Origin of the sequence: Streptomyces sp. NBC_01445, assembly GCF_035918235.1 — a bacterium.
Classification (GTDB): domain Bacteria; phylum Actinomycetota; class Actinomycetes; order Streptomycetales; family Streptomycetaceae; genus Streptomyces.
On record NZ_CP109485.1, the window covers coordinates 6,417,930 to 6,533,272 of the forward strand.

Genomic DNA, 115,343 nt, shown 5'->3' on the forward strand with positions numbered 1-115,343 from the left:
CACCACGATGCGGTCGGGGAAGTCGGCGTGCAGCACGGCGATGCCGTACGTGCCCTCGATCAGCCGGAGCGCCTCGCGGACCTTGTCCTCGAGCTTCTCGGCGGGGGAGCGGGCAATGAGGTGGGTGAGGACCTCGGTGTCCGTCTCGGAGAGGAAGGTGACGCCCTCGGCGGTCAGCTTCGCGCGCAGGTCGGAGGCGTTGTCGACGATGCCGTTGTGGACGACGGCGACCTTGTTGTCCGCGGACATGTGGGGGTGCGCGTTCTCGTCGGACGGTGCGCCGTGGGTGGCCCAGCGGGTGTGGGCGATGCCCGTGGTGCCCTTGAAGCGGGCGGGCACCTTGGCCTCCAGGTCGCGCACGCGGCCCTTGGCCTTCACCATTTTCAGGCCGTTGGCCTTCGGGCTGGTGATGACGACGCCCGCGGAGTCGTAGCCGCGGTACTCCAGGCGCTGCAGCCCCTCGAGCAGCAGTGGTGCCACGTCACGCTTACCGATGTAACCGACAATTCCGCACATATGTGTACTGATCCCCTCTAGCCGTAGACGATGCGCCGAAGCTGCCGCAGGGACAGCTCGGGCGGCGCGACCGCGCGGTACTTCAGGTCCGCCGAGATCCGTTCGAAGATCTCCGCGTTCACCAGGCCCTGACCCTGGAGCTCGCGGTGGCGGCGACGGACGAACACCTCGGTCGTCTCGTCGAAGTAGGCGAGCACGTCCTGGATCACCCGCAGTGCCTCGCCCCGGTTCAGGGGCGAACTGCGCGTCAGGTGATCAACAAGTTCGTCGTGCACTCGCATGATCCTGGAGGAAGAGGGGACTGTTCGCAAGAATTCTGCCCGATATCGGGCAGGAGTGCGTCATCCGGCATGGGTGCTGGGGTTCTTGGGACAGCTGTGGTCAAGGCTTGAAGGGCGCCATGCCGCTTGTTCCCGTTGCGTTCACATGCCGTATCCGGCCGGGATGAGTGACCCGAGCAACTTTTCTGGTCATGGACATTCCCCGTATGGGCGTACCCGAGCAGCTCGCAGACCGGAGCCTGGCCGAGCAGCACGAGTACCTGCGCAGCAAGTTCTCCCGCCGCACGATGATGCGCGGCGGCGCCGTCACCCTGGGCGCGATCGCGGGCGGCGCCTTCGTGCCGGGCGCCGCGAGCGCCGCCGTTCCCACCCAGACCGGGCGGACCCCCGGCCACGTACCCGCCGCCCAGAAGGTCGACGGCGCGCTCGTCGCGCCCTTCGCCCGCCACCTCGCCTACGGCACGGACGCCCGTACCGAGATGACCGTCTCCTGGCAGGTCCCGGTCGCCGTCAAGAACCCGTACATCCGCGTCGGCGTCCACCCCTGGGACCTCTCGCGGAAGATAGAAGCCGAGGTCCGGCCCCTCTACACCCCGGCCGGGGTCGGCACCGGCGCCGACCACACCCAGTACTACCTCCACGCCCAGCTGACCCGGCTGCGCCCCGGCACCACCTACTACTACGGCGTCGGCCACGACGGCTTCGACCCGGCCGCCGCGCACCTGGCCGGCACGCTCGGCACCTTCAGGACGGCGCCCTCGCACGGCGAGCCGTTCACCTTCACGGCCTTCGGCGACCAGGGCGTCAGCTACCACGCCCTGGCCAACGACAGCCTGATCCTGGCGCAGAACCCGGCGTTCCACCTGCACGCCGGAGACATCGCCTACGCCGACCCGTCGGGTTCGGGCCAGACCAGCGACACCTTCGACGCCCGCACCTGGGACCAGTTCCTCGCCCAGACGGAGTCCGTCGCCAAGCAGGTGCCGTGGATGGTCGCGTACGGCAACCACGACATGGAGGCCTGGTACGCGCCGCACGGGTACGGCAGCCAGCAGGCCCGCTTCACCCTGCCGGACAACGGCCCCGACGCGGAGAACCTGCCCGGCGTCTACTCCTTCGTGCACGGCAACACGGCGGTCATCTCGCTCGACGCCAACGACGTGTCCTGGGAGATCCCGGCCAACCTCGGCCTGTCCGGCGGCACGCAGACCTCGTGGTTCGAGCGCCGGCTGAAGAAGTTCCGCGCCGACCGCGGCATCGACTTCATCGTGGTCTTCTTCCACCACTGCGCGTACTGCACCGCCACGAGCCACGCCTCCGAGGGCGGCGTGCGCAAGGAGTGGGTGCCGCTGTTCGAGAAGTACACCGTCGACCTTGTCATCAACGGGCACAACCACGTCTACGAGCGCACCGACGTGCTCAAGGGTGACCGGGTCACCAAGGAGCTGCCGATCGGCGGCACGGCGTACCCCGAGACCGACGGCATTGTGTACGTCACCGCGGGCGCCGCGGGCCGGAGCCTGTACGCGTTCCCGGTCGACGACACGTACGAGGGGCACGAGAAGGAGATCGACCCCTTCACGTCCTTCGTCGTCCAGCCCGACGGCAGCAAGAAGGACATCACCGTCGACTGGTCGCGCGTGCGCTACACGAACTACTCGTTCCTGCGCGTCGACGTGGAGCCGGCGCCGGCGGGCCACACGGCGAAGCTGACGGTGCGGGGCCTCGCGGAGAGCGGCGAGGAGATCGACCGCTTCGTCATCGCCCGCAAGGTGCGGCGGGGCTGAGGCCACGGCAGGGCCCGCCCCTTCGGGAAGGGGCGGGCCCTGCGCCACGTCCTCCTCGGCGCCAAGCTCTTCGCCGTGCTGAACGGCCGCCGACGCGGCTGCGTGAACGGCCAGTTCGCCCCGGCACGCCATGCCGGGATTCTGGCGTCCACACGGTGAGAATTGGTCTACACCCTTGACCCGCTCATGGGGCGGACGGTACCCATGGTGACTGTTCGGCTGCACAGATGTGAAACCCCCCGCGATCCACGACCCAGTCGCTCGTCGAAGGGACCGTTTGTGAGACAGCAACAGAAGCAGCGCCGCAGGACCGCCCGGCTGTTCGGGTCGCTGCTGCTCGTCGCGGCCGCGGGGGTGTCCGCCGTCGGCGCCGCCCCGTCACCGGGTGCGGGATCCGCCGCCGCGACCCCGCTGGGCCAGATCGTGCCCGCTCCGGCCTCGGTGGCCGCGGGCGGACCGGCGTACGAGATCACCTCGAAGACGCGGATCCGCGTCGAGAAGGACTCGAAGGAGGCGCGGCGCGTCGCGGGCTATCTCGCGGACGTCCTCCGGCCCTCCACCGGCTATCGGCTGCCGGTCACGGGTGACGGCGGACGCGATGGCATCCGGCTCGAACTGAGCGGCAGAGCAAAGGACTTGGGAGCCGAGGGATACCGGCTCGTGTCCGGTCGCGGCTCCGTCACCATCACCGCCCACAAGGCCGCCGGTCTCTTCCACGGGGTGCAGACCCTGCGCCAGCAGCTGCCCGCCAAGGTGGAGAAGAGCAGCAAGCAGGCCGGTCCGTGGCTCGTCGCGGGCGGCACCATCGAGGACAGCCCCCGGTACGGCTACCGCGGCGCCATGCTCGACGTCTCCCGTCACTTCTTCGGCGTCGACAAGGTCAAGCGCTACATCGACGAACTCGCCCTGTACAAGGTCAACAAGCTGCATCTGCACCTGAGCGACGACCAGGGGTGGCGCATCGCCATCGACTCCTGGCCGAAGCTCGCCACCTACGGCGGGTCCACTCAGGTCGGCGGCGGGCAGGGCGGTTACTTCACCAAGGCCCAGTACAAGGAGATCGTCCAGTACGCCGCCTCGCGGTATCTGGAGGTCATCCCCGAGATCGACATGCCGGGCCACACGAACGCGGCGCTCGCCTCCTACGCGGAGCTGAACTGCGACGGTGTCGCGCCACCGCTCTACACCGGCACGAACGTCGGCTTCAGCTCGCTGTGCGTCAACAAGGACCGCACGTACGACTTCGTCGACGACGTGATCCGTGAGCTCGCCGCCATCACGCCCGGCAAGTACCTCCACATCGGCGGCGACGAGGCGCACTCCACCAGCCATGAGGACTACGTCACCTTCATGGACAAGGTGCAGCCGATCGTCGCCAAGTACGGGAAGACCGTGATCGGCTGGCACCAGCTGACCGGCGCCACTCCGGCGAAGGGCGCCCTCGCCCAGTACTGGGGTCTCGACGGGACCAGCGCGGCCGAGAAGGCGCAGGTCGCGGCGGCGGCGCAGAACGGGACGGGGATCGTCATGTCGCCGGCCGACCGGCTCTACCTCGACATGAAGTACAACAAGGACACCCCGCTCGGCCTCGCCTGGGCCGGGTACGTCGAGGTGCAGCGCTCGTACGACTGGAACCCGGGCAGCTACCTTCCGGGCGTGCCGGCGTCGGCCGTCCAGGGCGTCGAGGCGCCGCTGTGGTCGGAGACCCTGTCGACCTCGGCGCAGGTCGAGTACATGGCCTTCCCGAGGCTGCCGGGTGTCGCCGAACTCGGCTGGTCGCCCGAGGCCACGCACGACTGGAACACGTACAAGGTGCGGCTCGCGGCGCAGGCTCCGCGCTGGGACGCGCTCGGCATCGGCTACTACAAGTCGACGCAGGTGCCCTGGCCCGCAGGCTAGGTCACAGCAGGCAAGTGAGTGGGGCTCCAAACCCGCGACGCAGTCGCTGTGAACTGCAGCGTCTCCGGAGCCCCACTCACGTCTACGCGATCGGGTTCGGCAGTGTCCCGATCAGCTGAAGGGCCCCCGCCGGGTCCGCGAGGTCCACCATCTGCTCGTTGTTGCGCAGCTGGAGCCGGTTGAGGCAGGACAGCGTGAACTCCGGGGCGAACATGTCGTACTGCCGGAATTTGTCGGCCAGTTGGGGCGCCGACGCCTGGTAGTCGCGGACGCAGTCGGCGACCGACTGCCAGAACGTGTCCTCGTCGAGTACGCCCTCCGTGACCAGGTTCGCCGCGAGGAAACGGAAGAAGCAGTCGAAGACGTCCGTGAAGATGGACAGCAGTTTCTGGTCGTCGGGGACCTCGACCCGGAGGCGTTCGACGCCCGGCGGGAGGACCGCGTCGGGGTCCATGACCGCGATCTCCTCGGCGATGTCCTTGAAGATCGCCCGCTGGACCGTGCCGTCCTCGCCGAGCACGAGGATGACGTTCTCGCCGTGCGGCATGTACACGAGGTCGTACGCGTAGAAGCTGTGCAGCAGCGGCGTGAGGTACGACCGCAGGTAGGGACGCAGCCACTCGGCGGGCGTCAGGCCCGAGCGCTCGACGAGGGCCGCGGCGAACGAGCGGCCGTCGGCGTCGACATGGAGCAGCGACGCCATCGTGGCCAGGCGCTCGCCCTCGGCCAGGGACGCGACGGGCGACTCGCGCCACAGGGCGGCGAGCATTTTGCGGTACGGGGAGTAGCGGTCGGTCGCGGCCTCGTACTCCAGGTGCCGGTAGCCGACGGCGGCGCGCTCGCGGATGATCGTCAGGCCGGTCGCCTTGAGGACCTCGTCGTTCTCGATGAGCTGCGCGAGCCAGTCGTTGATGGCGGGCGTGGCCTCCATGTACGAGGCCGAAAGGCCGCGCATGAAGCCCATGTTGATGACGGACAGGGCCGTCTTCACGTAGTGGCGGTCCGGGTGCGAGGTGTTGAAGAACGTGCGGATCGACTGCTGGGCGAGGTACTCGTCGTCGCCCTCGCCCAGGAGCACCAGGCGGCGCTGGGCGACCTCGGCCGCGAAGGTGACCGACAGCTTGTTCCACCACTGCCAGGGGTGGACGGGGATGAGCAGGTAGTCGTCCGGGTCCAGTCCCTGGGCGGTGAGCGTGGCGGCGAACCGAGCCAGGGTCTCCTCCCCGAGCTCGGCGCGCAGGTGGGACTCGTAGTCGAGCCCGACACCGGCCGTGAACGCGGCCCGCTCCCGCGTCGCCGCCAGCCAGATCAGCCGGATCGGGCTCGCGGTCTCCGGAGCGTACGAGAGGTACTCGTGGACGCCGAAGCCGAGCCGGCCGTTGTTGGCGACGAAGCAGGGGTGGCCCTCGGTCATGCCCGTCTCGATCTCCTGGAAGGAGCCGTCGCGGGCGAGGGAGGCCGCGGTGACGGGGGTTTTGGCGAGCTTGTAGCAGGTGCCGGAGAGGGTGGAGGAGATCTCCTCCAGATAGACCGGCAGGATCGCGTCGCTCAGGCCGAGCGAGGTCTTCAGCTCGATGAAGAACTCCAGGGCGCTGAGCGGGAGTTCGGAGCCGTCGCGGTGGCGCGAGATGGAGTCCGCGGACACCTGCCAGTGGTCGAGGCGCAGGCGGCGGGCGGTGAAGCGGTACTCGGTCGCGCCGTCGTCGGAGCGCACGGCGAACGGGGCCTCCCCTGCTCGAGCGGAGCCGAGAGCTTGGGGAAGATCGTCGCCGAGGGGCTCGGGGGTGAGGAGGCGCTCGTGGGTGAACTCGGCGAGTGCCTTGCGGATGAGGAGGCGGTTGGCCTCGGCCCAGCGCTCGGGGGAGAGGTGGGTGACGGCGTCGGAGAGCGTCATACGGCGGCCACCCCCGTGGCGGCGAGGAACTGCTCGCGTGTGCAGAAGCTGAGCAGCGCCTGCTTCTCCGGCTTCTGGATGACGCGGTCGGGGACGAAGCCGACGGCCTCGTTCAGGGCGTGCACGGCCTTGTTGCGCACGTCGGGCTCGACGACGACGCGCCGGGCCGCCGGGTCGGCGAACAGGAACTCCATCACCGTGGTGATCACGGCGCGGGTGAAGCCGGGGATGCGGACGTCGCTGGGCGCCGTCAGGAAGTGCATGCCGACGTCGCCGGGCTCGGGCTCGTACAGCCCGACGAGTTCGACGTGCGCCGGGTCGTAGCGCTCCATGAGGAAGGCGGGCTCGCCGTCATGGAGGCCTATGAACGCGTCGTGGTGCTCGGCGGCGGCTATCGCCATGTACTCGCGCTCCACGTCCTGCAGTTTCGCGTCCTGCATCAGCCAGAACGCGGCCTTGGGGTCGGTGACCCAGCGGTGCAGCAGCTCGGCGTCCGCGACGGGGTCGAGGGGGCGGATGCTGAAGGTGCCGGTGGGGGAGCCGGTGGGGGTGCTCATGCGGCGAACTCCTGGAACGCGATGGTCTTCTCTACGGGGTAGTACTCGCTGCCGAGCAGCTCACGGATGATGTACGCGTTGCGGTACGCGCCCATGCCCAGGTCGGGCGAGGTGATCGAGTGCGTGTGCACGCCGGCGTTCTGGACGAACACGCCACGGCCCGTGGTGTCGACGGAGTAGTTGCGGGCGAGGTCGAAGCGGCCCCGGCTGTCCCAGTTGAGCCGGTCACGGACCGGCTCCAGGAAGGCGGGCGTCTCGTACTTGTAGCCCGTGGCCAGGATCAGGCCGTCGGTGCGCAGCTCGAAGTCCTTGCCCTGCTCCTCCTGGCGCAGGCCGAGCGTGTACGTGCCGTTCTCGTAACTCGCGCTCTGGAGCGACGAGTTGGTGAGCAGTCTGGTGGGGACGGGCCCGGCCAGGTTCTTCTGGTAGAGCAGGTCGAAGATCTCGTTGATGAGGTCGCCGTCGATGCCCTTGAAGAGGTTCTTCTGCTGGGTCTCCAGACGGTAGCGGGTCTCCTCTGGCAGCGCGTGGAAGTAGTCCACGTACTCGGGGGAGGTCATCTCCAGCGTCAGCTTCGTGTATTCGAGGGGGAAGAAGCGCGGGGAGCGGGTGACCCAGTTGAGGCGGTAGCCGTGGACGTCGATCTCGCTGAGGAGGTCGTAGTAGATCTCCGCGGCGGACTGGCCGCTGCCGACGAGGGTGATCGAGTCCTTCTGCTGGAGCTCCTGCTTGTGGTGCAGATAGCGGGAGTTGTGGATCGCGTCGCCGCCGAGGCCCCGGACGGGCTCGGGGATGTGCGGCGGAGTGCCGGTGCCGAGGACGAGGCGCGGCGCGCGGTACGTCTCGCCGCCCTCGGTGCTCACGACGTACACCTCGGCGGCCTCGTCGTACGAGACCTGCGTGACGGTCGTGCCGAAGCGGATGCTGGTGAGTTTCGCGGCGGTCCAGCGGCAGTAGTCGTTGTACTCGGTCCGCAGGGGATAGAAGTTCTCGCGGATGTAGAAGGAGTACAGCCGCCCCGATTCCTTGAGGTAGTTCAGGAAGGAGTACGGGGAGGTCGGGTCGGCGAGCGTGACCAGGTCCGACATGAACGGGGTCTGGAGGTGGGCGCCTTCGAGGAACATCCCCGAGTGCCATTCGAAGTCCGGCTTGGACTCCAGGAAGACACTGTTCAGTTCGGCTATCGGTTCGGTGAGGGCGGCCAGGCCGAGGTTGAAGGGGCCGAGGCCGATCCCGATGAAGTCGAGGGGATCAGGGGACTCAGGAAGCTTCGACAAGGTTCTCTCCCAGGTACTGCTCGGCGTGGCCGGCGATCAGATCGAGGACCGCGACGATGTCGTCGACGGTGGTCTCGGGGTTGAGCAGGGTGAACTTCAGGTAGTGGCGGCCGCCCACCTTGGTGCCCGCCACGATGGCGTCGCCGGAGGCGAACAGGGCCTTGCGGGCGTACAGGTTGGCGCGGTCGATCTCGGCGGGGTCGGTGACGCAGGCCGGGATGTGGCGGAAGACGAGGGTGGACAGCTGCGGTTCGACTACGACGTCGAACCGGGGGTCTGAGGCGAGCAGCTCCCAGGCCTTGCCCGCCAGGTCGCACACCTCGTCGAAGAGCTGCCCGACACCGTCGGCGCCCATCACGCGCAGCGTCATCCACAGCTTGAGCGCGTCGAAGCGGCGGGTCGTCTGGAGGGACTTGTCGACCTGGTTGGGGATGCGCTCGGTGACCATGCGGCGCGGGTTGAGGTAGTCGGCGTGGTACGTGGCGTGCCGCAGGGTGGCCGCGCCCCGGACCAGGACGGCGCTCGAACTCACGGGCTGGAAGAACGACTTGTGGTAGTCGACGGTGACGGAGTCGGCGCGCTCGATGCCGTCGAGGAGGTGCCGGTTCTTGACGGAGGCGAGGAGCCCGCAGCCGTACGCGGCGTCGACGTGCATCCAGGTGCCGTACTGGGCGCAGAGCTCGGCGATCTCGGGGAGCGGGTCGATGGAGCCGAAGTCGGTGGTCCCGGCGGTGGCGACGACCGCCATGGGCACGAGGCCCTCCTCGCGGCAGCGCTCCAGCTCACGCGCGAGGGCGACGGTCTGCATCCGCTTGTCGCGGTCCACGGGGATGGTGACCACGGCGTCGGGGCCGAGGCCGAGGAGCGTGGCGGACTTCTTGACGCTGAAGTGGCTGACCTCGGAGGCGAACACCCGCATTTTCGTGGGGTGTTCGGCGTTCTCGGACTTCGTCTCGTCGCGGGCGAGGAGCAGCGCCTGGAGGTTGGACTGGGAGCCGCCGGAGGTGAAGACGCCGTCGGCGGCGGGGCCGAGGCCGATGCGGCTCGTGGTCCAGTCGATGAGCTTGCGCTCGATGAGGGTGCCGCCGGCGGACTGGTCCCAGGTGTCGAGGGAGGAGTTGACCGCGGAGAGGACGGCCTCGCCGACCACGGCCGGGATGACGACCGGGCAGTTGAGGTGGGCGAGGTAGCGCGGGTGGTGGAAGTAGACGGCGTCGCGGAGGTAGACCTCTTCGAGCTCGTCCAGGGCGGCGGTCGTGTCGAGGAGGGGCGTGTCCAGGTCGACGGCGTCGATCCGGGGCGAGAGCTCGTCGACCGTGACTCCGGTGAACGGCCGGTCGGTGGTGGCGAGTTTGGCCGCCACCCGCTCGATTCCCTCGGTCACGGAACGGCGGTAGTGCTCCGCGGTCGTGTCGTTGAGCAGGTGCGAGCGCATGGACGGTCCTCCGGGTGGGGGCAGGAATGCGGGTGAGCGGGAAGACGGGCGGCATGGGAAGAGGGGCGAGGTCCCAGCACCTGACTTAGGTTAGCCTAACCTAAGTTGTGCTTGCGACCCCGCCCCTCTTCAGTGGCCGGAACCTGCTGCCGGTCAGCCCTCGGCGGCCGCCTCCTGAGCCTCGGCGACGCGCAGTCCGTCCTCGCTGAGCCCCTTGCGCCAGTAGCCCACGAACGTCACCGACCGCTTGTCGTAGGCGCGTTCGCGCACGAGGTGGCGGCGCAGCTCCTTCATCGTTCCGGACTCGCCCGCGAGCCAGGCGTACGGACTCGACGCGTCCGGCAGCTCGGCGGCGCGGATCGACTCCAGCGCGGACGGCGCTTTCTCGTCACGCACGAGCCAGGTGAGGGTGACGTCGCCCGCGGTCTCGACGGCCGGGATGTCCTCGCGGTGCGGGACCTCGAGCCAGGCGTGCGCGCGCAACCCCGGAGGCAGCCAGGCGAGGATGCCGAGGGCGGCGGGCAGAGCGGTCTCGTCGCCCCACAACAGGACGTGGTCGGCGCCCTCTTGGGGGCGGCAGCGTACGGCCGTGTTGTCGGCGACAGCCGGGCCGAGGACCGTCACGCGGTCACCGGGCTTCGCCGCCTCGGCCCAGACGCAGGCGGGACCCGCGCCGCCGGGGCCGTCGTGGTGGAGCACGAAGTCGATGTCGATTTCGCCGGGTTCACCGGGCGCGCGGCGCTGCCCGCTGACCGTGTAGGAACGCATCACGGCGCGCACGTCGTCCGGGAGTGCCCGGTACGCGGCGTGCCAGGCGCGGCCGTCGTCACCCGGCTCGGCGGCCGGCAGGACGGGGGCCTCCTGGCCCGGCTGCGGCAGGAACAGCGACAGGCTCTGGTCGCGGCCTCCGGCGTGGAAGTCCACGAGGTCGGACCCCGTGAACGTGACGCGCTGCAGCGACGGACCGAGCCGCCGCGTCCGCGCTACCTGTAGGTCGAAGAATCGGAAGGGTGCGATCGCGGGGGACTCGGTCGTCGTCATCTGTGTCAGCCGACCTTCTTCGCCTTCTCGATGGCCTCGGCGAGGTCCTCGAGGATCGGGGCGCACTTGGCGTACGAGTAGATGGGCTCGGTGACGCGCGGGATGACCTGGCCGGCCTTGACGGCGGGCAGCTTCTTCCAGGTGGCCTTGTCGAGGTCGGCGGGCTGGATGGCCGACGTCCGGTTGTCCATCATGATGATGTCCGCCGGGTGGGCGTCGATGTTCTCCCAGCTGAGGTTCTCGAACCAGCCGCCGCTGGCCTTCTTCGCCTTCTCCGTGGGCTCCACGATGTTCACGCCGAGCGACTTGAAGTACTCCAGGTCGGCGGAGAGGTTGGAGCCGGAGACGTAGAAGATGTCCTGGCTCGCGGAGCCGACGAGCACCCGGATCTCGGGGCGGGCCTTGGCGGCCTTGCGCAGGCGGGCGGCCGCGTCCTCGAAGCGCTTCTTCGCCTTGACGGTCTTCTCGGCCTTCACGTCCGCGCCGAGCGACCCGGCGAGTTCGAGCAGGCGCGCCAGCGGCTGGGTCATCTGCCGGTCGTAGACGGAGATGCCGACACTCGGGGCGAGCTTCAGGATCTTGTCCGCGGACTCCTCGGGGACGTACCAGAGGGTGCCCTTCTCGTCGAACATCGTCGAGACGAGGAGGTCGGGGGAGAGCGCCGCGTACTTCTCGATCTTGAACTCGCCCCAGGTGTTGCCGATGACCGTCAGCTTGCTGACGTCCATGTCGCCGGCCTGCACGTCGGCCTTGCCGCCCTTGGTCGTCGTCGGGCCGAAGACGCCCTTGACCTCGATGCCGTAGTCGAACAGGGCGGCGGCGACACCGGTGAACGCGACGATGTTCGCCGGGATCTTGTCGCTCTTCGCCGTCGTGCCGCGGTCGTCCTTGAAGGACCAGGGGCCGGACTTGGCGCTGCCCGACTTGGCGCCCGAGCCGCTGTCCTTGGAATCGCTGCCGCAGGCGGCGAGCGCGGCTCCGAGGCCGAGGGCGCCGCCCGCGGCGAGGATGCCGCGACGGGAAGGGGTGGTGAGACGGGCATGGGGCATGACAGTGGCTGCTTTCGTGACGAACGGGGGGGGCCGCTGGCCGGATTCTGGCTTAGGTTAACCTAACCTAAGCCGTTGTCCAGAGGGCCCCCTCGTAGTCGCCGATTCAGCCCGTCAGGCCCAGCTCCCGCGCGATCAGCATCCGCTGTACCTCGCTCGTGCCCTCGCCGATCTCGAGGATCTTCGAGTCGCGCCACATGCGGGCCACCGGGTACTCGTTCATGAAGCCGTAGCCCCCGTGGACCTGGGTCGCCTCACGCGCGTTGTCCACGGCGATCGTCGACGAGTAGAGCTTGGCGAGCGCCGCCTCCTTCTTGAACGGCTCCCCGCTCACCAGCCGCGACGCCGCGTCACGCCACGCGAGGCGGGACGTGTGCGCCTTCATCTCCATGTCGGCGATCTTGAACTGGATCGCCTGGTACGAGCCGATGTTGCGGCCGAACGCGTGCCGCTCCTTGGCGTACTTCACCGACTCGTCCACACAGCCCTGGGCCAGACCCGTCGCCAGCGCGGCGATCGCGATGCGGCCCTCGTCCAGGATCCGCAGGAACTGGGCGAATCCGCGGCCCTGTTCGCCGAGCAGGTTCGCCGCCGGGACCCGTACGTCGTCGAAGTGCAGCTCACGCGTGTCCGACGCGTTCCAGCCGACCTTCGAGTACGGCGCCGCGACCGTGAAGCCCGGCGTCCCGGACGGCACGATGATCGAGGAGATCTGCGGCTTGCCCTCGGGGGAGTGGCCGGTGACCGCCGTGACGGTGACCAGACCGGTGATGTCCGTACCGGAGTTGGTGATGAAGCACTTCGTGCCGTTGATCACCCACTCGCCGGTCGCCTCGTCGACCCTCGCCGTCGTACGCGTCGCGCCCGCGTCCGAGCCGCCGTCGGGCTCGGTCAGGCCGAACGCGCCGAGGATCTCGCCGGCGCACAGCCGCGGCAGCCACTCGGCCTTCTGCTCCTCGGTCCCGAACAAATGGAGGGGCATCGCACCGAGCGAGACGCCCGCCTCCAGCGTGATCGCCACGGACGAGTCGACGCGCGCCAGTTCCTCAAGGGCGATCCCGAGGGCCAGATAGTCGCCTCCCATCCCGCCGTACTCCTCCGGGAAGGGCAGCCCGAACAGGCCCATGCGGCCCATCTCCCGCACGATCTCGTACGGGAACTCGTGCCGCTCGTAGAAGTCGCCGATCTTCGGGGCGACGACGTCGTGCGCGAACTCCTCGACGGTGCGGCGGAGTTCTTCGTGCTCGCTGCTCAGGCGGTGGTCCATCTTGTTCACTGCTCCTGTAGGGGCTGTGCCGTTTTCACGAGGGCGCGGACGGTGCGGGACGGACTGGGCCGGCCCAGTTGTTCGGCCATCCACGCGCTGGTGGCGGTGAGACGGCCGAGGTCGACCCCGGTCTCGATACCGAGGCCCTGAAGCATCCACACGAGGTCTTCGGTGGCGAGATTTCCGGTGGCGCTCTTCGCGTACGGGCAGCCGCCGAGGCCGCCTGCGGAGGCGTCCACGGTGGTCACTCCGTGCTGGAGCGCCGCGAGGGTGTTGGACAGGGCCTGGCCGTACGTGTCGTGGAAGTGCACGCCGATCGCGTTCGTCGGCACGCCCTCCTCGTTGAGCTCGGCCAGGAGCGTCTGGACGTGGCCCGGCGTCGCGACGCCGATCGTGTCGCCGAGGCTCAGCTCGTCGCACCCCATGTCCATGAGGGCCTTGGCGACCCGGACGACCTGGTGGACCGGGACGGCGCCCTCCCAGGGGTCCCCGAAGCACATGGAGAGATAGCCGCGCACATGCGCCCGGCCCTCCTTGGCGCGGGTCACGACCGGCTCGAACATGGCGAGCGCCTCGTCCACCGTCCGGTTCAGATTGGCCTTGGCGAACGACTCCGTGGCGCTGGCGAACACGGCGACGCGGCGAGCCCCGAGCGCGAGGGCCCGGTCAAGACCCCGCTCGTTCGGCACCAGGACGGGCAGGTGCGGGCGGGGCTCGATGTCCTGGAGGAGCGGGAACAGAGCTTCCGCGTCCGCCAGCTGGGGAACCCACTTGGGGTGCACGAAGCTGGTGGCCTCGATGGTGGTCAGGCCCGCGGCCGCGAGGCGGTGCACGAACTCCGCCTTCACCTCCGTGGGAACGGTCGCCTTCTCGTTCTGCAGTCCGTCGCGCGCGCCGACCTCGTGGATCCGCACGCGCGCGGGCAGATCCTGGGAGGCCACGACCATGGGCAGGGCGGTGGGCGCGGGGGAGGCGGGGGATGAGGGGGATGCGGGGGTGCTCATGCCGTCGTCTCCTCGTGCGGTGTGACGACCGCGAGGATCTGGTCCATCGCGACGGTCGTGCCCGGTGTGACGTCCAGTTCGGCCACGGTGCCGGCGTGCGGGGCGGAGATGACGTGCTCCATCTTCATCGCCTCGACCACCAACAGGCTCTGTCCGGCGACCACTTCGTCCCCCACGGCCACCTTGACGACGGTGACCGTGCCGGGCATCGGGGCGGTGAGGGAGTCGGCGCCGGAGTGCGCGGCGCCGGTCAGCGAGGCCGCCACCGGGTCGAAGTCCTGCACGTGCCAGGCGTCGCCGTCCCGGCCCAGCCAGTCGCCGGCGCGGTGGAAGGTGTGGGTGAGGCCGTCGAGGCGGACAGTGACGCTGTCGGCGCCGACCGTGCCCGTGCCCTGCGCCCGGTGAGTGACGGGCTCAAGCCCCGCGACTCGCAGGTGGAGGTCGAGGGGTGCCGGTGCGCCTCCCAGGCGCCATCCGCTGGGGACGGAGAAGGGGTCCGTCCAGCCGTCTTCCGGAGGGGCGAGGCGTGCCGCGCGTACCGCGGCCGCCGCCTCGTACACCTCCTCCGGCACCTCCCCGGAGACCAGGCCGTCGGCCTCGCGCTCCACGAGTCCCGTGTCCAGCTCGCCCGCCACCACCGCAGGGTGCGCGAGCAGCCGCCGCAGGAACCCGGCGTTCGTCGGCACGCCCAGCGTGACCGTCTCCGCGAGGGCGGCGCGCAGCTTGCGCAGGGCGGTCGCCCGGTCCGGGCCGTACGCGATGACCTTCGACAGCATCGGGTCGTACAGGCTCCCGACCTCCGTGCCCTCGCTGAGCCCCGAGTCGGTGCGCACCCCGTCGCCCTGCGGCTCGCGCAGCGAGACGACCGTGCCGCCCGACGGCAGGAAGCCGCGCGACGGGTCCTCGGCGCAGATCCTGGCCTCGACCGCGTGCCCGGTCAGCTCGATGTCGCCCTGCGCGTACGGCAGTTGCTCACCGGCCGCGACCCGCAGCTGCCACTCCACCAGGTCGACGCCCGTGATCAGCTCCGTGACCGGGTGCTCCACCTGGAGGCGGGTGTTCATCTCCATGAAGTAGTACGAGGACGGGTCGTTGCCCGGCACGATGAACTCCACCGTGCCCGCGCCGCGGTACCCGCACGAGCGGGCCGCCTGCACCGCTGCCTCGCCCATCGCCGCGCGCGTCGCCTCGTCGAGCAGGACGCTCGGCGCCTCCTCGATGATCTTCTGGTGGCGGCGCTGGAGGGAGCACTCGCGCTCGCCCAGGTGGATCACATGCCCGTGGCCGTCGGCCAGGACCTGGATCTCGATGTGCCGGGGGCGGTCGACCCAGCGCTCCACGAGGAGCGTGTCGTCGCCGAAGGAGGCGCGGGCCTCGCGGCGGGCGGCCGCGATCTCGTCGCCGAGCAGCGACTCGTCACGGACCAGGCGCATGCCCTTGCCGCCGCCGCCCGCGGACGGCTTGAGCAGTACGGGCATGCCGATCTCCCGTGCCGCGTCGGCCAGTTGGGCGTCGGTCAGGCCGCTGCCGGACGAGCCGGGCACGACCGGGACCCCGGCCGCCTGCACGGTCTCCTTGGCGCGGATCTTGTCGCCCATGAGGGAGATCGCGTCGGCGGAGGGACCGATGAAGACGAGGCCCGCGTCGGCGCAGGCCCGTGCGAAGGCTGCGTTCTCCGCCAGGAATCCGTAGCCCGGGTGGACGGCCTGCGCGCCCGTGCGCGCCGCCGCCTCGAGGAGCCGGTCCACGCGGAGATAGCTCTCGCCCGCGGGCGGCGGCCCGATGCGGACCGCCGTGTCGGCCTCGCGCACATGGCGGGCGTCGGCGTCCGCGTCGCTGTACACGGCCACCGAGCGGATGCCGAGCGCCCGCAGCGTACGGATGACGCGGACGGCGATCTCGCCGCGGTTGGCCACAAGAACGGTGTCGAACATGCTCATGGGGTCCCTCCCCTCACATCCGGAAGACGCCGAAGCCGCCGGACTTCTCCGGCAGCGGCGCGTGGGCACAGGCGGTCAGGGCGAGGCCGAGGACCTGCCGGGTCTCCAGCGGGTCGATCACGCCGTCGTCCCAGAGCCGGGCCGTCGCGTAGTAGGCGTTCCCCTGCTCCTCGTACTGCGCGCGGATCGGTGCCTTGAAGGCGTCCTCGTCCTCGGCGGGCCACTGCTCGCCGCGCGCCTCCAGCTGGTCGCGCTTGACGGTCGCGAGGACCGAGGCGGCCTGTTCGCCGCCCATGACGGAGATCTTGGCGTTGGGCCACATCCACAGGAAGCGCGGCGAGTAGGCCCGGCCGCACATCGAGTAGTTCCCCGCCCCGTACGACCCGCCGACGACGACGGTCAGCTTCGGCACGCGGGTGCTGGCGACGGCCGTGACCATCTTGGCGCCGTGCTTGGCGATCCCGCCCGCCTCGTAGTCCCGCCCCACCATGAAGCCCGAGATGTTCTGCAGGAACACCAGCGGGATGCCGCGCTGGTCGCACAGCTCGATGAAGTGCGCGCCCTTCTGGGCGGACTCGGAGAACAGGATGCCGTTGTTCGCGACGATCCCGACCGGGTGGCCGTGGATGCGGGCGAAGCCGGTGACGAGGGTCTGCCCGAACTCCGCCTTGAACTCGGCGAACCGCGAGCCGTCCACCACACGCGCGATGACCTCCCGCACGTCGTACGGGGTGCGGGAGTCGACCGGCACCGCGCCGTACAGCCCCGCCGGGTCGACCTTCGGCTCGATCGCCGGGGTGACCGACCACGGCAGCTCGCCGCGCTCCGGGAGCGTCGAGACGATCGTCCGCACGATCCGCAGCGCGTGCGCGTCGTCCTCCGCGAGATGGTCGGTGACGCCCGAGATCCGGGAGTGCACCTCGCCGCCGCCCAGCTCCTCGGCGGTGACGACCTCGCCGGTGGCGGCCTTCACCAGGGGCGGGCCGCCCAGGAAGATCGTGCCCTGATTGCGCACGATCACGGCCTCGTCGCTCATCGCCGGGACGTACGCCCCGCCCGCCGTGCACGAGCCGAGGACCGCGGCGATCTGGGGGATGCCGGCGCCCGACATCCGCGCCTGGTTGTAGAAGATCCGCCCGAAGTGCTCGCGGTCGGGGAAGACCTCGTCCTGCATCGGCAGGAAGGCGCCGCCCGAGTCGACCAGGTAGACGCACGGCAGCCTGTTCTCCAGGGCCACCTCCTGGGCGCGCAGGTGCTTCTTCACCGTCATCGGGTAGTACGTGCCGCCCTTGACCGTCGCGTCATTGGCGACGATCACGCACGCGCGGCCGCTGACCCGCCCGATCCCGGCGATCACCCCGGCGGCCGGGGCCTGGTCCCCGTACATCCCGTCGGCCGCCAGCGGCGCCAGCTCCAGGAACGGGGAGCCCGGGTCGAGCAGTGTGTCCACGCGGTCGCGCGGCAGCAGCTTGCCGCGCGCGGTGTGCCGGGCGCGGGCCCGCTCGCCGCCGCCGAGCCGGGCCGCGGCCAGCTTGCCGCGGAGCTCGTCGGCCAGCGCCTCGTGCGCCGCCTCGTTGGCCTTCCAGGCCTCCGACGCGGGATCCGCCGCGCTCGTCAGCTCCGGTGCCTCCTGCATTGCGCAGTCCCCTCGATCGGCTCTCGCTCGGTTAGTGAGCGTTAACGCGTTTCCCTCAGGTTAACGACCGCTAACGTCGCTGTCTAGAATTACCTTCATGGCCACCAGAACCGACGCCCCCACCCGCCGCGAGCAGATTCTCAAGGAGGCCGCGCGGCTCTTCGCCGAGCGCGGGTTCCACGGAGTCGGCGTCGACGAGATAGGCGCCGCGGTCGGTATCAGCGGCCCCGGGCTCTACCGTCACTTCGCGGGCAAGGACGCGATGCTCGCCGAGCTGCTCGTCGGCATCAGCGGACGGCTCCTGACCGGCGGCAAGCGCCGGCTCGCCGAGTCCGACGGCGGCGACCCCGAGGCGCTGCTCGACTCCCTCATCGAGGGCCACATCGACTTCGCCCTCGACGACCGCCCCCTGATCACCCTGCACGACCGTGAGCTGGACCGCCTGCGCGACAGCGACCGCAAGCTGGTGCGCCAGCTCCAGCGCCAGTACGTCGAGCTGTGGGTCGAGGCGGTGCGCGAGGTCTATCCGGGCCTGGTCGAGCAGCCCGCGCGTGCCGCCGTGCACGCCGTCTTCGGCCTGCTCAACTCGACCCCGCACCTCGGCAGGTCCGGCGGACTGCCCGGCCGCGAGGCGACGGCGGGGCTGCTGCACCGCATGGCGCGCGGGGCATTCGAGGCCGCGTAGGCGCCTGTCGTCAAGTTCCCGTCGTCCGCCCGCGAGGGCGGGCCGGGCGTGACGTGCGTCTCTGGACGCTCCAGAAACTGGCGGGTAACCTAAGCTGAGCAAGCGCTTAGTCGTGCAGTGATGCCGTTTCCGAAGGAGCAGGTCGTGCGCCGTACCGTTTACAACGAGGACCACGAGGCGTTCCGGGACACCATCCGCGCCTTCATCGAGGCCGAGGTCGTGCCCGTCTACGACGAGTGGTTCGCGGCCGGGCAGGCCCCGCGCGACTTCTACTACAAGCTCGCCGAGCTCGGCGTCTTCGGTATCCGCGTGCCCGAGGAGTTCGGCGGCGCCGGCATCGACTCGTACAAGTTCGAGGCCGTGATGTACGAGGAGACCTCGCGCGCGGGCGTCCAGTTCGGCGGCTCCGGCGTGCACGTGCTGCTCGGCCTGCCGTACATCAAGATGCTCGCCACCGACGAGCAGAAGAAGCGCTTCCTGCCGAAGTTCGTCTCCGGCGAGGAGATGTGGGCCCTCGCGATGACCGAGCCGGGCACCGGCTCCGACCTCGCGGGCATGAAGACCACCGCCAAGCTCTCCGAGGACGGCACGCACTACGTCCTCAACGGCGCCAAGACCTTCATCACCGGCGGCGTCCACGCCGACAAGGTGATCGTCTGCGCCCGCACCGACGCGCCCACCGCCGAGGACCGCCGCCACGGCATCTCCCTCTTCGCGGTGGACACCAAGTCCGAGGGCTACTCGATAGGCCGCAAGCTCGACAAGCTCGGCCTGAAGACCTCCGACACCGCCGAGCTGGCGTTCGTCGACGTGAAGGTCCCCGTCGAGGACCTCCTCGGCGAGGAGAACAAGGGCTTCTACTACCTCGGCCACAACCTCGCCTCCGAGCGCTGGGGCATCGCTTTCGGCGCCTACGCGCAGGCCAAGGCCGCCGTCCGGTTCGCCAAGGAGTACGTCCAGGAGCGCGCCGTCTTCGGCAAGCCCGTCGCGTCCTTCCAGAACACCAAGTTCGAACTGGCCGCCTGCCAGGCCGAGGTGGACGCCGCCGAGGCCGTCGCCGACCGCGCCCTCGAGGCCCTCGACGCGGGCGAGCTGACCCCCGCCGAGGCCGCCAGCGCCAAGCTGTTCTGCACCGAGGTCGCGCACCGCGTCATCGACCGCTGCCTCCAGCTGCACGGCGGCTACGGCTTCATGAACGAGTACCCGATCGCGCGCCTGTACGCGGACAACCGCGTCAACCGCATCTACGGCGGCACCAGCGAGATCATGAAGACGATCATCGCGAAGGACATGGGCCTGTAACCCACCCGTCCATCCGCCTTCTGTAGAACTGGCTGTATGAATCAGGCACTGGAGTCCCTGCTCGATCTGCTCGACCTCGAGCGGATCGAGCAGGACATCTTCCGCGGGCAGTCCCGCTCCGCCGTCGTCCCCCGGGTCTTCGGCGGACAGGTGGCGGCCCAGGCGCTCGTCGCCGCCGGGCGCACCGTCCCCGGCGACCGGCACGCCCACTCGCTGCACGCGTACTTCCTCGTGGCCGGTGACCCGGGCGCGCCCATCGTCTACACCGTCGACCGGATCCGCGACGGGCGCTCCTTCACCACGCGCCGCGTCGTCGCCATCCAGCACGGGCAGCCGATCTTCCATCTCTCGGCGTCCTTCCAGACGTACGAGGACGGGCTCGAGCACCAGGCGGCCATGCCGCCCGCGCCCGACCCGGAGACGCTGCCCACCGCCGCCGAGATGCTGCCGCGCTACGCCGACGCGTTCGTCGAGCCCGGCGTCGCCGAGCGGCTCCTCGAAGCGCGCGAGGCCGTCGACCTGCGGTACGTGGACGCGCCGCCGTTCGGCAGCGTCGGCACCCCGCAGGAGCCGCGCTCGCAGGTCTGGTTCCGTACGAACGGCAAACTCGACGGCGTCATCGACGAACCGCTGCTGCACGTCTGCCTCGCCACGTACGTCTCCGACATGACGCTCCTGGACTCCGTGCTGCTCGCGCACGGGCGCGGGGGATGGGCCGTGGGCGACGTGGTCGGCGCCTCGCTCGACCACGCGATGTGGTTCCACCGGCCGTTCCGCGCGGACGAATGGCTCCTGTACGACCAGGAGTCGCCGTCGGCCTCGGGCGGGCGCGGCCTCGGCCAGGCCCGCATCTACACCCGCGACGGACAGCTCGCCATCTCCGTGATCCAGGAGGGCGTCGTCCGCGTCCCGCGCTAGGGCCTCTCGTCCGGATCAGGCCGGCGTGGTTCGCGGCGCGTGGCGATCGGACATACCGTCACCTGCATGGGCACGAGCGCTGAGCAGAGTGGGACGGCCGGGGACACGGAGGAGAACGGCGGGGGCGAGAGCGTCGCCACCGTTCTCGTCGCGGCCGCGGCCAACCTCGGGATCGCCCTCGCCAAGGCCGTCGCCGGCATCATCAGCGGGTCGAGCGCCATGCTCTCGGAGGCCGCCCACTCGGTCGCCGACACGGTCACCGAGGTGCTGCTGCTCACCGCGCTGAAGCGGAGCGAGAAGCCCGCGGACGAGGAACACCCCCTCGGCTACGGGCCCGAGCGCTACATCTGGGCCATGCTCGCCGCCGTCGCCACCTTCGTCGGCGGCGCCGTCTTCTCGATCTACGACGGCATCCACACCCTGATCGCCGGCGAGGAGCTCGGCAACCCGCTCATCTCGTACATCGTCCTCGCCCTCGCCTTCCTCCTGGAGGGCTTCTCGCTGCGTACGGGCATCAAGCAGGTCCGGGGCGAGGCCGAGCGCATGGGGGCGCCCGTGGGCCGGTATCTGCAGCGCACTCCCGACACCGCCGTCAAGGCCGTCGTCATGGAGGACTCGGCCGCCCTCGTCGGCCTGGTCCTTGCCGCGGGCGGACTGCTCGGCGGTCAGCTCACCGGCTCCGGCGTCTGGGACGCCATCGCCTCCCTGTGCATCGGCGCCCTGCTCCTGTACGTCGCCTGGGTCCTCGGACGGTCCAACGCCGAACTCCTCATCGGGCGCCCGCTGCCCAAGCCGGTCCGCCTGGAGATCCGCGAAATCCTCGCAGGCGTCGAGCACATCGAGGCCGTACTCGAACTGACCACCCTCGTCCAGGGGCCGCGCGAGGCGCTCGTCGCGGCGAAGGTCGACCTGCGCGACACCTCCACCGCCGCGCAGATCGAGTGGGCCTGCGAGGAGGCGGCCCGCCGGCTGCGCGAGCGGTTCCCGAACGTGACCCGGGTCTACCTCGACCCGACGCCCGGTTTCGCGCAGCGGCGCGAGGAGGGGCTCAACCCGTGGGGCTGAGGCCCGCCGCGTCGAGGAGATACGCCGTCATCGGGTCGTAGTGGCGCGGGCTCGTGACGTGGTCGTCGAGCGGCACCGTCACCTGAAGGGTGCCCTCCGCCTCGCCGATGAACAGCGCCGGGTCGTTGCAGTCCGCGTAACCGATGGAGTCGATCCCGCGCTGGCCCGCGCAGCCCGCCCAGCCGTGGTCGGCGACGACCAGGTTCGGCAGGGCGCGCTCCTCGCGCTCCAGGCCGTCGAGGATCCGCGCCATGGGGTCCGGGGAATGCGTGTGCCACAGCGTCGCACCGCGCTCCAGCATCGCCACGTCCGCGAACTGGAAGACCATGCCCTCGTCCGTGGAGAGGCCCTCGGGGATCACGACGATCTCGCAGCCCGCCGCGCGCAGCGCCGCGGCCGTCGCGCGGTGCACGTCGAGGAGGCCGCCCGGGTGCCCGGTCGCGAACAGGACGCGCTCCTTGCCGGCCGCCGCCTTGCGCAGCCGGGCGCCCATGCGCTCCAGGGCGTCGACCGTGAGCTGCGGGTCGATGGTGTCCTGGCCGAAGCGGTACTCGGGATCGTCGTTCACACCGCAGCGCTCCGCCATCACCGCGAGGACGTCCTGCTCGTCGGTCCAGCGGTCGCCGAGCTCCAGGCCGAGCCAGTAGTGGCGGTCGCCGTTCGCGAGCCTGCGGTAGTGGGAGAGGTTGTTGTCGCGGGGTGTGGCCACGTCGCCCGCGATGCGGGTCCGGATCAGATGGTCGACGAGCGCGGCGCGGCTGGGGGTCCCGGGTATCGGCATGCACCCCATTGTGCCGTCGGGCGCTGTGACGGGCCCCGATGTCCCGGGGGGTGGGACGGGCGTCACTCTGCGTGGCGCAGAGCGAACCACAGTTCCATGCGCACATCGGGGTCGTCCAGGTCGGTGTCCAGGAGCGTCGCGCACTTCGCGATGCGCTGACGCACGGTGTTGCGGTGGACGGCGAGCGCGGTGGCCGTACGGTCCCAACTCCCGTGCAGGGAAAGCCAGGTACGCAGCGTCTCGGTCAGCGCGGGCGTGTGGGAGATCGGGCCGAGGAGTGTCCGGGCGTGGGCCGTCGCCTCCCCGGGGTCCAGGAGCGAGGCGAGTCCCCGCGCGTCCGCGTGGTGGTGGACGAGCGGGGCATGGGTCGCCCTCGCCCGCGTCAGGGCGCGGGACGCCTGCGCGTCGGCCGCCGCCAGGTCCTCCGTGGGAGCCGCGCCGCTCACCCCCATCACCCAGCCCTCCTGGGCGATGACCTCCTGGTCCGCGGGGAGCAGGGCGCGTACGAGGGAGTCGGTGGTGTCGACCAGGGGCGTGCCGAGGGAGACGGGCGGCGGGGACGGACCGTCCGGCGCGGCGTGGACCACCCGCCAATTGCCGTCGCCGAGCAGCGCCGCGACACCGGCCGGCTCCTCGCCGAACAGGAGCCGGACCAGGGCGGCCGAGCGCGCCCCCTCGGCCGTCGTCTGGTGTTCGCCCGTGAGCAGGGAGAGGAGGACCACGGCGACCCCCGCGATCGTGTGGTCGCCGGGGTCGCGCTGCCCGACCGCCGTCCCCAGCGCGTAACCCTGGCCGCCGCCCAGCGCGTAGGCGGCCAGATGCGAGCCGCCCACCGTGTCCGCCGCCGACGTGGGCGCGGGGAAGAGGCGCGTCTCGCCGGGGCGCACGATCCGCATCAGCTGGACCATCGCCGCGCTCACCTCGGCCGTCGGCTCGGGGCCCGCCCGGCCGACCTCCGAGCCGTCCGGCGCGGTGAGCACCGCCCAGCCGCCGGTGCGCTGCGCCAGCTGCCGCAGCACCGCGGGCACCGGATAGGGGCGCGCCGCCGCCGTGGCGAGGCCCTGCTGCGCCTCGCTGACGCGGCGCAGTTCCGCGTGGCGCGCCTGGGCCATCAGCTGCCACACCGCGCGCGTCACCCCGCTGAACGTGGAGTGCGGCGGCACCTCGAGGAGCGGCAGGCCGTGCCGCTCGCAGGCCTCGACCAGGGCGCGCGGCACCGTGTCGTGCACCGGCGCGACGCCGAAGCCGAGAGCCGCCCCGCCCGCCGCGACGATCCGCGCCACGTAGTCGTCGTAATAGGGACCCGTGCCCGCCGACTCCGTCGCGTGCACCCCGGCGGTCAGCAGCAGCTCACCGCCGAGCAGATACGGGTACGGGTCGGCCATCTCGGACGTGTGCGCCCAGTGGATCACCGTGTCGGGGCCGACGGGCGGGCCCGCGATCTGGCGCAGGCCCAGGTCCTCGCGGGCGAGCAGCGCGGTGAGCGGCACCGGCGGGGTGGGCGGAACGGCCGGTGCGGGAGGGCCTGAGGGGCCCGCCGTCGGCCGGGTTGCGTCCGGCATGGTGGATGTTTCCTCCATCCAGTCGCGGGAGAGTGGATAAAAAGTACACTTCAGCGTTGCTTTCAGGCCACCTAAGGTCGTGCCGACCGCAGGCCTCGGGTACGGGCGGATGTCCCCACGGCCGGTCACCCACCCCCATCTGCACGACACGCCACCGAGGTGCGCGAAGGAGGGCCCTATGGCCGTCGACTACACAGTGATCGTCGTCTATCTCGCCGGCATGCTCGCCATGGGCTGGTGGGGCATGCGCCGCGCCAAGTCCAAGAGCGAGTTCCTCGTGGCGGGCCGCAGGCTCGGCCCGATGATGTACTCCGGCACCATGGCCGCGATCGTCCTCGGCGGCGCCTCCACCATCGGCGGCGTGGGCCTCGGCTACCAGTACGGCCTGTCCGGCGCGTGGATGGTCTTCACCATCGGCCTCGGCCTGCTGGCGCTGTCCGTGTTCTTCTCGGCGCGCATCGCCCGCCTGAAGGTCTACACCGTCTCCGAGATGCTCGACCTGCGCTACGGCGGCCGGTCCGGGCTCATCTCCGGCGTCGTGATGTGGGCGTACACGCTGATGCTCGCCGTCACCTCGACCATCGCCTACGCCACGATCTTCGACGTGCTGTTCGACATGAACCGCACCATCGCGATCATCCTCGGCGGCTCGATCGTCGTCGCGTACTCGACGCTCGGCGGCATGTGGTCCATCACCCTCACCGACATGGTGCAGTTCGTGGTGAAGACCATCGGCGTGCTGCTCCTGCTGCTGCCGATCGCCGTCATCAAGGCCGGCGGCTTCAGCGAGATGAAGGCCAAGCTGCCCACCGAGTACTTCGACCCGCTGGGCATCGGCGGCGAGACGATCTTCACGTACGTGCTGATCTACACGTTCGGCATGCTGATCGGCCAGGACATCTGGCAGCGCGTGTTCACCGCCCGCAGCGACAAGGTCGCCCGCGTCGGCGGCACCGTCGCGGGCACCTACTGCCTGGTCTACGCCGTCGCCGGCGCCGTCATCGGCACCGCCGCGAAGGTCATGTACCCGAAGCTGCCCAGCGCCGACGCCGCGTTCGCGACCATCGTCAAGGACGAGCTCCCCATCGGTGTGCGCGGCCTGGTGCTCGCCGCCGCGCTCGCCGCCGTCATGTCGACCTCGTCCGGCGCGCTGATCGCCTGTGCGACCGTCGCCAACAACGACATCTGGTCGCGGCTGCGGGGCGCCGTCAGGCCCTCCGGCGGCGGCAAGGACGAGGCGCACGACGAGGTGAAGGGCAACCGCCTCTTCATCCTGATCATGGGCGTCGCGGTGATCTGCATCGCCATCGCGCTCAACAACGTCGTCGAGGCGCTGACCGTCGCCTACAACCTGCTCGTCGCCGGGCTCCTCGTGCCGATCCTCGGCGGCCTGCTGTGGAAGCGCGGCACCGTGGCCGGCGCCCTCGCCGCCGTCTGCGTCGGCGGACTCGCCGTCATCGGCCTGATGTGGGGCTACGGAATCCTCGCCAACGAGCCCGTCTACTACGGCCTCCTGCTGTCCCTCGCCGCCTACGTCATCGTCTCCCTCGCCACCAAGCCGACCGACGCCGCGGTGCTCGCCGCCTGGCGCGAGCGGCTCGCCGGGCGCGGGGCCGAGACGGAGACGGACGCGGAGCCGGCCACCGCCACTCAGTAAAGTCGCAAAGCGCTGCGTAGCCCCGTCAAGGGCTGCGCAGCGCCACGAAGCGTAGGAAAGAAGGCAATTCCCATGAGCAGCAACGAGACGCCCCGCGGTCCGGTCGACTCCTCCCGCGTCCCGCGGTACGCCGGTCCCGCCACCTTCGCCCGGCTGCCCCGCCTCGACGAGGTGGGCACCGCGGACGTGGCCGTCGTCGGCGTGCCCTTCGACACGGGCGTCTCGTACCGGCCGGGCGCCCGCTTCGGCGGCAACGCGATCCGCGAGGCGTCCCGGCTGCTGCGCCCCTACAACCCGGCGCAGGACGCCTCCCCGTTCGCCCTCGCGCAGGTCGCGGACGCCGGTGACATAGCGGCCAACCCGTTCAACATCAACGAGGCCGTCGAGACGATCGAGGCCGCGGCCGACGACCTCCTCGGCACCGGCGCCCGCATGATGACGCTCGGCGGCGACCACACGATCGCGCTGCCGCTCCTTCGCTCGGTCGCCAAGAAGCACGGCCCCGTCGCGCTGCTCCACTTCGACGCGCACCTCGACACGTGGGACACGTACTTCGGCGCCGAGTACACGCACGGCACGCCGTTCCGCCGGGCGGTGGAGGAGGGCATCCTCGACACCTCCGCCCTCTCCCACGTCGGTACGCGCGGTCCGCTCTACGGCAAGCAGGACCTGACCGACGACGAGAAGATGGGCTTCGGCATCGTCACCTCGGCGGACATCTACCGCCGCGGCGCCGACGAGGTCGCCGACCAGCTGCGCCAGCGCATCGGGAACCGACCCCTCTACATCTCCATCGACATCGACTGCCTCGACCCGGCCCACGCGCCCGGCACCGGCACCCCCGAGGCCGGCGGCATGACCTCGCGTGAGCTCCTGGAGATCCTGCGCGGCCTGTCGTCCTGCAACCTCGTCTCCGCCGACGTCGTCGAGGTCGCCCCGGCCTACGACCACGCGGAGATCACGGCCGTCGCCGCCTCGCACACCGCGTACGAGCTGACGACGATCATGTCCCGTCAGATCGCGCAGAGCCGCGCGGCACAGTAGGACGGACGACGGTCGGGGTGTGCCCACCGGCCCGCAGGGCGGAGCGGGTGGGCACACCCCGACCACCGGCCCGCACCCGATCACGACGCCAGGGAACCCCGAACATGACCCACGACCACGACCTGGAACTGCTGCCCACCGCGGCGCAGACCGCGGCCGCCCTCAACCCGCCCGCAGGGCGGAACGGCGGCGACCTCGTCGTCGAGACCCTGCACGGCCTCGGCGCGTCCACCGTCTTCGGGCTCCCGGGCCAGCACGCGCTCGGCATGTTCGACGCGCTGCGCCGCTCGGACCTGCGGTACGTGGGCCTGCGCGTGGAGAACAACGCGGGCTTCGCGGCCGACGCCTACGGGCGCGTGACCGGTGAGGTCGCGCCCCTCCTGCTCTCCACCGGGCCCGGCGCGCTGATGTCGCTCGCCGCGCTCCAGGAGGCGGCGGCCGCGTCGGCGCCGGTCCTTGCCATCGGCAGCCAGATCCCGGTCGCCGGGCTCGGCGGCGGACGCCACGGCTATCTGCACGAACTCCGGGACCAGCAGGCCTCGTTCCGGGACGTGGTCAAGTCCGTCCACACCGTGCGGACGCAGTCGCAGATCCCCTCCGCGATCGCCGCCGCCTGGGAGTCCGCCCTCACCGCGCCGCACGGCCCGGTCTGGGTGGAGATCCCGCAGGACGTGCTCCTCGCGGAGACGACCCTTCCGGTCGTGACGGCGATGGACGCGACCCCGCGCGACCTCGTGCCCCGCCCCGAACTGACCGCGGTGGCAGCCGACTTGCTGTCGCGCGCCGAGCGCCCCGTGATCATCGCGGGCGGCGGCGTCGTACGGTCGGACGCGAGCGGCAAGCTGGTCGCGCTCGCGGAGAAGATCAACGCCCCGGTCGTGTGCACCTTCGGCGGCAAGGGCGCGTTTCCCTGGGAGCACCCGCTCTCGCTCCAGTCCTGGATGGAGGACCGCCACACGACGGACCTCCTGGAGGACGCGGACGTCCTGCTGGTCATCGGCTCGGGCCTGGGCGAACTCTCGTCCAATTACCACACGTTCGTGCCGCGCGGCCGGGTGATCCAGATCGAGGCGGATGCCGGAAAGCTGGAGTCCAACCACCCGGCGCTCGGCATCCACGCCGACGCGCGCCTGGCGCTCTCGGCGCTCCTGGAGACGGTCACGGAACGCCAGGACCCGTCGGTGCCCGAACGGGTCGCGACGCTCCTCGCGGCGGTCCGCGAACGCCTCGACGGCCAGGACCTGGCCTTCGAGCGCGAGATCCTGGGTTCGGTGAGGGCGGCACTCCCGGCGTCCTCCCCCTCCTTCTGGGACATGACGATCCTGGCGTACTGGGCCTGGTCGGCATGGCCGGGCGCCCTGCACTCGGCGCAGGGCGCGGGCGGCCTCGGCTACGGCTTCCCGGCCGCGCTCGGCGCCGCCGCGGCCGACCCGTCGAAGCCGGTCCTCGCGGTCTCGGGCGACGGCGGCGCGATGTACTCGATCGCGGAACTGGCCACGGCGAAGCAGTACAACCTGCCGGTCACCTGGCTGATCGTGGACGACGGCGGCTACGGCATCCTGCGCGAGTACATGACGGACGCGTTCGGTGAGGCCACGGCGACGGAGCTTGCGCGCCCGGACTTCGTGGCGCTCGCCGAGTCCTTCGGGGTCCCGGGAGTACGAACGTCCCCGGAGACGCTGCGCGCCGACCTGGAGAAGGCGCTCGCGGAACCGGGCCCGTCGGTCGTGGTGCTGCCCGCGCTGCTGAAGATGTTCGCGCCTACGCATCTGGGCTGAGGCGATCAGCCGATCGGTCGTTCACGCGGCGGCCCCCGGGAGATGTCTTCCCGGGGGCCGTTGGCGTCTGCGGTCCCTGGTCCGCCAGGGGCTGCGTCCACGGGGTGCCGGGCAGTTCCCTGACGCGCTCCCGGATCTGTTGGGGTTCGTACAACCCTTCGCCCCCATTGGAGAGTCATGTGAGGCGAGTGCGCTGGAGGCGTGCTCGCTTCGAATCTGGGGGGAAACGCATGACTCGCCGCATATCCATACGTGCTGCCCGCGTGCTCCCGGCGGTGCTCGCCGCCGGCGTGCTCGTGCCGGTCGTCGCGGGCGCCGCGCCCGCGTCCGCCGCGACCACACCACAGGTCACCTGCACCTCCGACAAGGCCGGCCTCGCCGCGAAGCTCCAGAAGGACATCACCGCCGCCCTCGCGACCCGTAAGGGCACCGTCGCCGTCGGGCTCCACGACCGGACCACGAACACCACGTGCTCGCTTCGGGCCACGTCCTCGTACGACTCCGCCAGTGTCGTGAAGGTGACCGTTCTCGCCACGCTGCTCTGGGACGCCAAGAAGACCAACCGGTATCTGACGACGCGCGAGGCGAACCTCGCCACCGCCATGATCACCAAGTCGGACAACGCGGCCACCACATCGCTGTGGAAGCAGCTCGGCACCACCAAGGTGAAGGGCTTCCTCAAGGCCGCCGGGATGACGCGGACCGTGCCGGGGTCCGGCGGCTACTGGGGGCTGACCCAGATCAACGTCCAGGACGAGCAGAAGCTGCTTTCGCTGGTCACCGCCAAGAACTCCGTCCTCAGTGACAACTCCCGCGCCTACATCCTCAAGCTCATGGGGAAGGTCGTGTCCTCGCAGCGGTGGGGGACCCCGGCCGGCGCGCCCTCGTCCGTCGCCGTGCACGTCAAGAACGGCTGGCTGGAGCGTTCCACGTACGGCTGGCGCGTGCACAGCATCGGGGCCTTTCAGGGAGGTGGTCATGACTACACCATTTCGGTGCTGACGCACGGGAACAGCACCATGAGTTACGGCGTGGACACGATTCAGGGTGTCGCGCGGGTCATACACAAGGACCTGACGCCGACTGCGCCCGCGGCGTCCCGCTACACCCCGACCAGTACGCCCAAGGAGGCCTTCGTCGCCGTGCCGCAGGGCTGACCGGCCGAGGACGAAAGGACCGGGGGAACTCCGTCCTTGGTCCCGGTCCGCTCCCCGATTTGTTGCGGCGGGATGAAATCGGCCGGTCTCCGCGTTGGGCCTCTCGGCAGGTCAGGTCGACGGGAGGCATCTGGTGGCGGAGCAACGGGGCTGGATGGGGGTCCCCCCTGTTCGAGCGGAGTCGAGAACTTGGGGGAGGCGTCTCGCCGGGTACGCGTGGCGGTACCCGAAGGACGTCGTGCTCGCGCTCGGGGCGTCCCTGGGCGGCATGGCCGTCATGGCGCTGGTGCCCCTGATCACCAAGGTGATCATCGACGACGTGGTCCAGGACCACACCCGCTCCATGGCCCCGTGGGCGGGCGCCCTGATCGGTGCCGCCCTCGTCGTCTACGTCTTCACCTACATCCGCCGCTACTACGGCGGCCGCCTCGCACTCGACGTCCAGCACGACCTGCGCAACGAGATGTACGGGACGATCACCCGGCTCGACGGCCGGCGCCAGGACGAGCTGTCCACCGGCCAGGTCGTCGGCCGGGCGACCAGCGACCTCCAGCTCATCCAGGGCCTGCTCTTCATGCTCCCGATGACCATCGGGAACGTCCTCCTCTTCCTGATCTCCCTCGTGATCATGGCGTGGCTGTCCCTGCCGCTCACCCTCGTCGCGCTCGCCGTCGCCCCCGCCCTCTGGTTCATCGCCAAGCGCAGCCGCTCCCGCCTCCACCCCGCCACCTGGTACGCGCAGGCGCAGGCCGCCGCCGTCGCCGGGGTCGTGGACGGGGCCGTCTCCGGCGTGCGCGTCGTGAAGGGCTTCGGGCAGGAGGACCAGGAGACCGGGAAGCTCAGGGAGGTCGGGCGGCGGCTGTTCGCCGGGCGCCTGCGCACCATCCGCCTGAACTCCAAGTTCACCCCCGCACTCCAGGCCGTGCCCGCGCTCGGCCAGGTCGCGATGCTCGCCCTCGGCGGCTGGCTCGCCGTCCGCGGCCAGATCACGCTCGGCACGTTCGTCGCGTTCTCCAGCTACCTCGCCCAGCTCGTCGGCCCCGTCCGCATGCTCGCCATGGTCCTGACCGTCGGCCAGCAGGCCCGCGCCGGCGTCGAGCGCGTCCTCGAACTGATCGACACGGAGCCGTCCATCGAGGACGGCAAGAAGGAACTGCCCGCCGACGCCCCCGCGACCGTCGAGTTCGACGATGTCTCCTTCTCCTACGAAGGTGCCGACCGGGCCGTCCTGGACGGGCTCTCCTTCGAGATCCCGGCCGGCCAGACCCTCGCCGTCGTCGGCTCCTCCGGCTCCGGCAAGTCCACCGTCTCGCTGCTCCTGCCGCGCTTCTACGACGTCACGCACGGCGCCGTCCTCGTGGGCGGCCACGACGTGCGCGAACTGACCCTCGACTCGCTGCGGGCCGCGATCGGGCTCGTGCCCGAGGACTCCTTCCTGTTCTCCGACACCATCCGCGCGAACATCGCGTACGGCACCCCCGACGCCAGCGACGAGCAGATCGAGACCGCGGCCCGCGCCGCCCAGGCCGACCGCTTCATCGCCGAACTCCCCGACGGCTACGACACGACCGTCGGCGAGCACGGCCTCACGCTCTCCGGCGGCCAGCGCCAGCGCATCGCGCTCGCCCGCGCCATCCTCACCGACCCCCGCCTCCTCGTCCTCGACGACGCCACGTCCGCCGTCGACGCGCGCGTGGAGCACGAGATCCACGAGGCGCTGCGCGGCGTCATGGCCGGCCGCACCACCCTCCTCATCGCCCACCGCCGCTCCACCCTCGGCCTCGCCGACCGCATCGCCGTCCTCGACGGCGGGCGCCTCGCCGCGATCGGCACCCACGAGGAGCTGGAGGCCGGATCGGCCCTCTACCGGCGCCTGCTCACCGATCCCGACGAGCTCGGCGGGGTCTCGCCGGGCCACGTCGCGCCCGCGCTCCCCGACGAGGACACCTCCGTACGCGACGAGCTGGACGCCGAGTTCGACGCCGAGCGCGGGATCACGCCCACCCTGTGGACGGGCGACCGCGAGCCGAAGGACACCGCGCTCTCCGGGATGCCCGCGACGCCCGAACTGCTCGCCCAGGTCGAAGCCCTGCCCGCCGCGACCGACGTCCCGGACATCGACGAGGCGCGCGCGGTGACGCCCGAGGAGTCGTACGGGCTGCGCCGCCTGCTGCGCGGATTCGGCGCGCCCCTGCTGATCAGCCTCGCCCTCGTCGCCCTCGACGCCGGCATGGGCCTGCTGCTCCCCGTCCTGATCCGGCACGGCATCGACGAGGGCGTCTCGCAGCTCGCGCTCGGCGCCGTGTGGGCGGCCGCCGCGTTCGGCCTCGTCACCGTCCTCGTCCAGTGGTGCGCGCAGATCGGTGAGACCCGCATGACGGGACGCACCGGCGAGCGGGTCCTCTACTCGCTCCGACTGAAGATCTTCTCCCAGCTCCAGCGGCTCGGACTCGACTACTACGAGCGGGAGTTGACCGGGCGCATCATGACCCGGATGACGACCGACGTGGACGCCCTGTCGACGTTCCTCCAGACGGGCCTGGTCACCGCCTTCGTCTCCGTCGTCACCTTCTTCGGCATCATGGGCACCCTCCTCGTCATCGACGTCCAGCTCGCCCTGGTCGTCTTCGCGACGCTCCCGCCGCTGATCGTCGGCACGTTCTTCTTCCGCCGCTCCAGCGTCAAGGCGTACGAACTCGCCCGCGAGCGCGTCTCGGTGGTCAACGCCGACCTCCAGGAGTCCGTCGCCGGGCTGCGCATCGTGCAGGCGTTCCGGCGCGAGCGTTCGGGTGCCGCACGGTTCGCCGAGCGCAGCGGCGCCTACCGCAGCGCGCGTATCCGCGGCCAGTGGCTGATCTCGGTGTACTTCCCGTTCGTTCAGTTCCTGTCGTCCGTCGCCGCCGCCGCGGTCCTGATGGTGGGCGCGGGCCGGGTCGAGGCGGGCACCCTGACGACCGGTGCGCTCGTCGCGTACCTCCTCTACATCGACCTGTTCTTCGCGCCCGTGCAGCAGCTCTCCCAGGTGTTCGACGGCTACCAGCAGGCCACCGTCTCGCTCGGCCGCATCCAGGAGCTGCTCCAGGAGCCGACGTCCACGAAGGACGCCGACGAACCCCTCGACGTCCTCTCCCTGCGCGGCGACATCGTCTTCGAGGACGTGGACTTCGCGTACGGGGCCGCGGACGAACAGGAGGCGGCACTCAGCGACGTGGCCCTGCGCATCCCCGCCGGGCAGACCGTCGCCTTCGTCGGCGAGACCGGCGCGGGCAAGTCGACCCTCGTCAAGCTCGTCGCCCGCTTCTACGACCCGACGGCGGGCCGCGTCACCGTCGACGGCACCGACCTGCGCGACCTCGACCTGACGAGCTACCGCCACCGCCTCGGCGTCGTGCCGCAGGAGGCGTACCTCTTCCAGGGCACCGTGCGTGACGCCATCGCCTACGGACGCCCCGACGCGACCGACGCCCAGGTGGAGGCGGCGGCCCGCTCGGTCGGCGCGCACGAGATGATCGCCACCCTTGAGGGCGGCTACCTCCACGAGGTCGCCGAGCGCGGCCGCAACCTGTCGGCGGGGCAGCGGCAGCTGATCGCTCTGGCCCGCGCCGAGCTCGTCGACCCCGACATCCTGCTGCTCGACGAGGCGACCGCCGCGCTCGACCTCGCCACGGAGGCCCAGGTCAACCAGGCCACTGACCGCATAGCGGGCAAGCGCACCACCCTCGTCGTCGCGCACCGGCTCACCACCGCGGCCCGCGCCGACCGGGTCGTCGTGATGGCGGACGGGCGCGTCGCGGAGGACGGCACGCACACCGAGCTTCTCGCACTCGGTGGACAGTATGCCGAGCTGTGGCGGACCTTCGCCGGCGAGCCCGAGCCCGAGGCCGAGATCAGCTCTTCGCTGTGACGGGGGATCGGTGCAACCACCGGCCCTGTGTGCTGCGTCCGTTCATCAGTACGCTGTGGCACACGTGACTGGAGGGGCGACGGTGGGTGGAGGCATGAGCGAGGGCGGCATACGCAGACGGCTGGCGGCCGGGGCAGCAGTACTGATCTCCTCGGCGCTGCTGGCCCTCGCGGGGCCGGCCGTCGGCACGGCACAGGCCGCGGCGATCTGCCCCGGCCACAAGGTGCGCACCCTGCCGTTCTCCACCGGCAGGACGGTCCTCTACCGCAGCGGCAACTACCTCTGCGCGTACACCCTCACCAAGCGCGACGGCGTACGGCAGAAGATGTCGGTCAGCGTGCAGGCACGCGGCAGCAGGCCGGTTCAGGACAGCGGGCGCTACATGCACCACGCGGGCCCGGTGACCGTCCACACGGGCCACCGCTGCGTGTGGGTGAGGGGCACGGTCGGCGCGGCCTCGGTGAGCTCGGGCTGGATCCTGTGCTGAACGCGCGGCCCGTGCGCTGACAGAACACCAAGAACCCCTGACAGAACAGATGTTCCTCCGCTAGGTTCCGGTGCGCATCTGTGTTCTACAGGGGAGTATGCATGCGCAACGCGCTGAGATGGCTGCTCGCGCTCGTGGTGCTGATAGGCACCATGAGTACGGCCACAGCGGCCACCGCCGCTCAGGCCCGGCCGGCGGCCTCCGACACCAGTACCGATATCAAGGACCGGCTCCTCGCCATACCCGGCATGAGCCTGGTGGAGGAGAAGCCCTACACGGGCTACCGATACTTCGTCCTCAACTACACCCAGCCGGTCGACCACCGGCACCCGTCCAAGGGCACCTTCCAGCAGCGCATCACCGTGCTGCACAAGGACGTCAGCCGCCCGACGGTCATGTTCACCAGCGGCTACAACGTGTCCACGACGCCCAGCCGCAGCGAGCCGACCCGCATCGTCGACGGCAACCAGATCTCCGTGGAGTACCGCTACTTCACCCCGTCCCGGCCCGCGCCGGCCGACTGGTCCAAGCTCGACATCTGGCAGGCGGCCAGCGACCAGCACGGCATCTACCAGGCCCTCAAGCCGATCTACGGCAAGAACTGGCTGACCACCGGCGGTTCCAAGGGCGGCATGACGGCCACGTACTACGAGCGCTTCTACCCGCGCGACATGGACGGTGTCGTCGCGTACGTCGCGCCGAACGACGTGGTGAACAAGGAGGACTCGGCGTACGACGACTTCTTCAAGACGGTCGGCCCGAAGGACTGCCGCGTGGCGCTGCAGAACGTGCAGCGCGAGACGCTGGTGCGCCGCGACGCCCTGGAGAAGAAGTACGCGGACTACCTGAAGGCCAACAACTACACCGTGGACACGGTCGGTTCGCTGGACAAGGCCTACGAGGCCACGGTCCTCGACCTGGTGTGGGGCTTCTGGCAGTACCAGCCGTCGCAGACGGCGTGCGCCGAGGTGCCCGACGCCGCGACGGTCACGGACCAGGCGCTCTTCGACTACGTCGACGCGGTCGGCGGCTGGTCCTCGTACGCGGACCAGGGCCTCACCCAGTACACGCCGTACTACTACCAGGCGGGTACGCAGCTCGGCTCGCCCGACATCAAGCAGCCCTGGCTGGGCAACCTGTCGCGCTACGGCTACCAGCCGCCGCGCAACTTCGTGCCGCGCTCCATCCCGATGAAGTTCCAGCCGTCGGCGATGCGCGACGTGGACTCCTGGGTGCGCCACCACGCGACGCGCATGCTGTACGTCTACGGCTCCAACGACCCGTGGGGCGCCGAGCGGTTCCGCCCCGGCAAGGGCTCGACGGACTCGTACGTGCTCACCGCCCCCGGCGCCAACCACGGGGCGAACGTCGCCGGTCTGAACGCCGACGACAAGACGTTCGCCACGGAGCGGATCCTGAAGTGGGCGGGCGTCTCCGCCCCCGCCGCGCAGGCCGCCAAGCCGCTCGCCACGTACGACGCCAGGCTCGACAAGCGTGACGTCCAGCGCGAGCCGACCCTGCGGCCCTGACCGTCGGGTCTACACCCGGACCGCGCATCCCACCGGTTCGGACCCGCCCAGCGTCACGTACAACGTCGTGAGCGCAGGGCACTTGGCGCGGTCGGCCGCCGCGGCGGCCACCCGGTACTGGGGTTTCTCGGTGCCGGAGCCGTCGCAGGCGGTCTCGCGGACCTGGCCGCGGCCCGCCGAGTACACGCAGTCCCCGACGATCGTGCGGGGCCCGCCGCCGCCCCCCGGATCGCCGGGGTGCGGCGGCTCCAGGTTGCGCATGCAGGCGTAGCCCTGCGGGATCTCCCCATCGCCGTTCTCGTCCGGCGCGGGCCGGTTCTCGCTGATGTGGAGGACGAAGTCGGTGTGGGCCGGGCACCTGGGCCCGGCCGCCACCTTTCCGTCATAGCGCGCGGTGACCCGCGCCACCGCCCGCTCGCTTCTGCACGGCACCTCGGTGAACGTGTCGCGCCCCCGCGAGCTGCACTCGTCCACGGCGAGGAACACCGCCCCGTACCCCGACGGTGACCGGCTCGCCCCCGGCGAAGGCCCGCCGGACCCCGCGTCCGGCGACCCCTGACACGCCGCGAGCGTCATGGCGAGCAACGCCGCGCACACCGCCCCCACCCACCGCGCCCTGTTCCACGCAAGCATGCAATCCCCCCGATACACACCCCAGCGTGACCCGCCGGGGCGGGCGCACGCCAGGCGTGCAGGGTGGTTTGGGTCGCTTGGGAGTGGTGCGCCGGGTGTGCGGCGTACGTCTAGTACGACAACCCGTAGCCGATCGGATACAGCACCTGCGTCGGATCGTCGGCCCGCTGGACGGGCACGGGCAGCTTGCCCCGCGGCCTGGCCCGGCCCGCGATCACCCGGACCGCGGCCCGCAGTTCGACGTCGGTCCACGAGTACGCGGCGAGCGATGCGCCGACGCCGGGCACCTGCGCGATGTCGTACGGGTTGCGGATCGCGACCGCGACGACGGGGACGCCGGTGGCGGCCAGGGCGTTCACGAGCCGCTGCTGACTGCTGCCCGCAGTGACGTTGTACGTGCCCACCAGTACCGCGTCCTTGCCCTTGGCGGCGGCCACCGCCTCGTCGATCTTCGCCTGGTTCGGCGCGGTCCCGGTCGACAGCACCGTTGTGGTGAAGCCGAGTTCGGTCAGTGCCTGGCCGAGTGTCGTCGTGGGCGGGCCCGTCGTGCCGGAGGGCGAGGCCGGGTCGGCGCCGACGACCAGGATGTTCCTGTGGGTGCGCCGCGACAGCGGGAGCAGCCCGTTCTTGTTGAGCAGGAGCGTCGTGGTGGCCTCGGCGATGCGGTCGGCGGCGGCCAGGTGGTCACGGGTGCCGACGGTCTTGTCGACGCCGCGGCCGGTGACGTACGGCTCGTCGAAGAGGCCCAGCTTCTCCTTGAGACGCAGGACGCGCAGGATCGACTCGTCGAGGCGCGCCTCCGTCAGCTCGCCGTTCTTCACGGCGTCGAGGACGGCGTTCCAGGACACCTCCAGGGAGGGCGGGTTGAGGAGCTGGTCCACGCCCGCCTTCAGGGCGAGCACCGGCACGCGGTCGTCGCCGTACTTGTCGCGTACGCCCTGCATGCCGAGGGAGTCGGTCACGATGAGGCCCTCGAAGCCGAGTTCCTGGCGCAGGATGCCCGTCATGATCGGGTGCGAGAGCGTCGCCGGGTCGCCCGAGCCGTCGAGGTCGGGGACCATGATGTGCGCGGTCATGATCGAGTCGATGCCCGCGGCGATCGCGGCCTTGAACGGCGGGGCGTCGATCTGCTGCCACTGCTCGCGCGTGTGCGTGATGATCGGGAAGCCGAAGTGGCTGTCGGTGGCGGTGTCACCATGGCCGGGGAAGTGCTTGGCCGTGGAGGCGATGTCGCTGCTCTGGTAGCCCTTGACCTCGGCGGCGACCAGGCCCGCGACGGCCTCGGGGTCGGCGCCGAAGGAGCGCACGCCGATGACCGGGTTGGCCGGGTTGATGTTCACGTCGGCGTCGGGCGCGTAGTTCTGGCGGATGCCGACCGCGCGCAGTTCGGCGCCGGCGATCCGGCCCAGGGTGCGGGCGTCGGAGCGGGAGCCGCCCGCGCCGATGGCCATGGCGCCGGGGAAGAGCGTCGCGGGCTCGCCGACGCGGCAGACGATGCCGTGTTCCTGGTCGGTGGAGATGAGCAGCGGGATACGGCTCGGCTGGGCGAGGCCCGCCCGCTGGATGCCGTTCGAGAGGTCGGCGATCTGGTGCGGGTCCCGGGTGTTGTGCGCCCAGGTGAAGTAGATGATGCCGCCGAGCTTGTACTTGTCGATCAGTTCGGCCGCGGTGCGGACGCCGATCTCGGCGAGGTTGGCGTCGATGTCGGCCTGGTCGGGGTCGGTGGCGGAGTGGCCGTAGACCCGCATCACGAAGAGCTGGCCGACCTTCTCCTCGATGCTCATCCGGGAGATGAGCTGCTTGAGTCGCGCGTCCTTGCCCTTGCGTGACGCGTCGTCGGCCTGGGCCGGGACGCCGGACAGGGTGACCGCGGCGGCGCCCGCGGTGGCGGCGGCGAGCAGGGTGCGTCTGGACAGGCTGAGGTGCACTGCGCACTCCTTCCGGAGGAGAACTGGTGATCCATGCCCTGAAAGAAACTTCCGAGGGTCACGAATATCTGGAAAGTTTCTGCCAGTCAAGGGTGCGCGCAGCCGGGGCGGCAGAAGGGGGAGGGGAGGGGCCGTCACCGGCGCAAGGGAGGGGGCGCGCCGGTGACGGCGTGCTGCCGGCCGCAGGCGGCGGAGAGGGTGGTCAGCGTTCGCAGCCAGCAGCGAGGCCGACACCGCTCTGCGGAGACTCTCCGGCAGTACGCCGTTCTGACGGAGCGGTACGCGGGCGGGTTCCCCACTACCCGGGGAATGCCGGAAAGTGGTGCGCCGGTGAAATCAGGGGAGCGGTAGTGCTTCTGGGCACCGGTCAGCGTGCGTCAGCGGGCCTTGTCCGGCTGGTCCGGCTGATCCGCCTGATCCGGCTCCCGGGTGACTTCCCCCCCACCGTTCCCGCAGCGTCCGCACCGCCTCCGCGATGGCCGGCCTGCGCGACGCTCCCGTCCGCCACAGCGCGTACAAGTGCCTTACGGGCATGGGGTCCAGGGGCACCGCGACGACGCCGTCCGGCAGCGGGCCGCGGCCGAGGCGGGGGATCAGCGCCACGCCGAGGCCGGCCGCGACGAGCGCCGTCAGGGTCGGGTTCTCCTCGGCCTGGTGCCTGATGTCGGGCTCGAAGCCCGCCGCCCGCAGCGTCCGCACCAGCCAGTCGTGGCACACCCGCCCCGGCGGCTGCGACACCCACCGCTCGCCGCCGAGCTCCTCGCGGCGCACCGCGTGACGTCCCGCGAGCGGATGCCCGGCCGGCACGAGCAGGTCGCACAGGTCGTCCCCGATGGCGGCCTGCTCCACGCCGGCGGGGGCCGGCAGCGGCGCGATGTCCCAGTCGTGCGCGACGGCCAGGTCGACGGCCCCCTTGGCGACCAGGTCGACCGACAGGTGCGGGTCGACCTCCGTGAGCCGCGCATCGAGCGCGGGATGCCGTACGGCGAGATCCGCGAGGACGGACGGCAGCAGGCCGCGGGCCGCCGAGGCGAACGCGGCGATCGTCAGGCGTCCCGCAGGCAGCCCGCGGCGCTCCTCCAGATCCGTCTCGGCGCGCTCGACGATGACCATCAAGTCCTGTGCTGTGCGGGCGAGTTCGAGGGCCTCGTCGGTGAGGCGCACGCCCCGCCCGTGCCGTTCGAGGAGTACGGTCCTCGTCTCCCGCTCCAGCTTGGAGATCTGCTGCGAGACCGCGGACGGCGTGTAGCCGAGCGCCGCCGCGGCGGCCCCGACCGTGCCGTGCACGGAGACGGCGTGCAGCGCGCGCAGCCGCTGGAGATCGAGCATGCCGGCCTCCCGGTGAGCCTCGGGCAGTCATGATGACCCGGGCCGTCATGACGCCTGGGACATTCTTCAGCGTTGCTGAATTCAACCATGCAGACATTCGCGCTGGTGCTACACGGTCGTTGCCGGTGATCCTCGACGCATGGCTCCCACGCTCCCTATGCGCCCGTCCCACATCGCGCTCGCCGTCCTGGTCACCGCCGTCTGGGGCGTCAACTTCGTCGTCATCGAGGTCGGCCTCGACCGCTTCCCGCCGCTGCTCTTCTCGGCCCTGCGCTTCCTCGTCGCGGCGCTGCCCGCGGTGTTCTTCGTGGGGCGGCCGAAAGTGGCGTGGAAGTCGGTCGTCGGCGTCGGACTGGCGCTCGGTGTCATGAAGTTCGGGCTGCTCTTCGTCGGCATGAACCAGGGGATGCCCGCCGGGCTCTCCTCTCTCGTCCTGCAGATCCAGGCCGTGTTCACCGCCCTGTTCGCCTTCGTCGCGCTCGGCGAACGGCCCGGCCGGGTCCGCCTGGCCGGCATGGTCGTCGCGCTCGCCGGGATCGGCGTCGCGGCCGTCGACGAGGGCACGAGCGGCCCGCTGCTCGGCTTCACGCTCGTCGTCGTGGCCGCCGTCGGCTGGGGCGTCTCGAACGTCCTCACCCGCAAGGCGGCACCGTCCGCCCCCTTCACCTTCATGGTGTGGACGTCGGCCGTCCCCGTCCTGCCGCTGTTCGCGCTCTCCCTCGCCTTCGAGGGCTGGGACCGCGACAGCCGGGCGCTCGCGTCGCTCGATTGGACCGGCGTCGGCATCATCGCGTTCGTCGCCTGGGTCACCACGCTCTTCTGCTTCGGCGCCTGGAGCTTCCTGCTGCGCAGCCACCCCGCCTCGTCGGTCGCCCCGTTCACGCTGCTAGTCCCGGTGTTCGGGATGTCGTCCGCCGCGCTCTTCCTCGGCGAGAGCGTCAGCCCCCTGCGCTGGTGCGCCGCCGCGCTCCTCGTCGGCGGTGTCGCTCTCGCGTCGCTCGCGCCCGCTCCCCGGAACCGGGCCGTCCAGCGTGTGGACACTCCGGCGCCCGCGCTGCCCGTCGAGGACCATGAAGCGCATGCCAGTCGTTGAGATCCCCGGTTCCAAGTCCGTGACGGCGAGGGCGCTGTTCCTCGCCGCGGCCGCGCAGGGCACCACCACTCTCGTGCGCCCCCTCAGCTCGGACGACACCGAGGGATTCGCCGAAGGGCTGCTCCGGCTCGGTTACGGCGTCGAACGCGGCCCGGACGCCTGGCACATCGAGGGCCGGCCGGCCGGCCCCGCCACGACCGACGCCGACGTGTACTGCCGCGACGGCGCGACCACCGCCCGCTTCCTGCCCACGCTCACGTCGGCCGCCGCGCACGGCACGTACCGCTTCGACGCCTCGCCCCAGATGCGCCGCCGTCCCCTCGCTCCGCTCAGCAGGGCCCTGCGCGACCTGGGTGTGGACCTCCGTCACGAGGAGGCCGAGGGGCGCCACCCGCTCACGGTCACGGCGGGCGGGGTGGAGGGTGGTGACGTGACCCTGGACGCGGGCCAGTCGTCCCAGTACCTCACCGCGCTCCTGCTGCTCGGCCCGCTGACCAGGACCGGCCTGCGCATCACGGTCACCGACCTGGTCTCGGCGCCGTACATCGAGATCACCCTGGCGATGATGCGCAGCTTCGGGGCCGAAGTCCGCCGCGGCGGCAACGTGTTCGAGGTCGCGCCCGGCGGCTACCGCGCGACCACCTACGCGATCGAGCCGGACGCCTCGACCGCGAGCTACTTCTTCGCGGCGGCGGCCGTCACCGGCGGCGAGGTCACCGTCGAAGGACTCGGCAAGAACGCGCTCCAGGGCGACCTGGCGTTCGTCGACGTCCTGCGGCGCATGGGCGCCGGGGTGACGACGACGGCGGACCGCACCACGGTCACCGCGCCCGGCCCCGCGGGTCTGTCCGGCATCACGGTCAACATGCGGGACATCTCCGACACGATGCCGACCCTCGCGGCGATCGCGCCGTACGCGAGCGGCCCGGTCCGCATCGAGGACGTGCACAACACGCGCGTCAAGGAGTGCGACCGCCTGGAAGCCTGCGCGCAGAACCTGCGCGGGCTCGGCGTGACGGTCGCGACGGGACCCGACTGGATCGAGATCCAGCCGGGCACCCCGGCCCCGGCGGAGATCACCACGTACGGGGATCACCGCATCGCGATGTCCTTCGCGGTGACGGGCCTGCGGATCCCCGGCGGGGTCACGTTCGACGACCCGGGGTGCGTGCGGAAGACGTTCCCCGACTTCCACGAGGCGTTCGCGAAGGTGTTCGGATAGCCGTTCGGATGGCCGCCCGGCGGGCTGTGCCGACTCGTCGAGCAGCCGGTCGAGACGGCCGGCTCCGGCCCAGGCCGGTGATCGGGCGGCCGTCCCTGCACCACAGGGGCGGCCGTCCCTGCACCACGGGGGTGGCCGCCCGGCCTCGCATCAGCCCCACATATGCCTGTCCCGCCCGGCGGGCTATGCCGACTCGTTGAGCAGCCGGGCGAGATGCTCACGTCCGGCCGTCAGGAGCCCGGGCAGCGGGGCGGCGTCCGGATACCAGCGCTTCTCGTACTCCCAGCACAGCCACCCGTCCCAGCCCTCGCGGCACAGCACGTCCACGACCTCGGTGAGCGGCAGCACGCCTGTGCCGAGCGCGAGCGGCGTCGTGTCGTCGGCGCCCGCGATGTCCTTCACCTGTACGTAGCCCAGGTGCGGGGACAGCGCCGCGTACGACGCCACGGGCTGCTCGCCGCCGAGCCACGTGTGCATGACGTCCCACAGGGCGCCGACCTGCCGGTGTCCGACGGCGCCGAGCACGCGCATCGCGTCGGCTCCCGTGCGGTGCGAGTCGTGGGTCTCCAGGAGGATGCGGACGCCGAGGTCCGCGGCGTACTCGGCGGCGGTGCCCAGGCGCCGGGCGGCTGTCGCGTCGGCGTCGGCGCGGCTCTGCTCCGTGCCGCCGCCCGGGAAGACGCGTACATAGGGCGCGCCGACGTCGCGGGCGAGTTCGAGGAGTGACCTGATCTCCGCGATCACCGGTTCGTCCTCGCCGGGAGCGGCCACCCGCGCGTACCCGGCGAGCCCGAGGATCTCGACCCCGGCGGCCTTGAACGCGGCGGCGGCGTCGGCCCGTTCGGCGGGCCCGAGCCCCGGGTGTACGGGTTCTTCGGGATGGGCGCGCAGCTCGACACCGTGATACCCGTGCTCGCCGGCGAGCCGCACGACATCGGCGAGGGGAAGCCCGGGAACCCCGAGCGTGGAGAAGGCCAGTTTCATGGCGGGGACGCTACCGGGCTGCGGGGCGGGGTCAAGGGCATGCCCGGCGCGGATGCGGCGGCCGGGTGAAGGGGCGGCGCGAGGAACCCGGTGACGGCGACACCTGACCGCGCCCGGCCCAATCCCCTTGCCGCGCCAAGCTTCGGCAACGTCCCTGCCATGCGGGTCACGGCTTGGCCAAGCCGATTCCGTGCGTTGGCCACGTATTCATCGCCCGCCCCGTGCGGGCCTCACCTCGGCCCTGGACAGTGGCTCACCGGAACGCACGTGCCCCCGCACATCCGTGGACAAGAGCGCCCCCAACCGCCTTTCCGTCCATGGGAGTTCATGGTCGTCCGTCGCATGAAGGGATCCCCATGCCCGAGGAGTTCACCCGTCGCAGGCTGCTGGGTTCGGCCGCAGGCGCGCTCGGAGGCGCCGCCGCCCTCTCGCTGCTGCCGCCGAGCGTCCAGAAGGCCGTCGCCGCGGGACCGCCGCGGCGCGGCTCGCTGCGCGACATCGAGCATGTCGTCATGCTGATGCAGGAGAACCGGTCCTTCGACCACTACTTCGGCACCCTGTCCGGCGTCCGTGGCTTCAACGACCCGCGGGCCCTCAAGCTGGACACCGGCCGTTCGGTCTTCTATCAGCCGGACGCGGTGAACCCGAAGGGGTACCTGCTCCCCTTCCACCTCGACACGCACAGCTCCAGCGCCCAGGCCATCCCCTCCACCAGCCACGCCTGGTCCGTCCAGCACGAGGCCTGGAACGGCGGCAGGATGGACCGCTGGCTGCCCGCCCACCGCAAGGCGGACGGTGCCAACGGCCCTTATGTCATGGGCTATTACACCCGCGAGGACATCCCCTTCCAGTTCGCCCTCGCCGAGGCCTTCACCATCTGCGACCACTACTTCTGCTCGGTCTTCGGCCCGACCTGGCCCAACCGGTTGTACTGGATGACCGGTTCGATCGACGCGGGCGGCACGCAGGGCGGCCCGGTCCTGTCCAACAAGGCGCCGACGCCGTACCGCTGGAAGACGTACGCCGAACGCCTCCAGGCCGCCGGGGTCAGCTGGAAGGTCTACCAGCAGGACGACGACTACGGCTGCAACATGCTCGAGCAGTTCCAGGCGTTCAAGGACGCGAAGCCCGGCTCCGACCTCTATGAGCGCGGGGTGCGGCCGCAGCCCGAGGGCACGTTCGAGGACGACGCCCGAGGCGACCGGCTCCCCGCGGTCTCCTGGATCATGCCGACGAGCTACCAGTCCGAGCACCCGGACTACCTGCCGGCGGCCGGCGCGGACTTCGTCGCCTCGAAGATCGAGGCCATCGCGTCCAACCCGAAGGTCTGGGCGAAGACCGCCTTCATCCTCAACTACGACGAGAACGACGGCCTCTTCGACCACGTGCCGCCGCCGACGGCGCCCGCCGGTGCGAAGGGCGAGTATGTCCAGGGGCTGCCGATCGGCGCCGGGTTCCGGGTGCCCGCCATCATCGTGTCGCCCTGGACCGTGGGCGGCTGGGTCTCGAGCGAGACCTTCGACCACACCTCCGCCCTGCAGTTCCTCGAGCGGTTCACCGGCGTCGAGGAACCCAACATCACCGACTGGCGCCGAGACACTTTCGGCGACCTCACGTCGGCGTTCCGGTTCTCCGACAGCAGGCCGCACGCCCCGCGCCTGCCCGACGACACGGCGGAGCAGCTGGAGAAGGCGAAGCAGGAGGTCGCCACGCTCCCGAAGCCGACGCTCCCGGGCGCGGACCAGCACTTCCCGCACCAGGAGAGGGGCCGACGCCCGCAGGTGTGACGGTCAGGGGAGATCCGGGTGGGTGAGCGGAGGCGAGCCCCGCTTACCCGCCCGATCCCGACGCCTTGGACGGCGCCCCCGTAGACCCCCGCACCATCAACTCCCCCTGCACCACTGCCATCCCCCCGGCGGGAGCCGCCTCGCGGCCCATCGCGATGCGGCCCGCGCGGGCCCCCGCCTCCGCCAGCGGCAGCCGGACCGTCGTCAGGGCCGGTACCGCGTCCACGCTGAACGGCAGGTCGTCGAAGCCGGCCACCGACACGTCGCCCGGAATGCTCAGGCCCGCCTCCCGCAGCGCGGCGCACGCGCCGAGCGCCACCGTGTCGTTCGCGGCGACCACGGCCGTCAACGACGGTTCGCGACGCAGGAGTTCGACCGTCGCCTCGTAACCGGACCGCCGGTCGTACGGGCCGTGCACGGTCCACCCGGCGTCGTCGGGCACGTCCCGCGCCGCCAGCGCCGCGCGATGTCCCTCCAGGCGGTGACGGGTCGTCGTCCGTTCCTCGGGGCCCGCGATGTACCCGATCCTGCGGTGGCCGAGGTCGAGCAGGTGGTCGGTGAGCGCCCGGCCGCCGCCGCGGTTGTCGAAGGCGAGCGCCACCGCGTCCGCGTCCGGCACGGGCGGCCGCCCGCACAGGACGACCCGCGTCCCGGCGTCCGCGAGCCGCCGCAGCTTCCCGGAGATCGCCCTGGCGTGTTCGGCGTCCTCGACCGCGCCGCCCGTGAGGACGACGGCCGCGGCCCGCTGGCGCTGGAGGAGCGTCAGATAGGTGAGTTCGCGCTCGGGCGACCCGCCGGTGTTGCACACGACCGCGAGCCGCTCGCCGCCCGCGCGCCCGCCGGGCCCCACGATCTCGGACTGCACGGCCCCCGCCATGATCCCGAAGAACGGGTCGGCGATGTCGTTGACGAGGATGCCGACCAGGTCGGAGGTGGCGGCGGCCAGGGCGCTGGCCGGCCCGTTCAGCACGTAGTCGAGGTCGTCCACCGCGCGCAGCACCCGCTCGCGCGTGGCCGCGGCCACGGGGTAGTTGCCGTTCAGCACGCGGGACACGGTGGCGGGGGAGACCTGGGCGCGTGCCGCCACGTCCGCCAGGGTCACGGTCATCGCATCATCCTCCGGTCGCCGTCCGGTCCCCCGTCCGGCCTCGCATCCCGTTTCATCAGCCTCCGGTCTTGTCCGACCGGCTGTGCAGAGGCTAGCTTCTTCCCATATAGAAAGCGCTTGCTACGACGAGCGTGTTCTTCATCGGCGTCTGTACGAAGGGACTCTCGTGACACGCAAGACGGTGCGCATCGCCATGAACGGGGTGACGGGGCGCATGGGCTACCGCCAGCACCTCGTCCGCTCCCTCCTCGCCCTGCGCGAACAGGGCGGCCTCGACCTCGGCGACGGCACGGTGCTGTGGCCGGAGCCGGTCCTCGTCGGGCGCCGCGAGCACGCGCTGCTCGCGCTGGCCGAGCAGCACGGCCTCGACCCGGCGAACGTCTCCACCGACCTCGACGCCGTCCTCGCCGACGACACGATCGACATCTACTTCGACGGGCAGGTCACCTCCGCCCGCGAGGAGGCGCTCAAGAAGGCCATCGCCGCCGGAAAGCACCTCTACACGGAGAAGCCCTCGGCGACGAGCCTCGACGGCGCGCTCGAACTGGCCCGGCTGGCGAAGGCGAAGGGCATCAAGCACGGCGTCGTCCAGGACAAGCTGTTCCTGCCGGGCCTGCTCAAGCTCAAGCGCCTCATCGACAGCGGCTTCTTCGGGCGGATCCTGTCCGTGCGCGGCGAGTTCGGCTACTGGGTCTTCGAGGGGGACTGGCAGGAGGCGCAGCGGCCGAGCTGGAACTACCGGTCGGAGGACGGCGGCGGCATCGTCGTCGACATGTTCCCGCACTGGGAGTACGTGCTCCACGAGCTGTTCGGCCGCGTGACGAGCGTGCAGGCGCTGGCCTCGACGCACATCCCGCAGCGCTGGGACGAGGGCGGCAAGCCGTACGACGCGACGGCCGACGACTCGGCGTACGGCATCTTCGAGCTCGACGGCGGCGCCGTCGCGCAGATCAACTCCTCCTGGTCGGTGCGGGTCAACCGGGACGAGCTCGTCGAGTTCCAGGTGGACGGCACGGAGGGCTCCGCGGTCGCCGGGCTGCGCAACTGCCGTGTCCAGCACCGCGCTGCGACCCCGAAGCCCGTGTGGAACCCGGACCTGCCTGCCACGTACTCCTTCCGCGACCAGTGGCAGGAGGTTCCCGACAACCAGGAGTTCGACAACGGCTTCAAGGCGCAGTGGGAGCTGTTCCTCAAGCACGTGTACGCCGACGCGCCCTACCGCTGGGACCTGTTCGCCGGCGCCCGCGGCGTGCAGCTCGCCGAGCTCGGCCTGAAGTCGTCGGCGGAGGGCCGCCGCCTGGACGTACCGGAGATCTCGCTGTGACGATCCGACTCCCCGGCCCGGGCGGCTCGCTGCGCGACTACACCCCGCGCGCCGAGCCGGCCTCCTTCACCACGGGCGCGCCGCTCGTGTCGCGGACCGTCTTCTCGGCGGCGCACGTCGTCGCCGACCCGCTCGCCGACCCCGGCCCCGACGTGGCCGCCGTCGACTGGGACGCGACACTCGCCTTCCGCCGTCATCTGTGGGCGCACGGCCTGGGCGTGGCCGAGGCCATGGACACCGCCCAGCGCGGCATGGGCCTCGACTGGGCGGGCGCGGCCGAGCTGATCCGGCGCTCGACCGCCGAGGCGAAGTCGGCCGGCGGCGCCATCGCGTGCGGGGTGGGCACCGACCAGCTGTCCGGGCCCGCCACGCTCGCCGAGGTCCGCGCGGCCTACGAGGAGCAGCTCGCGCTCGTGGAGGGGACGGGCGCGCAGGCGATCCTCATGGCCTCGCGGGCCCTGGCGGCCGCGGCGTCCGGACCCGAGGACTACCTCGACGTCTATGGGCATCTGCTGCGCCAGGCATCCGAGCCCGTCATCCTGCACTGGCTCGGCCCGATGTTCGACCCCGCACTGGAGGGCTACTGGGGTTCGCCGGACCTCGACGCCGCCACGGAGACGTTCCTCGACGTCATCGCCGCGCACCCGGACAAGGTCGACGGCATCAAGGTCTCGCTCCTGGACGCCCGGCGCGAGGTCGAGCTGCGCCGCCGCCTCCCGCGGGGCGTGCGCTGCTACACGGGGGACGACTACAACTACCCCGAGCTGATCGCGGGCGACGAGCAGGGGTTCAGCCATGCGCTCCTCGGCATCTTCGACCCGCTGGGCCCGCTCGCGGCGGAGGCGGTGCGCGTCCTCGACACGGGGGACACCGCCAAGTTCCGTGAACTGCTCGACCCGACCGTCGAGTTGTCCCGGCACCTCTTCGAGACGCCGACCCGCTTCTACAAGACGGGCGTCGTCCTGCTCGCGTGGCTCGCGGGCCACCAGTCCCACTTCGCGATGGTCGGCGGCCTCCAGTCGGCCCGCCCGCTGCCCCACCTCGCCCGCGCCTACGAACTCGCCGACGGCCTGGGCCTGTTCCCGGATCCCGCCCTCGCCGAGACCCGGATGAAGACCCTGCTCAGCGTGTACGGAGTCGACCAGTGAGCCACGCACTCGACCGCTTCTCCATCAACCAGATGACCGTCAAGCAGCTCGGCCTCGAAGAACTCGTCGCGGTCTGCGCCGAGTTGGACGTCCCGGGTGTCGGCCTGTGGCGCGAGCCCGTGCAGACGTACGGGGTCGAGGCCGCGGCGAAGCTCGTACGGGGCGCGGGGCTCGCCGTCACCACGCTGTGCCGGGGCGGCTTCCTCACCGCGATCGACCCGGACGCGCGCGTGCGGGCCCTCGACGACAACCGCGCGGCCGTCGACGAGGCGGCGGTGCTCGGCACGGACACCCTCGTCCTGGTCTCCGGCGGCCTCCCCGAAGGCAGCAAGGACCTGCACGGCGCGCGGGAGCGGATCGCCGACGCGCTCGCGGAGCTCGGCCCGTACGCCGCCGAGCGGGGCGTCCGGCTCGCGATCGAGCCGCTGCACCCGATGTACGCCTCCGACCGCTGCGTCGTGTCGACGCTGGCGCAGGCGCTCGACCTGGCCGAGCGCTTCCCCGCCGAACAGGTCGGCGTCTGCGTGGACACGTACCACATCTGGTGGGACGACCGAGCGCCCGCGCAGATCGCGCGCGCGGGGGCGGGCGGGCGGCTGCACGCCTTCCAACTGGCCGACTGGACGACGCCGTTGCCCGAGGGCGTCCTCAACGGGCGGGGCCAGATCGGCGACGGCGCGATCGACATGCGTGCGTGGCGCGGCCTGGTCGAGGCCGCCGGATACACGGGGCCCATCGAGGTGGAGCTGTTCAACGACGGGCTGTGGGCGCGCGACGGGCGCGAGGTCCTCGCTCAGACGGCGGACCGCTTCGTGCGGCACGCCGGCTGAGCCTTCCGGGCGGGCGGCCTCCTACAGGGGGCCGCGGCCCGCCTTCCTGCCCGCGGACCGCTTGGTGAAGACCGCGAGCACCACCGGGACCAGGAGCTCGATGACCCGTGTCACGGTCGCGGGCGGCAGACCCGTCTTCTTCGCGACGGCAGTCGCGACGGGCCGGCTCATCTTCGCCAGGATCCCGGCCATCAGGCCGCCGCCCGCCAGGCTGCCGAGCCCGCCGAAGGTGGCGACGCCCTGCAGCGGCTGCTGCTCCTCGGTCTCGGCGAGCGCCTGCCGGACCTCCTCGGCCTGCTGGGGGTCGGCCGTGGCCTTCTCCCTGAGCCCTCCGGAGAGCTCGGAGACGGTGGTGCTCACGACGTCCTGCGCGCCCGCCGCGTCCGTACCGAGCAGCCCGGCGATCTCGCTCAGCCGGTCGTCGCCGAGCTCGTCGAGTACGTCCTTCTGCAGGGAGGGTCCGGCAGATCCGGTGTTTTCGCTCATGCCCGAAACGCTACGTCTGCCCCACTATGTCGGCACCCCGAAAAGATTCCGGGCCGACCGTGCAACCCTTTCCGCGATTGGCGGGTCGTATGTGGCATCAGGACTTCTGGAGGGGGATCCGGGGGGATCGCGGGGGTCCTGATGGGGAGGGGAAGCGTCAGGGGGCCCGGTCCGCCGACCGGGCCCCCTTTTGCACGCCTGCAAGCAGGACCTGCTGACCTGCCTAGAAGAAGACCCCGCAGCGCAGCAGCACATTCGCGTACGGCCGCGCCTCTCCCGTACGGACGACGAGCCGCGCCCCCCGTGAGAGCTCCTTCAGCTCCTCGTGCGGGACGAAGGCGAGCGCGGGCAGCCGCTCCGCGAGCAGCCCCGCGGCGTCGGGGTTCGCGGCCCGGATCTCGGCAGCGGCCGTCCCGCCCTCCACGACCAGCTCGTCCAGGAGCCCGTCGAGGACCTCGGCGAACGACGGGACACCGGCCCGGAACGCCAGGTCCACGACCCGCGGCCCCGCCGGGATCGGCATGCCCGCGTCGCACACGAGCACGCCGTCGCCATGGCCCAGCTCGGCGAGCGCGCCGGCCAGGTGGCGGTTGAGTATTCCGGCCTTCCTCACAGCGCCGTGACCTCGGCGGTCGTCGGGTACGACGCCTGCGCGCCCTCCTTCGTGACCGCCGCCGCGCCGACGCGGGCCGCGAAGGCCGCCGCGTCCGCGAGGCTCTCGCCCGCGCCGAGCCGCCATGCCAGGGCCGCCGTGAAGGCGTCCCCCGCACCGGTCGTGTCCACGGCCGTCACCTTGACGGACGGCACACGGCACGTCCCCGTGCCGTCGGCCACCAGCGCGCCCTCGGCGCCCAGCGTGATCACGACGGAGCGCGGTCCGAGGGCGAGCAGCGCCGACGCCCAGTCCTCGGGCTCGCCGGTGACGTCCGCCCCGAGCACGACCCGCGCCTCGTGCTCGTTGACGATGAGCGGGTCGCAGGCCGCGAGGACCTCGGCGGGCAGGGGAGCGGGCGGGGACGGGTTGAGGACGAACCGGCTGCCCGGCGTCAGGGCCCGTACGACCTCCGCGACCGTGTCGAGCGGGATCTCCAGCTGCGCCGAGACGACCCGCGACGCCTGGAAGAGGCTGCCTGCGGCCTTGACGTCCTGCGGGGTGAGCCGGGCGTTGGCACCCGGTGACACCACGATGCTGTTGTCCCCGGACGGGTCCACCGTGATCAGGGCGACCCCGGTGGGCGCCCCGCCGACGAGGACGCCGACCGGGTCGACGCCCGCCGACTTCATCGAGTCGAGAAGCAGCCGCCCGTGCCCGTCGTCGCCGACCCGCGCCAGCAGTGCCGTACGGGCCCCGAGGCGCGCGGCGGCGACGGCCTGGTTGGCGCCCTTGCCGCCCGGGTGGACGACGAGGTCCGAGCCGAGGACGGTCTCCCCGGCGCCGGGGCGGCGCTCGACGACGGTCACCAGGTCGGCGTTGGCCGATCCCACCACCAACAGGTCGTAGTCGTGCATCGCTGTCACTTTCTCCGTCATCTCCGTGTTCTCGATGGGCGACGTGGAACGCGCGACGGTCACTTGAAGCTCGCGACGTTCTTCGAGGTGACGACCTTCACCGGCACCTTGACCATCTGCGCGACCTTCTTGTCCTTCGCCGCCCTGACCGCGTTCTGCACGGCGATCCGGCCGAGCTCCTTCGGCTGCTGCGCGACGGACGCGTACAGCGTGCCCGCCTCGACGGCCTTGAGGCCGTCCGGCGTGCCGTCGAAGCCGACGACGGCGACGGATTTGCCGGCCTTGGAGCCGAGCGCCTTGATCGCGCCGAGGGCCATCTCGTCGTTCTCGGCGAAGACGCCGTCGACGCCCGCGTTGGCCTGGAGCATGTTCGTCATGACGTCGAGGCCCTTGGTGCGGTCGAAGTCCGCGGGCTGCTTGGCGACGACCTTGATGCCGGGGTACGCCTTGATGCCCTCGGCGAAGCCCTGGCCGCGCTCCCGGCTGGCGGAGGTGCCGGCCGTGCCCTGGAGGATCGCGATCTTCCCGCTGCCGCCGAGCTTGTCGGCGAGGGTCTTCGCCGCCTGGCGACCGCCCGCGACGTTGTCGGAGGCGACGAGCGTGGCCGTCTTCGCCTTGTTGACGCCGCGGTCGGCGGCGACGACGGGGATGTCGGCCTTGTTGGCGCCGCGCACGGCGGGACCGACGGCGTCGGAGTCGACGGGGTTCACGATGACCGAGCTCATGCCCTCACTGGTGAAGTTCTGGAGCTGGTTGGCCTGCTGGGACGCGTCGTTCTGGGCGTCGGTGACCGTGAGCTTGACGCCCTCCTTCTTCGCCTCGGCCTGCGCGCCCGCCTTCATCTGCACGAAGAACGGGTTGTTCAGCGTCGAGACGGACAGGCCGAGCTTGGTCGACTTGCCCGAAGAGCCGTTGTTCCAGAGGGAGATGCCGCCGATGATCGCCGCGGCGACGACGGCCGCGATCACGTACTGGGCGGCCTGTTTGCCCTTGGAGCCGCCCGGCCCGGACGTGGCGCCGGCGGCCGTCGGGGTCGCGCCCGCCTTGCGGCGCACGGTGTCGAGGAGCACGGCGAGCGCGATGACGACGCCGATGACGACCTGCTGCCAGAACGCGGACACGGAAAGGAGGTTGAGGCCGTTCCTGAGCACGGCGAGGATCAGCGCGCCGATGAACGTGCCCGACGCCTTGCCGACGCCACCGGACAGCGAGGCGCCGCCGATGACGACCGCGGCGATGGCGTCCAGCTCGTAACCCTGCGCGGCCTGCGGCTGCGCGGAGGTCAGACGCGAGGCGAGGACGATGCCCGCGACCGCGGCGAACAGGCCCGACAGAGCGTAGATGACGACCTTCTGCCGCTTGACGCGCAGACCCGACAGGCGCGCCGCTTCCTCGTTGCCGCCGATCGCGAACATGGACCGGCCGATGAACGTACGGCCCAGGATCAGCGCCGTGATCAGCCCCATGACGATCATCACGAGCACCGGCACCGGCAGCCAGCCGCCCAGCGTGTCCCCGACCCGCGAGACGGACGACGGGAACGGGATCGGGCTGCCCTGCGAGATGACGAGCGACAGACCACGCCCCACCGACAGCATCGCGAGCGTCGCGATGAACGGCGGGAGCTTGCCGTACGAGACCAGGGCGCCGTTGACGAATCCGCAGGCGATACCGGTGACGACCGCGAGGATCACGGCGATCCACACCGGGACGCCCTCACTGGTCGCGGCCCACGCGAGGACCGTCGCCGACAGCGCCGCCACGGAGCCGACCGACAGGTCGATGCCCGCCGAGACGATGACGAAGGTGACGCCGAACGCGAGGATCGCGGTCACGGCGGCCTGCACGCCGACGTTGAGCAGGTTCTGCGTGGTCAGGAAGTCGCCGGACAGCAGCGACATCGCTATGACCAGGACGACCAGGGCGCTCAGCGCGCCGTTGTCGAGCAGGACGCGGCGCAGGCCACCCGCGCCGGCCGTGCTGCTCTTGAGCGTGTCAGTGGCCACGGGAGCCCTCCACTTCATTGTGTTCGGGGGTGGTTGCCGGGGATGCCGCGGTGCTGACGGCGAGCGCCATCACGGAGTCCTGGGTCGCCTCGCCGGCCGCGAGTTCGCCCGCGATCCGGCCCTGCGCCATGACGAGGACCCGGTCGCTCATCCCGAGGACCTCCGGCAGATCGCTGGAGATCATCAGGACGGCGTGCCCGGCCGCGGTGAGTTCGTTGACGAGCTGGTAGATCTCGACCTTCGCGCCGACGTCGATGCCGCGCGTCGGCTCGTCGAGGATGAGGACCTTGATGTCGGCGAGCAGCCACTTGCCGATGACGACCTTCTGCTGGTTGCCGCCGGACAGGGTGCGCACATGCTGGCCGAGCCCGGCCATGCGCACGCCGAGCTGCTCGGCCATGCGGGCGGCCGCGACGCGCTGCGACTTGCGGTCCACGAGTCCCGCGCGGGTCGCCGAACGCAGGGTGACGAGGCCCAGGTTCTCCTCGACGGAGGCGTCCAGGAGGAGGCCCTGCCCCTTGCGGTCCTCGGGCACGAGCCCGACGCCGGCGGCCATCGCCGCGTTCACGTCGTGCCGCGGCAGCCGCGCGCCCGCGACCTCGACCGTGCCCTTGTCGTACGGGTCGGCGCCGAACACGGCACGGACGACCTCGGTACGGCCCGCGCCCACGAGGCCCGCGATGCCGACGACCTCGCCGGCCCGCACCTCGAAGTGCACGTCGTGGAAGACCCCGTCGCGGGTCAGTCCCTCGACCCGCAGCAACGGGGCGTCGGTGGCGTCGAGTCGGGGCCGCTCGCGCGGGTACTGCTGCTCGATGCTGCGGCCCACCATGAGCCGTACGAGCTCGGCCTCGGGGGTGGACGCGGGGACCTGGCCGACGCTCCTGCCGTCGCGGATGACCGTGACGCGGTCGCCGAGCGCGGCGATCTCCTCCAGGTGGTGGGTGATGAAGACGACGCCGACGCCGTCCTCGCGCAGCGCGCGCACGATCCCGAAGAGCTTGTCCACCTCCTCCGAGGTGAGCACGGCCGTCGGCTCGTCCATGATCAGGACGCGGGCGTCCAGGCTCAGAGCCTTCGCGATCTCGACCATCTGGAGCCGGGCGATGCCCAGTTCGCGCACCCGGGCGCGGGGCGACACCGTCAGGCCGACGCGCCGGAGCAGCTCCTCGGCGTCGGCTTCCATCTTCTTGCGGTCGATCAGCCCGAGGCGGCGTGGCTGGCGGCCCAGGAAGATGTTCTCGGCGACCGTCAGATCGGGGACGAGGTTGAACTCCTGGTAGATGGTGGCGATCCCGAGACGCTCGGCGTCCTGCGCCCCGTGGATACGGGCCTCCTGGCCGTCGACGACGATCCGGCCCGCGTCGGGCCGGTAGGCGCCGGAGAGCATCTTGATGAGGGTGCTCTTGCCCGCGCCGTTCTCGCCGAGCAGCACGTGCACCTCGCCGCGGCGCAGATCGAAGTCGACGCTGTCGAGCGCGACGACGCCGGGGAACGTCTTGCGTATCCCCTCGATGCGCAGCAGCTCGTCGGCCGGCGCGGTCGGCTCCTTGCCGGGCCGCTCTTCCGGGTTGCTCACGGGTTCCTCCTCGTTGAGGTCGTGGCGGTGGGGGTGTCTGCGGGAGCCGTGGGCACCGGGGGCCGGGCCTCAGAGGTCCCCGCCTCGCCGCAGGACCGGCGGACGACCAGACGCGCCGGCAGCGTCACCGACTGCGGGGGCCTGCCCTCGATGCGGTCGATCAGGGCCCGTACGGCGGCCCGGCCGAGGTCCTTGGTCGGCTGGGCGATCGCCGTCACCGGTGGGTCGGTGTGCACGAACCAGGGGATGTCGTCGAAGGCCGCGAGCCCGATGTCGTGCGGCACGCGCAGCCCGGCGGCCCTGATGGCGTCGAGCGCGCCGAGCGCCATCAGGTTGTCGGCGGCGAACACGACCTCGGGCGGCTCGGACAGGGCGAGGAAGCGCTCCGTCGCGCGCCGGCCGCTGTCCGCCTGGAAGTCGCCCTGCCCGATGTAGGCGTCCGGCAGTGCGATCCCGAACGCTGCGAGCGCCTCGCGGAACGCCTCGACGCGCTCGCTGCCCGTCGTGGTGGCGGCGGGCCCCGCGATGATGGCGAGGCGGCGGTGGCCGAGGGCGTGCAGATGGGCCACGAGGTCGCGCACGGCGGCGCGTCCGTCGGACCGGACCACGGGCACGTCCACGCCCGGGATCCAGCGGTCGACGAAGACCATCGGCGTACCGGCCCGAGCGGCCTCCAGCATCAGCGGCGAGCCGCCGTCGGTGGGGGAGACGAGGAGGCCGTCGATGCGCCGGTCGACGAGCGTGCGTACGTGGTGGTCCTGTATGTCGGGCTGCTCGTCCGCGTTCCCGATGATGACGCTGTAGCCCAGCGCGCGGGCCTCCTCCTCCACGGAGCGGGCCAGCTCGGTGAAGTACGGGTTGAGCACGTCACTGATGACCAGGCCGAGCGTGCGGGTCTGGGCGGTGCGCAGGGAGCGGGCCACGGCGTTCGGGCGGTAGCCGAGCGACTCGACGGCGCCGAGCACGCGTGCGCGGGCGTCCGGGCTCACGGACGGGTGGCTGTTCAGCACCCGCGAGACCGTGGCGACGGAGACACCCGCCGCCGCGGCGACGTCCTTGATGCTCGCCATCGCGGGACCACCTCCTTGTGGCTGCATGGACCGGAACGGGTTCCGGAACCTGGTGCGCAACGGGGCCGGCATCTGGTCCGAGACGTGGTCCGACACCGTCATGGAATCGATTACACGGAGGATTGGAATCGATTACACGGGCTCTTGGCAACCCCCGTTCCGCTTGTCGAGACCGGATCGTGATGTCCGCCGCCGTCGCGGCCGCTGCCGGACGGGCGTGTCAGTGGCGCGTGAGACGCTGGCGGAAGCCGGTCACGCAACCCGCACGGAAGGGGCACACGCCCGTGAACCACGCACAGCTCACCGCGCTCGGCCGGGCCCTGCGCCTCCTCGGCGAGCACGGCGAGGGCCTCAGCACCGACACGCCCGACAGCAAGCTGCACGAGATGCGCGCGGACGTGAAGCGCGCGCTGGATCTCGTCGAGGACTCCGTCACGGGTGACGCGCCCACCACCCGCTGCCCGGAGCACCCGACGGGCCCGGTCGACGAGAACGCGCAGGACCTGTGCCTCCTCTGCGAGACCCGCCGCCGCGTCGCCCGCCGCTCCGAGATCAACGGCGCGTACCCCGCCAGACCCCGGCAGGGCGAGGCCGCGGACGCCCCGTCGATGTCGCGGTACGGCATCCGGGAGGACCGCCCGCAGCCCCAGCAGCGCTGGCTCCCCGAGAAGTGGAACGGCCAGGTGTGGCAGCTGTGCGGCACCCCGCGGCACGACCGCAGGGAGGCCGAGCACTTTCTCGCGGCCCAGCGCAGGGAGCCCCGCGCGGCCTCGGCGTACCGCCTGGTCCACGCCTTCACGGACTACGAGGTGGTGCGGGTCTGGGGCACGCCCATCAAGGTGGACATCGAACCCATGGGCGGGCTGTAGCCCGTAATCGGGGCACCGCTCCCCGGGTGTCCGACCCCACCGGTACGGTCGCCTCATGCCGAACCCGGGGATGGCGGTGCTCGAGGGGGTCCTCGAGCGGATCACGTACGCCAACGAGGAGAGCGGGTACACGGTCGCCCGCGTGGACACCGGCCGCGGTGGCGGCGATCTGCTCACCGTCGTCGGCGCGCTGCTCGGCGCGCAGGCCGGCGAGTCGCTGCGCATGGAGGGCCGCTGGGGCTCCCACCCGCAGTACGGCAAGCAGTTCACCGTGGAGAACTACACGACGGTCCTGCCCGCCACCATCCAGGGCATCCGCCGTTACCTCGGCTCCGGCCTGGTCAAGGGCATCGGCCCGGTCTTCGCCGACCGGATCACCCGTCACTTCGGCCTGGACACCCTCGACATCATCGAGCAGGCCCCGGCCCGCCTGATCGAGGTGCCGGGCCTCGGCCCCAAGCGCACGAAGAAGATCGCCGACGCCTGGGAGGAACAGAAGGCCATCAAGGAAGTGATGGTCTTCCTCCAGAGCGTGGAGGTGTCCACGTCGATCGCGGTGCGCATCTACAAGAAGTACGGCGACGCGTCGATCTCCGTCGTCAAGAACCAGCCCTACCGGCTCGCCTCTGACGTCTGGGGCATCGGCTTCCTCACCGCCGACCGCATCGCGCAGTCCGTCGGCATCCCCCACGACAGCCCCGAGCGCGTCAAGGCAGGCCTGCAGTACGCCCTTTCGCAGTCCACCGACCAGGGCCACTGCTTCCTGCCGGAGGAGCAGCTGATCTCCGACGCGGTCAAGCTCCTCCAGGTCGACACGGGCCTGGTCATCGACTGCCTGGGCGAGCTGGCGGGCGAGGAGGAGGGCGTCGTACGGGAGCGGGTGCCGGGCCCGGAAGGCGGGGAGGAGCTGGTGACCGCGGTCTATCTCGTCCCCTTCCACCGCGCCGAACTCTCCCTGTCCGCCCAGCTGCTGCGCCTCCTGCGCACCGACGAGGACCGGATGCCGGCGTTCCGGGACGTCGCGTGGGACAAGGCCCTGACCTGGCTCGCGGGGCGTACGGGGGCCGAGCTCGCGCCCGAGCAGGAGGAGGCGGTGAAGCTCGCCCTGACGCAGAAGGTCGCCGTCCTCACCGGAGGGCCCGGCTGCGGCAAGTCGTTCACGGTCCGCTCGATCGTCGAACTGGCCCGCGCCAAGCGGGCGAAGGTCGTCCTGGCCGCCCCCACGGGCCGCGCCGCCAAGCGCCTGGCCGAGCTGACGGGCGCGGAGGCGTCCACGGTGCACCGTCTGCTCGAACTCAAGCCCGGCGGTGACGCGGCGTACGACAGGGACCGGCCGCTCGACGCCGACCTCGTCGTGGTCGACGAGGCGTCGATGCTGGACCTCCTGCTGGCCAACAAGCTGGTCAAGGCCGTGCCGCCGGGCGCCCATCTGCTCTTCGTGGGCGACGTCGACCAGCTGCCGAGCGTCGGCGCGGGCGAAGTGCTGCGCGACCTGCTCGGTGACGGCAGCCCGGTCCCCGCGGTCCGCCTCACCCGCATCTTCCGCCAGGCCCAGGAGTCCGGCGTCGTCACGAACGCGCACCGCATCAACGCGGGTCAGCACCCGCTCACCCAGGGCCTCAAGGACTTCTTCCTGTTCGCGGAGGAGGACACGGAGGAGGCGGGCCGGCTCACCGTCGATGTCGCCGCCCGCCGCATCCCCGCCAAGTTCGGCCTCGACCCGCGGCGCGACGTCCAGGTCCTCGCCCCGATGCACCGCGGGCCGGCCGGTGCCGGCACCCTCAACGGCCTGCTCCAGCAAGCCGTCACGCCCGCCCGCCCCGACCTCCCCGAGAAGCGCTTCGGCGGCCGGGTCTTCCGTGTGGGCGACAAAGTCACCCAGATCAGAAACAACTACGAGAAGGGGGCGAACGGCGTCTTCAATGGCACCGTCGGCGTCGTCACCTCCCTCGACGCGGACGAGCAGCGGCTGACCGTACTCACCGACGAGGACGAGGAAGTCGTATACGAATTCGATGAGCTGGACGAGCTGGCTCACGCGTATGCGGTGACGATCCACCGCTCCCAGGGAAGTGAGTACCCGTGCGTCGTGATCCCGGTCACGACCGGCGCCTGGATGATGCTGCAGAGGAACCTCCTCTATACGGCGGTCACTCGGGCCAAGAAGCTGGTGGTGCTCGTCGGTTCACGCAAAGCGCTCGGCCAGGCGGTGCGCACGGTCTCCGCGGGAAGGCGTTGCACGGCGCTCCGTTTCCGGCTCTCCGGGGGCACATCCTTCGGTTTGGTAACTTTCGATCGATCAAATGAGTCGGAAACGTCACACGGGCTTTCCGGGAGCGGGGCGAAGAGGGCAGGATGAGCAGGTTGGCGGCACTCAGTGCCGCGAATAGGCCCAATGGTCGACCCCGAGTGCACTCTGCTGGGCCAAGTGGGGGATGGTAGAGAACAGTCAGGGCACCTCGAAGAAGAGGCACTACGTCGGTGAGGGATGACGTGAGCGACAACTCTGTAGTACTGCGGTACGGCGATGGCGAGTACACCTACCCGGTGATCGACAGCACCGTCGGTGACAAGGGCTTCGACATCGGGAAGCTCCGGGCTCAGACCGGTCTGGTGACCCTCGACAGCGGATACGGCAACACCGCCGCCTATAAATCCGCGATCACCTATCTCGACGGTGAGCAGGGCATCCTCCGGTACCGCGGCTACCCGATCGAGCAGCTGGCCGAGCGTTCCACCTTCACCGAGGTGGCCTACCTGCTGATCAACGGCGAGCTCCCGACCGTCGACGAGCTCTCCACTTTCAAGAACGAGATCACCGGGCACACGCTGCTCCACGAGGACGTCAAGCGGTTCTTCGACGGCTTCCCGCGTGACGCCCACCCGATGGCGATGCTGTCCTCCGTGGTCAGCGCCCTGTCGACGTTCTACCAGGACAGTCACAACCCGTTCGACGAGCAGCAGCGCCACCTGTCGACGATCCGGCTGCTCGCCAAGCTGCCGACGATCGCGGCGTACGCGTACAAGAAGTCGATCGGCCACCCGTTCGTCTACCCGCGCAACGACCTCGGCTACGTCGAGAACTTCCTGCGCATGACGTTCTCGGTGCCGGCGCAGGAGTACGACCTCGACCCGGTCGTCGTCGCCGCGCTCGAGAAGCTGCTCATCCTGCACGCGGACCACGAGCAGAACTGTTCGACGTCCACCGTGCGTCTGGTCGGCTCCTCGCAGGCGAACATGTTCGCCTCGATCTCCGCCGGTATCTCCGCGCTGTGGGGCCCGCTGCACGGCGGCGCCAACCAGTCGGTCCTGGAGATGCTCGAGGGCATCCAGGCCAACGGCGGCGATGTCGACTCCTTCATCCGCAAGGTGAAGAACAAGGAGGACGGCGTCCGCCTGATGGGCTTCGGCCACCGGGTGTACAAGTCCTTCGACCCGCGCGCCAAGATCATCAAGGCTGCGGCGCACGATGTCCTCTCGGCCCTCGGCAAGTCCGACGAGCTGCTCGACATCGCGCTCAAGCTGGAGGAGCACGCGCTCTCCGACGAGTACTTCGTCTCGCGCAACCTCTACCCGAACGTCGACTTCTACACGGGCCTCATCTACCGGGCCATGGGCTTCCCGACCGAGATGTTCACGGTCCTGTTCGCCCTCGGCCGGCTGCCGGGCTGGATCGCCCAGTGGCACGAGATGATCAAGGAGCCGGGATCGCGCATCGGCCGCCCGCGCCAGATCTACACCGGCGAGGTCCTGCGCGACTTCGTCCCCGTCGAGGCCCGCTGATCCTCGGCCGGGGGTCCGGGGGTTGCTCCCCGGGTCAGCACAGTACCGGCGAGGTCCTGCGCGACTTCGTCCCCGTCGAGGCCCGCTGATCCTCGGCCGGGGGTCCGGGGGTCGCCCCCGGGTCTGCGCGGCCCGCGCTGCGTGACCGCACACCACGCAGCGCACCCCGCATGCAGCGCACCCCGCGTAGAGCGGGAGCAGAAGTAAAGAGAAAGCGGAAAGCGCCCCCCTGCCAGTCCCCCCACGGGCCGGCAGTCGGGGCGCTTTCCTTTGTCCCGGTGCGGATTCCCCCCACGGGATCCGTCCGGGCGTCTATGGTGCGGTCTGCCGGGACGCGTACACGGGAGGGCCGCTCAAGCTCTCCGTGGCACGTGTCCCGGCCAACGCAGTCGGGTCCGTCCCCCAAGACGGCCCCGGTCAACACAGAAACGCCCCCCAAGACGTTCCTGCATCGCCTCCTTAGACTCACGAGAACCTCAAATGGTTACGTTCGGATCACTGTGATCTGCGTCTCTTGCATATGTCCTGATCGTGCGCAAGAGACCCCATATGTAGATCGAGGTTCGGACGTGAGAATGCTGCGGTTGTGATGTGAGGCGAATGTGAAGACCCCTTGATGATGGGCCAGAGCAGGGGCAATGGGAAGTCCTTCCAGAAAAAGGGCCCTCACCTTCAGGAAAACGTCCGCAGCCGGAGGCTGTTCGTCACCACGAAGACCGACGAGAACGCCATCGCGGCGCCCGCGATCATCGGGTTCAGGAACCCCGCGGCGGCCAGCGGCAGCGCGGCCACGTTGTAGCCGAACGCCCAGAAGAGGTTGCCCTTGACGGTCGCGAGGGTGCGGCGGGAGAGCCGGATCGCGTCGGCGGCCACGCGCAGGTCCGCGCGCACCAGCGTCAGGTCGCCCGCCTCGATCGCGGCGTCCGTGCCGGTGCCCATCGCGAGCCCCAGGTCGGCGGTGGCGAGCGCCGCGGCGTCGTTGACGCCGTCACCGACCATGGCGACGGTGCGCCCCTCGGCCTTCAGGCGCCGGACCACGTCGACCTTGTCCTGCGGCAGGACCTCCGCGTACACGGCGTCCTCGGCGATCCCGACGGCCCGCGCCACGGACTCGGCGACGATCCGGTTGTCGCCGGTCAGGAGCATCGGCGTGAGGCCCAGCGCGCGCAGTTCCGCGACGGCCCGGGCGCTCGTCGGGCGGACCGTGTCGGCGACCGTGATGACACCCCGTGCCACCCCGTCCCACGCCACGGCGACGGCGGTACGGCCCGAGGCCTCGGCGGCGGTCTTGGCGGCGGCGAGCGCGGGCGGCAGGGTGATCCCGTGCTCGGCGAGGAGCCGCTCCCGGCCGACGAGCACGTCGTGCCGGTCCACCACGCCGCGGACGCCGAGCCCGGCGAGCGCGGTGAAGCGGCTGACGGCGGGCAGCGCTCCGGCCCGGTCGGCGGCGCCTTCCGCGACGGCACGGGCGACGGGGTGCTCGGAGGCGTGCTCCACGGCCCCGGCCAGCCGCAGCAGCGTCTTCTCCTCGACGCCCTCGGCGGTGTACGCGTCCTGGAGCGTCATCCGGCCGGTCGTCACCGTGCCGGTCTTGTCGAGTACGACGGTGTCGACGCGGCGTGTGTTCTCCAGGACCTCGGGCCCCTTGATGAGGATGCCGAGCTGGGCGCCGCGGCCGGTGCCGACCATGAGCGCGGTCGGGGTCGCGAGGCCGAGCGAGCAGGGGCAGGCGATGATCAGGACGGCGACGGCCGAGGTGAACGCGGCGGTCACCTCACCGGTGGCGAGCAGCCACCCGGCGAACGTGCCGAGCGCGATGACGAACACCACCGGCACGAACACGCCGGCGATCCGGTCGGCGAGGCGCTGCACCTCGGCCTTGCCGGTCTGCGCGTCCTCGACGAGGCGCGCCATGCGGGCGAGCTGGGTGTCGGCGCCGACGCGGGTCGCCTCGACGACGAGCCGCCCGCCCGCGTTCACTGTCGCGCCGGTCACGGCGTCGCCGACGGTCACGTCCATGGGCATGGACTCGCCGGTGAGCAGGGCGGCGTCGACGGCTGAGGTGCCCTCGACGACCGTGCCGTCGGTCGCGATCTTCTCGCCGGGCCGCACGACGAACCGGTCGCCGGGCCTCAGCCGCCCGACCGGTACGCGCACTTCCGCGCCCGAGGAGTCCAGTACGGCGACGTCCTTGGCTCCGAGTTCGAGCAGGGCGCGCAGGGCGGTGCCGGCGCGGCGCTTGGAGCGGGCCTCCAGATAGCGGCCGAGCAGGATCAGGGTGACGACGCCCGCGGCGACTTCGAGGTAGATGGTGGAGGAGGAGTCGGTGCGGTCGACGGCGAACGTGAATCCGTGCCGCATCCCGCTCATCCCGGCGTCGCCGAGGAACAGGGCCCACAGTGACCAGCCGAACGCGGCGAGCGTCCCCACGGAGACGAGCGTGTCCATGGTGGCCGCGCCGTGCCGCGCGTTGGTCCAGGCGGCGCTGTGGAAGGGGAGCCCGCCCCAGACGGCGACCGGGGCGGCGAGGGTGAGGGAGAGCCACTGCCAGTTGTCGAACTGGAGGGCGGGCGCCATCGCCAGCAGGACGACGGGCAGGGAGAGAAGCGCGCAGACGACGAGGCGCCGGCGCAGCGGGGCGGTGGGGTCGGGTTCGGCGCCGGTTCCGCTCCTGGTTTCCGTGCGGACCTCGACCGGGGTCACATCGCCGGCCCCGCCCGGATGACCGTCCGCAGTGGCTTCTACCGCCCCCTCAGGGGCGACCGGCTCCTCACGGACGACCGGCTCCTCCCGGAGCACCGGCTCCGCCGTGTACCCGAGCTTCCGCACCGTCGCGACCAGGTCGGCGACCTCGACCCCGGGCGCGTACGCGACCCTCGCCTTCTCGGTCGCGAGATTGACCGTCGCCGTCACGCCGTCGAGGCGGTTGAGCTTCTTCTCGATACGAGCCGAGCAGGAGGCGCAGGTCATCCCGCCGACGGCGAGCTCCACCTCGGAGAGCGGCCCGGCCGTGGTGTCCGTGGGCGTGGTCATCGTGGTTCTTTCCAGGGGCGTACGGGACTACCGCCGAGCGTACGACCACGGGCGCCGGGCCGTGGTGGGCGGCCCGGCGCTCCCTGAAGTCTCAGGCCCGGCCGGCCAGCTCGTAGCCCGCCTCGTCGACGGCGGCCCGGACTTCCTCCTCGTCGAGGGGCGCCGCGGAGACGACGGTCACCTGTCCCGTGGAGGCCACGGCCTTCACCGACATGACGCCCGCGAGCCCAGAGATCTCGTTCGACACCGCGCCCTCGCAGTGGCCACAGGTCATGCCGGTCACCTGGTACACGGTGGTGACGGCTCCCTCGGCGCTCCCGGCGGCGTCCGAGTGGCACGAACCGCTGGGCGAGCAGCAGGAACCGGTCGACTCGGTGCCGATCTGGGGGAGCTCGGTCTGGGCGCTCATGTCGTTCTCCTTGTCGAAGGCCGCGTGCGTCCCGGTCTGCGCAGGGGTGCGGCGTACCGTGCGAGTGAGGCGCCGGGGCATCCCCGGGACCTCCTGACTCTCACGAGACTATACCCCTAGGGGGTATTTCTCCAAGGGGGCTCCCGGTGGGCGAGCGAACGTACCCAGGCGATTCCCGCGAGCGAGATGATCACGAGTCCGCCCACCGAGAAGAGCGTGAAGAGGTGCTTCTGGGTGCCGGTCGGCTGCGGGATGTAGCCCTCGGTGAAGAGCGTGAGGGGCAGGTCCGTGTCGGTGAGCCGGGCGACTGTCCAGATCGCGATGCCGTGCATGGAGTCCCACAGAGCGTGCAGCAAGGAGACGCCCGCATACGTGAGCACCACCGGCGCCGCGAAGCGATAGCGCCCGTTCGGCCTGCGGAAGGCCAGCAGGACGGCGCCGGAGATCGCCGTCCACAGGCCGTGCCCGAACGGTGCGAGCAGTCCGCGCAGTACCTCCGTCTCCAGGAGTGAGCGCAGGTCGATGCTCTGCGTGCCGACGGCCGCGTCGAACGTGTGGCCCGCGCTCTCGAAGGCCGCGAAGCCGAACCCGACGGACGCGCCGAGGACGAGCCCCGCCCGCAGCCCGCGCACCCGGGGCTGTGTGCGCAGCACGTACATCAGGGCGGCGAGCTTGACCGCCTCCTCTGTCAGGCCGACCCCGACGGACATCCACAGCGAGGGGTGCAGCAGGTCGTACTCCATGACCGAGGCGCCGAGCACCCCGAGGGCGCCGCCGGCGGCGAAGCAGCCGAGCATCAGGCTCACGCCCAGGTCGCGGGCGTGGCGCTCGTACGCCCACAGCACGAAGGTGCCCGGGGCGAGGAAGCTGCCGAGCAGGATCAGCGTCGGCAGCGGCGTCGTGTTCCTGGTCGCGAACGTGACGACGGCGGTCAGGGTCCACAGGGCGAGTCCGCCCCACAGCCAGTGCTTCCACAGGCCCGCCCGGATCTGCGGCACGGACGACGGGGGCCGCTTGGGACCGGGGATGCGGGCTCGGGGTGCGCCGGGCGGCTGTGCTTGAGTCACGGCAATTCCCTCTGAGTGGGGAAGATTTGTGACGGAGTTTATGTAGATGTGCGTTTTGCCGCACCGTGAGTTGGTGCGGGGCGCAGGCGTGGTGACCGGGCCGGGGGCTACGTTCGTCCGGTCGGGTGACGGCTGGTCGGAAGTGAGGCGCGAGGGCGATGCGGGCTGTGGTGTTCGAGAAGTTCGGGGAGCGAGCCGAGGTCCGGGAGGTGCCTGATCCGGTGCCCGCGCCGCACGGCGTCGTCGTACGGGTCGAGGCGACGGGCCTGTGCCGCAGCGACTGGCACGGCTGGATGGGCCACGACCCGGACATCCGGCTGCCGCACGTCCCCGGGCACGAACTCGCCGGAGTGATCGAGGCGGTGGGCGCCGACGTGCCGGACCGGCGGCCGGGCGACCGGGTCACCGTCCCGTTCGTGTGCGCCTGCGGCACCTGCGCGTCCTGCGCGGCCGGGGACCACCAGGTGTGCGAGCGCCAGACCCAGCCCGGCTTCACGCACTGGGGCTCCTTCGCCGAGTACGTCGCCCTGGACCACGCCGCCGTGAACCTGGTGGACGTACCGGACGAGCTGTCGTTCGCGACGGCGGCGGGGCTCGGCTGCCGGTTCGCGACCGCGTTCCGCGCCGTCGTCGCGCAGGGCCGGGTGGCCGCCGGTGAGTGGGTCGCCGTGCACGGGTGCGGAGGCGTCGGCCTGTCCGCCGTGATGATCGCGGCGGCGAGCGGGGCGCGGGTCGTCGCGGTCGACGTCTCGCCCGCCGCTCTGGACCTCGCCCGCACCTTCGGCGCCGCCCACTGCCTGAACGCCTCCGAGGTGCCCGATGCGGCCGCCGCCGTACGGGAGTTGACCGGCGGTGGCGCGCACCTGTCGCTCGACGCGCTCGGCTCACCGGTCACGTGCGCCGCCTCGGTGGGCGGCCTGCGGCGCCGGGGCCGCCATGTGCAGGTCGGCCTGCTGCCGCAGGACCCGATCGTGCCCATGAGCCGGGTGATCGGCCTCGAACTCGAACTCCTCGGCAGCCACGGAATGGCCGCGCACGCCTATCCGCAGATGCTGGAGATGGTCCGCGCCGGGGTACTGCGCCCGGACCTCCTGGTCACCTCCACGATCACCCTGGACGCGGCACCCGCGGCGCTCGAAGCGATGGGCACGACGCCGGGCGCGGGCGTGACGATCATCGAGCCGTGGGCCTGAGCCCCCTGACTCCTGGTCAGGGCCGCCCGCCGTGCTCCGCCCATTCCGGGGCCAGTACCGACATCAGTATCGAGTCGTACCACTGGCCGTCGCGCAGTACCGACTGCCGGGCCACGCCTTCCTCGACGAAGCCTGCCTTCTCGTAGACGCGGCGGGCACGGTGGTTGTAGCTGAAGAGGTCCAGGGCGATGCGGTGCAGGCCCAGGCGCTCGAAGCCGTGGCCCACGATGAGGCGGACCGCCTCGGTGCCGAGGCCCCGGCCGCGGCCCGCGGGGCCGACGAGCGTGCGGAACGTGCAGCTGCGGTGGTCCGGGTCCCAGTCGTACAGGACGACCTCACCGACGAGTCGGCCCGTGGCGCGGTCGGTCACCGCGAGGTCGAGGCGGTCGGGCTGCGCGGAGCGTGAGCCGTACCAGGTGCGCAGGAAGTCCAGGGTGAGCTCGTTCGACGGGTCCCCGGTGAAGTGGCGTACCTCCGGGTCGTCGATGATCTCGGCCATCGCGTCCGCGTCCGCGGCGGTGAACGGCCGCAGGACGGTCTTCTCGCCGGTCAGCACCGGCTTGACGGAGAAGCCGGCGGCCAGGGGTTCTTGGGTCATCCGGGGATTGTCCGGAGCGCCGGCCGCGCGCGGCAACCGAATAACGCGGGCGAATAACGCGGCCGCCGCCCCGCACGGTGGCATGCGTGCGGGGCGGCGCCGGTGCGGTGGTCACTGATTGAGGCCGCGGTTACGGGGGCGGGAGGCAACCCAGGCGCGGACGGTGTCCACGTACCAGTACGGCTTTCCCGCCTCCACGTGGTCCGGCGGGGGCAGCAGACCGTGCTTGCGGTACGAGCGCACGGTGTCCGGCTGGACCCGGATGTGCGCGGCGATGTCCTTGTACGACCAGAGCCTTCGGTCGGTCATCTGTGGCTCCTTGCTGCGGGTGCCGCAGCGGCGGCTCGGGGTGGCCGTCGGGGGAGCTGCGGCGCGAAACGCTGGCGATCAGTCAGCCTGTGCCCGGACAACGACCCGCCCAGAGCGGAGGCGAGGGGCTGTCGACGGGGCGTGACGAAAGACCCGCGTATACGGGACATGTGTGACAGGAAGGGGGTGTTTGTGACGCGAGTGACGCATTCGCGGTGCATGGCAGGTGTGTACGCGGGGGTGATCGGCCCCCTGAGGAATCCCTACACCCCGCACGACCTCAGATAACCCCTGGTGCGGCGGGCGATGGGCAGCGGGCGGTCCGGCTCGCACGGGTACATGTCCTGCTCGACGATCGCGAAGAGATCGACGTCCAGACGCTGGGCCGCCGCGATGACGGGCTCCAACGCGGGCTCCCCGGCCGGGGGTTCGCACATCACGCCGCGCGCCACGGCGGGCCCGAACGGGATCCCGCCCGCGCGGACCTCGGCGAGCACGGCCGGGTCGACCTGCTTGAGGTGGAGGTAGCCGATGCGCTCGCCGTACGTCTCGATGAGCTTGACGCTGTCGCCCCCGCAGTACGCGTAGTGGCCCGTGTCGAGGCAGAGCGAGACGAGGTCCTGGTCCGTGGAGTCGAGGAAGCGGGCGACGTTCTCCTCGGAGTCGATGTGCGTGTCGGCGTGCGGGTGGACGACGGTCCGCAGGCCGTACCGCTCGCGGACCTCGTGGGCGAGCCGCTCGGTCTGCGTGGTCAGGTCGCGCCACTGCGCCGCGGTGAGCGAGGAGTCCTCGATGACCTCGCCCGTCTTGTCGTCGCGCCAGAACGCGGGGATGACGACGAGATGCCCGGCGCCGGCCGCGCGCGTGAGGTCGGCGATGGCCGAGACGTGCTCCCATGTCGCGTCCCAGACGCCGGGGCCGCGGTGCAGGCCCGTGAAGACGGTGCCCGCCGAGACCTTCAGGCCGCGCCGTCCCGTCTCCTCGGCGAGCACGGCCGGGTCCGTGGGCAGATAGCCGTACGGGCCGAGCTCGATCCACTCGTAGCCCGCTTCGGCCACCTCGTCGAGGAAGCGCCGCCAGGGGACTTGGCGGGGGTCGTCGGGGAACCAGACGCCCCAGGAGTCGGGTGCCGAGCCGATGCGGATGCGGGGTGACATCGTCGTCATGGAGCCAGCCTTCAGGGCGCCGCGGACGAGTGTCAAGACGTGGTCCGAATGTCCGGACAAAATGTTGACAGGGTCTTGTGGCAGGGCTAGACCTGAGCCTGAGACCGCCGAAGGGGCGCGCGCCCCGCCGAAGGGAATCCGTATGCAGCCCAGTCCCGGCGAGCCGTACGACCTCATCACGATGGGCCGGATCGGCGTGGACCTCTATCCGTTGCGGACGGGCGTGCCGCTGGCGGAGGTGGACACGTTCGGCAAGTTCCTGGGCGGCTCCTCGTCGAACGTCGCGGTGGCGGCGGCCCGGCTCGGGTGCCGCACGGCGACGGTCACCCGCACCGGGGCGGACCCCTTCGGGGAGTATCTGCACCGCCAACTGCGGGAGTTCGGCGTCGACGACCGCTGGGTCACGCCCGTGCCGGGCCTGCCGACGCCCGTCACCTTCTGCGAGGTCTTCCCGCCGGACGACTTCCCCCTCTACTTCTACCGCCTGCCCAAGGCGCCCGATCTGGAGATCCACACCGCCGAACTCGACCTGGACGCCCTCAGGGCGGCCCGGGTGTTCTGGATGACGGGGACCGGGCTGAGCGAGGAGCCGAGCCGCTCGGCGACTCTGGCCGCGCTGGCGCACCGGGCGAAGGCGGGCATCACCGTCTTCGACCTCGACTGGCGGCCGGCGCTCTGGGGAGATTCGGCCTGGGAGGACCCGGAACAGGCGAGGCCTCACTACGCCGAGGCCCTGCGGCACGCGACCGTCGCCGTCGGCAACGTCGACGAGGTCGAGATCGCCACCGGCGAGCGCGAACCGACCGCTGCGGCCCGGGCGCTGCTCGACGCCGGGGTGCGCCTCGCCGTCGTCAAGCAAGGACCCAAGGGCGTACTCGCCATGAGTGAGGACGGCGAGTGCGCGGAGGTGCCGCCGCTGCCCGTCGACGTCCTCAACGGGCTGGGCGCGGGCGACGCGTTCGGTGGTGCCCTGTGCCACGGACTGCTCGCCGGCTGGGAGTTGGAGAAGGTCATGCGGTACGCGAACGCGGCGGGCGCGATCGTCGCGTCCCGCCTCGAATGCTCGTCGGCGATGCCCACCCCCGAAGAGGTAGAGGCCGCACTCACGGCGGGAGAGGTCCGATGAGCCGGGCGGGCAAGGTCGGCGGAAGCAGCCCGGGACACGTTCCCGAGCGGAGCGGCCGGGGCGCGAGCGTCGATCCCCTGAAGCTGGTGCGGCTGCGGGCCCACCATCCCGAGGCCGTCGCCGAGGCGGCGGCGCGGCGGGCGCGCAGGCCGCTGATCACGCACGACGCCGGGCGCCTCCTGATCGTCGCCGCCGACCACCCCGCGCGCGGCGCCCTCGCCGTGGGGGAGCGGCCCTTCGCCATGGCCGACCGCGCCGACCTCCTCGGACGGCTCTGCCTCGCCCTGTCGCGGCCCCGCGTCGACGGGGTGCTCGCCACCGCCGACATCCTCGACGACCTGCTCCTGCTGGGCGCGCTCGACGGCAAGGTCGTCCTCGGCTCGATGAACCGCGGCGGGCTCGCCGGGGCCTCCTTCGAACTCGACGACCGGTTCACCGGACACCGGCCCGCGGACCTGCACCGGCTGCGGTTCGACGCAGGCAAGCTGCTCCTCCGTATCGACTACGACGACCCGGGCTCGCTGCGCACCATGGAGTCCGCGGCCCGCGCCGTCGACGAGATGGCGGAGCTTCGCCTGCCCGTGTTCGTCGAGCCGTTCCTGTGCCACCGCGACCCCGCGCGCGGGACCCTGCGCAGCGACCTGAGCGCGGAGGCCGTCACCACGTCCATCGCCATCGCCTCCGGCCTCGGCGGCAGCTCCGCCTACACCTGGCTCAAGGTGCCCGTCACCGACAACCCCGACGACATGGCGCGCGTCATGGAGACCTCGACGCTGCCCGCGGTGCTGCTCGGCGGCGATGTGGGGGACGACCAGGACGCGGCGTACGAGAAGTGGCGGCACGCACTCCAACTGCCCACCGTGCAGGGGCTGGTGGTGGGGCGCTCGCTGCTCTACCCGGCCGACGGCGATGTGGCGGGCGCGGTCGACACCGCCGCGTCGCTGCTGTAGGAGGGGACGGTGACGAACGCGAAGGACCCCATGAACCCGTACCTGCCCCGGGGGAGCGCCGCCGACGGGCCCTACGCCCTGGCCGTCGGCCCCGAGCGGGCCGGCTGGTCCCGTGCGGGGCTGCGAGTGATCGAACTGGGGCCCGGACAAACGCACGATCTGGACACCGGCGAGAGTGAATGGATCGTGCTGCCCCTGACAGGTGGTTGCACGGTGCGCACGGAAGGCCGGATCATCGAACTGCTGGGCCGGGAGAGCGTGTTCGGCGAGGTCAGCGACTTCGCGTACGTGCCCCGCGACGCCCATGCGCAGATCGCCTCCGGCGCGGGAGGCCGCTTCGCCCTGGCAGGAGCGAAGTGCGAGCGTCAGCTCCCCGCCCGCTACGGCCCCGCGCCGGAGGTTCCCGTCGAGCACCGAGGCTCCGGCACCAGCGCCCGCCAGGTGCGCAACTTCGCGTCCGCCGACGCCTTCGAGTGCGACCAGCTCATCGCCGTAGAGGTGATCACGCCCGGCGGCAACTGGTCCTCGTACCCGCCCCACAAGCACGACGAGCACCGGCCGGGCGTCGAGACCGAGCTGGAGGAGATCTACTACTTCGAGATCGAGGGACCCGGCGGGTACGGCTACCAGCGCGTCTCGCCGTCCAGGCCCGGCGGCACCGACCTGCTCGCCGAGGTCCGTACGGGCGACGCGGTCCTCGTCCCGGACGGGTGGCACGGCCCGTCGATCGCGCAGCCGGGACACACGATGTACTACCTGAACGTGATGGCGGGACCGGGCGAGGAACGGGAGTGGCGGATCTGCTTCCACCCCGATCACCTGACGGAGGGATACCGATGACGCGGCTCACCACAGCACAGGCGCTCGTGCGGTTCCTGTCCCGGCAGTACACCGAGCGCGACGGCGAGCGGCGCCGCCTGATCGACGCGACCTGGGGCATTTTCGGGCACGGGAACGTCGCCGGGATCGGCCAGGCCCTCCTGGAGTACGCCGACGACATGCCCTACCACCAGGGCCGCAACGAACAGGCCATGGTGCACGCGGCCGTCGGCTTCGCCCGGCAGAGCGGCCGGCTCTCGGCGCAGGCCGTGACCACGTCGATCGGGCCCGGTGCCACCAACCTCGTCACCGGCGCCGCGCTCGCCACCATCAACCACCTGCCCGTCCTGCTGCTGCCCGGCGACACCTTCGCGACCCGGCCCGCGGACCCCGTCCTCCAGCAGCTCGAAGTCCCTTACGCGGGCGACGTGTCCGTCAACGACTGCCTGCGCCCCGTCTCCCGCTACTTCGACCGGATCACCCGGCCCGAGGCACTGATCCCCGCGGCCCTCGCCGCGATGCGGGTCCTCGCCGACCCGGTCGACACGGGCGCGGTCACGCTCGCGCTGCCGCAGGACGTGCAGGCCGAGGCGTACGACTGGCCCGACGCGTTCTTCGACGAGCGGGTGTGGGCCGTGCGCAGGCCCGCGCCCGACCCGCGCGAGCTGGACGAGGCCGTCCGCGCGGTGCGCGGCGCGCGCAGGCCGCTGCTCGTCGCGGGCGGCGGCGTCCACCACAGCCGCGCCGAGGAGGCGCTGAAGGAGTTCGCCGACGCGACCGGCATCCCCGTCGCGTCCACCCAGGCCGGCAAGGGCTCCCTGCGCTGGGACCACCCGTCCGACGTCGGCGGCATCGGCCACACCGGCACCGCGACCGCGAACGAACTCGCCCGCACCGCCGACCTCGTCATCGGCGTCGGCACCCGCTACACCGACTTCACGACCGCGTCCGGCACCCTCTTCGGTTCCGGCGGCGTGCGCTTCCTCAACCTCAACATCGCGGCCTTCGACAGCCACAAGATGGCGGGCCTGCCCCTGGTCGCGGACGCCCGCACGGGCCTGGCGGAGCTCACGGCCGGACTCCGCGGCCACCGCGCGGAACCCTCGTACGTCATGGAGTACACCGACGACAAGGAGCGCTGGGAGTACCGCGTCGACGCCTGTTTCACGGCCGACGACGACCTGGTGCACCCGACCCAGCCGCAGGTCCTCGGCGCGCTCGACGAACTCGTCACCGAGGACGACATCCTGATCAACGCGGCCGGTTCGCTCCCCGGTGACCTGCACAAACTGTGGCGCGCCCGGTCCCGCGACCAGTACCACGTCGAGTACGGCTACTCCTGCATGGGCTACGAGATCCCGGCCGCGATCGGCGTGGCGCTCGCCGCGCCGGGCCGCCCCGTGTGGGCGCTCGTCGGCGACGGCACGTATCTGATGATGCCGACCGAGATCGTCACCGCCGTCCAGGAGGGCATCCCGGTCAAAGTGGTCCTCCTGCAGAACCACGGGTACGCGTCCATCGGCGGGCTCTCGGCCTCCGTGGGCGGCGAGGGGTTCGGTACGGGCTACCGCTTCCCGGCCGCCGACGGTACGTACACGGGCGCTCCGCTGCCCGTCGACCTCGCGGCCAACGCGGCCAGCCTCGGCATGACGGTGCTGCGCGCGAAAACCGTCCGTGATCTGCGGGAAGCCCTCGCGGCGGCGCGCGCGGCGGACGGTCCCACATGTGTCTACGTGGAGACCGAAACGGCAGACACAGTGTCGGGCGCGCCCCCCGCGCAGGCGTGGTGGGATGTGCCCGTGGCCGAGACAGCGACGCGACCGTCGGCGGTCAAGGCCCGCGAGGAGTACGACCGGCACGTCACCGCTCGGCGCCGCCGGCTGTGAAACACCCGAAACACCCGTAGGACCCCAAAGGAGCTTGCCCTCATGACGACCGACGTCAAGACCGTCAACCACTGGATCGGCGGGAAGACCGTCGAGGGTGTCTCGGGCAATTTCGGCCCGGTCACCGACCCCGCGACCGGCGCTGTCACGACGCAGGTCGCCTTCGCCGACGTCGACGAGGTCGACGCCGCGGTCGCCTCGGCCAAGGCCGCGTACGCGACGTGGGGCACCTCGTCCCTCGCCAAGCGCACCGCGATCCTCTTCAAGTTCCGCGCGCTGCTCGACGCCAACCGCGACGCGATCGCCGAGCTGATCACCGCCGAGCACGGCAAGGTCCACTCGGACGCGCTCGGCGAGGTCGCCCGCGGCCTGGAGATCGTGGACCTGGCCTGCGGCATCACCGTGCAGCTGAAGGGCGAGCTGTCCACCGAGGTCGCCTCGCGCGTCGACGTGTCGTCGATCCGCCAGCCGCTCGGCGTCGTCGCCGGCATCACGCCGTTCAACTTCCCGGCCATGGTGCCGATGTGGATGTTCCCGCTCGCCATCGCGTGCGGCAACACCTTCGTGCTGAAGCCGTCGGAGAAGGACCCGTCGGCGTCCATGAAGATCGCCGAGCTGCTCTCCGAGGCCGGTCTGCCCGACGGCGTCTTCAACGTCCTGCACGGTGACAAGGTCGCCGTGGACCGCCTCCTGGAGCACCCGGACGTCTCGGCCGTGTCCTTCGTGGGCTCGACCCCGATCGCCCGCCACATCCACACCACCGCCTCCGCCAACGGCAAGCGCGTGCAGGCGCTCGGCGGCGCCAAGAACCACATGCTGGTCCTGCCCGACGCCGACCTGGACGCCGCCGCCGACGCCGCGGTCTCCGCCGCGTACGGTTCCGCGGGCGAGCGCTGCATGGCCATCTCGGCCGTCGTGGCCGTGGGCTCCGTCGCCGACGAGCTCGTCGCGAAGATCAAGGACCGCGCCGAGAAGATCAAGATCGGCCCCGGCAACGACCCGACCTCGGAGATGGGCCCGCTCATCACCGCCGCGCACCGCGACAAGGTGGCCTCCTACGTCACCGGCGCCGCGGCCGAGGGCTGCGAGGTCGTCCTCGACGGCACCGGCTTGCGCGTCGAGGGCCACGAGAACGGCCACTGGATCGGCCTCTCCCTGCTCGACCGCGTCCCCACGACCGCCAAGGCGTACCGGGACGAGATCTTCGGCCCGGTCCTGTGCGTGCTGCGCGTCGACACGTACGAGGAGGGCGTGGCGCTCATGAACGCCTCGCCGTTCGGCAACGGCACCGCGATCTTCACCCGGGACGGCGGCGCCGCCCGCCGCTTCCAGCTGGAGATCGAGGCGGGCATGGTCGGCGTGAACGTGCCGATCCCGGTGCCGGTGGGCTACCACTCCTTCGGTGGCTGGAAGGACTCGCTCTTCGGCGACCACCACATCTACGGCAACGACGGCACGCACTTCTACACCCGCGGCAAGGTCGTCACCACGCGCTGGCCCGACCCGTCCGACGCCCCCGCGGGCGTGGACCTGGGCTTCCCGCGCAACCACTGAGGTCACAGCAGCACCAGGTGCCCCGGCCGCTGTGCAGCGCGGCCGGGGCACCTCTGTATGGGCCTCTGTATGGGCCTCCGTGTGCGCCTCCGTATGCGCCTCCGGATCTGCCCGGGGCGCCGGGAGAGCGTCCGGAGTGCGGACGGATTCGGACGGACTTCGGAGCGGGGGCTGCGGTTCCCGTACGTAGGGGATGTATCGGGTGTCCCAGCCGACACCACCCGTTCACCTGGGAAAGCAAGGTCATTAATCCGGGCGACCTGATGGAATCCATCTGTTGCGTCGAACCGGCTTGGAAGTGGCCGTAGTTGGATCAAGAGCCCGGTGCGGAATCCGCAGCTAAACGGCCGTTGACGTTCCGGATTTCGCACGGTGCAATGACGCGCCGGGAGCGGACGAACAACCCCCCATCGCGACAGCCCTTCGGAGGCGATAGCGCTCCCGGCCCGAGTATCGGAAACATCTGCACCACGAGTCGATCGGAACCGCTCCCCCATGTCCGACACGCTTCGCACCAGCCCCTCGACCGTCACCGAGGAGCCCCTCGCGCCCCTCGGCAACACGGCCAGTCCCCAGAAGCTCAAGCGTTCCATCGGCGTCGTCGGCGGCACCCTGCTCACGCTCTCGTGCGTGACGCCCGCCTCCACGCTCTTCGTGGTCGTCCCCGACCTGTTCTCCTCGCTCGGCACCGCCACCGCGCTCACCATCGGGATCGGCTCGCTGCTCTGCATAGCCGTCGCGTTCTGCTACTCGGAGCTGGGCACCCTCATCCCCAGCGCGGGCGGCGAGTACGCCATGGTGTCGACGCTCGCGGGCCGCCTCGCCGGCTGGCTCGTCTTCGTGCTCTCGCTGCTCGTGGTCATGATCGTGCCGCCCGTCATCGCGATGGGCACCGCGGACTACCTCGCCCCGCTCGTCCACCTGCCCGCCGCCGGCGCCGGAGCGGGCGTCATGCTCCTCGCCACCCTCGCGGGCCTGCTCGACCTGCGCGCCAACGCCTGGATCACCGGCATCTTCCTCGTCCTCGAGGTCATCGCCGCCGGAGTCGTCGCCGTCCTCGGCTTCTCGCACTCCGAGCGCGGCGCCGGATCCCTCGTCGACCTGCACGTCACCGGGGCGGGCGGCCACACCGACACCGTCACCGCGATGCTGATCATCTCCGGGCTCGCCATCGCCCTCTTCATCACGCAGGGCTTCTCGACCGCGGTCTACCTCTCCGAGGAGCTGGAGAACCCGCGCCGCAACGTGGCCCGCACGGTACTCCTGACCCTCGCCATCTCCACCGTGGTCATCCTGGTGCCGGTCGTCGCCATCACCATGGGCGCCCCCGACCTCGCCGCCCTCACCAGCGGCGACATCAGCGGCATGGTCGAGGCCTGGTCCAACTCCGCCGTCGGCACGTTCGTCAGCCTCTGCGTCGCCCTCGCGATCATCAACGCGGGCATCGTCATGGTCATCCAGAACTCCCGCGTCCTGTTCGCCTCCGCCCGCGACAAGTCCTGGCCCGAGCCGGTCAACAACGCGCTCTCCAAGCTCGGCCGCTTCGGCTCCCCGTGGGTCGCGACCCTCGTCGTGGGCGTGCCCGGCGCGGCCCTGTGCTTCGTCAACCTCGACACCCTGTACGGCGTGACCGGTGTCTCCGTCACCGGCATGTACCTCCTGGTCGCCGTCGCCGCCCTGCTCGCCCGCCGCGGCTCCCACCGCGACCAGCCGGCCTGGCGCATGCCCCTGTGGCCCGCGGTGCCGGTGGTCCTGATCGCCGTACTCGCCTACATCCTCAGCCAGCAGGAGGTCTCCTACCTGCTGTGGACCGGCGGCATCACCGCCGCCGCCACCCTCTACTGGGCGCTCTACCTGCGGCCGCGCAAGGACACCCGCTGGCTGGTGTCGATCCCCGAGGACGCGCAGGGCTGAGCGTCACCCCCGCCCTGGGCGGCGCTCAGACGAACGACCACTCGACGACGGCGCACCCACCGCCGTCCCGGCCGCCCGCGCCGCGATACGTCGCGAGCGCGGGCGCGTTGTCCGTGTCCACGCCGACCCACATCCCGTAACAGCCCCGCTCCCTGGCCAGCGCCGCCAGCGCCTCGACCAGGGAGCGGCCGATGCCGCGGTGCCGGTACGCCTCGGCCACCGACAGCTCGTACAGGAACATCTCCACCCCCTTGTCCGGGTGAATCGTCTCGACCCCGCTGACGAAGCCCACGGGCGCGTCGTCCTCGTAGGCCAGGAACAGATGGTGGCCCGGGGTCCGAAGGAAACGGGCCGACGCCTCGGGAAGGGCGGGCCCGTCGAACAGGGGCCCGGCGGCGGTCAGTTCGTCGACGGTGCGCGCACGGCGGATGCCGGTTTTCTGCATGACGCTTCGTACCACGAGCGGTGTACGCGGGGGCGGGACCCTACTCCCCAGGGAGGTCCGGCGGTTCAGCCCGGGGGCTGCCCCCGTTGTCGGCGGTCGCCCGTACCGTTGACGCATGGATCTACGACTGACCGGTCCGCGGGCCAGGCCGCGGCGGTGGGCGGCCACCGCCGCGGCCGTCGTGGTGCTCGCGGGCGCCGGTACGTGGACGGCCGCGGCCGCCTCGGACGACGCGCCCCCCGTGCAGCGCCGCGACACGGTGATGGACACGGGCGGAGCCAGGATCGACACGTCGTACTTCACGACGCCCGGCTCCGAGCGCCGCCCCGCCGTCCTGCTCGCCCACGGCTTCGGCGCCAGCAAGGACGAGCTGCGCGCCCAGGCCGAGGGCCTCGCCCGCGACGGATACGCCGTGCTGACCTGGTCGGCGCGCGGCTTCGGCCGCTCCACCGGCAAGATCGGGCTCAACGACCCGAAGGGCGAGGTCGCCGACGCGTCCAGGCTCATCGACTGGCTGGCGAAGCGGCCCGAGGTCCAGCTCGACAAGAAGGGCGACCCGCGCGTCGGCGTCACCGGCGCCTCGTACGGCGGAGCGGTCTCGCTGCTCGCCGCCGGGTACGACGACCGGGTCGACGCCATCGCCCCGCAGATCACGTACTGGAACCTCGCCGACGCGCTGTTCCCCCAGGGCGTCTACAAGAAGCTCTGGGCCGGGCTCTTCATCAACACCGGCGGTGGCTGCGACCGGTTCGAGCCGCAGCTGTGCCGCATGTACGAGCGGGTCGCCGAGGCCGGGAAGCCGGATGCCGCGGCCCGCGCACTCCTCGAAGAGCGCTCGCCGGTCGCGGTCGGCAAGCGCATCAAGGTGCCCACGCTCCTGATGCAGGGCCAGACCGACTCCCTGTTCCCGCTCGGCCAGGCCGACGCCGCCGCCAAGGCGATCCGGGCCAACGGCGCGCCCGTCGACGTCGACTGGATCGCGGGCGGGCACGACGGCGGAGACCGGGAGACCGGGCGCGTCGAAGCCCGCGTCGACTCCTGGTTCGACCGCTATCTGAAGGACGACAAGGGCGCCGACACCGGCCCCGCCTTCCGCGTCACCCGCACGGGAGGCATCGACTCCACCGACGGCGCCGCCCAGCTGCGCGGCGCGAGCGGCGACACGTACCCCGGTTTGGAGAACGACCCCCGGCGCGTGCCCCTGACCGGGCGCGAGCAGCGCGTCACCAATCCCGCCGGCGCGAGCCCGCCCGCCATCTCGAACCTGCCGGGGCTCGGAGGCGGTGGCGGCGGCGGACTCGGCCAGCTGTCCTCCCTGGGCGTCGGCCTCTCCCTCGACTTCCCCGGACAGTTCGCCCGCTTCGACTCGGCGCCCCTGCGCGACGACCTGCGCGTCACCGGGTCCCCCAAGGTGACGGTGCACGTCGCCTCCGACAGCGACGACGCGGTCCTGTTCGGCAAGGTGTACGACGTCGGGCCGGGCGGCGGGTCACAGCCCGTGCTGCCCTCCCAACTCGCCGCACCCATGAGGGTGGTGGGCTCCGGAGCCGGCGGCGGCAAGGACGTCACCCTCACGCTCCCCGCCATCGACCACGAAGTGCAGAAGGGCCACCGGCTGCGCCTCGTCCTGTCCTCCACGGACCTCGGTTACGCGTCCCCGACGCACCCCGCCACGTACACCGTCTCCCTCAAGAGCGACCTGTCCGTGCCCACCGCGCCCGCCGTGCGCACGGCGGCATCGCCGCTGCCCGCCTGGGTGTGGTGGCTGCCCCTCGCCGGTGTCCTGGTGGCGCTGGCCCTGCTGCTCACCGGCCGCCGCCGCGCGAGCGCGGGAGCCCCCGACCCGGACCTCGCCGAAGTCCCGCTCCAGATCACCGACCTGAGCAAGAAGTACGCGAAGTCCGCCGACCGGTACGCGGTCCGTGACCTGTCCTTCCGCGTGGAGAAGGGCCAGGTCCTCGGCCTCCTCGGGCCGAACGGCGCGGGCAAGACCACGACCCTGCGCATGCTCATGGGCCTCATCAGGCCCGACGGCGGCGAGATCCGCGTCTTCGGGCACGCCATCAGGCCGGGTGCGCCCGTCCTGTCGCGGGTCGGCGCGTTCGTCGAGGGCGCGGGCTTCCTGCCGCACCTGTCCGGCCGCGAGAACCTGGAGCTGTACTGGGCGGCCACGGGCCGCCCCGCCGAGGACGCCCACCTGGACGAGGCGCTGGAGATCGCCGGCCTCGGCGACGCCCTGGCCCGCGCCGTGCGCACCTACTCGCAGGGCATGCGCCAGCGGCTCGCCATCGCGCAGGCCATGCTGGGCCTGCCCGACCTCCTCATCCTCGACGAGCCGACGAACGGCCTCGACCCGCCCCAGATCCGCGAGATGCGCGAGGTGATGATCCGGTACGCGGCAGCGGGCCGCACCGTCATCGTCTCCAGCCATCTCCTCGCCGAGGTCGAGCAGACCTGTACGCACCTGGTCGTGATGGACCGCGGGCGCCTGGTGCAGGCGGGCCCGGTCGCCGACATCATCGGCGCCGGGGACACCCTCCTGGTCGGCCTCGCGGCGGACATCTCCGACGCGCTGGTGGAGAAGGTGGAGGCGCTGCCCGACGTGGAGTCGGCGGCCCGCGCGGACGGCGGACTCCTGGTACGGCTCGCGGCTCCCGCGCACGCGGGCGTCCCGGCGACGGTTCCGGCGGCGGCCGCCACGGCGACCGCGGCGGCGGCACCCGACGGTCCGGCACAGTCCCCGGCCCTCGTGCCACCCTCCGCCGACCGGGAGACGGCCGCCGCCAGACTCCTCGCCGAGCTGGTCCGTCTGGACGTGCCGGTCGCGTCCCTCGGCCCGCACCGCCGTCTCGAAGACGCGTTCCTGACCCTGATCGGAGGCGAAGCCGGATGACCGCGCTCGTCGAGTCCACCGAGGTGGCGCCCGGATACCGCGCGCGCCGCACCCTGCCCCTGCGGGTCGAGGCCGTACGCCAGCTGAAGCGGCGCCGCACGCTCGTCATGGGCGCCGTCCTCGCCCTGCTGCCGTTCGTCCTGGTCGTCGCGTTCGCCATCGGCGGCGACCCGGGCGCGCGCAACGGCCGGGTGACGCTGATGGACACGGCCACCGCGTCCGGCGCCAACTTCGCCGCGACGTGCCTGTTCGTCTCGGCCGGGTTCCTGCTGGTGATCCCCGTGGCCCTGTTCTGCGGGGACACGGTCGCCTCCGAGGCCGGCTGGTCCAGCCTGCGCTACCTCCTCGCGGCGCCCGTGCCCCGTGCCCGCCTCCTGTGGAGCAAGCTCACCGTCGCGCTCGCCCTCAGCCTCGCCGCGATGGTCCTGCTCCCCGTCGTCGCCCTCGCGGTCGGCACGGCCGCGTACGGCTGGGGCCCGCTGGAGATCCCGACCGGCGGCGCGCTCCCCGCCGGCACGGCGGCGCAGCGGCTGCTCGTCGTGATCGCGTACATCTTCGTGTCCCAACTGGTCACCGCGGGACTCGCGTTCTGGCTGTCGACGAAGACGGACGCGCCGCTCGGCGCGGTCGGCGGCGCGGTCGGGCTCACCATCGTGGGCAATGTCCTCGACGCGGTGACGGCACTCGGCGACTGGCGCGACTTCCTGCCGGCGCACTGGCAGTTCGCGTGGGCGGACGCCATCCAGCCGCGCCCGGAGTGGGGCGGCATGATCCAGGGGACGGCCGTCTCGGTAACGTACGCCGTCATCCTGTTCGCCCTGGCCTTCCGGGGATTTCGCCGCAAGGACATCGTCTCGTAGGTCTCCGGAGGATCACCTTCCGGCCTCGGCGGGCCCTCTCCGTAGCCGCATCGAGATTCATCCGCAACGCCTCCGACTGCTCGTTCCGGCCGTCTCGGACGTCACATTCACAAGTGCTGACGCACGATCGGCGAACCGAGGGGGCACGGATGAGGCCTGACAGCGATCACCGGGCAGAGGACCGCGACCGTACGCGGGCACCGGCGCGGGCGCGAAGGCGGCCATGGACGCGGGGTCGCGGGAGGGCGCGGGCCGCCGGACTGCTCGCGGCGGCGCTCGTGGGCGGGCTCCTCGTCACCGGGTGCGGCGGCGGGAGCGACGATTCCTCGGCGGAGCGCGGCAAGGCGCAGCGCACGGGCCCGCTGCCCGCGCCCGCCCCGGCCCGCCCGTCCGCTCCCGCGACGCCCGCGCCGGGCACCGAGGCCGACGGCGAGCAGCGCGACATCGCGCCGACCGACACCCCGTCCCCGACGCCCGCGGACTATCTCTCCACGTTCGCCCTCGACGTCGACACCGCGTCCTACGGCTACGCCCGCCGCACCCTCGCCGACGGGCGCCTGCCCGACCCGAAGGCCGTGCGGCCCGAGGAGTTCATCAACAGCTTCCGTCAGAACTACCCGCGCCCCGAGGGCAACGGCTTCTCGGTGACGGCCGACGGAGCCCGCGCCGGCGGCGAGGGCTGGTCCTTCCTCCGGGTCGGCCTCGCCACCGGCTCGGCGGCCCCGGCGTCCGAACGCCCGCCCGCCGCGCTCACCTTCGTCATCGACGTCTCCGGCTCCATGGCCGAACCCGGCAGGCTCGACCTGGTCAAGCAGTCCCTCGGCGTCATGACCGACCAGCTGCGCTCCGACGACTCCCTCGCACTCGTCACCTTCAGCGACACGGCCGAGACCGTGCTGCCGATGACGCGCGTCGGAGGCGCCCGGGGACGGGTCCACGACGCGATCGACAGCCTGGAACCGATGTCCTCCACGAACCTCGACGCGGGCGTACGCACGGGATACGACACCGCGGTCGAGGGCGCGCGGCCCGGCGCCACCAACCGCGTCGTCCTGCTCTCCGACGCACTCGCCAACACCGGTGAAACCGACGCCGACGCGATCCTCGACCGCATTTCCGACGCCCGCCGCGAGCACGGCATCACGCTGTTCGGCGTAGGTGTCGGCAGCGAGTACGGCGACGCCCTGATGGAGCGCCTCGCCGACAAGGGCGACGGCCACACGACCTACGTCTCCACGCCCGAGGAGGCCCGGAAGGTCTTCTGCGACGAGCTGCCGCAGAACATCGAGCTGCGCGCCCGCGAGGCCAAGGCGCAGGTCGCCTTCGACCCGGGGACCGTGCAGAGGTTCCGGCTCATCGGCTACGACGACCGCCAGGTCGCCGACGACGACTACCGCAACGACCGTGTGGACGGCGGCGAGGTCGGCCCCGGCCACACCGTGACGGCGCTGTACGCGGTACGGCTGCGCCCGGGCGCGAGCGGCCACGTCGCCACGGCGGGCGTGCGCTGGCTGGACCCCGATACGCGCGCCCCGCACGAGGAGACAACCCAGATCGAGGCCTCCGCGCTGGACACGGACGTCTGGCGCTCCAGCCCCGGCCTCCAGCTCACAGCCACGGCAGCCTATTTCGCCGACTCCCTGCGCCAGGGCGCACTCCCAGGAGCCCCCACGCTGCCCCAACTGGCATCACACGCCGACAAGTTGGCCCGCTCGGCGGAGGACAAGGACGTGCGGCAGCTCGCGGAAGCGATACGCAGGGCCGACGAACTGCAGATCTGAGTCGCGTTTCCGAGTTTCGTACGGATTGGAGAAGCTGTCATTTCGCCCTGTAAGTTCTGGGTGAATATCGAGGCAGAGTCATTGGTCGCCGAATGGGCAGCATAAATTCTGCGTGAATGGCTGTTCTGTTCCTGAAGGGTGATGAGAATTGAACTCAGAGGTAACTGATCGAATTCTCATCCAATGTGGCCATTCCGGGGTCGGGGCCCGCGTAATGTTTTCCGTGTCGAAGCCGAACAGGGCTTACGGCAAACGGAAAAGCGTCACCGAGAAAGGGACAACCCTCATGAGCTTCCACAAGGTCGCCCCCGTCAAGAAGACCCGCAAGCCCGGCGCGAAGCCGGCCGCTGCACACCAGGCCGCGCCCAAGCCGAAGCGGCAGCCCCGCCGCCGTCTGGTCGGCAACAAGGCCGGCAAGGACTGCTGAACCGTGCTGTCGAGGCGGGCCCCCGGCGTGTGCCGGGGGCCCGCCTCAGCCGTGTTCCCGGTTCGGACGGAGAGAGTTGAGAAAGTCGGATGGGTTGGTGGAGTCGGTGGAGCATAAAAGCACGGGTGCTCGTCAGGCGTTCCGGCGTTTCTGGCCGTTGACGCGCGGTGACCGCAGATGGCTGGTCCTGATCATTGTCTGCGTCGTGGTCGCCGCGCTTGCCGAGACAGCCTCGATCCTGATTTTCGCGAATCTCACCGACCACGCGCTGGCTGCGGGATCGCTCTCCGCATTCTGGCTGCCCGCCGCGCAGTGGCTCGGTGTTGCCGTGATCGGCGCCGCGGTCGGGTATGCCGGAAACTCGCTCGCCGTATGGACCGCGGAGCGGTTCGTCCTGCGGCTGCGCGCCGGCGTGTTCCGTCATGTGCAGGGGCTGCCCCCGCACTTCTTCCAGAAGCACCGGCAGGGCGATCTCGTCGAGCGGCTCACCGGTGATGTCGAGGCCATCGAACAGATGGTGGTGTCCGGCGTGGTCGGCACCGTTTCCGCGTTGTTCTCCACCGTCTTCTACGCGGCCGCTGCCCTCTGGCTTCGCTGGGACCTTGCCCTCGTCACCTTCCTGCTCGCCCCTCTCTTCCTCATCGCTGCCCGCCGCTTCGCCGGCCGCATCAAGTCCGCGGCCCGTGACGAGCGCACCGCCGACGGCGCCATCACCTCGGTCGTCGAGGAGTCCCTCGGCAATGTCGTCCTCACCCAGGCCTACAACCTGCGCCGGGACGAGGAACGCCGGCTCGACCGGGAGGCGCGTGCGTGGCTGCGCGCCTCCGTGCGCGGCGCCCGCGCGAGCGAGCTGTACGAGCAGGTCGTCGAGGTCGTCGAGACGCTGTGCGTGCTGGCCGTCATCGGATTCGGCGCCTGGGAGATCGCCGCGGGCCGTATGACGCTCGGCGATCTGCTCGCCTTCGCGGCCTTCATCGGCTACCTCTATCCGCCGATCCGCAACCTCGGGCAACTGGGCCTCACGCTCACCGCCGCCACGGCCGGAGCGGAACGGATCCAGGAGGTGCTGGACGCCGAGCCCGCCGTGACCGACCCCGTCTCACCCCGGCCGGCCTGGCCCGTACGCGGCCGCATCAGCCTCGAGGGCGTCTCCTTCCGCTACCCGGACGCTCCCGCGGAATCGCTGACAGACGTGTCACTGACCGCCGAGCCCGGCGAGCTCGTCCTGATCACAGGGGAAAGCGGAGCGGGCAAGTCGACCCTCTCCAAGCTGCTGCTGCGTTTCTACGACCCGACGGCGGGGACCGTACGGCTCGACGGGGTGCCGCTCACCGACGTCCCGCTGGAGTTCCTCCGCGAGAACGTGGCCCTGCTGCCCCAGGAGACCCTGATCCTGCACGGCACCATCCGCGAGAACATCGCCTGTGGCCTCCCGGGCGCCGGCGAGCGGGAGATCCGGCAGGCCGCACTGGACGCGGCCGCCCACGAGTTCATCACCGACCTGCCCGAGGGCTACGACACCCGGATCGCCCCGGGCACCGCCGCCCTCTCCGGCGGTCAGCTGCAGCGCATCGCGATCGCCCGTGCCATGCTGCGCGGCGCCCCCGTCCTCGTTCTCGACGAGCCGACCGCCGGACTCGACGCGCTGGCCACACGACGCGTGGTGCAGCCGCTGCGCCGGCTGATGGCGGGCCGTACGACCATCGTGATCACCCACGATCTGGCGCTGGCGCCGGACGCGGACCGCATTCTCGTCGTGGACTGCGGCCGTCTCGTGGAGTGCGGTACGCACAGGGAACTCCTCGCCCGGGGCGGGGCGTACGCGCGGCTGCGCAGCGCATAGCCCCGGGGCCGGTCGTCGAATTCCCGCCTGCCTGGCGGCGTCTGGTGCGGACAAGCCCTAGGGGAGCGCCGCCCCCCGGGCCGTCACCCACAGCTCGTACCACTCCTCGTGGGTGAGTTCGGGGGCGCGGCGGGCGGCGTCGGCGCAGGCTCGGATGCGGGACGGGTTCGCGGTGCCGATGACCGGGGCGATGCGGGACGGGTGGCGCTGGAGCCACCAGAGGATGATCGTCTCCGGAGTGGTGTTCTTCTTCTCGGCGAGGTCGGCGACCAGTCGTGCCGTGGCGTACTCGGCGGGCGTCGCCTCGCGGCCCGTGTAACTGCCCTGGGCGAGCGGGCCCCACGCCTGGAGGCGGATCCCGTGCTCGGCGCAGTGTTCCAGGGTGCCGAGCGGGAAGCCGTTCGAGGCGGCGTCGGGCGTGTTCACCAGCACCCCCGCCTCCACCCAGTCCCGGCTCTTGAGGCTCATCTCCAGCTGGTTGGCGACGAGAGGGAAGTCCAGGTGGGCCTGGAGGTGCGCGATCTGATGGGCACTCATGTTGGAGACGCCGAAACTCCTTACGAGGCCCTGCTCCTGGAGCGAGGTGAGGGCCTTGGCCACATCGCCCGGGTCCGCCAGCGGGTCGGGGCGGTGCAGCAGCAGGACGTCGACGTGGTCGGTCCGCAGCCGGGTCAGGCTCTCCTCGACGCACCGCACGATGCGGGCGCCGCGCAGGTCGTACACCCCAGGACGGTCGCCGCCGGCGAGGCGGATCCCGCACTTCGTCTGTACGGTGATGCGCTCGCGCAGCCCGGGCGTCCGGGCGAGCACCTCGCCGAACACGGCCTCGGCCTTGCCGTCGCGGTAGATGTCGGCGTGGTCGAACGCGGTGATGCCGCTGTCCAGGGCCGCCTGTACGGCGGCCTCGGCGGCGTCGATGTCGGAGGGCCGGAAGGGTGCGGAATCCCAGCTCCCGCCCAGCCCCATGCATCCGTAGATCAGCCGGTCCTGGTCGGTGTGCGCGTGCGGTGGTGTAGTCACACGGGCAGCGTAGGCCGCGGACTCACGGCTTGGGGATGTCGAAGTAGCGGTTGAGGCCCGCGGCGAGCGCGGCATCGCCGGTGATCCTGACCTTCCGCATCATGAACATCATGACGGGGCTCTGATTGCCCGAGACCAGCTTCAGGAAGTCCGCGTCGCCCATGGCGAGCGTGACGCGGGGCGTGGCGTCCGAGCGGCCCTCGGTGACCGTGCAGGTCCCGTCGGCGATCGCCGTCTCGTACACGGCCGCTTCCTGGTCACCGGCGCTCGTGACCTTCCAGCGGATCAGCGCCTGGAGCGAGCCCGCCGTCTCCGGCTTGAACTGCCGCTCCATGCGCGCGAAGACCTCTTTCAGGATGCGTGCCCGCAGCTCGCCGTCCCGGGCGATCTCGTCGATCTCCTTGGCGGACAGGCCCTTCACGATCTTCGCGAACTGCTCGGGCGTCACCGCCGAGAAGTCGAGGTCGGCAATCCCGTCGCGCGTGCCGGTGCCCTCGCCCATGGAACCCTCCGTGTGCCGAAACTGCTTACCATTCAGTAAACTTACCAATCGGTAAGGTTACGGCCGGGGCAGATGGGCTGACAAGCGTGACGGGTATAACGGGCGATCCGGCAGAAGGCTACGGGGAGCCGGCGGAGAGTCCCGGGGTGCAGGGTGGCGGTCCGGGCGCCCCCGCCGGACGCCGGCGCCGTGTCCCGCGCCGCGAGCGCGAGCAGCAGATGATCGACGTCGCCGTGCGCGTCTTCGCCAAGCGCGGCTACCACGCCGCGTCCGTCGACGAGATCGCCGAACTCGCGGGCGTCTCCAAGCCGATGGTCTATCTCTACCTCGACTCCAAGGAGGGTCTCTTCCTGGCGTGCCTGCGCCGGGAGTCGGACCGGCTCGTCGCCGCGTTCCAGGGGGCGGCGCGCGCGGGCGGCGAGCCCGATGAGCGTCTGTACGCGGGCCTCGCCGCGTTCTTCGCGTTCGTCGCCGGACACCGTGACTCCTGGGTCGTCCTGCACCGGCAGGCCTCCGAGCTCAGCGCGGCCATCGCCGCCGGGGTCGGCGAGGCGCGCCGGGCCGTCATGGCCGAGGTTGCCGGCCTGGTCGGGGACGGCATCGCGGACAGCGGCCGGGGAGCCCTGCTCGACGCCGAGGACGCCGACTTCGTGGCGCACGCGCTCGTCGGCGCCGCGGACTCACTCACCGACTGGATGGAGCGCCACCCCGGCCGGTCGCCGGATTCGATCGCGCTGCGGCTGATGAACATGGTGTGGGTGGGGATGCGGCACGTCCTCGACGGCGAGGTCTGGACCCCGCGCGACGCCTGACCTCCGGGGCCGCCCCCCCCGGGTCCCTCACGTCGGCTGATCGCGCCCGACCCATTGAATTTCCGTTACGCGTGGGTAAGTTGACGCCCGGGTAAGTCTGCAAGTCTGCGTGGGACGAGCGAGACGCAGGGATCACGTCAGCCGCGACCTGGAGCCGTCATGGGCGTACGCAAGGATCTTCAACGGGCACAGCAGCGCAGCGACTTGACGGACCGGGCCACCGTCGAGACCGTCAAGGACGAGCACGGAACCGTGCGCGAGGTGCGCACGGCCGCCCTCGCCGCGGACCCGGGCGGGAGCACGCCCGCCGACATCCCCTTCACGAACGCCGCCGAGGCGCCCGACGCCGTGGTCCTGCGGCGCAGGGAGGGCGAGCACTGGCGTCCCGTCACGGCGGCGGCCTTCGCGCGTGAGGTGACCGCCGCGGCCAAGGGCCTGATCGCGGGCGGCCTCGAACCCGGCGGGCGCGTCGCCCTCATGTCCCGTACCCGCTACGAGTGGACTGTCCTCGACTTCGCCATCTGGGCGGCCGGCGGGCAGACCGTGCCCGTCTACGCCACGTCGTCGGCCGAGCAGATCGAGTGGATCGTTCGGGACTCGGGCGCGCGCCATCTGATCACCGAGACCCCCGAGAACACGGCCACCGCGCGGGCCGCGCTCGCCGCGCTGCCCGAGGAGGAGCGGCCGCGCTGCTGGGAGCTGGACGCGGGCGCGGTGCTCGAACTCGCCACTCTGGGAAGGGAGATGGACGACGAGGAGGTGACCAAGCGGCGCGCCGCGCTCACCCCCGGCACCGTCGCGACCGTCTGCTACACCTCCGGGACCACCGGGAAGCCGAAGGGCTGCGTCCTCACCCACGCCAATCTGCACGCCGAGGCCGCGAACACGGTGGAGCTGCTGCACCCCATCTTCAAAGAGGTGACCGGACAGGTGGCCTCGACGCTGCTGTTCCTGCCCCTGGCGCACATCCTCGGCCGCACCATCCAGATCTCCTGCATGCTCGCCCGTATCGAACTGGGCCACTGCCCCGGCATCAAGCCGGACGAGCTGCGGCCCCAACTGCGGTCGTTCCGGCCGACGTTCGTGGTCGGAGTGCCGTACCTCTTCGAGAAGATCCACGACACGGGCCGGGCCACCGCGGAGAAGCTCGGCCGCGGCGCGTCGTTCGACCGGGCCGACCGGATCGCGGTGAACTACGGCGAGGCACACATGGCCCGCTTCCTCAGCCGCGGCAAGGGCCCCGACGGCAAGGGCGGCCCGTCCCTCGGTCTCCGCCTCGCCCGCGGCCTCTACGACCTGCTGGTGTTCCGTCGCGTGCGCAAGGAGCTCGGCGGACGCCTGCGTTACGCGATCAGCGGCGGCTCCCCCCTCGACCGGCGCCTCAATCTCTTCTTCTACGCCGCCGGAATCCTCATCTACGAGGGGTACGGCCTGACGGAGACCAGCGCCGCCGCCACGATCACCCCGCCGCTCGCCCCGCGCCCCGGGACGGTCGGCCTCCCGGTGCCGGGCACGGCCGTGCGGATCGCCGACGACGGGGAGGTCCTCGTCAAGGGCGGCATCGTGTTCGGCGCGTACCGGAACAACGCCGAGGCGACGGGGGAGGTGCTCGACGGGGGCTGGTTCGCCACCGGTGACCTGGGGGTCCTCGACGAGGACGGCTACCTCACCATCACCGGCCGCAAGAAGGACATCATCGTCACGTCCGGCGGCAAGAACGTCTCGCCGGCCGTCCTGGAGGACCGGCTCCGCAGCCGCCCGCCGGTCGGCCAGTGCATCGTCGTGGGCGACAACCGCTCCTACGTCGGCGCGCTGATCACGCTGGAACCGGAGGCGGTCGCGCACTGGCTGTCCGTACGGAAGATGCCCGCCGACACCCCGATGGCCGATGTCGTCCGTGATCCGCGGATGATCGCGGCGGTGCAGGAGGCCGTGGACTACGCGAACGAGGCCGTCTCGCGGGCCGAGTCGATCCGTAGATTCGCTCTGGTGGAAGGCGAGTTCACCGAGGACAACGGGCTGCTCACGCCCTCCCTGAAGATCAAGAGGCATGCGGTCGCGGCCGCGTACGAGCGGGAGATCGAAGCCCTCTACCGGGGCTGACCGCCCGCCGCCGGGACCGGGACCGGGGGCGAATGCGGGGGCGTGGCGGTGAGCAGGCCGTGGGCGAAGGGCGCGGCGAGTGCTTGAAGACTGCTCGCGCAGAAATCTCGCGACGACATCTCACGAAGACATCCGGTGAGGCTTCCGGCTTTGGGCGGAGGAGTTCTTTGCCGAATGAGCGTCGGAGCGGCGCATGGAAGTGTGATGGTGCGGGAATTCAGCGGCGATAAAAGCGTCTTCCTATTCCCGTGGACGGCGGGGAGCACGCCGCGGAGAAAGCGCAGTATCCTCATGGAATGCGTATCGGAGAGCTGGCGCGGCGTACCGGAGTTCCGGTCCCCACCATCAAGTACTACTCGCGCGAGGGCCTGTTGCCCCCGGGCGAGCGCACCAGCCCGAACCAGGTCGCGTACGACGATTCCCATGTCCGCAGGCTCAAGCTGATCCGCGCCATGCTGGAGGTCGGCGGCCTGTCCATCGCGGCCGCACGCGACGTCCTGTCCGAGGTCGACTCCCCGACCCGCACGGTCCACGGCATGCTCGGCGTCGCCCAGTCCGCGGTGACCAGGGCCGCCGTCGAGCGGGGTACCGACGAGGACCGGGAGCGGGCCGAGGGCGAGGTCCGTGAGCTGGTGCTCCGGCACGGCTGGGCGGCGAAGCCGGAGAACCCGGGCTGGCAGGCGCTCGTCCAGATCGTGCTCACCTACCGCGACCTCGACCGGGGCGACCTGCTCACCCTGCTCGACAAGTACGCGGCCGCGGCAGGGGAGTTGGCGGTCGCCGAGCTCGGCGCGCTCGCCGATGTCCCGAGCGCCGACGGCAAGGTCGAGGGCGTCGTCCTCGGCACGGTCCTCGGCGACGCGGCCATGGCGGCGCTGCGGCGAATCGCCCAGGAGGACGCCTCCGGCCGGATCAGCAGCGGGCGCAAGCACAGCGCGTAGCCCCCGCCGGCTCACCCGGCGTACGCCAGCAGCGGTGCCACCGGCGCCAGATGGTGCACATGGGCGGGCGGCAGATTCCCGAGCACCGTCTCCGTGCGGAACCGGTGGCGGTCCAGGGTCCGCCCGACGACGGCCTGCACCGCGAGGGTCCGCTCGCGCGCCCCGCCCGTCGTGAACACCCGGCGCAGCTGCGGCATCCCCGCGTACGCGAAGAACGACAGCGTGCCGCCGGGACGCAGCGCAGCGAGCAGCCGGCCGAATATGTCCTCGACCGTGCCCGCGTCGAAATTGGCGAACGGCAGCCCGCACACGATGGTGTCGTAGCTCCCCAGATCGTGCTCTTGCACGAGCCCGGTGAGCAGCCGCACGCGCTCGTCGCCGCCGTAGTCGCGGTGCAGGAGTTCGGCGAAGCGGGGGTTGGCCTCGACCAGGTCGAGGGTGTCCAGGACGCCCAGCGAGGCCCTGATGCGCCGGGTCACGGCGCCCGTGCCGGGGCCGACCTCGAGGACGGCGCGGGCGCGGCCCGGGCTGGGGATGACATGGCGGGTCAGGGCCCGCGCCAGCAGGGGACTGCTGGGCGCGATGGCCCCGGTGTCCCGGCGGGTGCGGGCGAACTCTCGGAGGAGCAGCGTCACATCGGTCATGGCCACCTGCGTCATAGTGATAGTGAAACTATCGATAGCGTAGGTTACTGTTGAAGCCCAGGACACGCCCAGTCGCTGCCCGCAGTGCCGCCCGTGGGCATCTGGCCTGGGAACACGCCTCACCAAAGACCCGGCACATGCCTCCAAAGAGGCGTCGGGCCCAGGGAAAGGGAGACCGATGGACTTCGCCTCACTCGTGTCGTGGGCCGACTTCACGTCCGGCCTGTCCACCCGGATGTCGGGCGCCGCCTGCTGGGCGTACGCGATCCTCGCGGTCACCACGCTGCCGCCCCTGCTGCCCAACGCGGTGCTTCTGATCACCGGCGGGATGCTCGCCGCGCGCGGCGAGATGTCCCTCGTCCTGGTCCTGCTCTCGGTGGCCGGCAGCGCGCTCGCCGGCGACGTCCTCATCCACCGCCTCGGCTGGTTCGCCGGCCGCAGGGTGCGCGGCGGCGCCGCGGGGCGCGGACGCAGGGGCGAGCTGTTCGACTGGGCCGCGGGGCGGGTTCAGCGCGGCGGCATCCCGTTCGTCGTCGGCGTCCGCTTCCTGCCCAGCGGGCGCCTCCTCGGCGGGCTCGCGGCCGGCGCGGCGCGCTACCCGGCCCGCAAGTTCGCGATCGGCGCCGCGCTCGCCGAAGTCGTCTGGGCCGCCTGTTCGGTGGGCGTGGGCTACGTCGGCGGGGCGGTCAGCGACGACCCCGTGTACTCCGTCGCGACAGGCCTCGGCCTGCCCGTCGCCGTCGGCGCCGCAGCGGCGCTCGCACAGCGCAGGGCCACCGCACCGGCGGCGAATGTTTCGAAGGGGGCATAGCGCAGTCCCCGTAACGCGGATATCGGACGCGCACGTTTCCCGGAAGTCTCGGAAATCTTGCACTGAGGGCCGAAATCTATTTTCGCCGACCACCACCGACGTCACGCGACACAGACGTTTGCCACACGCCATTTGACTGATTCAGGGAGACAGAAGTGTTTGCCGCTATCGGAAAGTTCACCGCGCGGCGCCGGAAATGGGTCGTCACCGCGGCGGCCGTCTTCACGCTGTTCGCCGGCGTGTGGGGCACCGGCGTCTTCGGCTCGTTCACCGGCGGAGCCGGCTTCGACGACCCGGCCGGCGAGTCCGTCCAGGCCGACAAGGTCCTCGACGGCCCGCTCGGCCGCGAGTCCAACGACCTCATCGTGCTGTACGAGTCGAAGGACAAGGGCGCCACGGTCGATTCCTTCGCCACGGCGGTCCGTGCCGCACTCGACGACGTCCCGCGCGCCGACATCGCCCGCCTGGACTCGTTCTGGCACCCCGGAACCCAGAACCCGAGCGCCTACGTATCAAGGAACGACCAACAGACCTACGCCACCGTCCAGTTCACCAGTGACGACGACCAGAAGCAGGTCGCGGCACTGGAGAAGATCAGGGACGACTTCGCGGCCGACGGCGTCACCGTCCGCTACGGCGGCGTCGCCGCGATGACCGACCAGGTCAACACCCTCACCGGCTCGGACATCGCGCGTGCCGAAATGCTCTCGGTCCCGATCCTGCTGATCCTCCTGGTCCTGATCTTCCGCGGCGCGATCGCGGCGCTCCTGCCGCTGGCCGTCGGCTCGTTCGTGGCGCTGGGCTCCTTCGTCGTGCTCCGCGTCCTGACGATGTTCACCGAGATCTCCAGCACGGTCATCAACGTCATCACGATCCTCGGCCTCGGCCTGGCGATCGACTACGCGCTCTTCCTCGTCAACCGCTTCCGCGAAGAACTCCACGCGGGCGCCGACGTCGACAGGGCCGTGGAGCGCGCCACCGCGACGGCGGGCCGCACGGTCGCGTTCTCCGGCATCGCCGTGGCGATCTCGTTTGCCGGACTGGCCTTCTTCCCCTCCCGCTTCCTCTCCTCGATGGGGTACGCGGCGGTCGCCGTAGTCGCGTTCGCGGTGGTCGGCTCCCTCACGCTCCTCCCCGCCCTCCTGAGCTGCACCGGGCACGGCATCGACAAGTGGCGCATCCCGCTGGGCGGCAGGAACCGCGCTCCCAAGCCGGAGAACGAAGGCCGCTGGTACCGCACAGCGCACGCGGTCATGCGGAAGCCGCTGGTCTCCTCCCTGGCGATCGTCGCCGTCCTCGTAGGACTGGGCGCACCGCTCCTGGGCGTCAACTGGGCACGCCCCGGCGAGTGGGTGCTGCCCTCCGACGCGGACGCGAAGGTGGTCAGCAAGACACTGGCGTCGGACTTCGGCACAAACCCCGCACAGATCATGACGTCGGTGGTCCAGGGCTCCACCGGCCCCGTGGGCCGCGCCGAAGTATCGGCCTACGCAGCCGAGTTGGCCGACGTGGACGGCGTAGCCTCGGCGACCCCCACGGCGTTCGAGGGCAACGACGCGCGCATCACGCTCCGCTACACGCCGGACGCCATGTCCGACGCCGCGCAGAGCATGGTCCACGACCTGCGCGCCACGGCGCCCCCGGCCGGCGCGGACGCACTTCTGACGGGTATGCCGGCGTCCCGGGCCGACATCGTCGGCATGATCGGCGACCGCCTCCCGTGGATGGCCCTGTTCATCGCGGTCGTCTCGTTCCTGGTCCTCTTCATGGCCTTCGGCTCCCTGCTCCTCCCGCTCAAGTCGGTGATCCTCAACCTCCTTTCGCTCCTGGCCGCGTTCGGAGCGATCAAGTGGATCTTCCAGGACGGCCACCTCTCAGGGCTCCTCGGCTTCGAGCCGATCGGCGCGGTGGACGCCAACTTCCCCGTCCTGGTGGTGGCGATCGCGTTCGGCCTCGCGATGGACTACGAGGTGTTCCTGCTCTCCCGCGTCCGCGAGGAGTGGGAGGTGAGCGGCGACCCGGTCGAATCGGTGGCGCTCGGCGTCCAGCGCACGGCCAAGATCATCACGAGCGCGGCGCTGCTGCTCGTCGTGGTCGTCGGCGGCTTCATGGCCTCCTCGATCCTCTTCATGAAGATGATCGGTGTCGGCCTGGTCATCGCGGTCCTCGTGGACGCGACGATCGTACGAGGCCTGCTGGTGCCCGCGACGATGGCGCTGCTGGGCCAGCGGGCCTGGTGGGCACCGGCCCCACTGGCCCGCTGGTGGTCGAAGTACGGCTTCCGCGAGTCCTCGGCCCCGCCGCCCCCGCCCGCGCCCGCACCGGCACCGCGCTCAGAGGCGCTGCGGTGACGTTGCACTCCGCAGGGCGGGCGGGTGAGGCGCAGAGGCGCCCGGCCCGGCCGCCTTGCGCCGTCTGCGTCGGATGCTTGCTCTGATCCATACCTCGCACAGCGCAGCAACCACGGTGTGGGCCTTCGCGGGCGCCATTCTCATCGTGCTGGCGGTGGGCTGGTACATCCGGATGAATCTCACCTGAGGCGCGATCCGGATTCTTCGGAGTTCGGTGGTCTGTGGATGTCGAGAACGTGCCACCGGCTCCGTCCCAGGGACATCAGCGGCCACCACCGGTCGCACGAGGAAGAAGGAGAAACCAGCATGGCGATTCAGCGGATGGACAACGTCGGCATCGTCGTCGAGGACTTGGATGCCGCCATCGGGTTCTTCGTGGAACTCGGTATGGAGCTGGAGGGCAGGGCGGAGGTCGAGGGCCTCGTCGCCGACCAGTGCACCGGTCTTGACGGCGTCCGCTGTGACATCGCGATGGTCCGGACCCCGGACGGTCACAGCCGGCTCGAGCTGGCGAAGTACCGCAGCCCCGCGGTGATCAGCGCCGGGCCGCGCAACCGGCCGCACAACATTCTGGGCACGCACCGCGTCATGTTCGCCGTCGACGACATCGAGGACACCGTTGCCCGCCTGCGCCCTCACGGCGCCGAACTCGTCGGCGAGATCGCCCGGTTCGAGGACAGCTATCTGCTCTGCTACCTCCGCGGCCCGGAGGGCATCATCGTCGGACTGGCCGAGCAACTGCACTGAGAAGGAGAAACCGAACCACGCAGCCGAACGGAAGCCATGAGACGGACCTCGGAGAGGGGTGGCTCGCCACCTCTGAGGTCCCGCGCCGCCGACCGACCCGCCGCCAGGAACTTCGACACGTATGCGACACGGCGACCCGCAGAGACCCGGTGACGGCCGGACGGCCCCGGACCCACCCCGTGATCATCGGGGGAGTGGCCGGGGCTTCTGTGCGTGTACGGAAAGGGCCCCTGACCAGCAGAAATGCCCTACCGAAGTAGGGCCGATGAGAGGCGCCCCCGGCAGGACTCGAACCTGCGGCCAAGCGCTTAGAAGGCGCCTGCTCTATCCACTGAGCTACGGGGGCCGGTGTGTGGCCGGTGGCTCGGGACGGATGTGGGGGAGATCCGTGACCTTGCCGGGACCAAGGATAGGGCTCCCGGATCCCTGTCCCTGCTGCTTCGCCTCCGTGGCACGATGTGGAGGTTCGGTGAAGCGGTCCTGATAATCGCAGGCAGGTACGAATCGTGCACCGCTTTTAGCGTCTCACGCCCCGGGTGTTGTGCACTCGTTATGCCTGCGCCCCAGTCGTCCCTTCCGTCCCATGGACCGGATGGGCCGCATCGGCGCGCAGAGACGTCCATATGCTTCAGAAAGCCGCCAAAATTGGGCATTCTTCGCATGTGGTGACCTTGGACGTACGGCCTCAGTTGCTCGACGCACTCTCCGCGCTGCGCGACCGTGTCGCCGCCGCGCGCTTTCCCCTCCCTCTCCCGGGGGCGCCGCGTGCGCGTGCCAACCGGGTGGAGCTCCTCGCGCAGCTCGACGACTATCTCGTGCCCCGGCTGAAAGATCCCGAAGCCCCGTTGCTCGCCGTCATCGGCGGGTCGACCGGCGCCGGGAAGTCGACCCTCGTCAATTCCCTCGTCGGGCGGAAGGTCAGCGAGGCCGGCGTGCTGCGGCCCACGACCCGTACTCCCGTACTCGTGTGCCACCCCGAGGACCACCGCTGGTTCTCCGGCGCCCGCGTCCTGCCCGACCTCACCCGCGTATGGACGCCCCGCCGCCCCGACGACATCGAGCTCGGCGCCGCCGCCCCCGCCGACGACGACGAACACGTCCTGCGTGTCGAGACCTCCGGCAACCTGCCCCGCGGGCTCGCCCTCCTCGACGCGCCCGACGTCGACTCCCTCGTCGCCCGCAACCGCGTACTCGCCGCCCAGCTGATCAGCGCCGCCGACGTCTGGATCATGGTCACCACCGCCTCCCGCTACGCCGACGCCGTGCCCTGGCACCTGCTGCGCAGCGCCAAGGAGAACAACGCGACCCTCGTCACCGTCCTCGACCGCGTGCCCCATCAGATGGTCGCCGAGGTCTCCCGCCAGTACGGGGCCCTGCTCGCCAAGGCCGGACTCGGCGACGTACCGCGCTTCACCGTCCCCGAACTGCCCGAGTCGACCGGCGGCGGCGGCCTCCTGCCGGCCACCGCCGTCGCCCCGCTGCGCGCCTGGCTCAGCCACCGTGTGCAGGACCCCACTGCCCGCTGCGCCGCCATCGCCCGCACCGCCAACGGAGTCATCGACTCCCTCCGGGTCCGCACCCCCGGACTCGCGGGCGCCGTCGCCTCCCAGTACGCCGCCGCCCTGCGTCTCACGGCCACCGTCGACGAGACGTACGCGAGGGAGCACGCGCGCGTGCGCACCCGGCTCCAGAGCGGCGGCGTGCTCGCCGGGGACGCCCTCAAGCGGTGGCGCAGCTACCCCCTCGACTGCGCGCCGGTCGAACTGCTCGACGCGCTCACCGAGAGCCTCGGCGCGCTCCTCCTGTGCGCCGTCACCGCCGCCGACGAACGCATCGACGAGGCCTGGCACCGCGACCCCGGGGGCGCCGCGGACGGACTCGCCGACCGCGACCCCGACCTGGAGACCGCGGAACACCGCATCGGTATGGCCGTACGCCGCTGGCGCCGCATGCTCGAGGAGTACGCGGAGGAACAGGTACGCACCCTCGACACCACTCCGCCGCCCGACACCGAACTCGTCGCCGCCCTCCTTGCCACCGCCCTCCTCGGCGGGAACCGCGCCCGCAGCGCCGGCGAGAGCCTCGCCGAACGCATCGGTGCCCAAGGGGCCCTGCGCCTGCGCGACCGGGGCGGGCGGCTGCTCACCGAATACCTGGACAAGGTGCTCGCCGTGGAGCGCGACCGCAGGCTCGCGCCGCTCGACGCACTCGACGTACAGCCCGAGTCCCAGGCCGAACTGATCGCCGCGCTGTCCGTACTGCAGAAGGAGAGGTGACCGCGGTGACCACCGTCACGGACCACACCGATCACACCGAGCACGCCGATCACACTGATCACGCCGGGCACGCCGGGCACGCCGATCACACTGATCACGCCGGGCACGCCGGGCACGCCGGGCACACCGAGCGAGCCGGGCACGCCGATCACACCGAGCCCGCCGATGGCACGGAACCGGCCGGGCGCGTGGATCCGCCCCGGGAGGACGTGGACGGCTCCGGCGGCGGCGCCTGGGACGACGGGCTCATCGCCCGGCGCGTCGCGGACTCCGGCGTCTTCGACGTGGAGGCCATGCCCGACTCGTACGCCCACGAGGACGGGCTCCAGGGCGCCGACGCGGCGCTCGTCGAGCGCCTCGACGCGCTGCGCGAACTCGTCGGGCTCTCCCGCGCCCGCGTCGACGGCGCGGCCCTCGCCGAGGCGGGCCACGTGCTCGACGAGGCGGCCGCCCGGCGCAGGCTCTCCGTCCGGCACACCGTCGTCGCCATCGCGGGTGCCACCGGCAGCGGCAAGTCGACTCTCTTCAACGCCCTCGCGGGCGTGCCCCTGTCCGAGACGGGACTGCGCAGGCCCACCACCTCCGCACCCATCGCGTGCAGCTGGACGGACGGCGCCGCGGGGCTCCTCGACCGGCTCGGGATCCCCGGCCGGCTGCGCCGCCGCCCGCTCCAGGGCCAGGGTCCCAAGGACGTGGACGCGCCGCTCAAGGGGCTCGTCCTGGTGGACCTGCCCGACCACGACTCGGCGGCGGTCGAGCACCGTCAGCAGGTCGACCGGATCCTCGCGCTCGTCGACGCCGTCATCTGGGTGGTCGACCCCGAGAAGTACGCCGACGCGATGCTGCACGAGCGCTATCTGCGGCCCCTGGCCGGCCACGCGGAGGTCACCTTCGTCGTTCTCAACCAGGTGGACCGGCTGCCCGGCGAGGCCGCCGACCTCGTACTCGACGATCTGCGGCGCCTCCTCGACGAGGACGGGATCGCGCTCGGCGAGCACGGCGAACCGGGCGCGACCGTACTCTCCCTGTCCGCGCTCACCGGCGACGGCGTCGATGAACTGCGCGAGTCCCTGGACCAGTTCACGCGCGAGCAAGGCGCCGCCGCCCGCCGGATCGCGGCCGACATCGACGCGGCGGCGCTGCGCCTGCGGCCCGTCTACGCGACCGGACGCAAGAGCGGGCTCAGCGAGGACGCCCGCGAGGAGTTCGCCGACCGGCTCGCCGACGCCGTGGGCGCCGAGGCCGCGGGACAGGCGGCCGAACGCGCCTGGCGCCGCAACGCCAACAAGGCGTGCGGCACCCCCTGGCTGCGGCTCTGGCACTGGTACGAGTCCCAGCGCAGCCCGAGCGACACGCTGACGGTCAGGCCCTTGCCCGCCGACGACGAGGCGACGGCGCGCCAGCGCGTGGAGCACGCGGTGCGCATCGTGGGCGAGAGGGCGTCGGCGGGGCTGCCGGGGCCATGGGGGCAGGCGGTGCGGGAGGCGGCGACGCGGGGGGCCGAGGGGCTCCCGGAGGCGCTCGACGACCTGGCGGTCTCGGCGGGGTCGCCGCCGCCTCGGCTGCCGAGGCCCGGCTGGTGGCCGGTCGCGGTCCTCGCACAGGTCTCCATGACGATCATTCAGGTCATCGGCGGACTGTGGCTGTTGGGGCAGATCATCGGGGTGCTCGATCCGAATCTCGGAGTTCCGGTGCTGCTGATGCTGTGCGGCATCATCGGCGGACCGTGTGTGGAGTGGTCGTGCCGGATGGCGGCGAAGGGGCCGGCGCGGCGCTACGGGCTCGACGCGGAACGGCGCCTTCGGGAGGCGGCGGCGGGGTCCGGGCGCGCCCGCGTCCTCGATCCGGTGGCCGCCGAGCTGCTGCGGTATCGGGAGGTCAGGGAGCAGTACGTGAAGGTGACGGGGTGACCCCCGCGGACGTGAGTCGCCACCTGGCCGGGTGACGGGGATTTCCACAACTGGCCGGTAGAACACAGGCACCAGCGGGCTCGTCCCGGCACAGGCACTCTGAGATCGCGGCCCGGAAGCGACCGGGAACGCGGTACGGACGAGGCCGTGCGGGACGGGCCCGCACGCGTCCGTGCGCAGGGGAGGGGTGGACCGACATGAGCGAGACGACGGTGACGGTCGTGGGTAACGTCGCGACGACGCCGGTGTACCGGGAGCTGCCGAAGGGGCCGGTGGCGCGGTTCCGGCTCGCGGCGACGGCCCGGCGCTTCGACCGGGTGCGCAACGAATGGGTGGACGGGCACACGAACTTCTTCACGGTGTGGGCGTGGGGCACCCTCGGCACGAACGTGCAGGGCTCGCTGTCCATCGGTGAACCGGTGCTGGTCCAGGGGCGGTTGCGGGTGCGGGACGAAGAGCGGGGCGGGCAGCACTGGACGTCGGCGGACATCCAGGCGTCGGCCGTCGGGCACGACCTGTCGCGCGGGACGACCGCGTTCCGGCGGAGCCGGCAGACTCGGCCGGGGCGCCAACCGGACGGCAACGAACCGTCGTTCGAGATCGAGCCGCAGGGGGAGAGCGAACCTCAGCAGGACCAGCACGACCAGCAGGACCAGCAGGACCAGCAGGACCAGCAGGACCAGCAGGACCGGCAGGACCAGCGGCAGAGCGAACGGCGAGAACCGGCCGTCGTCGGCTGAAAGAGGTCGCTGACTCCTCGGATCGCGGCTCGGCTCGAATGCGGCCCGAAGTGCGGCTTATCGGCGAATGAACACCGGTTCCGTGCCGTTGATTTGTCGATAAGCCAGGGCTGTAATCATTAGCGGCGATAACGATTCCGAGTCGGATCGCTCTCGTACCGCTCTGACCTGGGGACTGTGGTGCGCGGCTTCCTTAGGATGCCGGGCGTAGCCCACGGGGCCATTGATTCGGATGTCTGCTCAAGCGTCTGATTCACACATCGTTCTGTCGGCGGGACGTCACCCCCCTCGTGCCAATGTCTCCCGCCTGAAGGGGAATTCTGTGTTCTCTGCGGTATCTGTGTTGTCGGCGGTCACCCCACGCGGGCGGGGCGCCGCCCGCCTCGCCGCGGCGGCCCTGGTCTCCGGACTCGTGGTCACCGCCGCGATATCCGGCGCTGGCGCGGCCTCTGCGGACGAGGTCCCTCAGCAGCAGGGCGGCGCGACCGCCACGATCGGCGGGCTCAAGACCTACGGTCAGGCCGTCATCCACGACAACGGCAAGGACCAGCCCGTCTCCGCCGGACTGTTCGAGATGTCCGTCGACAACGGCGGCACGCTGCAGACGTACTGCATCGACATCCACAACCCGACCCAGCGGGACGCCAAGTACCAGGAGACCCCCTGGAGCGGCACGTCGCTGAACGGGAACGCGGACGCGGGCAAGATCCGCTGGATCCTGCAGAACTCCTACCCGCAGGTCAACGACCTCGCCGACCTGGCCCGCAAGGCCGGCGCCGGCAGCCTTACCGAGAAGGACGCCGCGGCCGGCACCCAGGTCGCCATCTGGCGCTACTCGGACGGCGCGGACGTGGACGCGGTCAGCCCCGCGGCCGAGAAGCTCGCCGACTACCTGCAGAAGAGCGCCCAGCCCCTCGCCGAGCCGAAGGCCTCGCTGAACCTGGAGCCCTCCGCCGTCTCCGGCCGCGCCGGTGACCGGCTCGGTCCGGTCACGGTCCGTACGAACGCCGACAGCGTGAGCGTGACGCCGCCCGCCGACGCGGCCGCCAGCGGGGTCAAGGTCGTCGACAAGGACGGCAAGCCCGTGACGTCCGCCGCCGACGGCGGGCAGCTGTTCTTCGACGTGCCCGAGGGCGCCGCCGACGGCACGGCCGCGCTGACGGTGCAGGCGTCGACGACCGTGCCGGTCGGCCGGGCCTTCGCCTCCGAGACCCGCAGCCAGACGCAGATCCTCGCCGGTTCCAGCGAGTCCACGGTCTCCGCGACCGCCACGGCGAACTGGGCGAAGAAGGGCGCGGCCCCCGCGTTGTCGGCGCAGAAGAACTGCGACAAGGGCGGCGTGGACATCACGGCGACCAACAAGGGTGACGAGGCGTTCACCTTCGAGCTGATGGGCCTTGAGCACACCATCGCGGCCGGGGCCTCGCAGACGGTGACGATCCCGTTGCAGGAGGACCAGGCGTACGACTTCACGATCAAGGGTCCGAACGGCTTCGAGAAGCGGTTCAAGGGTGTCCTCGACTGCAAGACCGAGAGCACCGCGGGCGGCAGTGAGCAGCCGTCGTCGCAGCCCAGCCCGGCCTCCGTGGGCGGCACCGGCACCAAGTCCGGCGACCTCGCCGAGACCGGCAGCTCGAACGCCACCCCGCTGATCGCGGGCATCGCCATCGCCCTCGTGGTGATCGGCGGCGGCGCGGTCTTCCTGGTCCGCAAGAAGAAGGCCCCGACCCAGGACTGACCCCCACCACGCCTGACCCCGGCCCCGGCCCGCCTCCACGGCGGCCGGGGCCGTATGCGTCGCCATCCGCGGGCACAAGATGATGCCTCCGGCGGGGGATCGGCCGGCACCGGGTGGGAGGGGGCGCCGTTCCCGGCCGCGGGCACATCGTGGCGAGTGTGGTGGGCTCCCATCCCGTCCGCCATCGACCCAGGCAGAGCCGAGCAGACGCGGCCCATGGCGTCCAGGTCGTTCGTACAGTGGCGCGCTCCACCTGGACGCCATGAACCACGCCCGCTCCGCGGTGTGTGGGTCGACGGCGGACGGGATGGGAGCTGGGGAGGGCGGTCGGTGAGGTTGTGTCAAAAGCTGGCCTGGACCTATTGGCCGAGAGTCAACGCCCTGCTTTACTTCGCGCATGTTTTCGGCGATCTGCGGCGCCCTCGGCGTGCTACTCGGGACTGTGGTTGTCCGTAGGCGAGCGAAACAGGCTATGGCTCGGGTCAATGCGGGGCAGCCAGCCCTCTTCCCGATCGGGGCCAAGCGGCCGGACTTGAGTCGCCGATGGAACTTGGGCCGAACGCAAGCCAGTGCTGAAGAGTTCCGATGGGAACCTCGCTGGCCGTGGACGCGGCTGCGTGAACTCCCGGCAGACCTGCAGTGCGTCCGCACACGTGAAATGACCTTCCGCGAGATGCTGTGGCTCCCGGACGGCGCCTTGGTGATCGAGTGCGAATCGTCTGATGGACCCGTGTGGCTGTGGGTCATGCCCGTGCAGGTGAAGCACGTAATAGCGATGATCCGGCGTGGCTGGTGACTGTGCCACTCCTGTGCCAGAACGAGCGGGGACTCGCGGGAACTCAGGAGCAACCCCGGTGGTGGTCAGTGGACTTGGCCCAGGTAGGACTCCGCAGGTCACGCCAGTGATCGCCCCACCTCGCTCCTGAAGCGGTAGTCCACACCGGGCGAGTGAGATCATCCGTAGATGGCCGACGCGCGACTTCCCCGGGGATGGACTCTTCAGCAGATCCGCGATGTATCGGGGGACCGAGAGGCTGTCGCCCTGGATCCCGATCGGCCAGTGAAGTGGGTCAGCGTCGGCGAGGCCCACGAGATGCCCCGCCCGGAGATCGTTCTCGGGTTCCACGGCCTGTGTCTCGTGAAGCCTGTGGATGACGACGACTGGTACATGGGCAGCCTGTACGACGATGGCAGCATCGACTGTTGGACCGCCTACGGCGACCTGTACGAGGCGCTACGCAGCCTCTAGGAACTTGCGCCACGGCTCCGCGTGCGAGGCGCACTGAGTGTCTAACTGCGTGACAACCACGACGCACAACCGCGAACAACCGTGGACGTCAGCGGACCATCAGCCCAGGTGGCAGACACAGGAGCCCAAGGGCAGCGAGCGCCCCGACTTCTTCGGGACGGAGAGGTCCGAGCACCACTTTCGCGCCAGAACGAGCGGGGGGCAGCCGGGAATCACGGTGCCGTCGGCGGCACGCTCCGAGGCCCCGAACCGGCCGTTCGCCCAGTTCAGGCGTAGCAGCGGCCCTTGATCACTGCAGCTTCCCAAGTGGAGGTGGTAGTCCAGGGGCTGACGTGCCTGACGCCGCCCCTGTGACGCTTCTTGATCCGGTTGCGCTCTTGTACCGGGGGCCGGAAACTCCGGTTGTCCTAGAAGGGCTCAAGTGCTTTTCAAACGAGTCGTGGTGGCCGTGGGGATCGTCGTCGCTGCTGGTCTGCCGACAGCAGGGACCGCCACGGCGGAGCAGGGGACTGCGGCCGGCCAGATCACCGCCACTGGCTATTCCTCCGGCTCTCCCGCTCTGGTCTCGCTCGACCCAGTGAGCGGCGATGTCATCCGGACCTTCGCGCAGAACGCCGAGGAAGGCGTCCTCTCTCCGAAGGGCTCCACCGTGGCGTACATCCAGCGCGACGACACCTGCATTCCCCAGACCGAAGGCTGCATGTACGCCCGGAACCTGGTGGTCGCTGACGGCGATGGCAGTGACCAGCACGTTCTGGTCCGGGGTATCGCGCCCGAAACCAATGAGGCTCCGTACGTCGGCCACCCCGACTGGTCCCCGGACGGCAAGCGGATCGTCTACAACAGCCCGCGCGGTCTGGAGTGGATCAAGAGCGACGGCACAGGACAGGAGGTGCTCACGACAACCGGCGGCGCAGGCACCTTCTCGCCCGACGGCCAGAGCATCGCCTTCGTGAGGACCACCACGTACGAGACGGACGACGGCTGGGAGTACGGCAGGGACGTCTGGGTCATGGACATCGCCACCCGGCAGGTACGCCAGATCAGCACCGTTCGCAACGCGCTGTCCACGCCTGTCGACTGGTCCCCCGACGGGCAGCGCATCGTGTACGTCACCGAGAACGGCCTGAACGCCGTCGACGTGGCGACCGGCGCCGTCACCGAGCTGCAGAGCAGCTGGACGACCCCCCTCAGCAGCGTCCAGGGCCCCGTCTTCTCGCCCGATGGCACTCAAATCGCCTTCTCCGCCACGGACGACTTCGACTACACCCACAGCACCTATGTCGTCGACGCCGCCGACGGAAAGAACCTCCAGGTCCTGACGGACCAGGCTGTGACCCCCACCGACTGGCTGAGCAGGTAGCAGGAACACCGGCCGCGGGCCCGGGTGGTGCCCGCGGCAGGCCCTCCGAGGACTACGAGTCGCATGCGTGTCGAAGTGGGCCTGCAGGACTCGTACAGCAGCACGATTGGCCAGGTCGGAGGCATGCTGCGTACGAACTGGCGATGCGCCTTCTAAGCGCCTGGTCGTAGGTTCGAGTCCTGCCTGGGGCGCCGAAGCCGGGCAGAAACGGCCGGCGGGAGCGGATCGCGTACCGACGCCGTCACGGTGCGGGAGCGTGAGCGGATCATCGCGGCGGATGAGCCGAGGGGGAGCCGCTGCTGCCGCGATCTGGCTGAGCCTGTCGAGGGCGCAGCGTTCGGCTGCCGGGCCGTCTGTGGGCCGTGCGAAGGGGCTCAATGGTGACCGACGTCGACAACCGGTGACAGGTCAGCTACCGAGACGAGCCAAGAACGGCCAGGTCATGGACCCCTGGCCATACTGGTTTCCCCCATGGGGTGGCGGTCAGGCAAGATGGGGTGTATCTGCCCACACATCGATTGCCGGACGGTTTCTCTTGGCTGAGTTCATCTACACCATGCGCAAGACGCGCAAGGCGCACGGCGACAAGGTGATTCTGGATGACGTCACCCTGAACTTCCTGCCCGGCGCGAAGATCGGTGTCGTGGGTCCCAACGGTGCCGGTAAGTCCACGGTGCTGAAGATCATGGCGGGCCTCGAGCAGCCGTCGAACGGCGAGGCCTACCTCTCGCCCGGATTCAGCGTCGGCATCCTCATGCAGGAGCCGCAGCTCGACGAGTCGAAGACGGTCCTGCAGAACGTGCAGGACGGCGCCGCCGACACCATGAAGAAGCTCCACCGCTTCAACGAGGTCGCGGAGCTCATGGCGACCGACTACTCGGACGCACTCCTCGAGGAGATGGGCAAGCTCCAGGAGGACCTGGACCACGCCAACGCGTGGGACCTGGACGCGCAGCTCGAGCAGGCCATGGACGCCCTGGGCTGCCCGCCCGGCGACTGGCCCGTCAACAACCTCTCCGGTGGCGAGAAGCGCCGCGTGGCGCTGTGCAAGCTCCTCATCGAGGCCCCCGACCTGCTGCTCCTCGACGAGCCCACCAACCACCTCGACGCCGAGTCGGTGAACTGGCTGGAGCAGCACCTCTCCAAGTACGCGGGCGCCGTGGTCGCCGTGACCCACGACCGCTACTTCCTCAACAACGTCGCCGAGTGGATCCTCGAGCTGGACCGCGGCCGCGCGCTCCCCTACGAGGGCAACTACTCGACGTACCTCGACAAGAAGGCCACGCGCCTCAAGGTCGAGGGCCGCAAGGACGAGAAGCGCGCCAAGCGGCTCAAGGAAGAGCTCGAGTGGGTGCGGTCCAACGCCAAGGGGCGCCAGACCAAGTCCAAGGCCCGCCTCGCCCGCTACGAGGAGATGGCCGCCGAGGCGGACAAGATGCGGAAGCTGGACTTCGAGGAGATCCAGATCCCGCCGGGCCCGCGCCTGGGCAGCATCGTCGTCGAGGTCGAGAACCTCTCCAAGGCCTTCGGCGACAAGGTCCTCATCGACGACCTGTCGTTCACGCTGCCGCGCAACGGCATCGTCGGCGTCATCGGTCCGAACGGCGCGGGCAAGACCACGCTGTTCAAGATGATCCAGGGCCTCGAGACGCCGGACAACGGCTCGATCAAGGTCGGCGACACGGTCAAGATCTCCTACGTCGACCAGAGCCGCGCCAACATCGACGCCAAGAAGACCCTCTGGGCCGTCGTGTCGGACGAGCTCGACTACATCAACGTCGGCCAGGTCGAGATGCCGTCGCGCGCGTACGTCAGCGCCTTCGGCTTCAAGGGCCCGGACCAGCAGAAGCCGGCCGGCGTCCTGTCCGGCGGTGAGCGCAACCGCCTCAACCTCGCCCTGACGCTCAAGGAGGGCGGCAACCTGCTGCTCCTCGACGAGCCGACGAACGACCTCGACGTCGAGACCCTGTCGTCGCTCGAGAACGCGCTCCTCGAGTTCCCGGGTGCGGCCGTGGTCATCTCCCACGACCGCTGGTTCCTGGACCGGGTCGCCACGCACATCCTCGCCTACGAGGGTGACTCCAAGTGGTACTGGTTCGAGGGCAACTTCGAGTCGTACGAGAAGAACAAGATCGAGCGCCTCGGCGCGGACGCCGCGCGCCCGCACCGTGCCACGTACAAGAAGCTGACGCGAGGCTGATCGTGCGTCACATCTACGCCTGCCCCCTGCGCTGGTCGGACATGGATGCCTTCGGGCATGTCAACAACGCTGTCTTCGTGCGGTACTTGGAAGAAGCGCGGATCGACTTCATGTTCCAGCTGGCGCCCGGGGACGGGTCGCCGTCGTTCTCCGGCGGGTCCGTCGTGGCCCGCCACGAGATCGACTACGTACGCCCGCTGGTGCACCGGCACACGCCGGTCACCATCGAGTCGTGGGTGACGAAGATCGGCGCCGCGTCGCTCACGATCGCGTACGAGATCAAGGACGAGGGCCAGCTCTACGTGCGGGCCTCGACCGTGGTTGTGCCGTTCAACCTGGAGGCGCAGCGGCCCCGGCGGATCACCGCTGAGGAGAAGGCGTACCTCCAGGAGTACATGGACGACAGTGCCGACAGCGGCTCGGGGGCGCTGGCCGCATGACGGCACCCGTGCTGCACTTCGCCGACGCCGGGGAAGGGGCGGACCTCGCCGCCTTCCTCGGCCGGCTCGTGCACTACGACCGGGCCGCCGCCGTGCGGCTCCAGGCGGGCGGACAGGCGCTTGCCGTCTTCGGTCGGCCGCCGTCGTTCGAGGTGCTCGCGATCCGCACGGCCCGCCTCCTGAAGCCGTACGAGTACGGGCTCGACAGCTCGCTGGACGTGACCGTGTCGGCCGGTGAGCTGCTCGAGTCGATCGACGAGCGGGCCGGGAGCGCGCGCGTGCCCGCCGCGGTGACCGGTCCTCCGTGGGCCGGTGTCCTGCCCCCGCGCGGCGGCTGGGAGCTGGTTCCCGGCTTCCCGGACGTGGACGTCGTACGCGGGCTCGTACGCGCCGCGGTCGCCGAGTTCAAGGCGCGGGTCGACGAGTTGGCTCCCGATGCGCGCACGCGCGCCGAACTGGACCGGACCGGGCGCGAGATCTGGTCGCGGACCATCGGCGACACCGGGGTTCCGGTGCGGGCCGCCCACGCGGCCCAGTCTCTCGGATTCCTCCGCGGGGACGCGCTCGACCTTCTCAGCAGCGGCTCGTGGCTGCGGCTGCGCACGGCCTACGGCTCCGTGGCGCTGCGGCGCGGCAACGGGATCTCCGGCCTCTCCGTGTCGCCCGTCTGACCGGCCGCGCCGGACACCTGCCTCCCGGTACGGATCAGGATCAGCCCGGCTCGGTGTCGTCCGGCCACACCCCGATGTGGTCCTCCTCCAGCTCCAGGAGCACCCGGTCCCGCATCCCCAGCGCCCGCGTGTGGTCCGCGGGGAGCTGGAGCCGGCCCGCGCGGTCGAGCATGGCGTACTCCCGTGAGATCAGGGACTCCTGGCCCGTGGCCGCGTCGACCTGCGTGCGGCGCAGGACCTCCGTCGAGGTGCGGCCGTCGCGGATGGCGACGGTGCGGCGGACCTCGGAGGCGACGGCCTGGTCGTGCGTGACGATCACGATGGTCGTGCCCAGCTCCTCGTTGGCCGTGCGGAACGCGGCGAAGATCTGCTCGCCCGTGTGGGAGTCCAGCTCGCCGGTCGGTTCGTCGGCGAGCAGGACCGACGGCTCGTTCGCGAGCGCCACCGCGATGGCGACGCGCTGCTGCTGACCGCCCGACAGCGCCTGCGGGCGCCGGTCGCGACAGTCGCCGACCCCCAGCAGATCGAGGAGTTCCACGGCCCGCCGGGACTTGTGGGAGCGCTTGGTGCCGCCCCTCAACTGCATCGGGAGCGCTACATTCTGGGCTGCCGTCAGATAGGGGAGCAGATTGCGGGCCGTCTGCTGCCAGACGAAGCCGACGATGTCCCTGCGGTAGCGCAGGCGCTCCTTCGCGCCCATCGTGAGCAGGTCGCAGCCCGCGACCTTCGCCGCTCCCGCCGTCGGCTCGTCGAGCCCCGCGAGGATGTTCATCAGCGTCGACTTGCCGCTGCCCGACGCGCCGACGAGAGCCATCAACTCGCCCTCGCGCACCAGGAGATCGAGCCCCTGGAGCGCCTGTACCTCGACGCCGTCGGTGGAGAAGATCCGCACCAGCCGGTCGCAGGTGATCAGGGCGTCATGGCCGTACGCGGGCTGGTCGCGGCGGTCCGCGGCGCGCCGTTCGAGATCGGCGAGGGTGGGGTCGGTGGTGGTCATGAGGTCTCTCCCGGTGTCCCTTCGGCCCTCGCCGTGGCTGATCCTGTTGCTGCCGTGAGGCCGTGGTCGTATGCCGGCCGCCCGCATCGGTTCATGACGTTTCCCCCGCTCTCAACTCCCGTACGAATCCCCGCCGTCCGGTCCACCAGGCCTGACCGGCCGCCACGGCCGTGGCGAGCAGGACGACGCACAGCGCGGGCAGCAGGAGCGACAGGGCGTCGGTGCGCAGCTGTGCCACCGGGCCCCCGCCGCCCGCCGACGCCAGGGCCAGCCCCGTCAGGTCGAGGCCCGGCGCGAGGAGCCGGATCGCGGCCCACCCCGTGAGGGCGCCGCCCGCCGCGGCGAGCACGGCCTGGGGGAGCGCTTCGAGGATCAGGAGGCGGCGGGCCTGCCGGCGGGTGAGGCCCATGGTGCGCAGGCGCGCGAGGAGCGCGGTGCGTTCGGGGGCGGCGCGTGCCAGGGCGAGAAGCAGGGTCAGGGCCGCGTACCCCGCGCCGATGACGACGGCCGCCGAGTAGACGCGGGCGGCGCCGGTCTGCAGGGGCGAGTCGACGTACCGGGCGCGTTCGGTGGCGCGCAGCCGCACCGACACCTCGGAGCCCGCGGCCTTGCGCAGGGCGGGCCCGTCGATGTGGTCGCCGGTGACGAGGAGGGAGCTGGGCAGGTAGCGGGGTGCGATGCCCTGGTTGGCCTTCTGGTCGACACCGACCCGGCGGGCCAGGGCCGCCCGGTCGACCACCAGGAAGTCGTCGGACAGCGCGGGCGTGGTCGTACGGACCGCGGAGACGCGCAGCACGATGTCCTCGCCGTCCATCAACAGCGAGAACGGCCCGGTCCCGAAGACGTCCCGCATCGAGGGGGAGGCCAGTACGGGGAGCGGGGACGCGGCGGTACCGGGCCGCGCGGCGTTCGTCGTCAGGGCTCCGGCGGGGAACGCCCCGAGGTCCGTACGGGCGGCCAGGCGCGCGTACGACGCGGTGTCCACGGCCGCGAGCGGAACCTGGCGCCGGCCGTCCTTCGGTTCGGCGTCGTACCGCAGCGTGAGCGGCGACACGTCCCGCACCCCGGGGATCTTCCTGACCTGTCCGGTGAGGGCGGTGGGCAGCGCGGAGCCGGACTCGACGCGGGCGTCCGCCCCGGTCGCGAGGACCGCCGCCCGGTCCCGCTCGTGATCGATCCCCGAGAGGACCGAACCGCCGAACGCGGCCGTCGTCAGCGCCGTGAGCAGCGCGAGCAGCGGGAGCACCGCCGTACCGGCACCGGCCGTCGCGCGGCCCGTCCTCGCGAGCGACAGATAGCCGACGACGCCGCGCAGCCGGCCTGCCGGGCGGGCCAGCCAGCGCAGCGGCAGCGGATACACGCGCACGAGGACGAACGCGGCGACGACCCCGACCAGGACCGGCGCGAGCGCGACCAGGCTGTCCCCGCCGTCGGCCGTCCCCCGGCGGCGCAGCGCCACGATGGACGCGACAGCCAGGACGAGCAGGGTGAGTTCGGCGACCGTGCGCCGGCGCGAGGGGCGGGCGTGGGCGAGGTCGTCGCGCGCGCCGCCCACCTGGACGCGGCGGTGCGCGGCGGCGGCCCGCAGGGGCAGCGCGAGGCACGTGAGCAGGACGACCCCGGCGGCCGCGAGCACGGCGGGCTGCCAGCGGCCGTGCCGGACCGCGACCAGCGCGAGCGCGAGTCCGGCCGCGCCCGCGGGCACCGCCACGACCGCCGTCTCGGCGAGCAGCCGCCCGGCGAGCCCGCGCACCGAACCGCCGCGCGAACGCAGGACGGTGAACTCGGCACGGCGCCGCTCGGCGGCCAGGCCCCCCGCCATCAGGAGCACGATGCAGGCCACCGTGCCGGTGCCGTACGCGGCGACGGAGACGACCGGGCCGATACGGGACCGCAGTTCCTGGTAGCCGGTGATGAACTCGTCGAGTCCCGTGGCGACCTCGGTGTCGCCGCCCGTGGCCACGCGCACCGCGAGCAGACCCGGGCCGTTCTCCGTATAGGCGAGAGCGGACTTGAGGGCGGGCATGGTGCGCGCATCGAGGGAGCCCAGGTCGGGCGCCAGCTGCCAGAATCGCTCGGGGTCGCCGGCCGTGCCGAGCAGCGCGGGCGCCGCGTCGGGCGCGAGGAGGAGCCCGCCGACCCAGAAGTCCGACGGAGGCCTCCCCTGGGTCTGGTGCAGCGACGGGGCGGCGAGGGCCGGAGCGGCCGCCCAGTACGACGCCTTGGGGTCCCGCACCTTGAGGACACCGGTGATGCGCACGGACACGTAGCCCTTCATCACGGCGGGCACATGGATCACCGAACCGGGCCTGATGTGCAGCGCCTTCGCGGTCGCGGCCGTCACCGCGCCCTCCACCTCGGTCGTCTCCCAGGTGACCGTGCCCGCCGCGCGCGGCAGCCGCCCCGCCGCGACCGTACTGTGCCGGGCGAGGCCGCTCTGCGCGGAGAGGGTGAACTCGGCGGGCAGCCCGTCGGGCCGCGGCAGCCACCTGTCGGTGGCCGCCTTCAGCAGCGTGGTGGTGCGCAGCCCGTACGAGGACTGCGTCCTGTCCACGGCGAGCGGCGCGCGCAGGGAGTCGAGGACGTCCTCGTACGCGGTGCTCATGGACTCGGAGCGCATCATCTCGTCCCGAGCGACCGACTCCTGTTCGGAGCCGGCCTCCGCGGTGAGCGTGAGGACGGTGCGCGGGGGCGCCTCGGCCGAGACCGCGTGGCGCAGGCCCGCGTCCTCGTAGTCCTCGACGGCCCGCGGGAACACGGCGGCCAGGAAGGACGTGAGGGCGACCAGGAGCGCGAGCGCCCAGGCGGCGCCGGGCGCGGTGCGCAGGCGGGTGCGCACCCAGGGGGCGACGGTCGGTGGCGTCATGTCACTCACTCCCCTGGCGGCGCAGTGTGATGGCGGCGTCCGGCGGCCGGCGCAGGGCGAGGCCCGCGGTGATCAGGACGGGCGTCACCGCGACGCCCGCGAGGAGCAACAGGACCTGCCCCCACGGCAGTTCGACCAGGACCCGGGGCATCGGCTGGATGGCCTGCCCGGTGAGTACGACGAGCGGCACGACGGCTCTCGTGAGAAACGTCCCGAGGGCCAGTCCCACCAGGAGGGCGAGCGCGACCAGGATGCCCTGCTCGGCGGCGACGAGGCGGGCGAGCTGGCGCCGGGGCGCGCCGAGCGCCCGCAGGATCGCGAACTCGTTGCCGCGCTCGCGCATCGAACCCGCGGTGTTGACGGCGAACCCGACCGCGGCGAGGAGGGCGGCGGCGACGGCGGCCGCGGCGAGCGCCGACTGCGGTCCCGCGCCGAGCGGGTCGTCGCGCAGCGACTCGGCGATCTCGGACCGCACGACGACCTGCGCCGGCTCGGCGTCGGGGCGGGCGCGCAGCGCGGCGGCGGCCTCGGCACTGCGGCCGGGCTCGGTGCTCAGCCACCACTCGCCGGGCAGGGCGGGCTCCTTGTGCCGGTCGGTGAGCGCTCGGTTCAGGGCGCGCAGATCGAGCAACAGGGCGCCCCCGTCGGCGGACTCGGGGCCGGCGTCCGCCTCGGCCGTGGTGTCGGCCCCGGCCTCGGGTCCCGTGGTCGGCAGGGCGCGTACGCTCGCCGAGATCCGGACCTTGAGGGGCGAGCCGCCGACGGGGACCGCGACGGTGGACCCGACCTTCGCGCCGGACGAGCGCAGGAAGCGGTCGGTGGCCACGGCCGTGACCTCCTTGACCGCGGGTCGCTTCGCGGTGAGCCGGACGCTCATGCTGGGCGGCGCCCCGAACGGGATGGTCAGCGGATTGAGCCGCCCGGTGTCGAACCCGACGGACACCTGGCCGTCCGACTGCCGTTCGAGCACCGGGGCGCCGGGCCGGGCGCCACCGTCTTCTTCCGAGCCGCCCTGCGCGGACGCCCGCCACCGCGTGCCCAGCTTCAGCGACTGCTGCGCCCCTGCCGCGTTCACGGACCGCAGTCCCTCGAACGTCAGGCGGTGCTTCACCGTCTCGGTGACGGGCTGGTCGATGTCGAGGGCCAGGCCGGTCAGGGTCAGCGGGGTCGCGGGCCGCTCGAGGGAGATGGAGCCGCCCCCGCCGAGGCTCATGGCGAGCCGGTGCGCGCGCCCGTCGGCGGGCAGGTCGTCCAGGAACAGCTGGTACGGGATTCCGTAGCGGTCCTCGACGGTCGCGGTGACGCTGCCCTTCACATCGGACGGCGAGGCGTCGTGCGGACGGGCGGGCGTGCTCAGGCGCAGGGTGAGGGTGGCGCCGGTCGCGTCGGCGGGCAGTACGACGCCGGGGGAGCGGTCGTGGCCGCCGGTGCGCAGCGACGACAGCAGCCGCGAAGGGGACTTCTCCGACAGGTCGTCGCGCAGCATCAAGTGGTCCGTGGCGTGTGCCGTGTCGAGGGCCAGGAGCGTCGCTTCCCGGCCTCCGCTCAGGGGCATCGTGGCGCGCACGGCGGGCGCCGCGTCCCGTACGCCGGGAGCCGCCGCGTAGACCCCGGCCTGGCCGAGCCCGCCTCCCGGTGCGAGGACGCGGAGGGAGGCGCCCGCCCGGAAGTCCGCCTGGTCCTCCTGCGAGCGGTTCCAGGACGCTCCCTGCCCGATCGCCAACATGCCCATGGCGACCGCGAGTACGAGGAGCAGGACGGGGCCCGCGCCGCGCAGCGGGCGGCGGCTGAACTGCCAGCCCGCGAGCGCCGCCGGCAGTCCGCGCCCGCCGGCCGCGCGGCGCTCCGCGAGCTTCGCGGCGGGCGGCAGCAGCCGCAGCGTCAGGACCGTACCGGCGAGCAGGGCCAGGGCGGGGGCCGTGACGAGGAGCGGGTCGATGCCGAGGGTGCCCGAGGTGTTGCTGCTGAGCGCGCCCGAACCGGACGTCTGCCGGTCCAACTGCCAGTACGCCACGGCCGCGATGACCAGGAGGCCCACGTCGGCGCCCGCCCGCAGCGGCGCCGGCAGCGACCTGGCGCGGCCGCGCTCGGGACCTGCGGCGCTCAGCGAGGGCACCGTCACGGCGAGCGCGCAGCCCACCGCGACCGCCAGGGCGACGAGCCACACCCCGCGGCCGGCCTCGACGTCGAGCCGCAGCCCGATCCGCGACAGGGCACCCCAGGAGGACAGCAGCCGGATCAGCGGGCCCGCGAGGAGCGGCGCGCACACGGCCGCGGGCAGCGCGAGCAGCAGCGCCTCGATCGCCGCGAGCGAGGTCACCCGGGCCCGCGAACCGCCGCGCGCCCGCAGCATCCACGTCTCGCCCGCGCGCTCCGTGCTCAGCAGCCGGGCGACCAGGAGCAGCGTGTACGTGGCGAGCAGGACGAGCTGGAGCGCGACGATGAGGAGGGTGGAGCGGGAGACGAGCAGGGCGCGCTCCGCCCGGTCGAGGGTCTCCGGCAGCGAGGTGTTCACCCCGGTCGTGCCGGCGAGCGCCTTCTCGCGCAGGAGCGCCTTGGTGCCTTCGCGGGCGCCGGTGCGCAGCGCGTCGATGTCCGCCGTCGTCACCGACGAGAAGTCGGCGGACGCCAGCCAGGCCGACTTCCCGGCGGAGACCCGGCCGGCCGCGAGGACGGAGGGGGCGGTGAGCAGGGGCCCGTACGTCGTGAAGGAGATCTTCTGGATGCCGCGGCCGCCGAGGTCGTCGAGCTTCCAGTAGGGGGCGGTCAGCCTGACGGGCTGGTACACGCCGGTGAGCACGACCGACACCGTGGGGCCGCCGAGGCGGTCCTTCAGCGTGAGCTTGTCGCCGGGGTGCAGCTTCAGCTGCCGGGCGGCGGCCTCGGGGAGCGCAGCCTCGACGGGCGCCCTGGATCCGTGTGGCGCCTTGGATCCTTGCGCCGCCTTGGGGGCGCGGCCCTTCGTGATGCGGACCTCGCCGCGCTCCAGCGCCGCGAACTGGGTCAGGTCGGGGTTCCCGGAGCGGGCGGCCGGCGGCTGGAGCGAGCGCGGCAGCGCGTACGGGCCCGACCTCATCAGCGTCTGCACGCTCACCGGCAGCCCGCCGAAGATGTCCCGCGCCCCGGAGCGGACCGCGGCGTCCGCCGCCTCGCGGCCCTCGGCGGGCACATCGGCCTTGACCGTCAGCGCCGTGGTCGCGGCGTCGCGGGTGCGCAGGCTGTTCCGCAGAGCGGCGTCACCGATCGCGCCCGAGAAGGCGCTGAGCATCGCGAGAACGGACGTCGTCAGCAGGACCGCGAGAAGCGCAGCGGTCAGGAGCAACCGGTGCGCGCGCACCCTGAGTAGGACAAATCCCGACACCCCTGCCCCCGTACCCGCTCTGCGCCGCACATCCCCCGAAAGTCTGTCCGGATGCTTTCAGAGCGAACGGAGTTGGGGAAGGGGTTTCAACCGGATATCGGCGGCGCCACATCGGATAACGGCGCAGGCGTATCGGACAGCGGCGTATCAGCCCGCCGTGTTCACCATCGAAGCCGCGGCATACGTCAGGTAGTTCCAGAGCGTGTGCTCGTGCTCCTCGGACAGGCCGAGCTCGTCGACCGCGGTCCGCATGTGCCGCAGCCACGCGTCGTGCGCCGCCCGGTCCACGGCGAACGGCGCGTGCCGCATCCGCAGACGCGGGTGGCCCCGGTTGTCGCTGTAGGTGCGGGGACCGCCCCAGTACTGCATCAGGAACAGCGTGAGGCGCTCCTCGGCCGGACCCAGATCCTCCTCCGGGTACATCGGCCGCAGCAGCGGGTCCTGGGCGACCCCCTCGTAGAAGCGGTGGACCAGGCGCCGGAAGGTCTCCTCGCCGCCGACCTGCTCGTAGAAGGTCTGCTCCTGAAGCGTGCCGCGCGGAATCTCGGTCACGTCGGTGGGCCTCACAACTCTCGCTCGGGTCACCCCGATGCCTTTCCGGCCGGGGGTCCCGGGGTGGTCCCCCGGGAAATGCAGCACGTGTCCATCGTCTCAGACGACCGGGACGAGGACTTGAGGCTTAGGCCCTGCCCGCCGGCCCTGCCCTTCCAGCACCGGAGTACACCCCGGACGGGGGCTCGCTCTTACGCCCCAGGCACAGCACAGTGGACGTATGGGCGCACAAGGCACGGACCCGGAGGCGGGAGCCGAGGCGGCGCGGGCCGCGCTCGTGCGGGAGATCGCCGTGAGCGGGGCCTTCGACGGCGACCCGGCCTGGCGCGAGGTGTTCGAGCAGGTCCCGCGCCATGTGTTCGTGCCCTACTACTACCTTCCGGCGCCGACCGGCTATCGGCGGCTGTGGCGCGAGGACCCCGACCCGCGGCAGCGGGAGCGCTGGCTGCGCGGCGCCTACGCCGACGAGCCGCTCGCCACCCGGGTCCGCGACGGGGAACTGGTCTCGTCCAGCAGCCAGCCGTCCCTGATGGCACGGATGCTCATCGAGCTGGACGTACACGAGGGGGACCGCGTCCTGGAGATCGGCGCGGGCACCGGCTACAACGCCGCGCTGCTCGCCCGCCGCGCAGGCGA

The 115,343-nt window shown here is 71.4% G+C and carries 89 protein-coding genes and 1 tRNA gene (2 of these 90 cut by a window edge); 50 read left to right on the forward strand and 40 right to left on the reverse strand.

Annotation, left to right across the window (positions count from 1 at the left end; genetic code table 11):
• Positions 1–516, reverse strand: the start of a protein-coding gene (glmS, locus tag OG574_RS29290) for a glutamine--fructose-6-phosphate transaminase (isomerizing) (RefSeq protein WP_100594081.1). The gene continues 1,302 nt to the left of window position 1, outside the view; only the first 516 of its 1,818 coding nucleotides appear in the window; it begins with the start codon at positions 514–516; its stop codon lies beyond the left edge, outside the window.
• A 17-nt stretch (positions 517–533) separates the two neighbouring features.
• Positions 534–791, reverse strand: coding sequence for a hypothetical protein (locus OG574_RS29295; RefSeq protein ID WP_100594082.1), 258 nt, complete (start codon positions 789–791; stop codon positions 534–536).
• Positions 792–1,003: 212 nt separating this feature from the next.
• Here OG574_RS29295 and OG574_RS29300 point away from each other — a divergent pair, with 212 nt between their 5' ends.
• A complete protein-coding gene (locus OG574_RS29300) occupies positions 1,004–2,584 on the forward strand; it encodes a purple acid phosphatase family protein (RefSeq protein WP_326778664.1) in 1,581 nt (526 codons plus the stop codon).
• A 204-nt stretch (positions 2,585–2,788) separates the two neighbouring features.
• The gene (locus tag OG574_RS29305; protein ID WP_326775643.1) at positions 2,789–4,483 is read left to right on the forward strand and encodes a beta-N-acetylhexosaminidase; all 1,695 of its coding nucleotides are present in this window, start codon (positions 2,789–2,791) and stop codon (positions 4,481–4,483) included.
• An 82-nt stretch (positions 4,484–4,565) separates the two neighbouring features.
• Here OG574_RS29305 and OG574_RS29310 read toward each other — a convergent pair whose 3' ends face one another.
• From OG574_RS29310 to OG574_RS29355, 10 genes are all read right to left on the reverse strand, one after another.
• The gene (locus tag OG574_RS29310) at positions 4,566–6,377 is read right to left on the reverse strand and encodes an IucA/IucC family protein (RefSeq protein WP_326775644.1); all 1,812 of its coding nucleotides are present in this window, start codon (positions 6,375–6,377) and stop codon (positions 4,566–4,568) included.
• Positions 6,374–6,934, reverse strand: a complete 561-nt coding sequence (locus OG574_RS29315; RefSeq protein WP_326775645.1) for a GNAT family N-acetyltransferase — start codon at positions 6,932–6,934, stop codon at positions 6,374–6,376. The genes OG574_RS29310 and OG574_RS29315 overlap by 4 nt, the downstream gene beginning before the upstream one ends.
• The gene (locus OG574_RS29320) at positions 6,931–8,211 is read right to left on the reverse strand and encodes a lysine N(6)-hydroxylase/L-ornithine N(5)-oxygenase family protein (RefSeq protein ID WP_326775646.1); all 1,281 of its coding nucleotides are present in this window, start codon (positions 8,209–8,211) and stop codon (positions 6,931–6,933) included. The genes OG574_RS29315 and OG574_RS29320 overlap by 4 nt, the downstream gene beginning before the upstream one ends.
• Positions 8,195–9,646 (reverse strand): lysine decarboxylase DesA, encoded by a 1,452-nt coding sequence (gene desA / locus OG574_RS29325; protein WP_326775647.1) that lies wholly within the window; start codon positions 9,644–9,646, stop codon positions 8,195–8,197. The genes OG574_RS29320 and desA overlap by 17 nt, the downstream gene beginning before the upstream one ends.
• A 153-nt stretch (positions 9,647–9,799) precedes the next feature.
• Positions 9,800–10,687, reverse strand: a complete 888-nt coding sequence (locus OG574_RS29330; protein WP_326775648.1) for a siderophore-interacting protein — start codon at positions 10,685–10,687, stop codon at positions 9,800–9,802.
• A gap of 5 nt (positions 10,688–10,692) precedes the next feature.
• Positions 10,693–11,736 (reverse strand): ABC transporter substrate-binding protein, encoded by a 1,044-nt coding sequence (locus OG574_RS29335; protein WP_326775649.1) that lies wholly within the window; start codon positions 11,734–11,736, stop codon positions 10,693–10,695.
• Between the two features lie 106 nt (positions 11,737–11,842).
• Positions 11,843–13,003 (reverse strand): acyl-CoA dehydrogenase family protein, encoded by a 1,161-nt coding sequence (locus tag OG574_RS29340; protein ID WP_326775650.1) that lies wholly within the window; start codon positions 13,001–13,003, stop codon positions 11,843–11,845.
• Between the two features lie 5 nt (positions 13,004–13,008).
• The gene (locus OG574_RS29345; RefSeq protein WP_326775651.1) at positions 13,009–14,007 is read right to left on the reverse strand and encodes a hydroxymethylglutaryl-CoA lyase; all 999 of its coding nucleotides are present in this window, start codon (positions 14,005–14,007) and stop codon (positions 13,009–13,011) included.
• Complete coding sequence (locus tag OG574_RS29350; protein ID WP_326778665.1) at positions 14,004–15,941, reverse strand: acetyl/propionyl/methylcrotonyl-CoA carboxylase subunit alpha; 1,938 nt, start codon at positions 15,939–15,941, stop codon at positions 14,004–14,006. Before OG574_RS29350 ends, OG574_RS29345 begins: the two co-directional genes overlap by 4 nt.
• A 19-nt stretch (positions 15,942–15,960) precedes the next feature.
• Positions 15,961–17,583: a carboxyl transferase domain-containing protein gene (locus tag OG574_RS29355; protein WP_100594092.1), complete on the reverse strand. Its 1,623-nt coding sequence runs from the start codon at positions 17,581–17,583 to the stop codon at positions 15,961–15,963.
• A gap of 97 nt (positions 17,584–17,680) precedes the next feature.
• On the opposite strand from OG574_RS29355, the gene OG574_RS29360 reads away from it, so the two are divergent.
• From OG574_RS29360 to OG574_RS29375, 4 genes are all read left to right on the forward strand, one after another.
• Positions 17,681–18,268 (forward strand): SACE_7040 family transcriptional regulator, encoded by a 588-nt coding sequence (locus OG574_RS29360; RefSeq protein ID WP_100594093.1) that lies wholly within the window; start codon positions 17,681–17,683, stop codon positions 18,266–18,268.
• 144 nt (positions 18,269–18,412) lie between these two features.
• Complete coding sequence (locus OG574_RS29365; RefSeq protein ID WP_100594312.1) at positions 18,413–19,570, forward strand: acyl-CoA dehydrogenase family protein; 1,158 nt, start codon at positions 18,413–18,415, stop codon at positions 19,568–19,570.
• Between the two features lie 36 nt (positions 19,571–19,606).
• Positions 19,607–20,488 carry an acyl-CoA thioesterase gene (locus OG574_RS29370; protein WP_326775652.1) on the forward strand — a complete coding sequence of 294 codons (882 nt, stop codon included), beginning with the start codon at positions 19,607–19,609 and terminating at the stop codon, positions 20,486–20,488.
• 66 nt (positions 20,489–20,554) lie between these two features.
• A complete protein-coding gene (locus tag OG574_RS29375) occupies positions 20,555–21,553 on the forward strand; it encodes a cation diffusion facilitator family transporter (protein ID WP_326775653.1) in 999 nt (332 codons plus the stop codon).
• Here the strand turns inward: OG574_RS29375 and OG574_RS29380 are convergent.
• Both OG574_RS29380 and OG574_RS29385 read right to left on the reverse strand, forming a co-directional pair.
• Positions 21,537–22,334, reverse strand: coding sequence for a phosphatase (locus OG574_RS29380; protein WP_100594314.1), 798 nt, complete (start codon positions 22,332–22,334; stop codon positions 21,537–21,539). The genes OG574_RS29375 and OG574_RS29380 overlap by 17 nt on opposite strands.
• 62 nt (positions 22,335–22,396) lie before the next feature.
• A complete protein-coding gene (locus OG574_RS29385) occupies positions 22,397–23,896 on the reverse strand; it encodes a PucR family transcriptional regulator ligand-binding domain-containing protein (protein WP_326775654.1) in 1,500 nt (499 codons plus the stop codon).
• Positions 23,897–24,074: 178 nt separating this feature from the next.
• Here OG574_RS29385 and OG574_RS29390 point away from each other — a divergent pair, with 178 nt between their 5' ends.
• The 7 genes from OG574_RS29390 (at position 24,075) to OG574_RS29420 (ending at position 35,452) form a co-directional block, all read left to right on the forward strand.
• Positions 24,075–25,553, forward strand: coding sequence for a sodium:solute symporter (locus OG574_RS29390; RefSeq protein WP_326775655.1), 1,479 nt, complete (start codon positions 24,075–24,077; stop codon positions 25,551–25,553).
• Positions 25,554–25,625: 72 nt separating this feature from the next.
• Positions 25,626–26,597: an agmatinase gene (speB, locus tag OG574_RS29395; protein WP_100594097.1), complete on the forward strand. Its 972-nt coding sequence runs from the start codon at positions 25,626–25,628 to the stop codon at positions 26,595–26,597.
• Positions 26,598–26,701: 104 nt separating this feature from the next.
• Positions 26,702–28,375 carry a thiamine pyrophosphate-binding protein gene (locus OG574_RS29400; protein ID WP_326775656.1) on the forward strand — a complete coding sequence of 558 codons (1,674 nt, stop codon included), beginning with the start codon at positions 26,702–26,704 and terminating at the stop codon, positions 28,373–28,375.
• Between the two features lie 230 nt (positions 28,376–28,605).
• Entirely contained in the window at positions 28,606–29,532 is a 927-nt protein-coding gene (locus OG574_RS29405; protein ID WP_326775657.1) for a serine hydrolase, read from the forward strand.
• 154 nt (positions 29,533–29,686) lie between these two features.
• On the forward strand, positions 29,687–33,436 hold the full coding sequence (locus OG574_RS29410; RefSeq protein ID WP_326775658.1) for an ABC transporter ATP-binding protein: 3,750 nt from the start codon (positions 29,687–29,689) through the stop codon (positions 33,434–33,436).
• A 94-nt stretch (positions 33,437–33,530) separates the two neighbouring features.
• Entirely contained in the window at positions 33,531–33,923 is a 393-nt protein-coding gene (locus tag OG574_RS29415; RefSeq protein ID WP_100594100.1) for a hypothetical protein, read from the forward strand.
• Positions 33,924–34,024: 101 nt separating this feature from the next.
• A complete protein-coding gene (locus OG574_RS29420) occupies positions 34,025–35,452 on the forward strand; it encodes an aminopeptidase (protein WP_326775659.1) in 1,428 nt (475 codons plus the stop codon).
• A 9-nt stretch (positions 35,453–35,461) separates the two neighbouring features.
• Here the strand turns inward: OG574_RS29420 and OG574_RS29425 are convergent, their stop codons facing one another.
• The 3 genes from OG574_RS29425 to OG574_RS29435 form a co-directional block, all read right to left on the reverse strand.
• Positions 35,462–36,085 carry a hypothetical protein gene (locus OG574_RS29425; protein WP_442816854.1) on the reverse strand — a complete coding sequence of 208 codons (624 nt, stop codon included), beginning with the start codon at positions 36,083–36,085 and terminating at the stop codon, positions 35,462–35,464.
• A 110-nt stretch (positions 36,086–36,195) separates the two neighbouring features.
• Positions 36,196–38,013, reverse strand: coding sequence for a glycoside hydrolase family 3 protein (locus OG574_RS29430; protein ID WP_326775660.1), 1,818 nt, complete (start codon positions 38,011–38,013; stop codon positions 36,196–36,198).
• Positions 38,014–38,349: 336 nt separating this feature from the next.
• Entirely contained in the window at positions 38,350–39,342 is a 993-nt protein-coding gene (locus tag OG574_RS29435; protein ID WP_326775661.1) for a LysR family transcriptional regulator, read from the reverse strand.
• A 157-nt stretch (positions 39,343–39,499) separates the two neighbouring features.
• Here OG574_RS29435 and OG574_RS29440 point away from each other — a divergent pair, with 157 nt between their 5' ends.
• Together OG574_RS29440 and aroA are read left to right on the forward strand one after the other, a co-directional pair.
• Positions 39,500–40,435 (forward strand): EamA family transporter, encoded by a 936-nt coding sequence (locus tag OG574_RS29440; RefSeq protein WP_326778667.1) that lies wholly within the window; start codon positions 39,500–39,502, stop codon positions 40,433–40,435.
• Positions 40,422–41,657: a 3-phosphoshikimate 1-carboxyvinyltransferase gene (aroA, locus tag OG574_RS29445; RefSeq protein ID WP_326775662.1), complete on the forward strand. Its 1,236-nt coding sequence runs from the start codon at positions 40,422–40,424 to the stop codon at positions 41,655–41,657. Before OG574_RS29440 ends, aroA begins: the two co-directional genes overlap by 14 nt.
• Positions 41,658–41,840: 183 nt before the next feature.
• Here the strand turns inward: aroA and OG574_RS29450 are convergent, their stop codons facing one another.
• The gene (locus OG574_RS29450; protein ID WP_326775663.1) at positions 41,841–42,641 is read right to left on the reverse strand and encodes a sugar phosphate isomerase/epimerase family protein; all 801 of its coding nucleotides are present in this window, start codon (positions 42,639–42,641) and stop codon (positions 41,841–41,843) included.
• Positions 42,642–42,997: 356 nt separating this feature from the next.
• Between OG574_RS29450 and OG574_RS29455 the strand changes: the two genes are divergently transcribed.
• Positions 42,998–44,428 carry an alkaline phosphatase family protein gene (locus tag OG574_RS29455; RefSeq protein WP_326775664.1) on the forward strand — a complete coding sequence of 477 codons (1,431 nt, stop codon included), beginning with the start codon at positions 42,998–43,000 and terminating at the stop codon, positions 44,426–44,428.
• A 43-nt stretch (positions 44,429–44,471) separates the two neighbouring features.
• On the opposite strand, the gene OG574_RS29460 is transcribed toward OG574_RS29455, so the two are convergent.
• Complete coding sequence (locus tag OG574_RS29460; protein ID WP_326775665.1) at positions 44,472–45,536, reverse strand: LacI family DNA-binding transcriptional regulator; 1,065 nt, start codon at positions 45,534–45,536, stop codon at positions 44,472–44,474.
• Positions 45,537–45,702: 166 nt separating this feature from the next.
• Between OG574_RS29460 and OG574_RS29465 the strand changes: the two genes are divergently transcribed.
• The 3 genes from OG574_RS29465 to OG574_RS29475 are packed head-to-tail and all read left to right on the forward strand — an operon-like array spanning position 45,703 to position 48,838.
• A complete protein-coding gene (locus tag OG574_RS29465) occupies positions 45,703–46,860 on the forward strand; it encodes a Gfo/Idh/MocA family protein (RefSeq protein WP_326775666.1) in 1,158 nt (385 codons plus the stop codon).
• Complete coding sequence (locus OG574_RS29470; protein WP_326775667.1) at positions 46,857–48,008, forward strand: dihydrodipicolinate synthase family protein; 1,152 nt, start codon at positions 46,857–46,859, stop codon at positions 48,006–48,008. The genes OG574_RS29465 and OG574_RS29470 overlap by 4 nt, the downstream gene beginning before the upstream one ends.
• A 32-nt stretch (positions 48,009–48,040) precedes the next feature.
• Positions 48,041–48,838, forward strand: coding sequence for a sugar phosphate isomerase/epimerase family protein (locus OG574_RS29475; protein WP_326778668.1), 798 nt, complete (start codon positions 48,041–48,043; stop codon positions 48,836–48,838).
• 21 nt (positions 48,839–48,859) lie between these two features.
• Here OG574_RS29475 and OG574_RS29480 read toward each other — a convergent pair whose 3' ends face one another.
• The 6 genes from OG574_RS29480 to OG574_RS29505 form a co-directional block, all read right to left on the reverse strand.
• Positions 48,860–49,324, reverse strand: a complete 465-nt coding sequence (locus OG574_RS29480) for a DUF937 domain-containing protein (protein WP_326775668.1) — start codon at positions 49,322–49,324, stop codon at positions 48,860–48,862.
• A gap of 223 nt (positions 49,325–49,547) precedes the next feature.
• On the reverse strand, positions 49,548–49,937 hold the full coding sequence (rbsD, locus tag OG574_RS29485) for a D-ribose pyranase (RefSeq protein WP_326775669.1): 390 nt from the start codon (positions 49,935–49,937) through the stop codon (positions 49,548–49,550).
• Positions 49,934–50,833, reverse strand: coding sequence for a ribokinase (locus tag OG574_RS29490; RefSeq protein ID WP_326778669.1), 900 nt, complete (start codon positions 50,831–50,833; stop codon positions 49,934–49,936). Before OG574_RS29490 ends, rbsD begins: the two co-directional genes overlap by 4 nt.
• Before the next feature lie 59 nt (positions 50,834–50,892).
• Positions 50,893–52,839 carry an ABC transporter permease/substrate-binding protein gene (locus tag OG574_RS29495; RefSeq protein WP_100594114.1) on the reverse strand — a complete coding sequence of 649 codons (1,947 nt, stop codon included), beginning with the start codon at positions 52,837–52,839 and terminating at the stop codon, positions 50,893–50,895.
• Entirely contained in the window at positions 52,829–54,418 is a 1,590-nt protein-coding gene (locus OG574_RS29500) for a sugar ABC transporter ATP-binding protein (RefSeq protein WP_326775670.1), read from the reverse strand. The genes OG574_RS29495 and OG574_RS29500 overlap by 11 nt, the downstream gene beginning before the upstream one ends.
• Positions 54,415–55,488: a LacI family DNA-binding transcriptional regulator gene (locus OG574_RS29505; RefSeq protein WP_326775671.1), complete on the reverse strand. Its 1,074-nt coding sequence runs from the start codon at positions 55,486–55,488 to the stop codon at positions 54,415–54,417. The genes OG574_RS29500 and OG574_RS29505 overlap by 4 nt, the downstream gene beginning before the upstream one ends.
• A 284-nt stretch (positions 55,489–55,772) precedes the next feature.
• On the opposite strand from OG574_RS29505, the gene OG574_RS29510 reads away from it, so the two are divergent.
• The 3 genes from OG574_RS29510 to OG574_RS29520 all read left to right on the forward strand — a co-directional run bounded on the left by OG574_RS29510 (position 55,773) and on the right by OG574_RS29520 (position 60,140).
• Entirely contained in the window at positions 55,773–56,357 is a 585-nt protein-coding gene (locus tag OG574_RS29510; protein WP_100594117.1) for a hypothetical protein, read from the forward strand.
• Positions 56,358–56,412: 55 nt separating this feature from the next.
• Positions 56,413–58,716, forward strand: a complete 2,304-nt coding sequence (gene recD2, locus OG574_RS29515; RefSeq protein WP_326775672.1) for an SF1B family DNA helicase RecD2 — start codon at positions 56,413–56,415, stop codon at positions 58,714–58,716.
• Between the two features lie 134 nt (positions 58,717–58,850).
• A complete protein-coding gene (locus OG574_RS29520; protein ID WP_100594118.1) occupies positions 58,851–60,140 on the forward strand; it encodes a citrate synthase in 1,290 nt (429 codons plus the stop codon).
• 672 nt (positions 60,141–60,812) lie between these two features.
• Here the strand turns inward: OG574_RS29520 and OG574_RS29525 are convergent.
• The 3 genes from OG574_RS29525 to OG574_RS29535 all read right to left on the reverse strand — a co-directional run bounded on the left by OG574_RS29525 (position 60,813) and on the right by OG574_RS29535 (position 64,649).
• A complete protein-coding gene (locus tag OG574_RS29525; protein WP_326775673.1) occupies positions 60,813–63,173 on the reverse strand; it encodes a heavy metal translocating P-type ATPase in 2,361 nt (786 codons plus the stop codon).
• Positions 63,174–63,264: 91 nt separating this feature from the next.
• Complete coding sequence (locus tag OG574_RS29530) at positions 63,265–63,582, reverse strand: heavy-metal-associated domain-containing protein (RefSeq protein WP_326778670.1); 318 nt, start codon at positions 63,580–63,582, stop codon at positions 63,265–63,267.
• Positions 63,583–63,698: 116 nt separating this feature from the next.
• On the reverse strand, positions 63,699–64,649 hold the full coding sequence (locus tag OG574_RS29535) for a PrsW family intramembrane metalloprotease (protein ID WP_326775674.1): 951 nt from the start codon (positions 64,647–64,649) through the stop codon (positions 63,699–63,701).
• A 158-nt stretch (positions 64,650–64,807) separates the two neighbouring features.
• Here OG574_RS29535 and OG574_RS29540 point away from each other — a divergent pair, with 158 nt between their 5' ends.
• Complete coding sequence (locus tag OG574_RS29540; protein ID WP_326775675.1) at positions 64,808–65,842, forward strand: zinc-dependent alcohol dehydrogenase family protein; 1,035 nt, start codon at positions 64,808–64,810, stop codon at positions 65,840–65,842.
• A 16-nt stretch (positions 65,843–65,858) separates the two neighbouring features.
• Here OG574_RS29540 and OG574_RS29545 read toward each other — a convergent pair whose 3' ends face one another.
• The 3 genes from OG574_RS29545 to OG574_RS29555 all read right to left on the reverse strand — a co-directional run bounded on the left by OG574_RS29545 (position 65,859) and on the right by OG574_RS29555 (position 67,915).
• Positions 65,859–66,440, reverse strand: a complete 582-nt coding sequence (locus tag OG574_RS29545) for a GNAT family N-acetyltransferase (protein WP_326775676.1) — start codon at positions 66,438–66,440, stop codon at positions 65,859–65,861.
• A 111-nt stretch (positions 66,441–66,551) separates the two neighbouring features.
• On the reverse strand, positions 66,552–66,749 hold the full coding sequence (locus OG574_RS29550; protein ID WP_100594124.1) for a helix-turn-helix transcriptional regulator: 198 nt from the start codon (positions 66,747–66,749) through the stop codon (positions 66,552–66,554).
• A gap of 263 nt (positions 66,750–67,012) precedes the next feature.
• On the reverse strand, positions 67,013–67,915 hold the full coding sequence (locus OG574_RS29555; protein ID WP_326775677.1) for a sugar phosphate isomerase/epimerase family protein: 903 nt from the start codon (positions 67,913–67,915) through the stop codon (positions 67,013–67,015).
• Between the two features lie 142 nt (positions 67,916–68,057).
• Between OG574_RS29555 and iolC the strand changes: the two genes are divergently transcribed.
• The 6 genes from iolC to OG574_RS29585 all read left to right on the forward strand — a co-directional run bounded on the left by iolC (position 68,058) and on the right by OG574_RS29585 (position 76,164).
• The gene (iolC, locus tag OG574_RS29560; RefSeq protein ID WP_326775678.1) at positions 68,058–69,041 is read left to right on the forward strand and encodes a 5-dehydro-2-deoxygluconokinase; all 984 of its coding nucleotides are present in this window, start codon (positions 68,058–68,060) and stop codon (positions 69,039–69,041) included.
• Positions 69,038–69,991: a Cgl0159 family (beta/alpha)8-fold protein gene (locus OG574_RS29565; RefSeq protein ID WP_326775679.1), complete on the forward strand. Its 954-nt coding sequence runs from the start codon at positions 69,038–69,040 to the stop codon at positions 69,989–69,991. Before iolC ends, OG574_RS29565 begins: the two co-directional genes overlap by 4 nt.
• Before the next feature lie 30 nt (positions 69,992–70,021).
• Positions 70,022–70,831, forward strand: a complete 810-nt coding sequence (iolB, locus tag OG574_RS29570; protein ID WP_326778671.1) for a 5-deoxy-glucuronate isomerase — start codon at positions 70,022–70,024, stop codon at positions 70,829–70,831.
• Complete coding sequence (iolD, locus tag OG574_RS29575; RefSeq protein ID WP_326775680.1) at positions 70,828–72,696, forward strand: 3D-(3,5/4)-trihydroxycyclohexane-1,2-dione acylhydrolase (decyclizing); 1,869 nt, start codon at positions 70,828–70,830, stop codon at positions 72,694–72,696. Before iolB ends, iolD begins: the two co-directional genes overlap by 4 nt.
• Positions 72,697–72,738: 42 nt before the next feature.
• The gene (mmsA, locus tag OG574_RS29580) at positions 72,739–74,250 is read left to right on the forward strand and encodes a CoA-acylating methylmalonate-semialdehyde dehydrogenase (protein WP_326775681.1); all 1,512 of its coding nucleotides are present in this window, start codon (positions 72,739–72,741) and stop codon (positions 74,248–74,250) included.
• Between the two features lie 495 nt (positions 74,251–74,745).
• Complete coding sequence (locus tag OG574_RS29585; RefSeq protein WP_326775682.1) at positions 74,746–76,164, forward strand: APC family permease; 1,419 nt, start codon at positions 74,746–74,748, stop codon at positions 76,162–76,164.
• Positions 76,165–76,189: 25 nt separating this feature from the next.
• On the opposite strand, the gene OG574_RS29590 is transcribed toward OG574_RS29585, so the two are convergent.
• Complete coding sequence (locus OG574_RS29590) at positions 76,190–76,609, reverse strand: GNAT family N-acetyltransferase (RefSeq protein WP_326775683.1); 420 nt, start codon at positions 76,607–76,609, stop codon at positions 76,190–76,192.
• Between the two features lie 115 nt (positions 76,610–76,724).
• On the opposite strand from OG574_RS29590, the gene OG574_RS29595 reads away from it, so the two are divergent.
• From OG574_RS29595 to OG574_RS29615, 5 genes are all read left to right on the forward strand, one after another.
• Positions 76,725–79,502, forward strand: coding sequence for an alpha/beta fold hydrolase (locus OG574_RS29595; protein WP_326775684.1), 2,778 nt, complete (start codon positions 76,725–76,727; stop codon positions 79,500–79,502).
• On the forward strand, positions 79,499–80,362 hold the full coding sequence (locus OG574_RS29600; RefSeq protein WP_326775685.1) for an ABC transporter permease: 864 nt from the start codon (positions 79,499–79,501) through the stop codon (positions 80,360–80,362). The genes OG574_RS29595 and OG574_RS29600 overlap by 4 nt, the downstream gene beginning before the upstream one ends.
• A gap of 149 nt (positions 80,363–80,511) precedes the next feature.
• Positions 80,512–82,143: a vWA domain-containing protein gene (locus OG574_RS29605; RefSeq protein ID WP_326775686.1), complete on the forward strand. Its 1,632-nt coding sequence runs from the start codon at positions 80,512–80,514 to the stop codon at positions 82,141–82,143.
• A 286-nt stretch (positions 82,144–82,429) separates the two neighbouring features.
• Positions 82,430–82,570, forward strand: a complete 141-nt coding sequence (locus OG574_RS29610) for a hypothetical protein (protein ID WP_326775687.1) — start codon at positions 82,430–82,432, stop codon at positions 82,568–82,570.
• Between the two features lie 76 nt (positions 82,571–82,646).
• Positions 82,647–84,413: an ABC transporter ATP-binding protein gene (locus OG574_RS29615; protein ID WP_442816855.1), complete on the forward strand. Its 1,767-nt coding sequence runs from the start codon at positions 82,647–82,649 to the stop codon at positions 84,411–84,413.
• 57 nt (positions 84,414–84,470) lie between these two features.
• Here the strand turns inward: OG574_RS29615 and OG574_RS29620 are convergent, their stop codons facing one another.
• On the reverse strand, positions 84,471–85,433 hold the full coding sequence (locus tag OG574_RS29620; RefSeq protein ID WP_326775689.1) for an aldo/keto reductase: 963 nt from the start codon (positions 85,431–85,433) through the stop codon (positions 84,471–84,473).
• Positions 85,434–85,455: 22 nt separating this feature from the next.
• Positions 85,456–85,935 carry an SCP2 sterol-binding domain-containing protein gene (locus tag OG574_RS29625; protein ID WP_326775690.1) on the reverse strand — a complete coding sequence of 160 codons (480 nt, stop codon included), beginning with the start codon at positions 85,933–85,935 and terminating at the stop codon, positions 85,456–85,458.
• 86 nt (positions 85,936–86,021) lie between these two features.
• On the opposite strand from OG574_RS29625, the gene OG574_RS29630 reads away from it, so the two are divergent.
• From OG574_RS29630 to OG574_RS29640, 3 genes are all read left to right on the forward strand, one after another.
• Entirely contained in the window at positions 86,022–86,747 is a 726-nt protein-coding gene (locus tag OG574_RS29630) for a TetR/AcrR family transcriptional regulator (RefSeq protein WP_326775691.1), read from the forward strand.
• A gap of 159 nt (positions 86,748–86,906) precedes the next feature.
• Positions 86,907–88,850 (forward strand): AMP-dependent synthetase/ligase, encoded by a 1,944-nt coding sequence (locus tag OG574_RS29635; RefSeq protein ID WP_326775692.1) that lies wholly within the window; start codon positions 86,907–86,909, stop codon positions 88,848–88,850.
• Between the two features lie 296 nt (positions 88,851–89,146).
• Positions 89,147–89,791, forward strand: a complete 645-nt coding sequence (locus OG574_RS29640) for a MerR family transcriptional regulator (protein ID WP_326775693.1) — start codon at positions 89,147–89,149, stop codon at positions 89,789–89,791.
• Between the two features lie 11 nt (positions 89,792–89,802).
• Here the strand turns inward: OG574_RS29640 and OG574_RS29645 are convergent, their stop codons facing one another.
• Positions 89,803–90,450 carry a class I SAM-dependent methyltransferase gene (locus tag OG574_RS29645; RefSeq protein WP_326775694.1) on the reverse strand — a complete coding sequence of 216 codons (648 nt, stop codon included), beginning with the start codon at positions 90,448–90,450 and terminating at the stop codon, positions 89,803–89,805.
• A gap of 163 nt (positions 90,451–90,613) precedes the next feature.
• Here OG574_RS29645 and OG574_RS29650 point away from each other — a divergent pair, with 163 nt between their 5' ends.
• From OG574_RS29650 to OG574_RS29660, 3 genes are all read left to right on the forward strand, one after another.
• Entirely contained in the window at positions 90,614–91,246 is a 633-nt protein-coding gene (locus OG574_RS29650; protein WP_326775695.1) for a DedA family protein, read from the forward strand.
• A 155-nt stretch (positions 91,247–91,401) separates the two neighbouring features.
• Entirely contained in the window at positions 91,402–93,597 is a 2,196-nt protein-coding gene (locus OG574_RS29655) for an MMPL family transporter (RefSeq protein WP_326775696.1), read from the forward strand.
• 306 nt (positions 93,598–93,903) lie between these two features.
• On the forward strand, positions 93,904–94,344 hold the full coding sequence (locus OG574_RS29660) for a VOC family protein (protein ID WP_326775697.1): 441 nt from the start codon (positions 93,904–93,906) through the stop codon (positions 94,342–94,344).
• Between the two features lie 273 nt (positions 94,345–94,617).
• On the opposite strand, the gene OG574_RS29665 is transcribed toward OG574_RS29660, so the two are convergent.
• Positions 94,618–94,690 (reverse strand) — tRNA-Arg (locus tag OG574_RS29665).
• 277 nt (positions 94,691–94,967) lie between these two features.
• Between OG574_RS29665 and OG574_RS29670 the strand changes: the two genes are divergently transcribed.
• The 9 genes from OG574_RS29670 (at position 94,968) to OG574_RS29710 (ending at position 106,931) form a co-directional block, all read left to right on the forward strand.
• Positions 94,968–96,620, forward strand: coding sequence for a dynamin family protein (locus tag OG574_RS29670; protein ID WP_326775698.1), 1,653 nt, complete (start codon positions 94,968–94,970; stop codon positions 96,618–96,620).
• Between the two features lie 5 nt (positions 96,621–96,625).
• Positions 96,626–98,530 carry a GTPase gene (locus tag OG574_RS29675; protein WP_442816856.1) on the forward strand — a complete coding sequence of 635 codons (1,905 nt, stop codon included), beginning with the start codon at positions 96,626–96,628 and terminating at the stop codon, positions 98,528–98,530.
• A gap of 197 nt (positions 98,531–98,727) precedes the next feature.
• Positions 98,728–99,270, forward strand: coding sequence for a single-stranded DNA-binding protein (gene ssb, locus OG574_RS29680; RefSeq protein ID WP_326775700.1), 543 nt, complete (start codon positions 98,728–98,730; stop codon positions 99,268–99,270).
• A gap of 322 nt (positions 99,271–99,592) precedes the next feature.
• Complete coding sequence (locus OG574_RS29685; RefSeq protein ID WP_326775701.1) at positions 99,593–101,008, forward strand: Cys-Gln thioester bond-forming surface protein; 1,416 nt, start codon at positions 99,593–99,595, stop codon at positions 101,006–101,008.
• A gap of 1,060 nt (positions 101,009–102,068) precedes the next feature.
• Positions 102,069–102,257 carry a hypothetical protein gene (locus tag OG574_RS29690; protein ID WP_326775702.1) on the forward strand — a complete coding sequence of 63 codons (189 nt, stop codon included), beginning with the start codon at positions 102,069–102,071 and terminating at the stop codon, positions 102,255–102,257.
• A 421-nt stretch (positions 102,258–102,678) separates the two neighbouring features.
• Positions 102,679–103,620 carry a TolB family protein gene (locus OG574_RS29695; protein WP_326775703.1) on the forward strand — a complete coding sequence of 314 codons (942 nt, stop codon included), beginning with the start codon at positions 102,679–102,681 and terminating at the stop codon, positions 103,618–103,620.
• 535 nt (positions 103,621–104,155) lie between these two features.
• Positions 104,156–105,820 (forward strand): energy-dependent translational throttle protein EttA, encoded by a 1,665-nt coding sequence (gene ettA / locus OG574_RS29700; protein ID WP_326775704.1) that lies wholly within the window; start codon positions 104,156–104,158, stop codon positions 105,818–105,820.
• Complete coding sequence (locus OG574_RS29705; RefSeq protein ID WP_326778672.1) at positions 105,820–106,260, forward strand: acyl-CoA thioesterase; 441 nt, start codon at positions 105,820–105,822, stop codon at positions 106,258–106,260. The genes ettA and OG574_RS29705 overlap by 1 nt, the downstream gene beginning before the upstream one ends.
• Positions 106,257–106,931: a hypothetical protein gene (locus OG574_RS29710; protein WP_326775705.1), complete on the forward strand. Its 675-nt coding sequence runs from the start codon at positions 106,257–106,259 to the stop codon at positions 106,929–106,931. Before OG574_RS29705 ends, OG574_RS29710 begins: the two co-directional genes overlap by 4 nt.
• 40 nt (positions 106,932–106,971) lie before the next feature.
• On the opposite strand, the gene OG574_RS29715 is transcribed toward OG574_RS29710, so the two are convergent.
• From OG574_RS29715 to OG574_RS29730, 4 genes are all read right to left on the reverse strand, one after another.
• Positions 106,972–107,928 carry an ABC transporter ATP-binding protein gene (locus OG574_RS29715; protein ID WP_326775706.1) on the reverse strand — a complete coding sequence of 319 codons (957 nt, stop codon included), beginning with the start codon at positions 107,926–107,928 and terminating at the stop codon, positions 106,972–106,974.
• Positions 107,929–108,019: 91 nt separating this feature from the next.
• Positions 108,020–110,794, reverse strand: a complete 2,775-nt coding sequence (locus OG574_RS29720; RefSeq protein ID WP_326775707.1) for an FtsX-like permease family protein — start codon at positions 110,792–110,794, stop codon at positions 108,020–108,022.
• Position 110,795: 1 nt separating this feature from the next.
• On the reverse strand, positions 110,796–114,155 hold the full coding sequence (locus OG574_RS29725) for an FtsX-like permease family protein (protein WP_326775708.1): 3,360 nt from the start codon (positions 114,153–114,155) through the stop codon (positions 110,796–110,798).
• A 147-nt stretch (positions 114,156–114,302) separates the two neighbouring features.
• Positions 114,303–114,707 (reverse strand): globin, encoded by a 405-nt coding sequence (locus tag OG574_RS29730; RefSeq protein ID WP_326775709.1) that lies wholly within the window; start codon positions 114,705–114,707, stop codon positions 114,303–114,305.
• 220 nt (positions 114,708–114,927) lie between these two features.
• Between OG574_RS29730 and OG574_RS29735 the strand changes: the two genes are divergently transcribed.
• On the forward strand, positions 114,928–115,343 hold the start of the coding sequence (locus OG574_RS29735) for a methyltransferase domain-containing protein (RefSeq protein WP_326775710.1). It continues 571 nt past the right edge of the window; 416 of the gene's 987 nt are visible here — the first part of the coding sequence; the start codon lies at positions 114,928–114,930; the stop codon falls past the right edge of the window.

Excerpts from the sequence above, each read along its gene's own strand:
- OG574_RS29300 (WP_326778664.1), top strand. The coding sequence starts at position 1,004 with ATGGGCGTACCCGAGCAGCTCGCAGACCGGAGCCTGGCCGAGCAGCAC.
- OG574_RS29305 (WP_326775643.1), top strand. The coding sequence starts at position 2,789 with ATGGTGACTGTTCGGCTGCACAGATGTGAAACCCCCCGCGATCCACGA.
- OG574_RS29310 (WP_326775644.1), bottom strand. The coding sequence starts at position 6,377 with ATGACGCTCTCCGACGCCGTCACCCACCTCTCCCCCGAGCGCTGGGCC.
- OG574_RS29315 (WP_326775645.1), bottom strand. The coding sequence starts at position 6,934 with ATGAGCACCCCCACCGGCTCCCCCACCGGCACCTTCAGCATCCGCCCC.
- desA (WP_326775647.1), bottom strand. The coding sequence starts at position 9,646 with ATGCGCTCGCACCTGCTCAACGACACGACCGCGGAGCACTACCGCCGT.
- OG574_RS29330 (WP_326775648.1), bottom strand. The coding sequence starts at position 10,687 with ATGACGACGACCGAGTCCCCCGCGATCGCACCCTTCCGATTCTTCGAC.
- OG574_RS29335 (WP_326775649.1), bottom strand. The coding sequence starts at position 11,736 with ATGCCCCATGCCCGTCTCACCACCCCTTCCCGTCGCGGCATCCTCGCC.
- OG574_RS29340 (WP_326775650.1), bottom strand. The coding sequence starts at position 13,003 with ATGGACCACCGCCTGAGCAGCGAGCACGAAGAACTCCGCCGCACCGTC.
- OG574_RS29345 (WP_326775651.1), bottom strand. The coding sequence starts at position 14,007 with ATGAGCACCCCCGCATCCCCCTCATCCCCCGCCTCCCCCGCGCCCACC.
- OG574_RS29350 (WP_326778665.1), bottom strand. The coding sequence starts at position 15,941 with ATGTTCGACACCGTTCTTGTGGCCAACCGCGGCGAGATCGCCGTCCGC.
- OG574_RS29355 (WP_100594092.1), bottom strand. The coding sequence starts at position 17,583 with ATGCAGGAGGCACCGGAGCTGACGAGCGCGGCGGATCCCGCGTCGGAG.
- OG574_RS29360 (WP_100594093.1), top strand. The coding sequence starts at position 17,681 with ATGGCCACCAGAACCGACGCCCCCACCCGCCGCGAGCAGATTCTCAAG.
- OG574_RS29370 (WP_326775652.1), top strand. The coding sequence starts at position 19,607 with ATGAATCAGGCACTGGAGTCCCTGCTCGATCTGCTCGACCTCGAGCGG.
- OG574_RS29375 (WP_326775653.1), top strand. The coding sequence starts at position 20,555 with ATGGGCACGAGCGCTGAGCAGAGTGGGACGGCCGGGGACACGGAGGAG.
- OG574_RS29380 (WP_100594314.1), bottom strand. The coding sequence starts at position 22,334 with ATGCCGATACCCGGGACCCCCAGCCGCGCCGCGCTCGTCGACCATCTG.
- OG574_RS29385 (WP_326775654.1), bottom strand. The coding sequence starts at position 23,896 with ATGCCGGACGCAACCCGGCCGACGGCGGGCCCCTCAGGCCCTCCCGCA.
- OG574_RS29390 (WP_326775655.1), top strand. The coding sequence starts at position 24,075 with ATGGCCGTCGACTACACAGTGATCGTCGTCTATCTCGCCGGCATGCTC.
- speB (WP_100594097.1), top strand. The coding sequence starts at position 25,626 with ATGAGCAGCAACGAGACGCCCCGCGGTCCGGTCGACTCCTCCCGCGTC.
- OG574_RS29400 (WP_326775656.1), top strand. The coding sequence starts at position 26,702 with ATGACCCACGACCACGACCTGGAACTGCTGCCCACCGCGGCGCAGACC.
- OG574_RS29405 (WP_326775657.1), top strand. The coding sequence starts at position 28,606 with ATGACTCGCCGCATATCCATACGTGCTGCCCGCGTGCTCCCGGCGGTG.
- OG574_RS29410 (WP_326775658.1), top strand. The coding sequence starts at position 29,687 with ATGGGGGTCCCCCCTGTTCGAGCGGAGTCGAGAACTTGGGGGAGGCGT.
- OG574_RS29415 (WP_100594100.1), top strand. The coding sequence starts at position 33,531 with ATGAGCGAGGGCGGCATACGCAGACGGCTGGCGGCCGGGGCAGCAGTA.
- OG574_RS29420 (WP_326775659.1), top strand. The coding sequence starts at position 34,025 with ATGCGCAACGCGCTGAGATGGCTGCTCGCGCTCGTGGTGCTGATAGGC.
- OG574_RS29425 (WP_442816854.1), bottom strand. The coding sequence starts at position 36,085 with ATGCTTGCGTGGAACAGGGCGCGGTGGGTGGGGGCGGTGTGCGCGGCG.
- OG574_RS29435 (WP_326775661.1), bottom strand. The coding sequence starts at position 39,342 with ATGCTCGATCTCCAGCGGCTGCGCGCGCTGCACGCCGTCTCCGTGCAC.
- OG574_RS29440 (WP_326778667.1), top strand. The coding sequence starts at position 39,500 with ATGCGCCCGTCCCACATCGCGCTCGCCGTCCTGGTCACCGCCGTCTGG.
- aroA (WP_326775662.1), top strand. The coding sequence starts at position 40,422 with ATGCCAGTCGTTGAGATCCCCGGTTCCAAGTCCGTGACGGCGAGGGCG.
- OG574_RS29450 (WP_326775663.1), bottom strand. The coding sequence starts at position 42,641 with ATGAAACTGGCCTTCTCCACGCTCGGGGTTCCCGGGCTTCCCCTCGCC.
- OG574_RS29455 (WP_326775664.1), top strand. The coding sequence starts at position 42,998 with ATGCCCGAGGAGTTCACCCGTCGCAGGCTGCTGGGTTCGGCCGCAGGC.
- OG574_RS29460 (WP_326775665.1), bottom strand. The coding sequence starts at position 45,536 with ATGACCGTGACCCTGGCGGACGTGGCGGCACGCGCCCAGGTCTCCCCC.
- OG574_RS29475 (WP_326778668.1), top strand. The coding sequence starts at position 48,041 with ATGACCGTCAAGCAGCTCGGCCTCGAAGAACTCGTCGCGGTCTGCGCC.
- OG574_RS29480 (WP_326775668.1), bottom strand. The coding sequence starts at position 49,324 with ATGAGCGAAAACACCGGATCTGCCGGACCCTCCCTGCAGAAGGACGTA.
- OG574_RS29490 (WP_326778669.1), bottom strand. The coding sequence starts at position 50,833 with ATGCACGACTACGACCTGTTGGTGGTGGGATCGGCCAACGCCGACCTG.
- OG574_RS29505 (WP_326775671.1), bottom strand. The coding sequence starts at position 55,488 with ATGGCGAGCATCAAGGACGTCGCCGCGGCGGCGGGTGTCTCCGTCGCC.
- recD2 (WP_326775672.1), top strand. The coding sequence starts at position 56,413 with ATGCCGAACCCGGGGATGGCGGTGCTCGAGGGGGTCCTCGAGCGGATC.
- OG574_RS29525 (WP_326775673.1), bottom strand. The coding sequence starts at position 63,173 with ATGACCACGCCCACGGACACCACGGCCGGGCCGCTCTCCGAGGTGGAG.
- OG574_RS29530 (WP_326778670.1), bottom strand. The coding sequence starts at position 63,582 with ATGAGCGCCCAGACCGAGCTCCCCCAGATCGGCACCGAGTCGACCGGT.
- OG574_RS29540 (WP_326775675.1), top strand. The coding sequence starts at position 64,808 with ATGCGGGCTGTGGTGTTCGAGAAGTTCGGGGAGCGAGCCGAGGTCCGG.
- OG574_RS29545 (WP_326775676.1), bottom strand. The coding sequence starts at position 66,440 with ATGACCCAAGAACCCCTGGCCGCCGGCTTCTCCGTCAAGCCGGTGCTG.
- OG574_RS29550 (WP_100594124.1), bottom strand. The coding sequence starts at position 66,749 with ATGACCGACCGAAGGCTCTGGTCGTACAAGGACATCGCCGCGCACATC.
- OG574_RS29555 (WP_326775677.1), bottom strand. The coding sequence starts at position 67,915 with ATGACGACGATGTCACCCCGCATCCGCATCGGCTCGGCACCCGACTCC.
- iolC (WP_326775678.1), top strand. The coding sequence starts at position 68,058 with ATGCAGCCCAGTCCCGGCGAGCCGTACGACCTCATCACGATGGGCCGG.
- OG574_RS29565 (WP_326775679.1), top strand. The coding sequence starts at position 69,038 with ATGAGCCGGGCGGGCAAGGTCGGCGGAAGCAGCCCGGGACACGTTCCC.
- iolB (WP_326778671.1), top strand. The coding sequence starts at position 70,022 with ATGAACCCGTACCTGCCCCGGGGGAGCGCCGCCGACGGGCCCTACGCC.
- iolD (WP_326775680.1), top strand. The coding sequence starts at position 70,828 with ATGACGCGGCTCACCACAGCACAGGCGCTCGTGCGGTTCCTGTCCCGG.
- mmsA (WP_326775681.1), top strand. The coding sequence starts at position 72,739 with ATGACGACCGACGTCAAGACCGTCAACCACTGGATCGGCGGGAAGACC.
- OG574_RS29585 (WP_326775682.1), top strand. The coding sequence starts at position 74,746 with ATGTCCGACACGCTTCGCACCAGCCCCTCGACCGTCACCGAGGAGCCC.
- OG574_RS29590 (WP_326775683.1), bottom strand. The coding sequence starts at position 76,609 with ATGCAGAAAACCGGCATCCGCCGTGCGCGCACCGTCGACGAACTGACC.
- OG574_RS29595 (WP_326775684.1), top strand. The coding sequence starts at position 76,725 with ATGGATCTACGACTGACCGGTCCGCGGGCCAGGCCGCGGCGGTGGGCG.
- OG574_RS29600 (WP_326775685.1), top strand. The coding sequence starts at position 79,499 with ATGACCGCGCTCGTCGAGTCCACCGAGGTGGCGCCCGGATACCGCGCG.
- OG574_RS29605 (WP_326775686.1), top strand. The coding sequence starts at position 80,512 with ATGAGGCCTGACAGCGATCACCGGGCAGAGGACCGCGACCGTACGCGG.
- OG574_RS29610 (WP_326775687.1), top strand. The coding sequence starts at position 82,430 with ATGAGCTTCCACAAGGTCGCCCCCGTCAAGAAGACCCGCAAGCCCGGC.
- OG574_RS29625 (WP_326775690.1), bottom strand. The coding sequence starts at position 85,935 with ATGGGCGAGGGCACCGGCACGCGCGACGGGATTGCCGACCTCGACTTC.
- OG574_RS29635 (WP_326775692.1), top strand. The coding sequence starts at position 86,907 with ATGGGCGTACGCAAGGATCTTCAACGGGCACAGCAGCGCAGCGACTTG.
- OG574_RS29640 (WP_326775693.1), top strand. The coding sequence starts at position 89,147 with ATGCGTATCGGAGAGCTGGCGCGGCGTACCGGAGTTCCGGTCCCCACC.
- OG574_RS29645 (WP_326775694.1), bottom strand. The coding sequence starts at position 90,450 with ATGACGCAGGTGGCCATGACCGATGTGACGCTGCTCCTCCGAGAGTTC.
- OG574_RS29650 (WP_326775695.1), top strand. The coding sequence starts at position 90,614 with ATGGACTTCGCCTCACTCGTGTCGTGGGCCGACTTCACGTCCGGCCTG.
- OG574_RS29660 (WP_326775697.1), top strand. The coding sequence starts at position 93,904 with ATGGCGATTCAGCGGATGGACAACGTCGGCATCGTCGTCGAGGACTTG.
- OG574_RS29670 (WP_326775698.1), top strand. The coding sequence starts at position 94,968 with ATGCTTCAGAAAGCCGCCAAAATTGGGCATTCTTCGCATGTGGTGACC.
- ssb (WP_326775700.1), top strand. The coding sequence starts at position 98,728 with ATGAGCGAGACGACGGTGACGGTCGTGGGTAACGTCGCGACGACGCCG.
- OG574_RS29710 (WP_326775705.1), top strand. The coding sequence starts at position 106,257 with ATGACGGCACCCGTGCTGCACTTCGCCGACGCCGGGGAAGGGGCGGAC.
- OG574_RS29715 (WP_326775706.1), bottom strand. The coding sequence starts at position 107,928 with ATGACCACCACCGACCCCACCCTCGCCGATCTCGAACGGCGCGCCGCG.
- OG574_RS29720 (WP_326775707.1), bottom strand. The coding sequence starts at position 110,794 with ATGACGCCACCGACCGTCGCCCCCTGGGTGCGCACCCGCCTGCGCACC.